Annotated in this window: 106 protein-coding genes and 4 tRNA genes (2 of these 110 cut by a window edge); 40 read left to right on the forward strand and 70 right to left on the reverse strand. The window is 68.3% G+C overall.

All coding sequences use genetic code 11. The features are described 5' to 3' along the window. The 4 genes from ruvB to IU448_RS29355 all read right to left on the reverse strand — a co-directional run. Positions 1-364, reverse strand: the start of a protein-coding gene (gene ruvB / locus IU448_RS06405) for a Holliday junction branch migration DNA helicase RuvB (RefSeq protein WP_195054502.1). It extends 728 nt beyond the left edge of the window; 364 of the gene's 1,092 nt are visible here — the first part of the coding sequence; it begins with the start codon at positions 362-364; its stop codon lies beyond the left edge, outside the window. A 164-nt stretch (positions 365-528) separates the two neighbouring features. Then, positions 529-1,128 (reverse strand): Holliday junction branch migration protein RuvA, encoded by a 600-nt coding sequence (gene ruvA / locus IU448_RS06410; RefSeq protein ID WP_195054503.1) that lies wholly within the window; start codon positions 1,126-1,128, stop codon positions 529-531. Further along, the gene (ruvC, locus tag IU448_RS06415; protein WP_195054504.1) at positions 1,125-1,694 is read right to left on the reverse strand and encodes a crossover junction endodeoxyribonuclease RuvC; all 570 of its coding nucleotides are present in this window, start codon (positions 1,692-1,694) and stop codon (positions 1,125-1,127) included. The genes ruvA and ruvC overlap by 4 nt, the downstream gene beginning before the upstream one ends. A 183-nt stretch (positions 1,695-1,877) precedes the next feature. Next, a complete protein-coding gene (locus IU448_RS29355; RefSeq protein WP_267466995.1) occupies positions 1,878-2,006 on the reverse strand; it encodes a hypothetical protein in 129 nt (42 codons plus the stop codon). Positions 2,007-2,142: 136 nt separating this feature from the next. On the opposite strand from IU448_RS29355, the gene IU448_RS06420 reads away from it, so the two are divergent. Both IU448_RS06420 and IU448_RS06425 read left to right on the forward strand, forming a co-directional pair. Beyond that, a complete protein-coding gene (locus tag IU448_RS06420) occupies positions 2,143-2,526 on the forward strand; it encodes a metalloregulator ArsR/SmtB family transcription factor (protein WP_195054505.1) in 384 nt (127 codons plus the stop codon). Beyond that, entirely contained in the window at positions 2,523-3,020 is a 498-nt protein-coding gene (locus IU448_RS06425) for an SRPBCC family protein (RefSeq protein ID WP_195054506.1), read from the forward strand. Before IU448_RS06420 ends, IU448_RS06425 begins: the two co-directional genes overlap by 4 nt. Before the next feature lie 248 nt (positions 3,021-3,268). Here the strand turns inward: IU448_RS06425 and IU448_RS06430 are convergent, their stop codons facing one another. From IU448_RS06430 to IU448_RS06440, 3 genes are all read right to left on the reverse strand, one after another. Beyond that, positions 3,269-4,018 carry a YebC/PmpR family DNA-binding transcriptional regulator gene (locus IU448_RS06430; RefSeq protein WP_195054507.1) on the reverse strand — a complete coding sequence of 250 codons (750 nt, stop codon included), beginning with the start codon at positions 4,016-4,018 and terminating at the stop codon, positions 3,269-3,271. A 103-nt stretch (positions 4,019-4,121) separates the two neighbouring features. Further along, a complete protein-coding gene (pdxT, locus tag IU448_RS06435) occupies positions 4,122-4,733 on the reverse strand; it encodes a pyridoxal 5'-phosphate synthase glutaminase subunit PdxT (RefSeq protein WP_195055073.1) in 612 nt (203 codons plus the stop codon). Positions 4,734-5,002: 269 nt separating this feature from the next. Continuing rightward, a complete protein-coding gene (locus IU448_RS06440; protein ID WP_195054508.1) occupies positions 5,003-5,821 on the reverse strand; it encodes an acyl-CoA thioesterase in 819 nt (272 codons plus the stop codon). A gap of 95 nt (positions 5,822-5,916) precedes the next feature. Here IU448_RS06440 and IU448_RS06445 point away from each other — a divergent pair, with 95 nt between their 5' ends. Beyond that, positions 5,917-6,528 (forward strand): hypothetical protein, encoded by a 612-nt coding sequence (locus IU448_RS06445; protein WP_195054509.1) that lies wholly within the window; start codon positions 5,917-5,919, stop codon positions 6,526-6,528. Between the two features lie 139 nt (positions 6,529-6,667). On the opposite strand, the gene pdxS is transcribed toward IU448_RS06445, so the two are convergent. From pdxS to IU448_RS06530, 17 genes are all read right to left on the reverse strand, one after another. Then, entirely contained in the window at positions 6,668-7,588 is a 921-nt protein-coding gene (gene pdxS / locus IU448_RS06450; protein WP_195054510.1) for a pyridoxal 5'-phosphate synthase lyase subunit PdxS, read from the reverse strand. Between the two features lie 694 nt (positions 7,589-8,282). Continuing rightward, on the reverse strand, positions 8,283-9,326 hold the full coding sequence (locus IU448_RS06455) for an NUDIX hydrolase (protein ID WP_195055074.1): 1,044 nt from the start codon (positions 9,324-9,326) through the stop codon (positions 8,283-8,285). Further along, the gene (locus IU448_RS06460) at positions 9,326-10,450 is read right to left on the reverse strand and encodes a glycosyltransferase family 4 protein (protein WP_195054511.1); all 1,125 of its coding nucleotides are present in this window, start codon (positions 10,448-10,450) and stop codon (positions 9,326-9,328) included. Before IU448_RS06460 ends, IU448_RS06455 begins: the two co-directional genes overlap by 1 nt. Then, complete coding sequence (locus tag IU448_RS06465) at positions 10,447-11,418, reverse strand: phosphatidylinositol mannoside acyltransferase (protein ID WP_195054512.1); 972 nt, start codon at positions 11,416-11,418, stop codon at positions 10,447-10,449. Before IU448_RS06465 ends, IU448_RS06460 begins: the two co-directional genes overlap by 4 nt. Continuing rightward, positions 11,415-12,083, reverse strand: a complete 669-nt coding sequence (pgsA, locus tag IU448_RS06470) for a phosphatidylinositol phosphate synthase (RefSeq protein ID WP_195054513.1) — start codon at positions 12,081-12,083, stop codon at positions 11,415-11,417. The genes IU448_RS06465 and pgsA overlap by 4 nt, the downstream gene beginning before the upstream one ends. Positions 12,084-12,259: 176 nt before the next feature. Further along, positions 12,260-12,862, reverse strand: a complete 603-nt coding sequence (locus IU448_RS06475) for an HIT family protein (protein WP_195054514.1) — start codon at positions 12,860-12,862, stop codon at positions 12,260-12,262. Between the two features lie 36 nt (positions 12,863-12,898). Next, on the reverse strand, positions 12,899-14,971 hold the full coding sequence (gene thrS, locus IU448_RS06480; protein WP_195054515.1) for a threonine--tRNA ligase: 2,073 nt from the start codon (positions 14,969-14,971) through the stop codon (positions 12,899-12,901). 499 nt (positions 14,972-15,470) lie between these two features. After that, positions 15,471-16,277, reverse strand: coding sequence for a (2Fe-2S)-binding protein (locus IU448_RS06485; protein ID WP_228812045.1), 807 nt, complete (start codon positions 16,275-16,277; stop codon positions 15,471-15,473). Further along, positions 16,244-16,753: a TIGR02611 family protein gene (locus IU448_RS06490; protein ID WP_195054516.1), complete on the reverse strand. Its 510-nt coding sequence runs from the start codon at positions 16,751-16,753 to the stop codon at positions 16,244-16,246. Before IU448_RS06490 ends, IU448_RS06485 begins: the two co-directional genes overlap by 34 nt. A gap of 257 nt (positions 16,754-17,010) precedes the next feature. Continuing rightward, positions 17,011-19,317 carry a SulP family inorganic anion transporter gene (locus IU448_RS06495; RefSeq protein WP_195054517.1) on the reverse strand — a complete coding sequence of 769 codons (2,307 nt, stop codon included), beginning with the start codon at positions 19,315-19,317 and terminating at the stop codon, positions 17,011-17,013. Positions 19,318-19,746: 429 nt separating this feature from the next. Then, on the reverse strand, positions 19,747-21,147 hold the full coding sequence (locus tag IU448_RS06500) for an AMP-binding protein (RefSeq protein ID WP_324188516.1): 1,401 nt from the start codon (positions 21,145-21,147) through the stop codon (positions 19,747-19,749). Between the two features lie 55 nt (positions 21,148-21,202). Continuing rightward, on the reverse strand, positions 21,203-21,805 hold the full coding sequence (locus IU448_RS06505; protein WP_195054519.1) for an energy-coupling factor transporter transmembrane component T family protein: 603 nt from the start codon (positions 21,803-21,805) through the stop codon (positions 21,203-21,205). Further along, positions 21,802-22,482, reverse strand: a complete 681-nt coding sequence (locus IU448_RS06510) for an energy-coupling factor ABC transporter ATP-binding protein (RefSeq protein WP_195054520.1) — start codon at positions 22,480-22,482, stop codon at positions 21,802-21,804. The genes IU448_RS06505 and IU448_RS06510 overlap by 4 nt, the downstream gene beginning before the upstream one ends. Beyond that, positions 22,475-22,702 carry a hypothetical protein gene (locus tag IU448_RS06515; protein ID WP_195054521.1) on the reverse strand — a complete coding sequence of 76 codons (228 nt, stop codon included), beginning with the start codon at positions 22,700-22,702 and terminating at the stop codon, positions 22,475-22,477. The genes IU448_RS06510 and IU448_RS06515 overlap by 8 nt, the downstream gene beginning before the upstream one ends. Before the next feature lie 143 nt (positions 22,703-22,845). Beyond that, positions 22,846-23,973 (reverse strand): thiolase family protein, encoded by a 1,128-nt coding sequence (locus tag IU448_RS06520; protein WP_195054522.1) that lies wholly within the window; start codon positions 23,971-23,973, stop codon positions 22,846-22,848. Continuing rightward, positions 23,970-25,091, reverse strand: coding sequence for a class I adenylate-forming enzyme family protein (locus IU448_RS06525; protein WP_324188517.1), 1,122 nt, complete (start codon positions 25,089-25,091; stop codon positions 23,970-23,972). Before IU448_RS06525 ends, IU448_RS06520 begins: the two co-directional genes overlap by 4 nt. Continuing rightward, positions 25,084-25,668: a biotin transporter BioY gene (locus IU448_RS06530; protein ID WP_195054523.1), complete on the reverse strand. Its 585-nt coding sequence runs from the start codon at positions 25,666-25,668 to the stop codon at positions 25,084-25,086. The genes IU448_RS06525 and IU448_RS06530 overlap by 8 nt, the downstream gene beginning before the upstream one ends. Positions 25,669-26,276: 608 nt before the next feature. Between IU448_RS06530 and IU448_RS06535 the strand changes: the two genes are divergently transcribed. Then, positions 26,277-28,613 carry a molybdopterin-dependent oxidoreductase gene (locus tag IU448_RS06535; RefSeq protein ID WP_228812047.1) on the forward strand — a complete coding sequence of 779 codons (2,337 nt, stop codon included), beginning with the start codon at positions 26,277-26,279 and terminating at the stop codon, positions 28,611-28,613. Between the two features lie 49 nt (positions 28,614-28,662). Here IU448_RS06535 and IU448_RS06540 read toward each other — a convergent pair whose 3' ends face one another. From IU448_RS06540 to IU448_RS06550, 3 genes are all read right to left on the reverse strand, one after another. Further along, a complete protein-coding gene (locus tag IU448_RS06540) occupies positions 28,663-30,027 on the reverse strand; it encodes an MFS transporter (RefSeq protein WP_195054524.1) in 1,365 nt (454 codons plus the stop codon). A gap of 89 nt (positions 30,028-30,116) precedes the next feature. Next, positions 30,117-31,031, reverse strand: a complete 915-nt coding sequence (locus tag IU448_RS06545) for an NAD-dependent epimerase/dehydratase family protein (protein WP_195054525.1) — start codon at positions 31,029-31,031, stop codon at positions 30,117-30,119. Positions 31,032-31,059: 28 nt separating this feature from the next. Then, positions 31,060-31,875, reverse strand: coding sequence for an SDR family NAD(P)-dependent oxidoreductase (locus IU448_RS06550; protein ID WP_195054526.1), 816 nt, complete (start codon positions 31,873-31,875; stop codon positions 31,060-31,062). A 157-nt stretch (positions 31,876-32,032) separates the two neighbouring features. Here IU448_RS06550 and IU448_RS06555 point away from each other — a divergent pair, with 157 nt between their 5' ends. Next, entirely contained in the window at positions 32,033-32,788 is a 756-nt protein-coding gene (locus IU448_RS06555) for an IclR family transcriptional regulator (RefSeq protein WP_195054527.1), read from the forward strand. A 98-nt stretch (positions 32,789-32,886) separates the two neighbouring features. Here the strand turns inward: IU448_RS06555 and IU448_RS06560 are convergent, their stop codons facing one another. The 7 genes from IU448_RS06560 to IU448_RS06590 form a co-directional block, all read right to left on the reverse strand. After that, positions 32,887-34,350, reverse strand: a complete 1,464-nt coding sequence (locus tag IU448_RS06560) for an NAD-dependent succinate-semialdehyde dehydrogenase (RefSeq protein ID WP_195054528.1) — start codon at positions 34,348-34,350, stop codon at positions 32,887-32,889. Between the two features lie 84 nt (positions 34,351-34,434). Further along, positions 34,435-35,238 carry an HpcH/HpaI aldolase family protein gene (locus IU448_RS06565; protein ID WP_195054529.1) on the reverse strand — a complete coding sequence of 268 codons (804 nt, stop codon included), beginning with the start codon at positions 35,236-35,238 and terminating at the stop codon, positions 34,435-34,437. Then, positions 35,223-36,011: a fumarylacetoacetate hydrolase family protein gene (locus IU448_RS06570; protein ID WP_195054530.1), complete on the reverse strand. Its 789-nt coding sequence runs from the start codon at positions 36,009-36,011 to the stop codon at positions 35,223-35,225. The genes IU448_RS06565 and IU448_RS06570 overlap by 16 nt, the downstream gene beginning before the upstream one ends. A gap of 55 nt (positions 36,012-36,066) precedes the next feature. Next, positions 36,067-37,221 (reverse strand): 3,4-dihydroxyphenylacetate 2,3-dioxygenase, encoded by a 1,155-nt coding sequence (gene hpaD / locus IU448_RS06575; RefSeq protein ID WP_195054531.1) that lies wholly within the window; start codon positions 37,219-37,221, stop codon positions 36,067-36,069. A 49-nt stretch (positions 37,222-37,270) separates the two neighbouring features. Then, a complete protein-coding gene (hpaE, locus tag IU448_RS06580; RefSeq protein ID WP_195054532.1) occupies positions 37,271-38,785 on the reverse strand; it encodes a 5-carboxymethyl-2-hydroxymuconate semialdehyde dehydrogenase in 1,515 nt (504 codons plus the stop codon). Positions 38,786-38,818: 33 nt separating this feature from the next. After that, entirely contained in the window at positions 38,819-39,523 is a 705-nt protein-coding gene (locus IU448_RS06585; protein WP_195054533.1) for a GntR family transcriptional regulator, read from the reverse strand. Next, on the reverse strand, positions 39,510-41,024 hold the full coding sequence (locus IU448_RS06590) for a fumarylacetoacetate hydrolase family protein (RefSeq protein WP_195054534.1): 1,515 nt from the start codon (positions 41,022-41,024) through the stop codon (positions 39,510-39,512). The genes IU448_RS06585 and IU448_RS06590 overlap by 14 nt, the downstream gene beginning before the upstream one ends. 437 nt (positions 41,025-41,461) lie before the next feature. Here IU448_RS06590 and IU448_RS06595 point away from each other — a divergent pair, with 437 nt between their 5' ends. Further along, on the forward strand, positions 41,462-42,160 hold the full coding sequence (locus tag IU448_RS06595; protein WP_195054535.1) for an IclR family transcriptional regulator: 699 nt from the start codon (positions 41,462-41,464) through the stop codon (positions 42,158-42,160). 12 nt (positions 42,161-42,172) lie between these two features. Here IU448_RS06595 and IU448_RS06600 read toward each other — a convergent pair whose 3' ends face one another. Continuing rightward, a complete protein-coding gene (locus IU448_RS06600; RefSeq protein ID WP_195054536.1) occupies positions 42,173-44,074 on the reverse strand; it encodes an FAD-binding monooxygenase in 1,902 nt (633 codons plus the stop codon). Between the two features lie 135 nt (positions 44,075-44,209). Next, complete coding sequence (locus IU448_RS06605) at positions 44,210-45,562, reverse strand: MFS transporter (RefSeq protein ID WP_195054537.1); 1,353 nt, start codon at positions 45,560-45,562, stop codon at positions 44,210-44,212. Positions 45,563-46,318: 756 nt separating this feature from the next. On the opposite strand from IU448_RS06605, the gene IU448_RS29690 reads away from it, so the two are divergent. Beyond that, positions 46,319-46,795 (forward strand): L-2-amino-thiazoline-4-carboxylic acid hydrolase, encoded by a 477-nt coding sequence (locus IU448_RS29690; RefSeq protein ID WP_416382971.1) that lies wholly within the window; start codon positions 46,319-46,321, stop codon positions 46,793-46,795. A 15-nt stretch (positions 46,796-46,810) separates the two neighbouring features. On the opposite strand, the gene IU448_RS06615 is transcribed toward IU448_RS29690, so the two are convergent. Then, positions 46,811-47,722, reverse strand: coding sequence for a D-alanyl-D-alanine carboxypeptidase family protein (locus IU448_RS06615; protein ID WP_195054539.1), 912 nt, complete (start codon positions 47,720-47,722; stop codon positions 46,811-46,813). Between the two features lie 106 nt (positions 47,723-47,828). After that, a complete protein-coding gene (locus IU448_RS06620; RefSeq protein WP_195054540.1) occupies positions 47,829-48,299 on the reverse strand; it encodes a MarR family winged helix-turn-helix transcriptional regulator in 471 nt (156 codons plus the stop codon). Positions 48,300-48,492: 193 nt separating this feature from the next. Between IU448_RS06620 and IU448_RS06625 the strand changes: the two genes are divergently transcribed. Then, the gene (locus tag IU448_RS06625) at positions 48,493-49,260 is read left to right on the forward strand and encodes a GTP pyrophosphokinase (protein WP_195054541.1); all 768 of its coding nucleotides are present in this window, start codon (positions 48,493-48,495) and stop codon (positions 49,258-49,260) included. A 73-nt stretch (positions 49,261-49,333) separates the two neighbouring features. Here the strand turns inward: IU448_RS06625 and IU448_RS06630 are convergent, their stop codons facing one another. Further along, positions 49,334-49,939 carry a cytochrome b gene (locus tag IU448_RS06630; RefSeq protein ID WP_195054542.1) on the reverse strand — a complete coding sequence of 202 codons (606 nt, stop codon included), beginning with the start codon at positions 49,937-49,939 and terminating at the stop codon, positions 49,334-49,336. Next, positions 49,936-50,985, reverse strand: a complete 1,050-nt coding sequence (locus IU448_RS06635) for a catalase family peroxidase (RefSeq protein ID WP_195054543.1) — start codon at positions 50,983-50,985, stop codon at positions 49,936-49,938. The genes IU448_RS06630 and IU448_RS06635 overlap by 4 nt, the downstream gene beginning before the upstream one ends. Before the next feature lie 216 nt (positions 50,986-51,201). Between IU448_RS06635 and IU448_RS06640 the strand changes: the two genes are divergently transcribed. Beyond that, on the forward strand, positions 51,202-51,903 hold the full coding sequence (locus tag IU448_RS06640; protein WP_195054544.1) for a response regulator transcription factor: 702 nt from the start codon (positions 51,202-51,204) through the stop codon (positions 51,901-51,903). Beyond that, positions 51,896-52,912 (forward strand): sensor histidine kinase, encoded by a 1,017-nt coding sequence (locus tag IU448_RS06645; RefSeq protein WP_195054545.1) that lies wholly within the window; start codon positions 51,896-51,898, stop codon positions 52,910-52,912. The genes IU448_RS06640 and IU448_RS06645 overlap by 8 nt, the downstream gene beginning before the upstream one ends. A 155-nt stretch (positions 52,913-53,067) precedes the next feature. On the opposite strand, the gene IU448_RS06650 is transcribed toward IU448_RS06645, so the two are convergent. Genes IU448_RS06650 through IU448_RS06660 form a run of 3 tightly spaced genes read right to left on the reverse strand, consistent with a single transcriptional unit; the run spans position 53,068 to position 55,828 of the window. Continuing rightward, a complete protein-coding gene (locus IU448_RS06650) occupies positions 53,068-53,670 on the reverse strand; it encodes a LutC/YkgG family protein (protein ID WP_195054546.1) in 603 nt (200 codons plus the stop codon). After that, complete coding sequence (locus IU448_RS06655; RefSeq protein WP_195054547.1) at positions 53,667-55,091, reverse strand: LutB/LldF family L-lactate oxidation iron-sulfur protein; 1,425 nt, start codon at positions 55,089-55,091, stop codon at positions 53,667-53,669. The genes IU448_RS06650 and IU448_RS06655 overlap by 4 nt, the downstream gene beginning before the upstream one ends. Next, positions 55,088-55,828: a (Fe-S)-binding protein gene (locus tag IU448_RS06660; RefSeq protein WP_324188518.1), complete on the reverse strand. Its 741-nt coding sequence runs from the start codon at positions 55,826-55,828 to the stop codon at positions 55,088-55,090. Before IU448_RS06660 ends, IU448_RS06655 begins: the two co-directional genes overlap by 4 nt. A 27-nt stretch (positions 55,829-55,855) precedes the next feature. Here IU448_RS06660 and IU448_RS06665 point away from each other — a divergent pair, with 27 nt between their 5' ends. Then, the gene (locus IU448_RS06665; RefSeq protein ID WP_195054548.1) at positions 55,856-56,071 is read left to right on the forward strand and encodes a hypothetical protein; all 216 of its coding nucleotides are present in this window, start codon (positions 55,856-55,858) and stop codon (positions 56,069-56,071) included. A 391-nt stretch (positions 56,072-56,462) separates the two neighbouring features. On the opposite strand, the gene IU448_RS06670 is transcribed toward IU448_RS06665, so the two are convergent. Then, positions 56,463-56,534 (reverse strand) — tRNA-Val (locus IU448_RS06670). 326 nt (positions 56,535-56,860) lie between these two features. Here IU448_RS06670 and IU448_RS06675 point away from each other — a divergent pair. The 3 genes from IU448_RS06675 (at position 56,861) to IU448_RS06685 (ending at position 57,124) form a co-directional block, all read left to right on the forward strand. Then, positions 56,861-56,933, forward strand: a tRNA-Gly gene (locus IU448_RS06675). 44 nt (positions 56,934-56,977) lie between these two features. After that, positions 56,978-57,048 (forward strand) — tRNA-Cys (locus IU448_RS06680). Position 57,049: 1 nt separating this feature from the next. Then, positions 57,050-57,124, forward strand: a tRNA-Val gene (locus IU448_RS06685). Between the two features lie 255 nt (positions 57,125-57,379). Here the strand turns inward: IU448_RS06685 and IU448_RS06690 are convergent. Continuing rightward, positions 57,380-58,486, reverse strand: coding sequence for a hypothetical protein (locus IU448_RS06690; RefSeq protein WP_195055079.1), 1,107 nt, complete (start codon positions 58,484-58,486; stop codon positions 57,380-57,382). Between the two features lie 309 nt (positions 58,487-58,795). On the opposite strand from IU448_RS06690, the gene IU448_RS06695 reads away from it, so the two are divergent. Further along, complete coding sequence (locus IU448_RS06695; protein WP_324188519.1) at positions 58,796-60,046, forward strand: sigma factor-like helix-turn-helix DNA-binding protein; 1,251 nt, start codon at positions 58,796-58,798, stop codon at positions 60,044-60,046. On the opposite strand, the gene IU448_RS06700 is transcribed toward IU448_RS06695, so the two are convergent. The 3 genes from IU448_RS06700 to IU448_RS28790 all read right to left on the reverse strand — a co-directional run bounded on the left by IU448_RS06700 (position 60,036) and on the right by IU448_RS28790 (position 65,283). Beyond that, complete coding sequence (locus IU448_RS06700) at positions 60,036-60,953, reverse strand: hypothetical protein (RefSeq protein WP_228812049.1); 918 nt, start codon at positions 60,951-60,953, stop codon at positions 60,036-60,038. The genes IU448_RS06695 and IU448_RS06700 overlap by 11 nt on opposite strands. Positions 60,954-61,102: 149 nt before the next feature. Then, on the reverse strand, positions 61,103-62,056 hold the full coding sequence (locus tag IU448_RS06705; protein ID WP_195054549.1) for a LysR family transcriptional regulator: 954 nt from the start codon (positions 62,054-62,056) through the stop codon (positions 61,103-61,105). Between the two features lie 8 nt (positions 62,057-62,064). Further along, positions 62,065-65,283: an FAD-dependent oxidoreductase gene (locus tag IU448_RS28790; RefSeq protein WP_228812050.1), complete on the reverse strand. Its 3,219-nt coding sequence runs from the start codon at positions 65,281-65,283 to the stop codon at positions 62,065-62,067. 175 nt (positions 65,284-65,458) lie between these two features. Between IU448_RS28790 and IU448_RS06715 the strand changes: the two genes are divergently transcribed. Continuing rightward, positions 65,459-65,992 carry a GNAT family N-acetyltransferase gene (locus tag IU448_RS06715; RefSeq protein ID WP_195054550.1) on the forward strand — a complete coding sequence of 178 codons (534 nt, stop codon included), beginning with the start codon at positions 65,459-65,461 and terminating at the stop codon, positions 65,990-65,992. Between the two features lie 11 nt (positions 65,993-66,003). On the opposite strand, the gene IU448_RS06720 is transcribed toward IU448_RS06715, so the two are convergent. Further along, positions 66,004-66,819, reverse strand: a complete 816-nt coding sequence (locus tag IU448_RS06720; protein WP_416382962.1) for a tyrosine-protein phosphatase — start codon at positions 66,817-66,819, stop codon at positions 66,004-66,006. Between the two features lie 156 nt (positions 66,820-66,975). Next, positions 66,976-67,992 (reverse strand): cell division protein ZapE, encoded by a 1,017-nt coding sequence (gene zapE / locus IU448_RS06725; protein ID WP_195054551.1) that lies wholly within the window; start codon positions 67,990-67,992, stop codon positions 66,976-66,978. 35 nt (positions 67,993-68,027) lie between these two features. Between zapE and IU448_RS06730 the strand changes: the two genes are divergently transcribed. The 4 genes from IU448_RS06730 to msrB all read left to right on the forward strand — a co-directional run bounded on the left by IU448_RS06730 (position 68,028) and on the right by msrB (position 72,876). After that, a complete protein-coding gene (locus IU448_RS06730; RefSeq protein WP_195054552.1) occupies positions 68,028-68,792 on the forward strand; it encodes a pyrimidine reductase family protein in 765 nt (254 codons plus the stop codon). A gap of 593 nt (positions 68,793-69,385) precedes the next feature. After that, the gene (locus IU448_RS06735) at positions 69,386-70,936 is read left to right on the forward strand and encodes an alpha/beta hydrolase (RefSeq protein WP_195054553.1); all 1,551 of its coding nucleotides are present in this window, start codon (positions 69,386-69,388) and stop codon (positions 70,934-70,936) included. A gap of 106 nt (positions 70,937-71,042) precedes the next feature. Continuing rightward, positions 71,043-72,380, forward strand: coding sequence for a glycosyltransferase family 87 protein (locus IU448_RS06740; RefSeq protein ID WP_280457857.1), 1,338 nt, complete (start codon positions 71,043-71,045; stop codon positions 72,378-72,380). Positions 72,381-72,423: 43 nt separating this feature from the next. Beyond that, on the forward strand, positions 72,424-72,876 hold the full coding sequence (gene msrB / locus IU448_RS06745) for a peptide-methionine (R)-S-oxide reductase MsrB (protein ID WP_195054555.1): 453 nt from the start codon (positions 72,424-72,426) through the stop codon (positions 72,874-72,876). Positions 72,877-72,973: 97 nt separating this feature from the next. Here the strand turns inward: msrB and hemQ are convergent, their stop codons facing one another. The 3 genes from hemQ to hemE all read right to left on the reverse strand — a co-directional run bounded on the left by hemQ (position 72,974) and on the right by hemE (position 76,848). After that, positions 72,974-73,669: a hydrogen peroxide-dependent heme synthase gene (hemQ, locus tag IU448_RS06750; protein ID WP_195054556.1), complete on the reverse strand. Its 696-nt coding sequence runs from the start codon at positions 73,667-73,669 to the stop codon at positions 72,974-72,976. A 383-nt stretch (positions 73,670-74,052) separates the two neighbouring features. Next, on the reverse strand, positions 74,053-75,438 hold the full coding sequence (locus IU448_RS06755; RefSeq protein WP_195054557.1) for a protoporphyrinogen oxidase: 1,386 nt from the start codon (positions 75,436-75,438) through the stop codon (positions 74,053-74,055). Between the two features lie 354 nt (positions 75,439-75,792). After that, positions 75,793-76,848: a uroporphyrinogen decarboxylase gene (gene hemE / locus IU448_RS06760; protein ID WP_195054558.1), complete on the reverse strand. Its 1,056-nt coding sequence runs from the start codon at positions 76,846-76,848 to the stop codon at positions 75,793-75,795. 292 nt (positions 76,849-77,140) lie between these two features. Here hemE and IU448_RS06765 point away from each other — a divergent pair, with 292 nt between their 5' ends. Together IU448_RS06765 and IU448_RS06770 are read left to right on the forward strand one after the other, a co-directional pair. Beyond that, positions 77,141-77,692, forward strand: coding sequence for a DUF3000 domain-containing protein (locus IU448_RS06765; RefSeq protein ID WP_228812385.1), 552 nt, complete (start codon positions 77,141-77,143; stop codon positions 77,690-77,692). A 38-nt stretch (positions 77,693-77,730) separates the two neighbouring features. Then, a complete protein-coding gene (locus IU448_RS06770) occupies positions 77,731-79,101 on the forward strand; it encodes a ribonuclease D (RefSeq protein WP_195054560.1) in 1,371 nt (456 codons plus the stop codon). Positions 79,102-79,108: 7 nt separating this feature from the next. Here the strand turns inward: IU448_RS06770 and dxs are convergent, their stop codons facing one another. After that, positions 79,109-81,007, reverse strand: coding sequence for a 1-deoxy-D-xylulose-5-phosphate synthase (gene dxs / locus IU448_RS06775; protein WP_195054561.1), 1,899 nt, complete (start codon positions 81,005-81,007; stop codon positions 79,109-79,111). Positions 81,008-81,227: 220 nt separating this feature from the next. On the opposite strand from dxs, the gene IU448_RS06780 reads away from it, so the two are divergent. Next, positions 81,228-81,902: an SIMPL domain-containing protein gene (locus IU448_RS06780; RefSeq protein WP_195054562.1), complete on the forward strand. Its 675-nt coding sequence runs from the start codon at positions 81,228-81,230 to the stop codon at positions 81,900-81,902. A gap of 426 nt (positions 81,903-82,328) precedes the next feature. Here IU448_RS06780 and IU448_RS06785 read toward each other — a convergent pair whose 3' ends face one another. Together IU448_RS06785 and IU448_RS06790 are read right to left on the reverse strand one after the other, a co-directional pair. After that, entirely contained in the window at positions 82,329-83,705 is a 1,377-nt protein-coding gene (locus IU448_RS06785) for a class I SAM-dependent RNA methyltransferase (RefSeq protein WP_195054563.1), read from the reverse strand. Between the two features lie 417 nt (positions 83,706-84,122). After that, positions 84,123-86,111: an APC family permease gene (locus tag IU448_RS06790; protein ID WP_195054564.1), complete on the reverse strand. Its 1,989-nt coding sequence runs from the start codon at positions 86,109-86,111 to the stop codon at positions 84,123-84,125. Positions 86,112-86,330: 219 nt separating this feature from the next. Between IU448_RS06790 and IU448_RS06795 the strand changes: the two genes are divergently transcribed. Both IU448_RS06795 and IU448_RS06800 read left to right on the forward strand, forming a co-directional pair. Next, complete coding sequence (locus tag IU448_RS06795; RefSeq protein ID WP_195054565.1) at positions 86,331-86,996, forward strand: potassium channel family protein; 666 nt, start codon at positions 86,331-86,333, stop codon at positions 86,994-86,996. A 2-nt stretch (positions 86,997-86,998) separates the two neighbouring features. Continuing rightward, complete coding sequence (locus IU448_RS06800) at positions 86,999-87,718, forward strand: potassium channel family protein (protein WP_195054566.1); 720 nt, start codon at positions 86,999-87,001, stop codon at positions 87,716-87,718. A gap of 113 nt (positions 87,719-87,831) precedes the next feature. Here the strand turns inward: IU448_RS06800 and shbA are convergent, their stop codons facing one another. From shbA to IU448_RS06815, 3 genes are all read right to left on the reverse strand, one after another. Further along, the gene (shbA, locus tag IU448_RS06805) at positions 87,832-88,470 is read right to left on the reverse strand and encodes an RNA polymerase sigma factor ShbA (protein WP_195054567.1); all 639 of its coding nucleotides are present in this window, start codon (positions 88,468-88,470) and stop codon (positions 87,832-87,834) included. Positions 88,471-88,594: 124 nt separating this feature from the next. Continuing rightward, complete coding sequence (locus IU448_RS06810) at positions 88,595-89,305, reverse strand: DUF3159 domain-containing protein (RefSeq protein ID WP_195054568.1); 711 nt, start codon at positions 89,303-89,305, stop codon at positions 88,595-88,597. Positions 89,306-89,308: 3 nt separating this feature from the next. Next, positions 89,309-89,713, reverse strand: a complete 405-nt coding sequence (locus tag IU448_RS06815; RefSeq protein WP_195054569.1) for an OB-fold nucleic acid binding domain-containing protein — start codon at positions 89,711-89,713, stop codon at positions 89,309-89,311. A gap of 123 nt (positions 89,714-89,836) precedes the next feature. Here IU448_RS06815 and IU448_RS06820 point away from each other — a divergent pair, with 123 nt between their 5' ends. Further along, positions 89,837-90,535: an alpha/beta hydrolase gene (locus tag IU448_RS06820; RefSeq protein ID WP_324188520.1), complete on the forward strand. Its 699-nt coding sequence runs from the start codon at positions 89,837-89,839 to the stop codon at positions 90,533-90,535. Positions 90,536-90,578: 43 nt separating this feature from the next. Here IU448_RS06820 and IU448_RS06825 read toward each other — a convergent pair whose 3' ends face one another. Both IU448_RS06825 and dut read right to left on the reverse strand, forming a co-directional pair. Further along, on the reverse strand, positions 90,579-91,523 hold the full coding sequence (locus tag IU448_RS06825; protein WP_195054571.1) for a DUF3710 domain-containing protein: 945 nt from the start codon (positions 91,521-91,523) through the stop codon (positions 90,579-90,581). A 1-nt stretch (position 91,524) separates the two neighbouring features. After that, positions 91,525-92,019 (reverse strand): dUTP diphosphatase, encoded by a 495-nt coding sequence (gene dut / locus IU448_RS06830; RefSeq protein WP_195054572.1) that lies wholly within the window; start codon positions 92,017-92,019, stop codon positions 91,525-91,527. A 52-nt stretch (positions 92,020-92,071) separates the two neighbouring features. Between dut and IU448_RS06835 the strand changes: the two genes are divergently transcribed. Next, positions 92,072-92,587: a DUF3093 domain-containing protein gene (locus IU448_RS06835; RefSeq protein WP_195054573.1), complete on the forward strand. Its 516-nt coding sequence runs from the start codon at positions 92,072-92,074 to the stop codon at positions 92,585-92,587. Positions 92,588-92,600: 13 nt separating this feature from the next. Here the strand turns inward: IU448_RS06835 and IU448_RS06840 are convergent, their stop codons facing one another. After that, entirely contained in the window at positions 92,601-92,903 is a 303-nt protein-coding gene (locus tag IU448_RS06840) for a DUF4193 domain-containing protein (RefSeq protein WP_195054574.1), read from the reverse strand. A gap of 391 nt (positions 92,904-93,294) precedes the next feature. Between IU448_RS06840 and cei the strand changes: the two genes are divergently transcribed. Beyond that, on the forward strand, positions 93,295-93,975 hold the full coding sequence (cei, locus tag IU448_RS06845; protein WP_195054575.1) for an envelope integrity protein Cei: 681 nt from the start codon (positions 93,295-93,297) through the stop codon (positions 93,973-93,975). A 6-nt stretch (positions 93,976-93,981) separates the two neighbouring features. Here cei and IU448_RS06850 read toward each other — a convergent pair whose 3' ends face one another. Continuing rightward, a complete protein-coding gene (locus tag IU448_RS06850; protein WP_195054576.1) occupies positions 93,982-94,893 on the reverse strand; it encodes an inositol monophosphatase family protein in 912 nt (303 codons plus the stop codon). A gap of 190 nt (positions 94,894-95,083) precedes the next feature. Between IU448_RS06850 and ppgK the strand changes: the two genes are divergently transcribed. Next, positions 95,084-95,842, forward strand: coding sequence for a polyphosphate--glucose phosphotransferase (ppgK, locus tag IU448_RS06855; protein WP_195054577.1), 759 nt, complete (start codon positions 95,084-95,086; stop codon positions 95,840-95,842). A 168-nt stretch (positions 95,843-96,010) separates the two neighbouring features. Beyond that, positions 96,011-97,381, forward strand: coding sequence for an RNA polymerase sigma factor (locus tag IU448_RS06860; RefSeq protein WP_195054578.1), 1,371 nt, complete (start codon positions 96,011-96,013; stop codon positions 97,379-97,381). Positions 97,382-97,477: 96 nt separating this feature from the next. On the opposite strand, the gene eutC is transcribed toward IU448_RS06860, so the two are convergent. Together eutC and IU448_RS06870 are read right to left on the reverse strand one after the other, a co-directional pair. Beyond that, a complete protein-coding gene (eutC, locus tag IU448_RS06865; RefSeq protein WP_195054579.1) occupies positions 97,478-98,287 on the reverse strand; it encodes an ethanolamine ammonia-lyase subunit EutC in 810 nt (269 codons plus the stop codon). 409 nt (positions 98,288-98,696) lie between these two features. Then, the gene (locus tag IU448_RS06870) at positions 98,697-100,109 is read right to left on the reverse strand and encodes an ethanolamine ammonia-lyase subunit EutB (RefSeq protein WP_195054580.1); all 1,413 of its coding nucleotides are present in this window, start codon (positions 100,107-100,109) and stop codon (positions 98,697-98,699) included. A gap of 469 nt (positions 100,110-100,578) precedes the next feature. On the opposite strand from IU448_RS06870, the gene IU448_RS06875 reads away from it, so the two are divergent. Then, positions 100,579-101,799, forward strand: a complete 1,221-nt coding sequence (locus tag IU448_RS06875; protein WP_195054581.1) for a sensor histidine kinase — start codon at positions 100,579-100,581, stop codon at positions 101,797-101,799. Further along, positions 101,796-102,470: a response regulator gene (locus tag IU448_RS06880; protein ID WP_195054582.1), complete on the forward strand. Its 675-nt coding sequence runs from the start codon at positions 101,796-101,798 to the stop codon at positions 102,468-102,470. The genes IU448_RS06875 and IU448_RS06880 overlap by 4 nt, the downstream gene beginning before the upstream one ends. Positions 102,471-102,537: 67 nt before the next feature. On the opposite strand, the gene IU448_RS06885 is transcribed toward IU448_RS06880, so the two are convergent. Next, positions 102,538-102,897, reverse strand: a complete 360-nt coding sequence (locus IU448_RS06885; protein ID WP_195054583.1) for a DUF952 domain-containing protein — start codon at positions 102,895-102,897, stop codon at positions 102,538-102,540. 269 nt (positions 102,898-103,166) lie between these two features. Between IU448_RS06885 and IU448_RS06890 the strand changes: the two genes are divergently transcribed. After that, entirely contained in the window at positions 103,167-103,361 is a 195-nt protein-coding gene (locus tag IU448_RS06890; protein WP_030521621.1) for a DUF7455 domain-containing protein, read from the forward strand. An 85-nt stretch (positions 103,362-103,446) separates the two neighbouring features. Here IU448_RS06890 and IU448_RS06895 read toward each other — a convergent pair whose 3' ends face one another. Next, positions 103,447-104,256, reverse strand: coding sequence for a TetR/AcrR family transcriptional regulator (locus tag IU448_RS06895; RefSeq protein WP_195054584.1), 810 nt, complete (start codon positions 104,254-104,256; stop codon positions 103,447-103,449). Positions 104,257-104,766: 510 nt separating this feature from the next. Here IU448_RS06895 and IU448_RS06900 point away from each other — a divergent pair. Together IU448_RS06900 and IU448_RS06905 are read left to right on the forward strand one after the other, a co-directional pair. Continuing rightward, the gene (locus IU448_RS06900; RefSeq protein ID WP_195055083.1) at positions 104,767-106,518 is read left to right on the forward strand and encodes a DEAD/DEAH box helicase; all 1,752 of its coding nucleotides are present in this window, start codon (positions 104,767-104,769) and stop codon (positions 106,516-106,518) included. Further along, complete coding sequence (locus IU448_RS06905) at positions 106,518-107,069, forward strand: hypothetical protein (RefSeq protein ID WP_195054585.1); 552 nt, start codon at positions 106,518-106,520, stop codon at positions 107,067-107,069. Before IU448_RS06900 ends, IU448_RS06905 begins: the two co-directional genes overlap by 1 nt. A gap of 350 nt (positions 107,070-107,419) precedes the next feature. On the opposite strand, the gene IU448_RS06910 is transcribed toward IU448_RS06905, so the two are convergent. After that, complete coding sequence (locus IU448_RS06910) at positions 107,420-108,142, reverse strand: MerR family transcriptional regulator (RefSeq protein WP_324188521.1); 723 nt, start codon at positions 108,140-108,142, stop codon at positions 107,420-107,422. 63 nt (positions 108,143-108,205) lie between these two features. Here IU448_RS06910 and IU448_RS06915 point away from each other — a divergent pair, with 63 nt between their 5' ends. Next, positions 108,206-108,667, forward strand: a complete 462-nt coding sequence (locus tag IU448_RS06915) for a DUF6194 family protein (protein WP_195054586.1) — start codon at positions 108,206-108,208, stop codon at positions 108,665-108,667. Positions 108,668-108,826: 159 nt separating this feature from the next. On the opposite strand, the gene IU448_RS06920 is transcribed toward IU448_RS06915, so the two are convergent. Then, complete coding sequence (locus IU448_RS06920; protein WP_195054587.1) at positions 108,827-110,569, reverse strand: DEAD/DEAH box helicase; 1,743 nt, start codon at positions 110,567-110,569, stop codon at positions 108,827-108,829. A 258-nt stretch (positions 110,570-110,827) separates the two neighbouring features. Between IU448_RS06920 and IU448_RS06925 the strand changes: the two genes are divergently transcribed. After that, complete coding sequence (locus IU448_RS06925; protein ID WP_416382972.1) at positions 110,828-111,835, forward strand: YihY/virulence factor BrkB family protein; 1,008 nt, start codon at positions 110,828-110,830, stop codon at positions 111,833-111,835. Positions 111,836-111,844: 9 nt separating this feature from the next. On the opposite strand, the gene IU448_RS06930 is transcribed toward IU448_RS06925, so the two are convergent. Next, a complete protein-coding gene (locus tag IU448_RS06930; protein WP_195054589.1) occupies positions 111,845-112,081 on the reverse strand; it encodes a DUF3039 domain-containing protein in 237 nt (78 codons plus the stop codon). A 90-nt stretch (positions 112,082-112,171) separates the two neighbouring features. Here IU448_RS06930 and IU448_RS06935 point away from each other — a divergent pair, with 90 nt between their 5' ends. The 3 genes from IU448_RS06935 to IU448_RS06945 all read left to right on the forward strand — a co-directional run. Continuing rightward, on the forward strand, positions 112,172-112,612 hold the full coding sequence (locus tag IU448_RS06935) for a DUF3099 domain-containing protein (RefSeq protein WP_195054590.1): 441 nt from the start codon (positions 112,172-112,174) through the stop codon (positions 112,610-112,612). A 41-nt stretch (positions 112,613-112,653) separates the two neighbouring features. Next, positions 112,654-114,171 carry a DUF7059 domain-containing protein gene (locus IU448_RS06940; RefSeq protein ID WP_195054591.1) on the forward strand — a complete coding sequence of 506 codons (1,518 nt, stop codon included), beginning with the start codon at positions 112,654-112,656 and terminating at the stop codon, positions 114,169-114,171. A 245-nt stretch (positions 114,172-114,416) separates the two neighbouring features. Then, a protein-coding gene (locus tag IU448_RS06945) for a sigma-70 family RNA polymerase sigma factor (protein WP_195054592.1) crosses the window boundary here: on the forward strand, positions 114,417-115,343 show its 5' portion. It continues 42 nt past the right edge of the window; the window shows 927 of its 969 coding nt (coding positions 1-927); its start codon is at positions 114,417-114,419; the stop codon falls past the right edge of the window.

Consider the following 115,343-nt stretch of genomic DNA (forward strand, 5'->3'; position numbering starts at 1 on the left):
GGATCTCGTCGATGAACAGCACATCCCCGGCGACCAGGTTGCTGAGCATGGCGGCCAGATCCCCGGCCCGCTCCAGCGCCGGGCCGGAGGTGATCCGCAACGCGGTGCCGAGTTCGCCGGCGATGATCATGGCCAGGCTGGTCTTTCCGAGTCCGGGTGGGCCGGACAGCAGAATATGGTCGGGTGTACCGCCCCGGGCCCGGGCACCGCGAAGTACGAGCGTCAGTTGTTCCCGGACCCGGGGCTGGCCGATGAAACCGTCGAGCGAGGTCGGGCGCAGCCCCGTCTCCAGATCGCCGTCCGCGGGCAGATAATCGGCGCTGACCGGGGAAACTTCCGCTTCCGGGGAGTCGTCGTAATCCATGACCGCCTAACGGTTGCAATCGTGTACGTCGAACATGCGCGAGGCCGCTCTGCAGTGACGCTTCGCCGCCTGTCCGGGGCTGGGCCCGCTCATGCCGCGCGGCCGAGGCGAAGGCGAGCCCCCTCCGTGGTGACGCTCGGCTGCCTGCCCCGGGCCCGGCACGCTCATGCCAGCATCCCGAGCGCCGCCCGCAGCGCGGTGGAATTATCGGCATCCGGTTGTTCGGTGAGGACCGCGTCCACCACGGGCTCGGCCTTCTTCGCCGGGAAACCGAGGCCGATCAGTGCCTCTACCACCTGGTCGCGTACCGGTGTGCGGACCGGGGCCGGCACCGTACCGGCCGGCGAATCCGCCGGGACCGCCACCAGGTTCACCTTGTCCCGCAATTCCACGACCATCCGCTCGGCGCCCCGTTTCCCGATGCCCGGCACCCGGGTGAGCGCCGCGATATCGCCGGCGGCCAGCGCCTTACGCAAGGTTTCGGGCTCGAGCACCGCCAGGACCGCCATGGCCAGCCGCGGTCCCACGCCGGATACGGTCTGCAACAGACCGAACAGATCGCGAGCCTCGGTATCGGCGAACCCGTACAGGGTCATCGAATCCTCGCGCACGATCAACGTGGTGTGCAGCCGGGCCTGTTCGCCGCGGGTCAGCCCCGCCAGGGTGGCGGGAGTGGCATTGAGCTGGTAGCCCACCCCGGCGGTTTCGAGGACCACATGGTCGAGGGCGAGTTCTGCGACCTCGCCGCGAATGGACGCGATCACCCGCGCACCGCCTTCCGCTGCTGTTCCAGTCGTTGGGTGTATTGCCGGCGGGCCCGTTCGGCCTGTGCCTCGGCCGCCGCCATCCGCTCGATCAGCGGCGCCCGCCAGCAATGGCAGATGGCGAGCGCCAGCGCGTCGGCGGCATCGGCGGGCTTCGGCGGCGCGGCTAGCCCGAGGATCCGGGTGACCATGGCGGTCACCTGCTTCTTGTCCGCCCCGCCGTGACCGGTCACGGCGGCCTTCACCTCACTGGGAGTATGGAACATCACCGGGATATCGCGGCGCGCGGCCGCCAAGGCGATCACCCCGCCCGCCTGCGCGGTACCCATGGCGGTGCGTACGTTGTGCTGGGCGAAAACCCGTTCGATGGCCACCACCTCGGGGCGGTGGGTGCCCATCCAATTCTCGGCGGCGTCCGCAATCCGCAGCAGGCGCTGGGCCAGATCCAGCTCGGCCGGGGTCCGCACCACGTCCACGGCGATCGCGCGTACGGCACGACCCGATCCCCCTTCGACCATGCTGATCCCGCACCGGGTGAGCCCGGGGTCGACGCCCATCACCCGCACCCGCACAACCTTTCCCAGAACGAACAGTTGTTCGAAGTCTAGTGCAGCGCGGGGATTCCGGATGACAGTGACACGGACGTGCAGTTCGGTCCAGCGGCCTCGTCATCGTTCTGTTCGACTTCGGCTTTCCGGGCTTATCCGGTGGCGCCGGTCTCGCCCTCGGCCCCCGCAGCACCAGGCGGGTCAGCGTGCAAGGTCGGAGGAGAAGGCGTCGTATGCGGCGGCATCGAACAGCACGAACCGCACTTCCCCGATCATGGCGGGGCTCTCATCCCGGACAGCGCCGACCGCAATGTGAGCCGCGTCGTCCATGGGCCAGTGGTAAGCCACCATGTCGCCATTGCGCCCCTACCGCCCGGGCCATGCCCACCCGGCACACTCAGGCCATTTGCCTTCGGTATCGCGGCAACTCTATACAAACGCGTAACCAAGCAGTTACGCTTTGATCGTGGACAAAGCAGTCGCGGCAATCGCCGACCCGATCCGACGCGAAATCCTGGCGATGCTTCGCGATACCCGCCTCACCGCGGGCGCTATCGCGGCGCAGTTTCCGGTCAGCCGCCCGGCGATCAGCCGCCACCTGCGCGTACTTCGCGACAGCGGACTCGTGCACGACGACCTGATGGGCCGGCAACGGTATTACTCCCTGGAACCGGCGCCGCTGCGCGAACTTCGCTCCTGGATCGACGCGCTCGACCGGCCCGCCGGCTGGGAGCATCGGCTGGACGCGCTGGCCACCGAGATCTACCGAACCCGCCGCGAACACCGCGCCGAACCGGAAACGCCCGGTCGGCACATGCAGGAACAGCAGAACAAGGAGAATTCCGCATGAACATCCGACCGAGCGGACGCCTGGTGAACACTCCGAACGGACAAGACCTGGTCCTCACCCGCACCTATCGCGCTTCTGCCGAAGATGTATGGGCCAGTATCACCGAACCCGACCGCACCGCCCGCTGGTTCGGACCGTGGAAAGGCGAAGCCGGACCGGGCCGGACGATCCAGGTCCAGCTGACTTACGAAGAAGAGCAGCCCTGGACCGATTTCATCATCGACGCCTGCATTCCGCCGCGTCATCTCTGCCTGCGTACCGTCGACGACCAGGGCTCCTGGCAGCTCGAGGCCACGCTGAGCGAACACGACGGTCAAACCGAATTGGTGTTCACCCACCACCTGACCTCGCCGGAACTCGCCGGCGAGGCCGGGCCGGGCTGGGAGTACTACCTGGATATGCTCGGTGCCGCCCGCACCGGCGCAGACCTGCCCGACTTCGCCGATTACTATCCCGCCATGCGGGACTTCTACGTGAACGCGACCCCGGACTGAGCGGGCTACACCTCCGGAAGCGACACAACCGGACGGCCGACCGGACCGCCTCCCGGGCGCACCACCGTCGTGAACCGGTGCCAGCGCGGGCAGAGCAGCCGGCCGGCCATCCGACCACCGCCTGCGCAAGCCGGGCGCTGGTCGGCTGTTTCTGTCCATGTGGTGCGGCGACACCGGAATACGCCAAACCGCCGTGATACCCAGCGCGCAGTATCGGCCGCAAAGCGTAGCCGAGCGCCCCGGAACGATCAGTCCAGTTCGGCGAGGACCTCGTCGGAGACGTCGACATTGGTGTACACGTTCTGGACGTCATCACTGTCCTCGAGCGCGTCGACCAGTTTGAACACCTTGCGCGCGCCGTCCACGTCCACTGCGACGTTCACCGACGGCTGGAAGCCGGATTCGGCGGAATCGTAGTCGATACCGGCCGCCTGCAGGGCCGAACGCACCGCGACCAGATCGCCGGGCTCGCTGATGATCTCGAATGATTCACCGAGATCGTTGACCTCCTCGGCTCCGGCATCGAGCACCGCCATCAGCACGTCGTCCTCGGAGAGACCGTTCTTCTCCAGCGTGACGACGCCCTTGCGGTGGAACAGATAGGCCACCGAGCCCGGATCGGCCATATTGCCGCCGTTGCGGGTCATCGCGACCCGGACCTCGCCCGCCGCCCGGTTACGGTTGTCGGTGAGACATTCGATCAGGACGGCGACCCCGTTGGGCCCGTAGCCCTCGTACATGATGGTCTGCCAGTCGGCGCCACCGGCTTCTTCACCGGCGCCGCGTTTACGGGCCCGTTCGATATTGTCGTTGGGAACCGAAGATTTCTTCGCCTTCTGGATGGCGTCGAACAGCGTCGGGTTACCTTCGGGATCGCCGCCACCCGTACGGGCCGCCACCTCGATGTTCTTGATCAGCTTGGCGAAAAGTTTGCCGCGCTTCGCATCGATCGCTGCCTTCTTGTGCTTGGTGGTGGCCCATTTGGAGTGGCCGCTCATTCCCCTACTTCCTTCGGGTCGATGACTGGTCTGGCGGTTCACGCTACCGGCTGGCCGGGCGGATAATTCCGTCACCCTACTCGCACAGCGGCCGGTGGGCAGTTCAGCGGCCGCGGACCAGATCGACGAACAGCCGGTGCACGCGGTGGTCGCCGGTGACCTCGGGATGGAACGAGGTGGCCAGTACCGAGCCCTGGCGTACGGCCACGATCCGGCCGGCGGCGGGTCCGCTGGGCACCCGGGCCAGCACCTCGACCCCGGCACCGGCCTCTTCCACCCACGGCGCGCGGATGAACACTGCCCGCATCGGGCCGCCGTCCACCCCGGCGAATTCGAGATCGGTTTCGAACGAATCCACCTGACGGCCGAAAGCGTTGCGGCGTACGGTCATATCGATACCGGACAGATGCCGGGCATCGGGGCGGGTGTCGAGTACCCGGTCGGCCAGCAGGATCATGCCGGCGCACGAACCGAACGCTGGCATACCGTCACGCAGCCGTTCCCGCAGTGGTTCGAGCAGTTCGAATACCTGCAGCAGTTTGCTGATCGTGGTCGATTCCCCGCCGGGCAGTACCAGTGCATCGACCGCGGCGAGCTCGGCCGGACGGCGTACCAGAACCGGATCGGCACCGCAGAGGTCCAGCACCGCGGCATGTTCGCGGACATCGCCCTGCAACGCCAGCACACCGATGGTGGGCCGGTCGGTGGGCGCCACGAGGTCGGCATCCGAACGGCTGTCCCGGGAAACCGCAGTATCGTTCACCCGTGTGAGCTTACGAGGCGGGCCGGTGTGCGCCAGGTCACGCCGCCGGGCCGGCGCGCAGCGAATCGAGACACCGACCGGCCCCGTCCGTGTGCAGCACGGCCGTATCGGGAACAACTCCCGTTTCCGCCGCTCCCGGCATCGGGCAAACGGATACGCGCCGTGGGGTAGCGCACTATGCCCACGTGCCGGTCATCGTCGGGCCGGCCCGAAATAGGCGGTCAGCTCCGCAGGGTGCGGATCAGCCCTTCCTGCACGACGGCGGCGACCAACCGGCCGCTGCGGTCGAAGATCTTCCCGCCGGTCAGCGCCCGGCCGAAACCGGCCGACGGCGAGGACTGGTCGTACAACAGCCAATCGTCGGTGCGGAACGGGCGCAGGAACCACATGGCGTGATCCAGCGAGGCGTTCTGGGTGGGTTCGTCGGGATGAGTGACCTTCGATGAACCGAGCAGCGTCATATCGCTCATATAGGCGAGCGTGCACACGTGGAACAGCGGATCGTCGGGCAGTGGATGCCGGTAACGGAACCACACCTGCTGCGGCGACACCACACCGGGACGCTGGGTCACCTGTTCCTGCGGGATGGGGCGGATATCCCAGTGCTCCCATTCCCGCATGGCCCACAGGCGCTCTGGGTCCATGGACGTCTCGGCATCCGGAAGATCCTCGGGCGGCGCCACCTCGGCCATCTCGTCCTGGTGCGAAGGGCCCTCGTCGCCGATGTGGAAGGACGCCGACATGGTGAAGATCGCGTCCCCGTCCTGCACACCGGTGACCCGGCGGGTACAGAACGACCGGCCGTCCCGGATCCGGTCCACCAGGTACACCGTCGGCGCCGCCGGGTTTCCGGGGCGCAGGAAATAGCCGTGCAGCGAATGCACCTGGAACCGCGGCTCCACCGTACGCACCGCCGAGACCAGCGCCTGGCCCGCCACCTGCCCACCGAAGGTGCGGGGCAGTTGGGTTGCGGGAAACGCGCCGCGGAAGATATCGCGTTCGAGGCGTTCGAGCTGCAATGCCTCTTCGATAGTCGCCATTCGCTGAGATTAGCCCGAAAAGCCCTGTTTCCCATGATCCACCGGCGGGTTATCCCCATCACCGCCCGCCCTGCCGTACCTGCTGTGATGAACGGGTGCCGCGATTCACCCCGATCACCCAGGACGCGCTCGCCGAAACGGTCGCCCGCAGGCTGCGTGAATCCGGTGGGCAACTGGTCGCCGTCGACGGCGCCGATGCCGCCCGTCCGCTCGACTTCGCCCGCCTGGCCGCCGGCCGTCTCCACGCCGACGGCCGGCCCGCCGAACTGGTCTCACTGCACGATTTCGTCCGCCCCGCCTCGCTGCGGATGGAATTCGGCCGCGACGAAACCGCCTACCGAACGGGCTGGTTCGACTATCCGGCGCTGCGCCGCGAGGTCCTCGACCCGCTGCGGACGGATGGACAGTGGTTACCGGCGCTATGGGAGGAAAAGACGGACCGATCCGCTCGCGCCGTCCGCCGTCGCGCGCACCCCGGCACCGTCCTGTTCGTGGCGGGCCCCATGCTGCTGGGCCGCGACCTCCCCTTCGACCTCACCGTCCAGCTCGACCTCAGCCCCGCCGCGCTCACCCGCCATACGCCGGCAGCGAGCGCCTGGACTGTCCCCGCGCTCCTGGCCCATGCCCGCGAGCACCCCGGATCGCCGGACTATTTCGTTCGCTGGGACCACCCGGACCGCCCCGCTCTGCGCACTGGCTCCGACTGACACCGTTCGGTACCGTCGCCGGATCAAGCAGTGGCCGCAGCCGGCATGCCGAGCGGTGGGTCTCGACGTCACCGCCCCGACGCACAGACCGCATCACGCCGCGTCGGCGGCGGCGCGCAGACCGGGAACAGGCGAACTGTCACCAGCCGCGTTCGGCGAGCCGGTGCGGCTGGGCGATCTCCTCGACGTTGATACCGACCATCGCCTCACCGAGGCCGCGAGAGACCTTGGCCAGCACATCGGGGTCGTCGTAGAACGTGGTGGCCTTCACGATCGCGCTCGCGCGCTGTTCGGGGTTACCGGACTTGAAGATGCCCGAACCGACGAACACGCCCTCGGCGCCGAGCTGCATCATCATCGCGGCATCGGCGGGGGTGGCGATACCGCCCGCAGTGAACAGCACAACCGGCAACTTCCCGGTTTCGGCCACCTCACGGACCAGCTCGTACGGCGCCTGCAACTCCTTGGCCGCCACGTAGAGCTCGTCGGCGGGCAGCGAGCCCAGCCGGGCGATCTCCTGGCGGATCTGGCGCATATGCGTGGTCGCATTGGAGACATCGCCGGTACCGGCCTCGCCCTTGGAGCGGATCATCGCCGCCCCTTCGGTGATCCGGCGCAGCGCCTCACCGAGATTGGTGGCACCGCAGACGAACGGCACGGTGAACTGCCATTTGTCGATATGGTTGGCGTAATCGGCGGGAGTGAGCACCTCGGATTCGTCGATGTAATCGACCCCGAGGCTCTGCAGGACCTGGGCCTCCACGAAATGCCCGATCCGGGCCTTGGCCATCACCGGGATGGATACGGCCTCGATGATTCCGTCGATCATGTCCGGATCGCTCATCCGGGAGACGCCGCCCTGGGCGCGGATATCTGCGGGCACCCGCTCGAGCGCCATCACCGCGACGGCGCCGGCATCCTCGGCGATCTTGGCCTGGTCCGGGGTGACCACATCCATGATCACCCCGCCCTTGAGCATCTCGGCCATACCGCGCTTCACACGGGCGGTACCGGCCTCGCGGGTCGCTTGGGTGGTCTGGGCGGTCTCGGGCGTGGTCACGGCAGCTCCTGTGTCCGGTGCAGGGGAAATCGTCGATGAACACCACGATTCAAATCGTCGATGAACACCACGATTCTAGGTGCGCCCCGAAACCGTCTTCATATCCAGTCCGAGCACACTGGACTGATCACGACCTGGCGTTATCCACACCACCCCGGGAACTGGACCGGATAAAACACCGCCGGACCGGTGCGACACCGGCCCGGCGGGGCATCGGGAACCGACTCAGATCGGGTTGACCACCAGCAGCTTCGCCCAGTACTCAGCGGCGCTGGGCCCGAGAATCGGCAACAGGTAATCGAACAGGATGTAGGACACTTCTTCACCTCCACACACCGAATCGACACAACCTCGGTGCGCCAAACTGCGCTGACATTATCACGCCAAGTGAAACCCATCACAGTATTCCCGGCGCGGTATTTCCGGCGCGCCGGCCGACCCATTTCAGAGCCGCGCGGATTCGGCACCGCCGCGGTGACGTCGGGTTCGTGCCGGGCCGGGACCGACCCGCGCCCGGGGACGTTGCCGAGATCTGCCCACCGCGGGTGTTCGAGCCGGCGCGCCATCACGGCTGCGATCACCATGGGACCGGCATATTCTCCGACTCGATGGTGTGCACGATCTGCTCGGCGTCGATGCTGTCCGCGGGTTTCCGTCTCGGTGTGGCGGGCAGCGGCGTGGCCGGACGTCGGAACTAACGGATCGAGCGCACTTCCGGGTCGGTGCCGGCATCGGCCGCCCGGGCGGCTTCGGGGAGCAGTTCGTCGAGGTGGTAGGGGTACACGGTTTCGCCGGCGGCGTCCAGGGCACGGATATCGTCGGGACCGCACCAGCGGCTGCCGGTGATCGAGCGCTGTTCGACGTAGGTGAGGTTGGCGGGGTCGGGCGCGTACTCGGTCACGCGCAGGGCGAAGAAGAGTTCTTCGGAGCGGATCAGGTTGCCGTTGAACGGGAAAACCGCCACCCGGCGCCACAGCGGGCCGCGGAGGGCGTCCGGATCGGCCTCGTAGCCGGTTTCCTCGTGGAGTTCCCGGACAGCCGCCGCACGCAGGCTCTCCCCCGGCTCCACACCACCGCCGACGGTGAACCAGAACGACACCTCCGGGAGCATCGGATCGTGGCCGCGCATGAGCAAGATCCGGTCCTGCTCGTCCAGGATCGCAACCCGCGCGGACACCCGGGTGGTGTCGACGTCCAGGCCGGTCGCGGCCGCAGGCGTGGCGCGTTCGGCGATCTCGAAGTAGGTGGGCATGGGCGCGGTACCGCCCAGACGCAGCCAGCGCACGGGACGGCGGGTGCGCAGGGCAAGGGTGTCGCGGACGGCGTCGTTGTGGAATCGGCGGGCGATGAGCACCCGGGCTTCGGCGTCGGCGAGTTCGGCCACCTGCTGCGGGGGCAGCCGGGCGATATCGACGGCCGACAGGGTGACGGCGAGCTGGTTCTCCACCGCTTCGCGGTCCTCGCGGCCGGTGCGTTCGGCCCGGTCGGCCAGGACGGTCAGGCGGCGGGCGAGTTCGGCGGGTTTCGGGTCGGGGGCGGGGCCGGACAGTGATACCGCGACCGCGCGCGCCACCACGGCCCTGCGGGCCAGCGCCCCGTCGAGCGCATTCCACGCGAGGTCGGTGCGTACATGGAGGCGGTCCAGGCGATTCGCGGTGGAGTACGCCCAGACGCCCAGCGCGACGACGAGCGTGGCGACCAGCGCGAGGACCAGAACGGTGGTCGCGGAGAATGTGATCATCCGGCCACCCGCACCCGCAGATCGCCGACCACCACGGTTTCGTAGACCCGCAGGATCTGCTCGGCCACCACCGGCCAGTCGTAGGATCCGACCACCTGCGTCGCGGTGCGAACCAGTTCCGCCCGGCGGGAATCGTCGGTGAGCAGGTCGTCGAGCGCGCCGGCCAGCGCGGTGGAATCACCGGTCGGGACGAGTACACCGGCCGCACCGTCGCGCAGTACCCGCCGGAACGCGTCCAGTTCGCTGGCGATCACTGCCGTCCCGGCCGCCATGGCCTCGATCAGGATGATGCCGAAACTCTCTCCGCCGAGGTTCGGCGCCACATAGACCTCCGCGCTCCGCATGGCCGCGGCCTTCTCCGTATCGGACACCTGCCCGAGGAAACGCAGATGCCGGGCCAGCGGTCCGGCTTCCCGGCGCAACCGGGCCTCGTCGCCCCGGCCCACGACCAGGATCTCGACATCGGGATGGCGGGCGGCCAGGGCCGGCAGTGCACCCAGCAGCACCTGCATCCCCTTGCGGGGTTCGTCGTAGCGGCCCAGGAACAGCACGGTTCCACCGGGGCGCGGATAGCCGGGTAGCAGTGGTGCCCGGCTGAACGCCTGCACATCGACCCCGTTCGGAATCTCCACCGCGTCCGAGCCGAGCGCCTCGACCTGCCAGCGCCGGGCCAGTTCCGATACCGCGATCCGGCCGCTGATCTTTTCGTGGTACGGGCGCAGGACCCCCTGGAAGGTGGCCAGTATCAGCGATTTCGTAGTCGAGGTGTGGAAGGTGGCCACGATCGGTCCCTCGGCGATCTTCAGCGCCAGCATGGACAGGCTCGGCGCGTTCGGTTCGTGGATATGCAGGACATCGAAATCGTTGTCCTCGATCCACTTCCGGATCCGGGTGTAGGCCGTCGGCCCGAACGACAACCGGGCCACCGACCCGTTGTACGGGATGGCGACGGCACGACCGGCCGAAACCACGAAATCGGGGAGTTCGGTGCTGTCCGATGCGGGCGCCAGCACACTCACCTTGTGCCCGCGTTCCCGGAACACCTGCGCCAGTTCCACCACATGGGCCTGCACACCACCCGGGACGTCGAACGAATACGGGCAGACCATGCCGATCTTCATCGGGCGAGGTCTTCCCCCGAGCCGACCGGCCTGCTGCCGCGCCGCGCCGCTTCGGCGGCGATCCGGTCGAGCCGGGCTTCGGACAGGTCGGTCTCCCACAGCGGCTGCAACATATGCCAGTCGGCGGGATGCTCGGCGATGCCGGCGGCGAAACAATCGGCCAACGCCTGGGTCGCGGCGGCGATACCGCCGGATACGTCGAGCGGTTCCCGAGTGCGCACCATCCAGCCTTCGCGGCCGGTGTCGTCGACGGTGAACCAGACATGCACCGGCATCAGCGCGGCTCCGGTTTCGACGGCGAGCTTCGCCGAACCCGCGGGCATCCAGGTGCGTTCGCCGAAGAAGGTCACCGGGACGCCGCGCCCGGTGAGGTCGCGCTCTCCCATCAGGCACACCACTTTGTTCGCGCGCAGCCGCTGCGCCAGCGCGGTGAAAGGTGGTTGTTCGCCACCGGTCAGCGGGAACACTTCGAAACCGAGACTTTCCCGGTAGGCGACGAATCGCTCGAACAGCGATTCCGGTTTCAGCCGTTCGGCGACGGTGGTGAAGGTCCCGTAGTTCTGCACCAGCCAGGTTCCGGCCATATCCCAGTTCCCCGAATGCGGCAGAACGAACACCACTCCCCGGCCCCGGGCCAGCGCGGCATCGAGATGCTCGCGGCCCTGGACGACGATACGGCCGGACTCCACCAGGTCCCGGTGGTCCATGGCGGGTAACCGGAACGCTTCCCGCCAGTACCGGGCGTAGGAGCGCATACTCGCCCGGACCAGTTCGCCCGGCACGGCTTCCGGCGCAGTCCCGGTCACACGGGCGAGGTTGCGCCGCAACTGGGCGGGCCCGCCTTTACGCGCCGCGAGATCGGCGCCACGGTCGAACAGCACGCGCGCCGCGGGCTCGGGCAGGGCCCGCACCAGACGCCAGCCGGCGGCATAACCGCGGTCGCTCAGATTCGCCCGCCATCCGCTCACGACGGCTGCTCCGTTCCCGAATTCGCCTTACCCAGGATTTCGCGGGCACCCGGCGAATTACGCACCGCGAGTACCCGCTGGGCCACGGTGACGACACTGAGCACGGCCAGGATCCACATGGCCACATGCACCGCCCAGGTCAGCCATTCGATGCCCCAGTAACCGCCGATACCGGTGAGCCCGGCCCCGACGAGCACGATCACCAGCCGGTCCGGCCGCTCGATGAGCCCGCCGTCGGCGGACAGCCCACTGGCCTCCGCGCGCGCCTTGGCGTAGGAGATGACCTGCGAGGTCACCAGCACTACGAGGGTCGCGACGAACAGCGGTTCGCTCTGCTCGTGATAGACCGCCCACCAGGCCAGACCGCCGAAGATCGCCCCGTCGGCCACCCGGTCGCAGGTGGCGTCGAGAACGGCGCCGTAGCGGGTACCACCGCCGCGGGCCCGGGCCATCGCACCGTCGAGCATGTCGAACATGACGAACAGCCAGATCACCATGGTCCCCCAGAACAGATGCCCGGTGGGGAACAGGGTCACGGCGGCCGCGATCGACGCAGCGGTACCGATCAGGGTGACTGCGTCCGGGGTGAGCCCGGTACGCACCAGTGCCTTACCGAGCGGCGCGGTGGCCTTGGCGAAGGCTGCCCGCCCGAAGATGCTCAGCACCTACGTCCCCAGCTCATCCGATGCCTCCTGCCGTCTCCACCGGGACATCGAAGGCCCGCTCCACCGGATAGGAAGCGTGCGGGGGAGCCCGGTCCAGCGCAGCCGTGCAGGTTTCGGCCGGTCCGAGGAGACCTGAATTCCCACCCGCCGGACGCGCGCCCGACAACACCGCCCATCTATGCCTCCTCCCAGGCCGCTGCCAATAAGGCCCGGGTTTCGCGGAGCAATTGCGGCATCACCTTCGCGCCGCCGATCACGGTGATGAAATTGGCGTCTCCACCCCAGCGGGGGACGATGTGCTGATGCAGGTGGTCGGCGAGGGAGCCGCCGGCCACCCCGCCCAGATTGAGCCCCACATTGAAACCGTGCGGTCGCGACACCTTCTTCATCGTCCGAATGGCGCGCTGGGTGAATTCCATCAGTTCCGCGGCCTCGGCGGCGGTGAGATCCTCCAGGTTCGCCACGCGGCGATACGGCACCACCATCATGTGCCCGGGGTTGTAAGGGTACAGGTTCAGCACCGCGTACACCTGCTCGCCGCGGGCCACGACCAGTCCGTCCTCGTCGGACATGGTGGGGATATCGGTGAAGGGATGACCGGTCGCGCCCTTGGGCGCCGAGGTGGCCGCTTCCGCGATATAGGACATCCGGTACGGCGTCCACAATCGCTGCAACCGATCGGGTTCGCCCGCACCGCGGTCCCGGATCTCCCCGGTCCGCTCGGCCGCATCGGTTTCGTCCGATTCGGTCAGCCCGTCCGGCACCGTGCGCTCACTCATAATCCATACCCTTTCCCCGCCCGGGCGGACCCGGTATCACTCCGGCGCACCACCCGCACCGTCCACCAGGGGACGGACCGTTTCCGCGGTGGGTGAGGTGTTGTCCCGGCGATGCACCCAGTCCACGACCACTCGTACCGCATCGGCCACCGGCACCCCGTTGACCTGGGTTCCGTCGCGGAACCGGAAGCTCACCGCGTCCGCTTCCACATCCCGCGCCCCGGCCAGCAGCATGAACGGCACCTTCTGCGCGGTGTGGTTGAAGATCTTCTTCTGCATCCGGTCGTCACCGCGGTCGACCTCGGCGCGGACACCGGCCGACCGCAGTTGCGCGACCACACCGTCGAGGTGTTCGACGAAGGTGTCGGCGACCGGGATTCCCACCACCTGCACCGGCGCCAGCCAGGCCGGGAAGGCACCCGCGTAGTGCTCGGTGAGCACGCCGAAGAAACGTTCGATCGATCCGAACAACGCCCGGTGGATCATCACCGGCTGCTTCTTGGTGCCGTCGGACGCGGTGTATTCGAGTTCGAACAGGCCGGGTTCGAAGAAGTCGAGCTGGATGGTCGACATCTGCCAGTTGCGGCCCAGCGCATCCCGGGTCTGCACCGAGATCTTCGGGCCGTAGAACGCGGCGCCGCCCGGATCCGGGACGAGTTCCAGTCCGGAGGCTTCCCCGACCTGGCGCAGGGTTTCGGTCGCTTCGTCCCACAGCTCATCGGAACCGACGTACTTCTCCGGGTCCTTGGTGGACAGTTCCAGGTAGAAATCGTCGAGGCCGTAGGCCTTCAGCAGATCGAGTACGAACCGCAGGGTGTCGGTGAGTTCCTCGACCACCTGCTCCTGGGTGCAGTAGATGTGCGCGTCGTCCTGGGTGAAGCCGCGGGCCCGGGTCAGGCCGTGGACCACACCGGACTTCTCGTACCGGTACACCGAACCGAATTCGAACAACCGCAGCGGCAGTTCCCGATACGACCGGCCGCGCGACCGGTAGATCAGGTTGTGCATCGGGCAGTTCATCGGTTTGAGGTAATAGTCCTGCCCGGGCTTGCGGACGGTGCCGTCCTCGTTGTGTTCGGCGTCCAGATGCATGGGCGGGTACATACCGTCGGCGTACCACTCGAGATGCTTGGAGGTCTCGAACAGGTGCGCCTTGGTGATATGCGGTGTGTTGACGAATTCGTAGCCCGCTTCGACATGCTGGCTGCGCGAGTAGTCCTCCATCTCCTTGCGGATGATGCCGCCCTTCGGATGGAACACCGGCAGGCCGGAACCGAGCTCGTCGGGGAAAGAGAAAAGGTCGAGTTCGGCACCGAGTTTGCGGTGATCGCGCTTCTCGGCCTCCGCCAGCATGGTCAGGTATTCGTCCTGCGCCTCGGCCGATTCCCAGGCGGTGCCGTAGATACGTTGCAGACCTTCGCGGTTCTGGTCGCCACGCCAGTAGGCGGCGGAACTGCGGGTCAGTTTGAACGCCGGAATGAACTTGGTGGTCGGGATATGCGGGCCCCGGCACAGATCGCCCCAGATCCGTTCGCCGCTGCGCGGGTCGAGGTTGTCGTAGATGGTCAGCTCGTTACCGCCGACCTCCATGATCTCCGGATCGTCGATCCCGGATTTGTCCCCGATCAGTTCGAGTTTGAACGGCTCCTTCGCCAGTTCGATCCGCGCCTGGTCCACCTCGACCACCCGCCGGGAGAACCGCTGCGCACCCTTGACGATCTTCTTCATCCGGGTCTCCAGCTTCGCCAGATCCTCGGGAGTGAAGGGGCGATCGACCCGGAAGTCGTAGTAGAAGCCGTCCTTGATCGGCGGGCCGATGCCCAGTACCGCCTCGGGGAACTCCTGCTGCACCGCCTGGGCGAGTACATGCGCGGCCGAATGCCGGATCACGCTGCGCCCGTCGTCGGTGTTCGCGGCGACCGGGATGACCTCGGTGTCGAGTTCGGGGGCCCAGGAGAGATCCTTCAGATCACCCGCGGCGTCCCGGACGACCACCACGGTCTCGGGGCCCTTGGTCGGCAAGCCCGCCTCACGAACCGCGGCGCCCGCCGTAGTCCCGGCCGGCACCCGGACGGGGGTGACTGGGCTGCGGGGGGCTGTGGTGGTCACGGTGTCGCTCTCCTCGGGTTTCCGCGGCCGGATCCGCTCCGGCTCGCTCGGCTTCGGACGGGACGGCGCCACCCCCGGCTGCTCCGGTTCTGTGACGGCTTCTCCGTCGATCGGTAACCGGGCAGTGCCCGGCCGCGACCATGCTATCGGGAGACACCCGCACACGTGTCGATGGACCGGGCGGGACGCCGTGCGGGCCTGCGCGCGGCCGTGTCATCCGCGGCCTGCCCGCGTCGTCGGCTGCCTCACCACGGTGCCGCGGAGGCACGAGAAACGAGGCGCCTGGGCAGCCGCACCCGCGCGATGGCGTCCCGCCCCGGCGAGCCCACCGGACCAGTGAATGCCGCCCCCACCCTGGTCGACGCCCTCCGGCTGCGCCCGCACCCTCCACACTCACGCCGCAACCCTCGTTGCTGGCTCGTCTCGCTATTCGAGACACCGACCCCCTGGCCCGAGGTGTGCCGCTGGATGTCTGGTGCCGGCAGCGCGCTACCTCGTGTCAGGAGCGCCGTGCGTAGTCCGCAAGCAGGGCTGCACGTTCGGCCGGTGGCCGTTTGGGACAGCTGACGCATTTCTCGCAGCCCGGGGCCTCGTAGACGAGACAACACGAGGCGCGCCGCACGAATGCCCTGCCCGCGACGTCGACGAACCGTGGTGCCGGCAGGGCGGGCCCGAGCTCGGCTGCCAGCTGCTGCCCGATCTTCGGTGCCCGTGCGTCGACCGCCCAACTGGCCACCACATCGGTGACGACGGCCCACAGCGCCGGTGCTCGCAGTCCGGAGACAACGGCGATCCGATCGATCACTGTGGACAGGGTCGCTCGCAATTCCTCCGGGACGTCACCGAAGTTCGGCGATCGCTCATCGCACCTCCCGATTCGCCCGTCCGTATCTCGCGGCCGCGCCACAAGCGCCCCGGAATCCGGGGCGTCGTCGCTACTCCGCGCCGACGTGCCCTCGGCATCGACATCGACATCGACATCGACATCGACATCGACATCGACATCGACATCGACATCGACATCGAGCATTCGTACCCGCTCGACCGTGCCGTCGGGGCGTAACGACAGCTCCAACCGGTCCAGTGTCGGGGGCGCGATCGGCGTCCGCCGGACCAGTGCCCGCACCACCGGCTCGACCAGCGCCGAGGCGGTCATACACCACCACAGGGTCGCGCTCACTCGTACCGAATCGGTACGCCAGGAAGCGCCGAGGTCCGCAATCCGGGCGGCCAGCCAGGATTCGTCCGCCAGCCGCTCCCCCGGCACCGTGTTCAGGACATCAGGGGACTGTGCAACCACTGCCATTCGACTCCGATCCAGCCGCCGACCAACCCGAACGTGCCGAGTATCCACAACGTGGCCACCACCACTGCGCAGGTCGCGAGGAATGCCAGCACCTGCATCAGCGGCCCGCGGGAGATGTACCAGGCCATCCCCCGCCGGTATTTGTCCCGTAACCAGACCAGGGCACGCCGCGCCACCGCGAATTCGGTGGCGAGAATGCCGATACCGGCGAATACCAGTGCCCATCCGGGCCCGGGGAACGGAATGGTGATCACGCCGACCACGAACACCACCGTGCCGACCACCGCCACCCCGACCCGGTAGACCAGCTCGAGCGTAGGCCGCCCGGCGATCCGCCCGCGGAAGGCGCGCCAGAAGGCCGGCCCCGACCGCTCGGGACCGCCGTCGTCTCCCGCAGGCGATTCGGTGCCCGGTGACGATGCGGTCCCAGCGCGCCCGGCGCTCCGCCCGACCGCGGTATCGGAAGAGTTCTCCACGTACCAAGCCTACGAGGCGTCCTGCCCGGATCCCCAATGTGCGGGACCGCCCCTGCGTAACCTCGAAACCACCGGTTTACGGCCACACCGAATCGGACCGCCCCTGCGACGCCGACCGGCACCGCCCGGTTCCTGCCTCTGCCGAACCGAATGCACCCGCCGATGCCCCTGCTTCGACACGGCGAGCAGTTCAGTCTTTCCGCAGGCCGGGACCCGCGCCGCTCATCGGGCGAGGTCCCGGCCGCGACGCCGAGCGCCTACTTCCCGGCCGAGGCCGGCTCGCGATGTAGCTGTTCCAGCACACCGCCGTTCTCGATCGGCGCGATCCCGTCGGCGCAGACCTGGATCAGCCGGGCGCTGGCGATATCGAAAAACAACCCGGAGACAGTGACCCCGCGCTCCTCGACAGCGCGGCGTACCGACGGATGCCGGTGCAGGTTCTCCAGCTGAACGGCGATGTTGACCATGCTCAACTGCTCCACGGGTCCGAAACCGGCGGCTTCGGCGGCCCGGCCCACTGCGTGCCCGGCGTGGTAGCGGGCCAGGCTCGCCCGTCCGTGTTCGAGCCAGTTGTCGATTCCGGGGCCGCCGGATTCGCCCGAGTGCAGGGCGCCCATCGCGCCGCAGGACGAGTGTCCGCACACCACCACCGAGCGCACGTTGAGCTTCTCGAGCGCGAAGACGAGGGCCGCTTCGACGGAGGCGTCGCCGTGCTCGGGGACCAGGTTGCCGACATTGCGCACCGTGAACAGGTCACCCGGACCGCTGTTGGTGATCACATTGGGCACGATCCGGGAGTCGGAGCAAGTGAGGAAGAACGAGTCGGGATCCTGCCCGTCACGCAGTTCGTCCAGGTGCGGCCGCATCAGATGGGCGTGGCTGCGGTGGTAGGCGGCGATACCGGTGACCAGCGGGTCGCCGGTATCGCCCGATGCTTCCGCCGACCGGTTGCGACCGGCCCGCCACGGCCCGAGAACATCGTCGAGAACCACCCGGCCGAGGCTGCGCGACGGCGGTGCCGCCTCGGCCCGCGCCATCCGCGCTTCGCCGATTTCTACGAAATCCACGGTGCCACCGTTGCTCTCGTGCTGACGGGCCCAATCGGTGATGGCATCGTAGGCGGCGTGGTCGAGGAAGTCGACGGTCATCTCCACGGTGACCGGGGCACCCTTCGGCACTGTCGCGAACGTGGTGGACAGTTTCGGCAGCGACAGGAAGGTGCAGGAGCCGTCGATCCAGATGAGCCAGCGGTCGGTACCGCCGAGCGGTTCGGCGGTGACCGCCACCCGCACGACGCGCCAGATCAGCAGCGCGAAGGCCAGCGCCAGGCCGATGAGCACGCCTTCGAGCAGGTTCAAGAACACGACCGCCAGCAGCGTGACCGCGTAGACCAGCAGATCGCCGGTGCGATGGGCGAGCCGGATATGGGCGAGTTTCACCAACTGTGTGCCGATGACGATCAGCAGACCGGCCAGTGCGGCCAGCGGGATCTGCTCCACGAGCGAGACCAGGGCCACCGAGAAGATCAGCAACCAGACGCCGTGCAGGACGGCCGAGGCGCGACTGCGCGCACCCGCGGCGACGTTGGTGGAACTGCGCACGATGACACCGGTGACAGGCAGGCCGCCGAGCAGGCCGGACAGGACGTTCGCCGATCCCTGGCCGATCATCTCGCGGTCGAAATCGGCGCGCGGACCGGTATGCATCTTGTCGATCGCGACGGCCGACAGCAGGCTCTCCACACTGGCGATGAGCGCGAAGGTCAGGACCATCACCACGACCGCGGCCCAGTCGCTGCGGGGCAGTTCGGGCAAGCCGATCGCATCGAACAGCGAACCGTCGATGGTGACCCGTTTGACGTCCATGGACAGCACCAGCGACAGCGTGGTGGCCACCACGATCGCGGCCAGCGCTCCGGGGACGACCCGGATCCGCTCGGGCAGGTATTTCCAGCCGAGCATGATGGCGATGACCACCAGGCCGAGCAGCGTCGCCGGCCCGTGCAGCGAAAGCAGTTGCGCCGGAAGGGCGGTGATGTTTTCCCAGGCAGTGCTGCCGGATTCCCCGCCCAGCAGTACGTGCAGTTGTTGCAGCGCAATGGTGATACCGATACCGGCGAGCATCGCGTGCACCACTACCGGCGCTACGGCCAGTGCCGCCCGGGCGATCCGGCTCAGCCCGAAGACGATCTGCAGGACGCCGGCCGCGACGACGATGAAACCGGTGACCTTCCAGCCGAATTGATGGATCGATTCGGCGACGATCACGGTGAGGCCCGCTGCCGGACCGCTCACCTGCAACGCAGAGCCGCCGAGCGAACCGGCGACGACGCCGCCGATAACGGCGGCGATGAGCCCGGCGGCCACGGGGGCCCCGGAGGCGATCGCGATACCCAGCGAAAGGGGTAGTGCGACAAGGAAGACCACGATCGAGGCCGGTACGTCGTGCCGCACGATCGAGGTCAGCCGGGCGGAGCCGAAGCGGGCCGTGGACCTGGTGGGCGCCAGGCCCGCCGGGTCCGAACCAGGTTGCTTCGCAGTGTGTTCCGGGATTTTGGTTGCCATCGCTCTCCTTCGCCGACTCGGCCGGGGCCGAGGTCGGTTGACGATCAATATGTCCAGTCGGGCACAGACCGCGAACCGGCATCTCGCGGTGAAGTAGGTACTCGGCACGGCTACGGGCCGAGACTTAAACCGTCGCCATAGTATGAGTAAAGACTAAGCAAAGCCTGAGAAGGACTTCCACTGCTGGTGATATCTCACCGAACCACCTCGGTCCGATCGTTGCCGATCCCGATTACTGATGAAAAAGATTGCGATGCAGGAGATTACGAGTCGGCGAGCAAGCCGGGGCAGATGACCGGAACCCGGTGGCCATCACGTGGCGAAACTGTTCGTCAACTCCTCTTATAGTAAAGAACTACCCAAGCTTGGCAATAGTTGTGGCGTGGCGAAAATGACAATCGCTGCAAAACCGCAACGTGTCGCGGCGAGTCACGGCCGGGTCGGCCCGGGCGCGGCCAGCATCGCAAACAGCGCCGGGCGGTCCACCTTGCCGCGGGGTGTACGCGGAAGCGCCTCGAGCACCTGGATCCGCACCGGCACACTCGGGCCCGGTAGCGTCGCGCGCAATCGCCGGCGAATCTCCGCGGGGTCCGGCGCCGGCCCGGCCGCGACCACCGCGGCCACCGGCACCTGCCCCCATCGCTCGTCGGCGACCCCGAGACAGGCGGCTTCGGTGATGCCGGGAATCGCGGTCAGGGCGGCCTCCACCGCCGCCGGTTCCACGTTCAGCCCGCCGCGGATGAGCATCTCGCTGTCCCGGCCGGACAACCGCAGCCGACGACCGTCCAGGGCACCGCGATCGCCCACCGATACCCATCCGTCCACCGGGCCGTCCACCACACCGGTCTCGGTGAGATACCCGCGGAAGACCATATCGCTGCGTACGAACACCCGGCCGTCGCGGATCTGCACCTCGACTCCGTCGAACAACTCCCCCGCCGAGTATTCATCGGCTCCACCGAGACCCCGGTCGAACGAGACGAAGCTGAGTTCGGAGGCTCCGTAGAAATGGGTCAGCGTCGCATTCGGCAGCACTTCCCGCAGGGCGGCCCGCCCGTTGCGGGGCCACCGCGCCGCCGAGGACAGCACTTCCCGCACCTCGGGGTACGGCCCGCCCGCCGAGCGCACGAGATCCCAGGCGAGGGTCGGCACCGAATACAGGTGGGTCGCGCCGGCGGTGAGCGCGTCCCCGGCAGGTCGCAGATCGACCGTCGCGCCGCGGGTCAGGGCGTGCAGGGCGCCGTAGAGGAAATGGGTGTGGTCCAAGACGCCGGGTACCGCGACCGTATCGCCCGGACCGATATCGAAGGCCCGATCGGACCGGTCCAGGGTGGCCGCCCAGGACGCCTGGTCCCGGACGAAGAGTTTCGGTTCACCGGTGGTTCCGGAGGTGATACCCACCAGCAGTTCGGAGTCGGGCCCGGCACCGCCGCACGGCCCGTCGCGCTCCAGTCCGGCCGCGGTCTGCGGTACGCCGCCGAAGCCCATCCGCCGCAACCGCCGATGCTGTGCTGCCGCGGCCACCACCGCGGCGGGCTGGGTCACGGCCAGCACCCGCCGCAACTGGTCCGGCGTCAGATGCCGGTGCAACAGCACCACGCAAACCCCTGCCCGCATCGCCGCGACCACCGTGACCAGCGAATCGATATCCGAGGTCGGCAACACCGCGACCCGCCGCATACCGGCCAGACCCGCGGCGACCCGGGAAACCCGCATCCAGAACTCGGCATAATCGACGGCCCCGTCGGCGGTACGCACGGCGGCCCGGGACCGCAGCTGCCGCGCGATCCGCTCGGCGAGCAGTTCGGTGACGCCATCCCGGCCGAACACGACCGGGATACCTGCCGCATCAGTGTTCGGTGTCTCGGTAGGCCGGATCCGATCCTCAGTCATCGTCGACCCCCCGAGCCGCGAGGGCATCGCCCATTGCGTCAGCGGTCCGCAACGAGCGGACGAGCACGGGAGTGACCAGCGCGGTCATCGACCATTGCAGGCCCCGCGCCCGGCGCGCCTCGGCGACTTCCCGCACTATCGTCGCCAGCAGCGGTACGCAGCGGATCGCCAGCGCCAGCAGCAACCCGATCCGGTCCGGGTCCACACCGAACCGCCGCAACGGGCCCAGCACCCGAGTCACCGCGTCCAGCATGTCGGTGACCCGGGCGGTCAGCGTGACCAGCGCCGCCAGCGCCACCGACAGCAGAAGCAATCCGCACACCACCAGCGCCCGCGCCGGGGATGTGGTCAGCACTTGGAAAACCGCGATGATCGCGAGCATCCACACCATCGGCCGCAACTGTTCCAGCACCACTCGCCACGGGATCCGGGCCAGCGCGAACAGTCCCGCCGCGGCCAGGGCGGCGGCACCCAGCTGCACCGGGGTGCGCACGAACACCGCCGCCGCCGTGATGAACACCAGCAGGAGTAGCAGTTTCATCCCCGCCGGGGTGCGGTGCACCGGCGAATTCCCCGGCCGGTACAGCCCGATCACTCGACCAGCTCGCGGTAGGCCGGGAGCGCGGCGGCCGGATCACCGTCGAAGGCCACCGCACCGTCGTCGATGACGATCACCCGGTCGAATCCGGCAAGCAGCGACAGCTGATGGGTCACCACGATCACCTGCTGGTCCACGGCATCCAGCGCCTCGGCGATGATCCGGGCATTGCGCAGGTCCAGCAGGGTGGTGGGTTCGTCGGCGACGATCACCTCCGGCCGGCGGATCAGCACCGCACCGAGGGCGAGCAGCTGTTTCTGCCCGCCGGAGAGCAGATGCGACGGATGTTCCGAATGCCCCGCGAGCCCGAACCGGTCCAGGATCTCGGCCACCCGCGCGGCAACCTCCGCCTTGTCCAGACCGCTGCGCCGCAGCGAAAACGCCAGATCCTCGGCCACCGTGGGCATGACGATCTGAGTATCGGGATCGGTGAACACGAACCCGACCTTGCGCCGCACCCGCGCCCCCTTACGGGCGGTGTCGATACCGTCCACCGTCACGGTGCCGGAGGTAGGGGTGAGCAAACCGTTGATCATGCGAGCCAGGGTCGATTTTCCCGATCCGTTCGCGCCGACGATCCCGACACGGCGTTCCTCGATCCGCAGATCGACCCCCCGCAGCACCCGGCGCTCACCGAAGGAATGATTCACGGCCTCGAAAACGATCTCACTCACGCCGCACCTCCGGGTCTCGGTGCGGGCCCTCGGTGGTCACGCCCGCCGCCGACGGCCCGCCGGACTCGCGCAGATCCTGCCCATCGGGCACGACCGCGGGCCCGCCACGGTCACGCTTCGCCGGCGACTGCGCACCGGACACGCGCAGATCCAGCCCAACAGGCACGACCACGAGCCCCCGGTCACGCCCTGCCGGCCACTCCACGTCGGACTTCCGCATGCTCCACTCCTCGGGCACAACCGCGTGCCGCCCATGGCCACGCCCCACCGGCCGCTCCGCACCGGACACGCTCAGAGCCACAACAGACACGACCGCGGGCACTTCGTAGTTACGCTCCGCTACCGCCACCGGGGCCGACGCACTCATGCCATCCGCTCCACCAGCATCGCGACTCCCTGCCCGCCGCCGATAGCGCACGCGGCAAGCCCGAGTTCGGGTCCGTCCGGGCGCAACATTCGGCTCGCCAATCGCACCAGCAGGACCGCGCCGGAAGCACCCCAGGGATGGCCCATGGCGATAGCGCCGCCGTCCGGGCAGATCAGTGTTTCGTCGAGACCCAGTTCGTCCGACACCGCCAGCACCACCGAGGCGAACGCCTCGGTGATCTCGACGACCCCCACATCGGAGACCGTGCGGCCGGCCCGGTGCAGGACCGCGCGAATCGCCGGTACCGGGCCCAGGCCGGGCAGCGCCGGATCACCGGCGGCGACAGCGGTGGCCAGGATCCGCAGCGCCGGGAGCCCGGCCGCGTGTTGTGCGGTCGTCACCGCGACGACGGCCGCGCCGTCGGAGATACCGCAGGAGTTTCCGGCTGTCGCGGTCCCGTCGGGGCCGAAACCGGGCCGGAGCCGGGCCAGGCGCGCGGTCGTCATCCCGGTGCGGATCCGCTCGTCGCGGTTCACCCCGGCCACCGGCACGATCTCCGGGGTGAAATCCGCGGCGGCGGCCAGGGTGTGCGACCGGGCCGCGTACTCGTCCTGACGTTCCCGCGAGATCCCCCGGAGCCGGGCGAGATCATCGGCGGCGACGCCCATATCAGGGTCCGGGAAACCGGCGGGGGCGAACGGCGCCCGGGTGTAGCGCACCGGGTCGGCGCCGGCCGCCGGCGGCCAGAACCGCCACGGCGCCGTACTGGCCGATTCCGCGCCACCGGCCAGGATCAGCCGGTCGGCCCCGCTGCGGACCCGGAGCGCCGCCTGGATCACCGCGTCCAACCCGGACCCGCACTGCCGGTCGACGGTCACTCCGGGCACCTGCGGGCCGAGGCCCGCCTGGAGCGCCGCGACGCGTGCCGGGTCCCCGCCGGGGCCCAGGCAGTTACCGAGGACGACATCGTCGATCGGGACGTCGACGCCCGCGTCCCGCAGGGCGCCGGCCGCGGAGGCGAGTACCGGCGCCGCCAGATCGGTGACGGTGCGATCGGCGAACCCGTGACCGGCCGTGCCGATGGGGGTGCGCCGGGCGGCGACGAAAACGGGATCGAGGTTCATATCAGCAAGTCTTTCAACCGGCCGCGGGCGATCTTCCCGGCGGCCGTGGTGGGCATTTCCCCGACCGGCACCCAGCGCCGCGGCATGGCTTCCTTGGTGAGCAGTCCGCGTGCCTGCCGCCGAACCTCATCCAGTCCGGTGCCGTCCAACTGCACTGCCGCGGTTACGGTCTCACCGAACACCGCATGCGGACTGCCGATCACGGCCGCCACCGCGACGCCCTCGATACCGCCGAGCACCCGTTCCACATCCTCGGCGACGACTGTGGTGCCACCGACATTGATCACCGCTTCGCCACGGCCGTGCACCCGTAATTCCCCCGCGTCGCCGAGTTCGGCGATATCGCCGACGCAGAACCACTCGGGTGCGCCGAGCACGGTGTACGGGGACCGCACATGCAGCAACCCGTCACGAATCCGCGCCGCGACCGCGGGCAGCACACACAGCGGTGCGGGGACCTCGCGGGCCGCGACGAGCGACACTTCCGAGGAGCCGTAGTACTCGACGACACGCAGATGGCGGGCCGTCGCCAGGGCCCCCGGATCGGCCGCGATACCGGCCACGATCGCGGTCTGCAACCGGGGCGCCCGCGGTATCAGCTCCCGCAGGATCGACGGCACCGCATGCGCAACGGTCGCCCGGTCCGGATCGTCGGTGACGCAGGCACCGCACCACAGGGCGTGCAGGGCACCGAACAGATGCATGGTCGCGTGCAGTGGGCCGGTGAGCAGCACCCGGTCCTGCGGGGTCACCCCGGTGATCTCGGTGAAGACCGGGAAGCTGTCGTACCAGGAGGCGGCGGTCCGGGCCAGGGGCCGCGGCCGGCCGGTGGAGCCGGAGGTGGCGACCAGCAGGAACGCCGCCGCCGGCCACGCGGTCCGGTGCGGACGGGCCGCCGGGTCCTCGACGGCGACGGGCACTGCGAGTCGCGCGGCTGCGCAGATACAGACGAGGGCGTCGGCCACCGGCAGCGTGGAGGCGTCGTAGCCGCGTGGGCCCGGAGGATAGCGGTCGATCCAGTGATCGACGGCCCGGTCGAGTTCGGCATAGGTGAGCGCGCGGCCGCCCAGGTCCAGCGCGGGCGCCGTACCGGTGCCGCCGAGCACACGGCTATCCACGGATCAAGCCCGGGTAGGCACGGTGCACACCTTTGGCCACGATCGTGGCGACGACCACTTTCAGGAGGTCGCCCGGCAGGAAAACTCCGTTGGCCTGGATCGCGGCGAGCACTCCGAGGTCGGTGCGCAGCAGCAGACCGAGCGTGCCGAAGAGATAGATGATCGCGATTGCGCCGAGCGCATTGATCGGCAGCGCGAATGCCAGCGGGTATCTGGGAACGATCCGCGCCGTGAGCAGCCCGATGACCAATGCGGCCGGTATCCAGCCGATCAGATAGCCGGCACTCGGGCCGGCCAGCGCTGTCAGGCCCGTGCGCCCGCCGGACAGGAGCGGCAGCCCGATGATCGTCAGCGCGATGAACACCGCGACCGCAGCGGTGCCCTTACGCGCCCCCAGCACCGCGGGCGCCAGGATCACGCCGAGGGTCTGCACGGTGATCGGCACCCCGCTGAAACCGACGGTGATCGCCCCCGGCAGCCCCAGTGCCGCGATGAGCGCGGCGAATACCGCGATCTGCGCCATATCCCGCGCCGTGGTGCGAGTCTTCGGCGCCCGCGAGTCCTCGACACCGTTCATCACGCCATCCTTTGTAACACCCGAGCTTGAACGTCGTTCAAGATAGCAACGCAGCTGCCCACCGCGGACACGACCCCGCCTCGTCCTCCGCTCCGTCGATCGAAACCGCCGCCGATCGGCACGCCCTGTCCGGAGTCGGCATCGTGCGCCTGGACGGGGTCCGCCGGCCGGTACTCAGCGCGACCGGCCGCGTGCGCAGGCTGCTCGGGTCGAGCGTGCGTACCGGATGTCGCCGCACCCCATTCGCGGAACCGGGCCCGCCGACAGAACGGTTTCAGCGTGCCGACAGCCGGCGAGCCCCGGCACCCCGCAAGCCTGCGCCCGGCCGTGAGCCGAACTACCTCTCCTCGCGGGCCGGGAACGGCGAGGGGGCGCGGGACCCGGTCGGCGAGCGGCGCGGTGTCGGCAGCGGACCGCGGCTGCACCGGCCGTACCACCCCGCAATCCCTACGCTTGCGAACGCGTATACGTGGTATCCGGGCCTCGCGTGCACACTGGACAACCGAGACACGCCGGACTCCGAGGCGTTCGCGCGTGACAGACGGTGGCCGCGGGCCGGAATCCGCCCCGCCGACGGGGTGACCGGCCGGTCGGCGCCGGAAAGGACGATGATGACGCGGGCCCGACCCACCGCTACGCACTGGGGGAACTACCTCGTCGGCACCGCCGCCGACGGAGCGCTCTCGGTGACACCGCACGGCGCCGACCCGCACCCCTCCCCCATCGGGCGCTCGCTGACCGCCCTGCACGATCCGGCCCACCGCATAGCCCGACCGGCGATACGCCTCGGCTATTACCGCGACCGGACGGCCGCCGATCCCGGGCTACGCGGACAACAGCCGTTCGTGGAAGTCGACTGGGACGAGGCCCTCGATATCGCCGCCGACGCACTGTGCACAACCCGCGCGACCGCTGGTAACCGTGCCATCTACGGCGGCTCCTACGGGTGGGCCGGCGCCGGCCGATTCCACCACGCACAGGGGCAGATCCACCGCTTCCTGCAACTGTTCGGGGGTTACACCGCCTCGGTGGACACCTACTCCTTCGCCGCGGCCGAGGTGCTCATACCGCATGTACTCGGGATGAACGCCTACGTCGCCGCCCGGCAGGCGCCCAGCACCGGAGAAATCGTCCGCAGCTGCGCCCGTATCGTGTTCTTCGGCGGCGCCCCGCAACGTAACACCCAGGTCAATCCCGGCGGTGTCGGGGCTCATCCGGGTCCGGGCAGACTCACCGTGCTGCGCGAGGCCGGTATCGATATCGTCCATATCGGGCCCGTTCGCGACGATTGCGATCCGGCGCTCGGCGCGCGCTGGATACCGTGCCGCCCGCACGGCGATACCGCGGTCATGCTCGCCCTGCTGCACACCCTCGTCACCGAGGGACTGCACGATCGCGCATTCCTCGACCGCTACTGCACCGGTTTCGACCGGCTCGCCGAGTACATCACCGGCCGCAGCGACGGTGTGCCCAAATCACCGGAATGGGCCGCAGAGCTCGCCGAGATCCCGGCCGGCGAGATCCGCGATCTGGCCCGGCTGATGGCACGCGAACGCTGCCTGATCGGACTGCCGTACGCGTTGCAGCGCGCCGAACACGGTGAGCAGACCTACTGGGCCGCTTGGGCGCTCGCGGCCGCCCTGGGCCATATCGGACTGCCCGGTGGCGGCGTGCTCATGGGCACGGGGGTGGGCATGACCAACAATATGCAGCGCCGGTGTCTGCCTTTCGAGCTCGGTGTGCTGCCGCAACCGGGGAATCCGGTGACCGATATCGTTCCGGTGGCCCGGCTCACCGAGATGCTGGAACGTCCCGGCGCAACGGTCGACTACAACGGCCGAGTCCTCACCTATCCGCCGATCGACCTGATCTATTGGGCCGGCGGTAATCCGTTCCACCACCATCAGGACCTCAACCGGCTGCGGCGGGCGTGGTCGCGGCCGCGCACCGTGATCGTCAACGAGATCAGCTGGACGGCGACCGCCCGGCTGGCCGATATCGTATTGCCCACCACCGCATCCGCGGAGCGAGAGGATTTCACCGGGGGCAGCAGCGATCACTGGCTGACGCCCATGCACCGGGCCCTCGAACCGTTCGGGCAGGCGCGCGACGACTACGCGATCTTCTCCGGTCTCGCCGAACGGCTCGGTTTCGCCGAGCGTTTCACCGAGGGCCGTACCGCGCACCAGTGGGTGCAGCACCTGTGGCAGACCACCGTCGGCAATGCCGCGGCCGCCGGTATCCGGTTACCCGATTACGCGGAGTTCCGCGCCGGCGGGCCCATCGATCTGCGACCGCAGCTACCGGAGGCCCACCACGCGCTCGAACAGTTCCGCGCCGACCCGCAACGGCACCCACTGCGCACTCCGTCCGGCCGGATCGAACTCTTCTCCGCAACCATCGCCGGATTCGGTTATCCGGACTGCCTCGGCCACCCCGCCTGGTTCCCGCCCCGGGAATGGCTCGGCAGCCCCGCGGCGAAACGTTTTCCGCTGCATCTGCTGTCCCACCAGCCCGCGGCCCGTTTGCACAGCCAGCTCGATCACGGTGTGACCAGCCGGGAAACCAAGATCCGCGGTCGCGAGCCGGTGCGGATGAATCCCACCGACGCCGCCGCGCGCGGACTGCGCGACGGCGATATCGTCCGGATCCACAACGATCGCGGCGCCCTGCTCGCCGGCGTCCGGATCAGCGCTGCGATACGGCCCGGCGTCGTGCAACTGGCGACCGGCGCCTGGTACGACCCACTGGACCCGGCCGATCCGGAATCGCTGGACGTGCACGGTAATCCGAATACGGTCACCAACGATATCGGCACCAGTTCGCTCACCCAGGGCCCCTCCTCGAACAGCTGTCTGGTGGAGGCCGAACGCTATGATGGCGAACTCCCACCGTTGTCGGTCGACACACCGCCACCGCTGGTGGACGCCGGCTCGATCCCATGAACGGCGGCCGGCATCACCTGCCGGCGCTCCACGCTGCCGGCGCGGCCGACTACCCGCGAACGAACTCCGCAGTCAGATCGCGCCCGCGGGTTTCGGCCATACGCCAGATCGCCGTGGCTGTGACGAGCGCGGTGACACCGATGATCGCACTGAGCGGCAGACTGGAGCCGCCCGTCGACGCGACGAAACTGCTCGCGATCAGCGGACCGAACCCGGCCCCGATCAGACTGGCCGTCTGATAGCCCAGCGATACACCGGTGTACCGCATCTCGGTACCGAACATCTCCGCCAGCAGTGGCGCCAGCGGGGCGTACATGAGGTTTTGCACCACCTGCGCGATCAGCAGTCCGACGGTCAGCCAGAGGACCGATCCGGTGTTCACCAGGGCATACAGCGGGAGTGCGAAAACCACAGCGCCCAGGGCACCGGCCAGGGTGACGGTCCGGCGGCCCAGCCGATCCGACAACGCCGAGAACAGCGGAATGCAGACCAGCGATACCACCGACATCGCGACCAGTGTGCGCATCACCTCGGATTCGTCGTATCCGGTATCGGTGGCGTAGGCGATGATGTGCGAGGTGGTGAGCGCGGTCAGCGCAAACGGCCCGATTCCGGCGGCGCACGCCAGGATGAGCGGCCGCGGATTGCGCAGCAGCTGGATCAGCGGTGTTGCGGCTTTCGGTTCGGACTCGGATTCGGCCTGTTCCAGGGCCTCCCGGAAGACCGGGCTCTCCACCACACCCAGGCGCACATACAGGCCGACGGCCACCAGCACACCGCTGAGCAGGAACGGCAGGCGCCAGCCCCAGGAGTACAGGCTCTCGTCCGGGAGCATGGTCACCACCATGACCACCACGGTCGAGAGCAGGAAGCCGATCGGAGAGCCGAGTTGCATGATCCCCGCCCATTTACCGCGGCGATTCTTATCGGCGTGCTCGATCACCATGAGTGCCGCCCCGCCCCATTCGCCGCCGATCGCGATGCCCTGGACCAGGCGTAGTGCGACCAGCAGAATCGGAGCCAGCACACCGATCGTTGCGTAGCCGGGGAGCAGGCCGATGATGAAGCTGGCACCGCCCATCATCACCATGGTCACGATCAGCATCGATTTCCGCCCGAGTCGATCGCCGAAATGACCGAACAGGACGCCGCCGATGGGCCGCGCCGCGTAACCGGCGGCGAGCGTGCCGAAGGCAGCGATGGTGGATGCGGCGGAGTTCGACGACGGGAAGAACAGCTTGCCGAAAACCAGGGCGGCCATGGTGCTGTAGAGGAGGAAGTCGTAGTACTCCAGGACGGTGCCGAGCAGGCTCGACAGCGCGACTTTACGCAACTGCGTGTTGTCGCTCGCCGCGCCCGGCGTTGCGGTGTCCGACAGTAATTCGGCTCTCGGCGGTTGTTTCTCTGTGTACATGGCGACTCCAGCGTCGGTGATCAAGCCTCGGCGCGGACCGGGCTCCGGCCGACATCTCGCCGTAGCCCGCCGCGCGAAAATCGGACGGTTCAGTGTGTGGCCGTGCGGACCACATCGATGAGCGCTTCGACGGCGCGGGCGCAGTCGTCGCGGGCATAACCCAGCCGGCGCACCACACCGGCCTCCGGCTCGTAGGCCAGTGTGTTTCCACGACCTTGGATGATGGCGGCGTCGGGCAGCAGCGGATGTTGTTCATCGCGTTCGGTGATCACCTGCGCGCCACCGGCGGCATCGACCATCATCTGGAAGAACTGCCGGTACGACAGGTTCTGGTCGCCGACGAGATAGGCCGCGCCGGATTCACCGTCGAGCAGGGCACCGCGGATCGCCTGGGCGAGCGAGGCGGCGGACATGTAGTTGGTGCCGCCGACCGGCGCGAAATCGGGGATATCGGATTCGTTTCCGGCCGCCCACGAGACCATCCGGCGGTAACGCCGGGCCGACGCACCGGGTACGGCGCCGATGATCGAAGGCGGATTGAGTGTGCAGACGGTGAACGATGCGTCGGCGAGCGCGCGGGCGCCCTCGTCGGCTGCCTTTCGGGCGGCGATATACGGGTTGTTGTCCGCGAGATCCGGCCGCAGCTGGTGGTAATAGCTGCCGACCTGCACGAACCGGCCCACACCGGCTTGTTTGGCGAGCGCGGCGAACCGCGGTACGCCCACGATCTGGGTGTCCGCCCAGAACTGCTCGGGGTCGTCGTCGGCCTTTTTGTGCCGCACATCCTGACCGGCGGAGAAGACGATGCCGTCGAATCGTGACAGCTGTTCCCGGGTGAACGTGGGAACGGTGTAATCGCCTGTCAGCAGCGGGAAACCGGCGACCGGCGAGTCGCCGGGGATCTCCCCGCGGGCCGCGACGGTGACGTCGTCGCCGTGTTCGCGCAGGTGCAGCGCGGCGTGCGCGCCGATCATGCCGGTGCCGCCGATGATCAGTATTTTCATATTCCGGGATGACTTTCGGTCCGTTGGGTCAGGGGTTGCGGGGCCGGTTGGTCCAGCCGCCGGAGTGACGCGGCACCCAGCCACCGGCGGCGTGAGTTCCGCCGTCGACGTGGACGGTGCCGCCGGTGACGAAGCGGGACAGGTCGGAGGCGAGGAACAGCGCCACCCCGGCCACATCGTCGGGCCGGCCGGGACCGCCGAGCGGTGACCAGGTCGGCCACAGGTGCCGGTCCTCATCGGGGACGAGCGTGGCGTAGGGCACCTGAACCGATTCGATGAGGTCCGGGGCAATGGCGTTGACGCGGATACCGGCGGGGCCGACCTCGGCAGCCAGCGATCGGGTGAATCCGGTCAGTGCGGCCTTGTATCCCGAGTACACGGCGTGCCCGGGGATCGCGCGGTGGGCTTCGACAGTGGTGAGATTGATGATCGAACCGGCGCCCCGTTCGGTCATTCCCGGCAGCAGTGCGTGGGTCAGGCGCAGGACGTGCCCGAAATTGATGTCGTGCAGTTCGTCCCACAGCGGCGGCGCATCGGTGGCGAAGGTACGCGGCGGCCGGAGGTAGTGGCCGACATTGTTGACCAGTACCTGAGGCCGGTGTGCGATGAGTTCGGGCGGGCACGGCACAACCCGCACATCCCATTCCACCTGCGCTATCGAGCCGCCCGCGGCGGGATCGAATTCGACCGAACCGATCGGCTCGGTATCGGCCACCAGGACATCGGCGCCGTGCGCCGCGAACGCCCGCGCGACCGCTGCGCCGATACCGGCGGCGCCACCGGTGACCACGGCTCGCCGGCCGGCGAGCAGCGCGCCGGGAGTGAATGAGCTGATATCGGTCATCCACGGATTACAACCCGCGGGCACCACCGCCGACAGCGGAGTTTCCGGACAGTGGAAGAACTCGTGCCCACCGCACCCGGCGCAAATTACTGTGCTAGGCGTCGCGAAACGCCTGCTGAGGTGCCCGTCGCGTCGCCCAGGTGAGGAAGGAGACCGGATGCGGTCGCAGAGTGCCGGCGAGACCCCGACCGGAGTCATGCAGCGCGCGGCCTCGATCCTCGATGTACTCGACGGGGCCGAACCGATGAACCTGTCGCAGATCGTCGCGGCCACCGGGTTACCGCTGTCGTCGGCGCATCGCGCGCTGGAACAGCTGGTCGCGTTGCGCTGGGTGCACCGGCACGGCAAGCGGTACCAGCTGGGGATGCGCATCATCGAGCTCGGCTCGGCCGCGTCCCAGCAGAATGCGCTGCGCCGGGCGGCGCTCCCGAGCCTGCACTGGTTGCACCGGGTGACCGGCTGCATCGTCCACCTGGGCGTGCTCGACGGCGACGAGGTCGTTTATCTGGAGAAGGTCGGCGGGGAACTCGTCACCGATATCCGGTCCCGGGTCGGCAGCCGGCTACGAGCGGAGACCTCGGCGATCGGCAAGGCACTGCTCGCCCTCGACCGGCCCGCCCACTCCGGCTCACCCGATATCGATCGGGCCCGGGAACTGCGCATGGTCTACGAGCACGAGCGGTGCATGAAAGGTTTCAGCTGTGTGGCGGCGCCGATCGGGACGATGGGTCACGGGGAGCCGGCCGCCGTCTCGGTTTTCGGTTCGGTGACCAAGATCCGCGCGGACCAGCGGATACACCTGTCGGTGCAGACCGCAGCCGCGGAAATCGGGCGGCGGCTGGACCTGCCCCGCTCCGGTACGGCCCCGCGGCGTCCTGTCCGATACCGGCAGAGCCGACTGGGTGCCCGGTAGGTGGTCCCGCACCGCTCGCCCCGGGCGGGCCCGACGCGCCGCGACGGTCCCGGCCCGCCCGGGTGGGCAAGAACGGGATCGCCCGCCCCGGGGCCGAATCAGTCGTTCGGAATGAGGGTGTACTTGGTGAAGAGGAATTCGTGGATACCCTCGAAACCGCCTTCACGCCCGATTCCCGACTGTTTGATCCCGCCGAACGGCGCGGCGGCATTCGAAACGACCCCGGCGTTCAGGCCCATCATGCCGGTTTCCAGCCGGTCGATCATGCGGTGGCCGCGCGCGAGATCGCGCGTGTACACATAGGACACGAGGCCGTACTCGGTGTTGTTGGCCAGCCGCACGGCCTCGTCCTCGGTGCTGAATGTGGTGATGGCCAGAACGGGTCCGAAGATCTCCTCGCGCAGGATCTCGCTGCCCTCGGCAACTCCGGTGAGCACCGTGGGCTGGTAGAAACTACCCGGCCGCTCGGCCCGGGCCCCGCCGGTACGCACCACCGCGCCGCGCGCCGTCGCGTCGGCGACCAGGCCGGCGGCCTTGCGGACCGCCTCGTCGTCGATGAGCGGTCCGATGGTCACGCCGTCCTCGGTGCCGCGGCCGATCTTCATCGCCGCGACGCGGGCGGTGATGCGGTCGGCGAATTCCTCGGCCACCGCCTCGTGCACGATGAACCGGTTCGCGGCCGTGCACGCCTGCCCGATATTGCGGAACTTCGCCGCCAACGCTCCGTCGACCGCTTTGTCGAGGTCGGCGTCGTCGAAAATCACGAACGGGGCATTGCCGCCGAGTTCCATCGAGACACGCAACACCGTATCGGCGGCCTGCGCGATGAGCTTGCGTCCCACCCCGGTCGACCCGGTGAACGACAGTTTCCGTAGCCGGGGGTCGGCGATGAGCGGCGCCGAGACACTGCTCGCGGAGGAGGTGGTCACCACGTTCACCACACCGGCGGGCAGCCCGGCGTCGGCCAGCACCTGCGCGAAGAACAAGGTGGTCAGCGGGGTGGCCTCCGGTGGTTTGAGCACCGTGGTGCAGCCCGCGGCCAGCGCCGGCGCGATTTTTCGGGTGGCCATGGCGAACGGGAAGTTCCAGGGGGTGATGAAGAACGAGGGCCCGACCGGATGCTGCGAGACGATCATCTGCCCGGTGCCTTCGGGATTGCTGCCGTACCGGCCGTGGACCCGCACGGCTTCCTCGCTGAACCAGCGCAGGAATTCACCACCGTAGGCCACCTCGCCGCGGGCCTCGGCCAGCGGCTTACCCATTTCCACCGTCATCAGCAGGGCGAGATCGTCGGCACGTTCCTGCACGAGCTCCCAGGCGCGGCGCAGGATTTCGCTGCGTGCCCGCGGCGCGGTGGCCGCCCACGATTCCTGTGCGGCCACCGCTGCGTCCAGGGCTCGGACGGCGTCGCCGGGAGTGGCGTCGGCTACGGCCCGAACCACCTGTCCGGTCGCGGGATCGCGCACCTCGAAGGAGGCGCCGCCGCAGGCATCGATCCATTCGCCGCCGATGAAAAGCTGGTTCGGGGTTCCGGAGAGCAGCACGTTCTCGCGGTCGGTCACTTCGTCACTCCTGGGTATGAGAACAGTCGGGCGCGGCGGACACGGTTTCGCCCGCGGCCGTGGGGTGCGGTCCGCACAGTCCGTTCAGTACGAGGCCCGCGGTGGATCATCGCTACCGCCGACAAAGGTCTGCGCCAGCTGCTCGGAACCGCGCGCCAGCATCGCCACATCGGCGCCGACGAGCATGAACCGGGCGCCCGCCGCGGCGTAATCGCGCGCGGCGGCGGGATCGAAGGCGTTGACCCCGATGGGTTTACCGGCCGCCGCGATTCCCGCGAACGCGCGTTTCACGGCGGCGACCACCTCCGGATGGGTCTGCTGCCCGAGTAATCCCATCGAGGCGGCGAGATCGCTCGGGCCCACGAATACGCCGTCCACACCCGGTGTCTCGGCGATCTCGCGGGCGTTGCCGACCCCCTCGGCCGATTCGATCTGCACGAATACCGAAATATGATCGGCGTCATTGTTCAGATAACCCTCGACCCGGTTCCAGCGCGCGGAGCGGGCCAGGGCACTGCCCACGCCGCGCCGGCCGGCCGGTGGGTACCGGGTCATCGCCGCCACGTCGGCGGCTTCCTCGGGGGTCGAGACCATCGGTACCAGTAGGTTTTGCGCGCCCAGGTCGAGAACCTGTTTGACGATCACCGTTTCACCCACGGGTACGCGGACCAGCGGGGTGACGGGATAGCCGGATACGGCGTACAGCTGGGCGAGGGTGGATTCCAGGCCGTTGGGGGCGTGCTCCATATCAATGAGCAGCCAATCCAGGCCGGCCCCGGCCATGATCTCGGCGACCACGGGCGAGCCCGAGCAGACCCATCCGCCGTAGAGGGTGCGGTCGGTGGCGGCCAGCCGGTCGCGAAAGGTGGGGGTCAGACGAAGCGGCACGATATCGTTCCCATCGGTCCGTAGTCGGCGAGTACGGTATCGCCCGGCTCCACCCACATCGGGCGGGTGAAGGAGCCGGCCAGAACGATCTCGCCGGCCGCGAGATGGTCGCCGTGCTGGGCCAGTTTGTTCGCAAGCCAGGCGACGCCGGTGGCGGGGTGGTTGAGCACTGCCGCGGCGACCCCCGATTCCTCGATGGTCTCGTTGCGGTAGAGCAGGGCCGCGACCCAGCGCAGATCGATATCCCCGGGTTTCACCGGATTGCCGCCGTACACCAGCCCGCCGAACGCCGCATTGTCGCTGATGGTGTCGACGATCGTACGGCCCGGCAGTTCGACCCGCGAGGACAGCACCTCCAGCGCCGGAACGACATACTCGGTCGCGCGCAGCACATCGAAAACCGTCGTATCGGGACCGTGCAGCGGTTCGGCGAGGACGAAGGCGAGTTCGACCTCGATCCGGACATTGGAGAACAGCGCGTGTTCGATGATCGCACCGTTGTCGAATACCGCGTCGGCGAAGATCGCACCGTAATCGGGTTCGGTGATACCAGTGGCCGCCTGCATGACCTTGCTGGTGAGCCCGATCTTGCGGCCCACCGGCCGGCGCCCCGCGGCAATACCGCGGCGGCGCCATTCGTTCTGCACGGCGTAGGAATCCTCGACGGTCATCGTCGGATAACGCCCGGTCAGCAGCGGCACGGTCGCGCGGTCGCGTTCCGCGGCGGCCAGTTCGTCGGCGATCGCGGTGATGGTTGCGGCGTCCAACGCCATCGGAAGTCCTTCCTGCCGGCCGTCCCGGGCGGTGGGCCCGGGACGGCCGCGGTCGTCAGAGCTGGTGACCCAGCTTGTATTCGCCCTTTTTCCAGTCCGGCAGATCCTCGTCACCCGGGTCGCGGGTGTAGGAGAATCCGTCGGCGCCGATGGTGACCTCCAGCTCGCTGGAATCGGTGCGCGACACGACCGGTTGCGGGTTGCCGTCCAGGTCGAGCACGAGCGAGGCATCGGTGTACCAGGACGGCACGACAGGGGTGCCCCACCAGTCACGGCGCTGGTTGTCGTGCACATCCCAGGTGACGACCGGATTGTCCGGGTCACCGGTGTAGTAGTCCTGGGTGTAGATCTCGATGCGGTGACCGTCGGGGTCGCGCAGGTAGAGGTAGAAGGCGTTGGACACACCGTGGCGGCCGGGGCCGCGTTCGATGTGGTCGGACAGCCGCAGGGCGCCGAGTTTGTCGCAGATCGCCAGGATGTTGTGCTTCTCGTGGGTGGCGAAGGCGACGTGGTGCAGGCGCGGGCCGTCACCGCCGGTGGTGGCGGTGTCGTGGACGGTCGGCTTGCGCCGCATCCAGGCGGCGTAGGTGGTGCCTGCCTCGTCCTGGATATCCTCGGTCACCCGGAAGCCGAGATCCTGGTAGTGCTTCACCGCGCGCGGGACATCGGGGGTGACCTGGTTGAAGTGGTCGAGACGGACCAGCGCGCCGGGGCTGTAGAGGTCGTAACGCCAGGCCAGCCGCTCCACATGCTCGGTGTCGTAGAAGAATTCATACGGGAAGCCGAGCGGATCGACCACGCGCACCGAATCGCCGATCCCCTTGGTGAAGCCCTCGGCCCGGCGTTCCACACGGCAGCCGAGTTCGGTGTAGAACTCGACCGCCCGATCCAGATCTCCGGGCGTGCGAACCCGGTAGGACAGCGCGGCGAGCGCGGCGACCGGCCCCTTGCGGATCACCAGGTTGTGGTGGATGAACTCCTCGAGGGTGCGCAGGTAGACCGCGTTCTCGTCCTCCTCGGTGACGGTCATCCCGAGCACATCCACGTAGAACTCGCGCGAGCGTGCCAGATCCGTGACGACGAGTTCGGCGTAGGCGGCGCGCACGATATCCGGCGGCGCTGCGGTGGGGGTGGCCACCGGGTCGTCGGCGTGGATGGGGGCTTCCTGCGTGACGAAGAAGCCCGAGGAGGTGCGAGTACGTTCGGTCATTGCTGCTGCCTTGGGGTGAGAGAAGATCGGGCCGGGTCCGGGTGGGGTGTTACGCGGACTTGCCGAAGGTGGGGTTGTGGACCTTGCCGAGGGTGATGTGCACGGCCTGCTGGTCGGTGTAGAAGTCGATGGAGCGGTAGCCGCCCTCGTGGCCGAGACCCGAAGCCTTGACCCCGCCGAAGGGCGTACGCAGATCGCGCACATTGTTCGAGTTCAACCACACCATGCCGGCCTCGACGGCCTGCGAGAAGTTGTGTGCGCGCTTGAGGTCGTTGGTCCAGATATAGGCCGCCAGGCCGTATTTCACGCCATTGGCGAGTTCGAGCGCTTCTTCCTCGGTATCGAAGGGCGTGATCGCCACGACCGGGCCGAAAATCTCTTCCTGGAAGATCCGCGCATCCGGTTTCACATCCGCGAAAACGGTGGGCCGCACGAAGTTACCGGCCGGAAAATCGGCCGGGCGGTCGCCACCGGCCACCAGGCGTGCCTCGCTCTTGCCGAGCTCGATATAGCTGACGACCTTGTCGTAGTGCTCGGGGTGCACCAGCGCGCCGACCTCGGTGGCCGGGTCGTGCGGGTAGCCGACCTTCACCCGTTCGGCTTGCGCGGCATAGCGTTCGACGAATTCGTCGTACACCTCGCGCTGCACCAGGATCCGGCTGCCCGCGGTGCAGCGTTCGCCGTTGAGGGAGAAGACACCGAAAACGGTGGCGTCGACAGCGGCGTCCAGGTCGGCGTCGGCGAAGACCACGGCCGGGGATTTCCCGCCGAGTTCCATCGACAGTCCCTTGAGGTAGGGCGCGGCGTTGCCGAAGATGATCTGCCCGGTGCGGCTTTCGCCGGTGAACGAGATCAGCGGTACGTCCGGGTGTTTCACGAGCGCGTCACCGGCGTCCTCCCCGAGGCCGTTGACCAGGTTGAACACACCCTGCGGCAGTCCGGCTTCCTCGAAGATGCCCGCCCACAGCGACGCCGACAGCGGCGTGAACTCGGCGGGTTTGAGCACCACGGTGTTTCCGGTGGCCAGCGCCGGCGCCAGTTTCCAGCTCTCCAGCATGAATGGCGTATTCCACGGCGTGATCAAGCCCGCGACACCGATGGGTTTGCGGTTGACGTAGTTGATCTGGCGGCCCGGCACCTTGTAGGTGTCGTCGGCCTGGGCGACGATCAGGTCGGCGAAGAAGCGGAAGTTCTCCGCGGCCCGGCGCGCCTGACCCAGCGCCTGGGTGATGGGCAGACCGGAATCGAAACTCTCCAGTTCGGCCAGGCGGGCGTCGCGGGATTCGACCAGGTCGGCGATGCGGTGCAGGACCCGGGAACGCTCCCGGGGCAGCAGCTTCGGCCACGGCCCCTCGGTGAACGCCTTACGGGCCGCGGCGACGGCGCGGTCGATATCGGCCTTCTTGCCCGCGGCGGCCTGCACATAGGTGTCGTTCGTGACCGGATCGAGCACATCGAAGGTCGCGCCGTCCACAGAATCGACGAACGCTCCGTCGATGTAATGGCGGATGCGGTCGGGTAGGTCAGCCGGTACGTGGTGCTGCGGCGACACAGTGTCGGCCATGGGAATCCTCCTGAACGAGGTCTGGGAAAGTGGTCAGTCGGTGGGTTCGGCCGCGTCGAACCGGTGCGCGCCGGGTTCGTACTGGCCGAGATAGGCGTTCATGGTTCGCCAGCGGTGCTGCCGCGCGGCCATTTCGATTTCGAGGGGATCGGCCCGCCGGCGGATGAGATCGACGATCCGATCGTGTTCTTCCACCGATTCGCGGGCCCGCTCGGGCACGAAAGCAAAGGTCGAGGACCGCAATCCGGACATCCGGGTCCAGCCGCGATGCACCAGGTCGAGAATGTGCGGGTTGGGGCAGGGTTCGAACAGCACGCTGTGGAACTGCTCGTTGATATGGGTGAACAGGTTCGGATCGAAATCGTCGAGCAGGGCCCGCAGCCGGGCGTTGACGGCGGCGGCCCGATCGAGGTCGGCGTCGGTGAGGTGCGGGACCGCCAGCGCGGTCGCGACCCCCTCCACGACGCCGAGAGTCTCCATGGTGTGCAGGTATTCGCTCTGATCGATCTGCGCGACCCGGGCACCGACATTGCGCTCGAATTCGACGAGCCCTTCGGCTTCCAGGCGCCGGATCGCTTCCCGCACCGGCACCACGCTCATCCCCAGGGATTCGGCGATCGATCCCAGGACCAGCCGATACCCGGGGACGAACCGGCGGTCGGCGATACGGGTATGGATCCATTCGTAGGCGCGCTGCGATTTACTTCCAGCGGCGATCACCGGATCACTCGTCGACATATCCGCGTGCCTCCTCGTAGCGGGCCCGCCATTCGGCGTTCATGGGGAACAGGCCGTCGACCGGATGTCCGCCCGCCACCTGCTCGGCGATCCAGGCGTCTTCGGCTTCCTGCGCCAAGGCCGCGTCGACGACTTCCTCGGCCATGGCAGCGGGGATGACGATGACACCGTCGTCGTCTCCGACGATGATGTCGCCGGGCAGGACGGTCGCCCCACCGCAGGCCACCGCGATATCGCTTTCCCACGGCACATGTTTGCGGCCGAGAACGGCGGGATGGGCGCCCTGCGCGAACACCGGTATACCGATCTCGTCGACCGCCGCGGAGTCCCGGACACCACCGTCGGTGACGATACCGGCCGCTTCGCGGGCCTTGGCGCGCAGCGCGAGAACGTCACCCAGCGTGCCCGAACCGGGCTCCCCGCGCGCCTCGATGACAATGACCTCGCCGGGTGCGACCGTATCGAAGGCACGTTTCTGGGCGTTGTAGCCGCCGCCGTGGCTGCGGAAAAGGTCTTCCCGGTTCGGGACGAAACGCAGGGTTTTCGCCGTACCGACCATCTTGGTTCCTGGTCGCAGTGCACGCACACCGTCGATGCACACATTGTTCAGGCCGCGTTTGCGCAGAATTCCGGTCAACCCGGCGACCGGCGCCTCCTGGAGCTTGGCCAGCAATTCCGGCGACAGCTCGGCACCACCGTCTTCGTCCGGGGCAAGCCCCGCGGCCTCCCGCGATCCCCATGCCTCCTCGCGCTGCCGGTCGTCTACCGAGGGCAGGGAACCGAGCTGCGGGTCGAACGTATCCGGCCCGTCGGCGACTCGCGTTTCGAGCCGGCCACTGGACAAGCCGGCCGCGGGCGCATCGACTTCCACCTCGACGATATCGCCCGGCACCGCCACCGACGCCCCCGCCGGAGTCCCGGTCAGGATGACGTCCCCGGTTTCCAGCGTGAAGTGCTGGGACAGATCGGCCACGAGCTGCGCGAGCGGGAAGATCATCCCCGCGGTCGCATCGTCCTGCACGGGGTTGCCGTTGTGCCAGGTACGCAGCCGCAGCGCCGCGGGATCGACCTGCCGGGCGTCGATGAGCCCGGGGCCGAGCGGTGTGTAACCGTCGCGCCCCTTGTTGCGGACATTCGAGCCTTTATCGTTGCCACGCAGATCGTACAGCCCCCAGTCGTTCGCGGCGGTAACCCAGGCGACGTGCGACCAGGCTTCCTCACGCGACACCCGGCGGGCGGGTGCACCGATGACGAGCGCGATCTCACCCTCATAGGCGAGCAGTTCGGTTCCTTGCGGCCGTTCGACCACCGACCCGGTCGGCGCGACCGAACTCGCGGGTTTGAAGAAGTACGACGGCGCGACCGGCCGACGCCCGCGCTGAGCGGCGCGTGACTCATAACTCAGATGCACCGCGATAATCTTCCCTGGCACGGAGGGCAGGCCAGCGCACCGGTTTTCCGCAGGTAGCGCAGGAGAAGAAACACTGTCGCTCGAGGTCATATCTGAAATCGTATATGATCTGTGACGTCCAGGCAACGCCCGCGCCGGAGCATGTCCGCTGTCTCCGCCGGTTTCGACGCGCAGCGCGGTATCTCGGTTCGTAGGCGACGATATGTGCCATATGCCTGATTCCTTGTTGCCTCGGGAGGCAATCGATACTTGCCGGCGACGCACCCGGCACGCTGTTGTCGGCAGCCGAGTAGAACGACCGGAACGTCGGCACATTTGCGCGCCGCCCGGCCGCGAAGAGCGCCGCCGCTAGACGACGTTCTTGGGTTTGTTGTGCTCGTAGCCGATGGTCATGGACCGAATGCAGCACCGCTGCGAGGAGGAAGAGTCCGGTACGTTACCTGCTCGAATACCGAATTCCCTGTTCTAATATCGAGTGACACGGCGCGGTCAGGTACGCGCGGAACATAGCGGAAGAGGCAACTCACGTGCCCGACAAACCAGGACAGACCGCCGGATCGCAGACCCTGCGGCGAGGTATCCGGCTACTCGAAATCCTCGCGGCTGCGGCGCGGAGCCTGAGTATCGACGAACTCGCCGAAACACTGGGTGTGCATCGCTCGGTGGCCTACCGGCTGCTGCGCACGCTGGAGGACCACGGTCTCGTCGCCCGCGAACCGTCGGGACGGATCGTGCTCGGCGCGGGCCTGGCCGCGCTGGCTTCGGGGGTTTCCCTGGACCTCCAGCAGGCAGCGCAGCCCGAATTACGCACGGCCGCCAATGAACTCGGAATGACGTGCCTGCTGGCCGTGCGGCTCGACGACGATGAAGCCGTCACCCTCACCAGCGCGGCCCCCGAGCAGACCGTCGCGGTGACCTACCGCCCCGGCCACCGGCATCCTCTCACCCGAGGTGGCCCGGGTAAGGCGATTCTGATGGAACTGCCCGAGCACACCTGGCCCGCGGAGTTACGCGACGAACTGGCGAGCAGCCGCGCACGCGGTTTCGCCATCAGCAGTGACGAGGTGGTGCCATCGCTGCGGTCCGTGGCGGTTCCGCTCGCGGTTCCCGGCCAGCCCCGGGCCGCCATTGCCGCCATCCATGTGTCGTTGCCGCTGCCGGAGGCCGAGGTCGCCGAGCGGCTGCGGTCCGCGGCCGGACGGGTCACGCGGGCGCTCGGCGGGTAGCAGGGTACCGAATCAGGCCGTCCCGACGCGGGATACGAATATCCCGGCGAAGAAGTCGGCGAGATCGGCGGTGGCGTCCAGCGGCAGGATATGCGCGACGTACTGGTCGGGACGGACGACCACCACCGCACCGTCGCGGGAGATGCCGCGGGCGGTGAAGATATCGTCGGCCGGTTCGGTGGCGTACACCTTCTCGTAGTCGGTGAGCTGGAACGGCCCCACCTTCGGCAGGAACACCGTGGGCACCTTGCTCAGATCCACCTCGGCGTGGGGCTGCTGGTAGATCACCTTCACGTCGAACCACGCGTCGAGGTCGGCGCCCTCGGGAGTGTGGGCGAGCAGCGGTGAAGACGGTGCGGTGACCAGCCATTCGGCCAGCTCGGTCGTCCGGGAGGGTGCGCCCGCGGCCGGTGCATCGGCGAAAACATAGATGCGCCAGCGGCCGTCGGCCGTTGCGTGATGGCCGAGTTGCTTCGGGTTCGCGTCACATACTCGCGTGACCATGTTCGACTTGAACCTTTTCCCCACCGGGAATCCCGTCGCGAGTTCCTGCCGGCTGTTCGCGGCGACCAGCATCGACGGCGTGTACTCGGTCATGAAACCGGCCGGGAATTCCGCGGTTTTGACATAGAACTCCTCGAGCTGGGCCGGATCGTCCATTTCTTCGGGACGGGTGGCCATCAGCGTCGACCATTCCCGATCGAAATCGATGAGGTTCTGCGCGATCACCTGACGTTCGGCGGAGTAGGTGTCCAGAATCCGTTCCGGGGCCCGGCCGTCGAGCACATGCCCCAATTTCCAGGCGATATTCCAGCCGTCCTGCATCGAGACATTCATCCCCTGGCCGGCTTTCGCCGAATGGGTATGGCAGGCATCGCCGGTGATGAACACCCGCGGGGTCCGGGAGCCGCTCTGGTCGGGGTGCACATCGTCGAACTTGTCGGTCACCCGGTGACCGACCTCGTACACGCTGCGCCAGGCCACATGTTTCACCGTCACCGTGTACGGGTGCAGGATCTTGTTCGCCCGCGCCTCCACCTCTTCCTGCGAGGTCAGCCGGACCTTTCCGCCGTCGTCCTCGGCTACCTCGCCGAGGTCGACATACATCCGGAACAGGTGGTTACCCTCACGCGGGATGTGCAGGATGCTGCCGCCGTCGTGCGATTGGATGGCGCATTTCAGGCGGATATCGGGAAAGTCGGTCTCTGCGAGGACGTCCATGACGCCCCAGGCGTGGTTGGCCTTCTCACCCAGGAACCGGCGGCCGATGGCTTCGCGGACCCGGCTGTGCGCGCCGTCGCAGCCGATCACGTACTTGGCCTTGATATTCCGCGTCTCCCCCAGCCGCTCTCCCGCCGTACGCCGCAGCGTCACAGTGACGGGATGGTCACCATCCTCGGCCACCTCGAGCCCCACGAACTCGTACCCGTAGTCCGGCTCCAGCCGCGTCGGTGAATTCCTGGCCACCTCGGCGAAGTAGTCGAGCACCCGGGCCTGGTTGACGATCAGATGCGGGAATTCGCTGATACCGGCTTCATCATCGCGGGTCCGGGCGGTGCGGACGATATTCGCCGGGTTCTGCGGGTCCGGCTTCCAGAACGCCATCTCGGTGATGCGGTAGGCCTCGGCGATGATGCGCTCGGCGAAACCGAACGCTTGGAAGGTCTCCACACTGCGCGCCTGAATCCCGTCCGCCTGGCCGACCTCGAGGCGGCCGGGCCGGCGCTCCACGACACGGGTGTTGATATCGGGGAACTGGGCGAGCTGCGCGGCGGCGATCATGCCCGCGGGCCCGGAGCCGACGATGAGCACATCGACCTCGTCGGGAAGTTCGGCGGGACGATCGATGCCGAAACCGGCGGGCGCCTGAATGCGCGGGTCACCGGATACGTAGCCGTGGTGATGGAACTGCACGGGCTGGGCTCTCCTCACTCCGTTGCGGGCGAGTCGCATTTGTTCGATAATAGAACAGCGAATTCTAATATTGATTGTTGCGGTTGATGGTATGCGGTGACCCGGCTCTCACACAAGTCGCCCCCGAGCCCGGGGTCACTTCTCCCACGCGTAGATGCCCACCCGCTGCCCCGCCTCGTTGGCGGGACTCAGATCGATCCCCTTGCGGTCCCGCAGCAGCACGGTGCCCACCAGCCCCAGGGCGGTCATTCCGAGCAGGTAGTAGGCGACATTCGTCGACGAGCCGGTGCTCTGCTGGATCCACTGCGCGATCGTCGGGGCGAAGGCGCCGCCGAGGATCGAGCCGAGCGCATACGAGATCGACACCCCGGAGAACCGCACCGACGCCGGGAACAGTTCGGCGTACCAGACCGCCTGGGCGCCATAGGTGAAACCGAGCCCCAGGGTGAGCAATACGAGACCGGTACCGAGCAGCACGACATTGCCGGTGTTCACCAACGGGAACAGGGTGAGCACGAAAAGCCCCTGCAGACACCAGCCGACGATGTAGGTGATGCGGCGGCCGATGACATCGCAGACCCAGCCGGCCGCGAGAGTGGCGAGCAACCAGCTGATCGACGATACGGTGACGGCCCACAGGACATCCCCGCGGTCGAGACCGAGAGCCCCGTCCGGATCGGTGGCATAGCCCTGGATGTAGCCGCCCGTGGTCATATACCCGACCGCACTGTTACCGACGAAGACCAGCGCCGACAACAGCACCAGCGGAGTGAAACGCGAGAACAGTTCGACGATGGGCGCCTTGGTCTGCTCCTTGCGTTCGGCGATCTCGGCGAAGACGGGGCTCTCCTCGACGCGGCGGCGCAGCCAGGAACCGACGAGAATGAGCACCACCGAGAACAGGAACGGGATACGCCAGCCCCACTCCAGGAACGCGTCACCGGGGAACAGTGCGTCCATACTCGCCATCATGGCGCTGGCCAGCAACAGGCCGATCGGCACTCCGATCTGCGGCATGGCACCGAACAGCCCGCGGCGATTACGCGGCGCATGTTCCACGGCCATCAGCACCGCCCCACCCCATTCGCCACCGGCCGAGACCCCCTGCAGGATCCGCAGCAACACCAGCAGCAGGGGTGCGCCGATACCGATCGCTTCGTAAGTCGGCAGCAGGCCGATGAGCGCGGTCGAAGTTCCCATCAGGATGAGAGTGGCCACCAGCACCGGGCGCCGGCCGACCTTGTCGCCGAAATGCCCGGCGAGGAACGCCCCGAGCGGCCGGAACAGGAAGCTCACACCGACAGTGAGGAACGACAGGATCGTGCCGAACCCGGGACCGGCCGGTTCGAAGAACAGCGCCCCGAACACGAGACCGGCGGCCGAGGCGTAGATGAAGTAGTCGTACCACTCCACTGCCGTGCCGACGACGGTGGCGAAAGCGACGCGTCTGCGGTCGACGGCGGAGACGGTCGAAAGATCCGTGGACATCTGCACTCCTTTGTGATGTCGCTGTGAGGTGGGTCTCGCCCAGCAATGCGAGAATGATCGTATATGATTTGAGATATGACAATAGGCGCGGTGTCCCGGTCGCCGAAAGGATTGCGAACTCCCTGGTCACAGACCTGAAAAGAATGGCCGTCCGCGCTGTGATCCGCCGATCACGCCACACATCACCCCGGCACCGACGCCGGCATATGTCCCGAAGCGATCGCCGGTGAGCCCTGGTCGCGCCGACCGCGACTGCCGCTACCGGCGCGCTGCCTTCCTCTCGCGCCGTGGAATTCGGGTCCGACCGGCCTACCGGGTCTCGATCTCCCGTCGCCGCGTCGTATGCGATCGGGCCGGCCTTTCCGGCTCCGGAAATCTCCCGGCCCCGCGAAACCCTCGCCCGTGATGCCACCGCCGGCTATGTGCTATTGGCGGCAGAAGGTCGCGCAGCCGAATGGTAGTCTTCGAGCGCAATTATTCAGCGCCGCAGGTGGTGGAGGAGGCGTCGACCAGACAGCATATGCGCTGTTGGGTCGACGTAGCGCCCAACACCTGGAGAACGCTATGAACTCCCATCGCGACGTCCGACTCGACTCCGAGAACGATATCGTGGTCGCCCCCTTCTTCGACGCGGTCAGCACCGAGGCCGGAGATCCGCAACTGAACGAGTTGTTGCGCCGACGACACCTCGAACTCCGGCACGCACATCGCCACCAGAACGACGGCGGACCGACCGGAACCAATATCGATGTCGCCATGGCTCTGCTCGCTGCGGACCAGATCCTCCGTGATCGATTTCCCGACCGCGAGCAACGCCACCACCTGCTCGAGCACGCGCTCGTAGAACCGCTCGCCGATATCACCCGTCAGGCAACCGAGTCGGCTCTGGACACCGCCGAGGATCCGTTCACCGCGATGGTCGCCACGGCACGGCAACGCGAGACCTATTCCTTCGGACCACGTTTCGTGTTCACGCACCCGATCGACAGCGACTCGGAGTTTGTCTCGAACGTTCAGCACTGTTTCTTCCACGAGTTGCTGGCCGGCCACGGAGCCGGTCATCTCACCTCGATATTGTGCGCGTTCGACGCCAACTGGATGGATGCAGTAATCCCGGAACGCCATGGGTTCACGGTCGACCGCGCGAGCACGATCGCTACTGGCGGGAGAAGTTGCCCTTTCCGCTTCCACCGCACCGGTCGTGAGCCGATCCCGGCGCCGCCGGCCCCGTAGCAGCCGCTGCGCAGATCAGCCGATCGGCAGCTCGCTGAGGATCGGGACGAAACCCCAGTCCATGATGCGCTGGGCATCGGCCACCGCGGCGTCCAGATCGTCGGGTGAACTGTTCAGGACCACCCCGATCAACCGTTGCCCGCCCCGGGTCGCCTCGAACAGTAGGCAGGTTCCGGCGGCGTTCGTGGATCCGGTCTTGATACCCGTGGTGCCCGGATACTCCTGCAACAGTCCGTTGGTGTTCTCCCAGGCGTGATACCGGGTCGCGGGCCCGGCCGGCTGGTGGTGGACCGGTGTTCCGACGATTTCCCGGAACACCGGGTCCGCCATCGCGTGCCGGCCCAGCCGCACCAACTCCGCCGGTGTGGAATACGTGGCGAAATCGTCGGGCACGGGGAGACCGCTGGGGTCGCTGAAATGCGTATTGCGCATACCCAGGCGGTGCGCGGTGGCGTTCATCTTCGCGATGAACGCTTCGCGGCCGGGCCCGAACGATTCGGCGAGAGCGTAGGAAGCATCGCAACCCGAGGGCAGCATCATCGCGTAGAGAAGTTGCCGCGCGGTGAGCACTTCGCCCGGAACCAGCCCGGCGGTACTGCCCCCGTGGGCAGCGGCGGAGTCGACGGCCGCCTGCGATACCGTGATCGGCCGCTCCAGATCGCCCGACTCGAGAACGACCACCGCCGTCATCACCTTGGTGAGGCTCGCGATGGGCAGGCGGGTATCGGGCTGCCGCGACCATACGAGCACACCGGTATTGGCCTCCGCCAACGCCGCCGCGGGCGCCTGTACGCCTTCCGGCTGAAGGGTCAGCGGAAACGGAAGTTGGGCCGAGCCGCCCGGAGCCGGGGCGGCCGCGACGGTAGGCGCGAAGACGACGAGCACTCCGGCAAGGAGTGCCGGCAGCACACGGGTATAGGTCCGCATCGCCATATTCTGTCGTTCGGCCTGGTCGAACAGTGGGATATCCGGTCCGAGCGTTTTCCTCAGCGCGCGGCGCCGGATGGACCGAGGCAGCCGAACGCACTGCCCGTTATCGGCGCGCGCCGGATGGGTCGGGCATCCCGAGTGCCCGGGCCAGGATTTCGAGTCCGCGGCTGACCGTCGCACGATCGTCCGGGTCGATATCCTCGATGGCCGCTGCCAGCCATTTCGCTCGTTCGGTCCGGGCGTCGGCGATCACATCGATCCCGCCCGGTGTCGGGCTCAGCAGGCGGGCACGCCCGTCGTCGGGATCAGGGGTGCGTTCGATATACCCCTTGTCTTCCAGGGCGGCCACGATACGCGACATCGTCGGCGCGGATACCGATTCCCGTTCGGCAAGGTCGGACAGCCGGATCGGGGCATGGTTGATGATCGTCCACAGCGCGGACGCGACACCCGCGCTGAGGTTCCGGGTGGGACCACGGTGGCGCAGGGTGCGGGTGATCCAGGTCAGCAAGTGGTAAAGGGTCGCGACTTCGGCGGGGGTACCGAGCTCGCCGGCCGTGGAGGTGCTCTGCATCGCGGCCCTCTCGTCGGTTCGGTCACAAATGAACAATTACCTCCACCATATTAGTTGTTTCCGTTAAGTAAGTGCATACGTGTATCGGTCGTCCGGCCACCCCGAACAGGCTGTGGTCCCCGCCGAACCGGGAACCATGGTGGATATCACTCGATGTGGCGGTAAAAACACCGGTGAAGGCACAATGGGCGCAATGAGGCCCTGGCATCCGGACACTACAGCCGACGATGGATCCTCCGGGGAGCCGGGGCGAATCGACGTCGAGCATGTCCACGCGCTGCGCGAACAGTTCGTCGACTTCATGCTCGGCTACAAGTTCGCGATCGACGAGATCACCACCAAGATCAATATCCTGCGTGAGGACTTCAACAGCACCCACGAGTACAACCCCATCGAACACGTGGGTTCGCGGCTGAAATCGCCCGAAAGCGTGCTGGAGAAGGTTCGGCGCAAGAACTACCCGATGAATCTGGCCGCCATCCGGGAGAACGTGCTCGATATCGCCGGGGTTCGGGTGGTGTGCAGCTTCATCTCCGATATCGCCCAGATCCGGGACATGCTGGCCGGCCAGGCCGACATCACGGTCCTGGAAGAGCGCGACTACATCACCCACCGCAAACCGAACGGGTACCAGAGCCTGCACCTGATCGTATCGATCCCGGTGTTCCGCTCCGCACGCACCGAACGGATACCGGTGGAGATCCAGATCCGCACCATTGCCATGGATTTCTGGGCCAGCCTGGAGCACAAGATCTACTACAAGTACCGGGGCGAAGTACCACCGAACCTCCGTAGCGATCTCGCCCAGGCCGCCGAAGTTGCCACCCAGCTCGACGAGAAGATGGAAGCACTGCACCGCCAGGTGGACCGTACCGTACAGGTCCGCACCGGCCCGGCCGATTCCCTGGACCTCAGTGGTCTTTACCGGAGTCTCGCGGCAGACCGCTCGGGCCACCGTTGATCCACCGGCTCCCGTATCGAGCAGTCCGGGACCGGGTCGGCCGAGGCCGGGCTACCCGAGTAGCGGGGTTCGATCAAGAGTGCTCGGTGACGCCTGCGGTCCCGCTACGACGAAACGCGAATGTCATCCGGCCGAGCAACCCGTCGCGCAGTAGCAAAGTATGAGCCAATACTGCGCACATATGCGCGGTGAACACCATCAGCAGCCCGAACGCGAGAACTGAGTGCACATCTCTCAGGATGTGATAAAGATGGGCGTTCTGCGGGGTGACAGCGGGAAGATACACCCCACCGAATAACCGAATCGGCACCCCCGAAGCGGACGCCAGAGCCCATCCGACAATGGGTTGCGCGACGAAAAGCACGTACATCAGCACCTCGGAAATGGCAGCAACGGCCCGTTCCGGGCGACTCATCGAGGAAATCATCGGTGGCGGCTTCCGGCGCATCCGGTTGCCGATTCTCACAACAGCCAGAATCAGGACTGCCATACCGGCCGTCTCGTGCAGAACGAGCATTCGATGGTAATTGCCGAGCGAGCCCACCAGCATTGCTCCCAGAAACAACATCGCAACGATCAGGAACGCCATTGTCCAGTGCAGGATTCGACTGAGGGCGTCGAACCGCAGAGGGCCATTCGACGCCACCGGGTCCGGCGAATATTTCTCGGACGAGTTCATGCCCGGCCCCCTGCTTCCACCGAACCCCGGCCACCGGATTCCCCGGCCCGGCGGCGAAACGATTCTGCATAAGCCGCGGAACGCGCAGACAGCAGCGGGTCGTCCGACGGCGCGATTCCATTGGGTAGAACCAGTGGGTCGAAGTTGACATTTCCGACATTGTCCGCGGTCTCGCGGGAGATTCCGGTGAGCACCACCGTGCCCACCGTCACCGTCTCTCGATCGGCCGGCCAGGCAACGGAGGCATCGTCGGTGCGGTCCTGCCCCGGGATTCCCACGACGATCACCATCGCCCACCGCCGCGCCTGCTGCTCGATATCGGCGGCCAGCCGGTCGAAAAGATAGTCGGAGCCGTGGTTGCCGACCGGGACCGCGGTCCGCGTTTCGGGAACGAGTTTCCATCTGACCGGGACCTTCACCCCGTGCGCATTGGTCATCTCGAAGGCATTGAGCCCGTTGAAGGTCGTAGTCGTGAGCGTCGGAGCAGCCGGCGTGGCCTCCGCTGTTGCCATGGCCGCCACAGTTCTCGGGTGTGCGGCGAGGTACTCCGACATCATCCGGGGATCAGGCTTTCCGGTCGCGGGATCGGGCGCGAAAGCCAGCATTCTGTCGTAGAAATCCTGTGGTGTCGGATCGAGAAAAACGGGCAGGTCGATCATCGCCGTCCGCCATTGTTCGCCTTCGGGAAGATCGATACGCAGGCCGAGCCCGCGGACGGCCCCCGGGGTATCGGTGACATACGGTTTCCCGCCGGACAACGAAAATCTTCCGCATAGCGGGTAATTGCCGGCCCGGAATACCGATGCCGTACTCAACTCGATCCCCTGACCGTTGCTCTCGAAATACCCGTGGACCGCGACCCCTTTTGCATGATTTCGCCGGAACCCCCGGGATATACCGTTGATCTCCTCGAACCGGTCGATTATCGCGCGGGCGGTCGGCCGGCGCGGCCCGATGATGTTCTCCGTGAAGAGAAATCCGCCGACACTCAGCGCCCCGGCACCACCGACCACCAACGCACCGAGCAATGTACGCCTATCCATCATCACCTTTCCGAAGCATCACCGGGTTCGCGGCGAAACGACGCTCGACCGCCACGGCTTTCGATTTACAACGCTATGCATCGGTCGGTGGATATGCCCGCCGGAAACAGTGACGAAAGTATGACGTCCGACGGGACGCTCCCGGTATCCGCGACGGCTCCCATCGCGCCGCCGTACCATCGAGATCATGCATCCGATGAGGCGAACCGACGGCAACCGATGGCCGTTTTGATCGCCGATGACGACCCCGTGGTCCGCGAAGTGGTGCGCCGTTATCTCGAACGGGATGGACTGACAGTTGTCGAGGCCGCCGACGGCGCGCAGGCGTCGGCCGCGCTCGCCGATTCCGGCACAGTAGTCGACCTGGCCGTCCTGGATATCATGATGCCCCCGCCCGACGGCCTCGAACTCTGCCGTGCCGTTCGCCGTGGTCTTCACCCGGATAAGCCGATCATTCTGCTCACCGCGCTCGGCGACGAAGAGGACCGGATCGTCGGCCTGGAATCGGGTGCCGACGACTACGTCGTCAAACCCTTCAGCCCCCGGGAACTCGCGCTGCGAGTTGCTTCGGTCCTGCGTCGCACACACCCCGACCCGGCGGCCACCGCCACCGTGTTACGCGACCACCTGCTCGAAGTGCGTGCGCAATCGCGGTCGGTGTCCACCGGCGGCGTCCCTGTCGACCTCACGGCCCGAGAGCACGACCTGCTCGTATTCCTAATGCGACATCGCCACCGGATATTCAGCCGAGAAGAGTTGCTCGCACAGGTGTGGGGATGGGATTTCGGCGATTTGTCGACCGTCACCGTCCATATCAAACGGCTGCGCGCGAAACTCGGTGAACACCACCGAATCGAAACCGTCTGGGGCCAGGGCTACGTCTGGGACCGCAACCCACGGCCGGACCACCGCGGTGCCTGACGACACACTCCAGCTGGTGGCCTACGCGGTGGCCGGCTCGCTGCCGGTGGTCCTACTGGGGATTTTGATCCTGCGCGCCGTGAGCGAGCGCTCTCTCACGGCGAGTATGGCCGTACTCGTGCTCATCCCGACACTGTCCACCCTCGCCGGTATCGTCGCGGTGAGCGGGCTGATGTTCAGCCGCCAATTCGCGCGCACTGCCGTCGTTCTCGCGGTAGTTGCCGCGGTGACGCTACCGGCCGCATTGCTGCTCGGCCACCGGCAGGCGCGGAAAACAGTCTGGGAGAAGCAGATACGTGAGCAGGAACGAGTAGCCGAACGCTCGCGGCGGGAACTGGTGGCCTGGGTGAGCCACGACCTGCGGACACCGCTCGCCGGTATCCGCGCGATGGCCGAAGCGCTGGCCGACCGTGTCGTCGGAGGGGCCGATATCACCCGGTACTCCGAACAGATCGTTCGCGAAACCGACCGGGTCTCCACCATGGTCGACGACCTCTTCGAGATGTCGAAGATCAACGCCGGGGCACTGCACCTGGATATGGAATCGCTGGACCTGCGGGAACTGGTCGACGAGGTGTATGCAGCGCACCGAGCCGGCGCCGCGCGATCGGAGATCGAACTGGCCGTCACCCAGCCCGGCAACCCGGTGATCGCCGTCGTGAACAACCGAGCGCTGGGACGTGCCCTCACCAACCTGGTGATCAATGCCATCGCATACACCCCGCCCGGCGAACGCATCGATATCACCGTCGGCCGTGGTGAAAACGATATCTGGATCAGGGTCGACGATGCCGGCCCCGGAATCGCGGCCGCGGATATGCCGCGCATCTTCGAAATCGCCTACCGCGGGAGCACTACGCGCAGCCCGGTCGCTTCGGCAGGGATCCCCACCGGCAGCGGTATGGGGCTCGCCATCGCGGCCGGGCTGGTGGCGGCCCACGACGGCGAAATCACCGCAGCGAACAGGGACCGTGGCTGCCGCTTCGAAATACGACTCCCGTTGCCTTGATACCGGGCCGACCGCGGCATGCCCCACCGATCCGCTTCGCGGGCGTTACGACCGACCATGACCAGGCCGACGCCACCGGCGACGATATCGCCCGATCACCGTCCGGCCGTGCAATGCCGAGCCCACCGGCTTGCCGTTCCCCTGGATTCAGTGATTCACTGCTGCGGCCGATCGACAACGATCACGGTCAAAGTGCGGGGTCCGTGGACACCTTCTACGCGGTCGAGTTCGATATCGCTGGTCGCCGAGGGCCCGCTGATCCAGGTCTGGGGACGCTCGGGGTTCAGCAGCGCGACCGCTTCGGGCACACCGGCGACGATCTGCTCCGGGTAAAGCACGCAGATATGGAGGTCCGGCACGAGGCTGAGCGCGCGCCGGCCTTGTCCGCGACCGTGGTCGAGGACAATTGTTCCCGTGCCGGCGATGCCGAGCACCGCTGCGGTGACCACGCCGTCGACGTGGTCGAGTTCGGCCGGGGTCTGTCCCTCGTCCACAACAGAGCCCGGAACTCGCCAAGGGAGATCGGCAGGAACCACGACCCGGCGCGCACCCACCTCGGTCGCGATCGCCTGCTCGACTTCGCCGGGTCTGCACCGCACCACCGAAGCGCGGTAATCCGCCACGCGTTCGACGAAAAGCGCCACCGTATCTCCGGCAGCGGCCTGCCGGCGGTATTCGCGCGATATCGCCGGCCTCCTCCGGTCTGCGGTCGCGAGTGCTCCGCGTACTCGGCGCAGTATTTCCTCGCGTGCACTCATCCGGCGCCCCCGTGCCGCCGCCACCATGATCTGAAGGGCGCTTCCGGAGCCGGTGGCAGGTCGCGGGTTTCGGTCCACTGCCGAGCGCCGACCCGGCGCCCGACCCACACACCGGGTCGGGTGAATCGTTGTGCCGCGCGCATCAGCCGGTGCGAGCCGAAGACAGTGGCCGCCGCTTTCATAGCCGTCGCCTCGAGTTTCGGCATGCCACCGCGGTGCGCATCGACGACCTTCGCGCGAAGATCGACCAGCACGGAGGGGATATCGATTTTGACCGGACAGACTTCATAGCAGGCCCCGCACAGCGATGAGGCGTAGGGCAACGAGTCGGTCTGTTCATCGCGCCCCACACCGCGCATCAGCGGGTTGAGGATCGCCCCGATCGGGCCGGGATAGACCGAACCGTAGGCATGTCCGCCCGTGCGCTCGTAGACGGGACAGACATTGAGGCATGCGGAACAGCGGATACACCGCAACGCCTGCCGACCCACCTCGTCGGACAACGCCTCGGTACGGCCGTTGTCCAGCAGCACGACGTGCACCTCCCGAGGTCCGTCGCCCGGCGTCACGCCGGTCCAGGTGGAGGTGTAGGGGTTCATCCGCTCCCCGGTGGACGAGCGCGGCAGCAGTTGCAGGTAGACATCGAGATCGGCCCAAGTCGGGACCACCTTTTCGATGCCGACCACGGAAATCGCCACCTCGGGCAAGGTCAGGCACATCCGCCCGTTGCCCTCCGATTCGACCACCACCAAAGTTCCGGTCTCCGCCACCGCGAAGTTCGCGCCCGATACCGCCACCTTCGCACGCAGGAACTTCTCCCGCAGGTGCAACCGCGCGGCCTCCGCCAGCCGGGCGGGCTCCGCGGTCAGGTCCGGCGGCGCGGGCCGGCCTGCCGCGCCCATCGCGGTGGCGAAGATCTCGCGGACCTCATGGCGATTGCGGTGGATCGCCGGCACCAGGATGTGGGAGGGCAGATCGTCACCGAGCTGAACGATGAGTTCGGCCAGATCGGTCTCCCAGGCGGCGATGCCGTGTTCGGCGAGAGCCTCGTTCAGGCCGATCTCCTGGGTGGCCATCGATTTGACCTTGACCACCTCATCGGCCTCGTGCGTCGTGCAGATCTTCGCCACGATCGCACACGCCTCGGCAGCGTCTGTGGCCCAGTGCACCACCGCACCGGCCTCGGTGAGCGACTTCTCCAACTGGAGCAGATACTCGTCCAGATGCAGCAGGACGTCGTCTTTGATCGCCGCGCCCGCATCCCGCAGCTTCTCCCACTCCGCGACCTCGTCCACCACAGCTGCCCGCTTCGCGCGAATCGTCGACGTGGCGTGCGCAAGGTTACTGCGCAACTGTGTATTCGCCAGCGCTGTGCGCGCGGCCTCGGGGAAAGGCGGCGTCCCGAGAAAAGTTCCGCTCATGGCCGTCCTCCCTCGGTCGCCGCCAGTACTTCCGCGAGATGCAGGACCCGCACACCGGCACGCTCCCGCGACAGCAACCCTCCGATATGCAGTAGACAGGAATTGTCACCCGCGACCAGCACCTCCGCGCCGGTATCGCACACATGCCGGGCCTTGTCCGCCCCCATGGCGACCGAGGTGTCACTGTTCTTCACCGCGAAAGTACCGCCGAATCCGCAGCATTCGTCGGCCGCCGGTAGTTCGACCAGGTCGATACCCCGCACGGCGCGCAACAGGCGCAGCGGCCGCTCCCCCACTCCGAGCATGCGCAGGGAGTGGCAGGTCGGGTGATAGGTGACCCGGTGCGGAAAACACGCACCCACATCGTCGACGCCGAGAACGTCGACGAGGAATTCGGAGAGTTCATAAACCCTGGGGGAAATCCGCTCGACCGCTGCCGCGAGTTCCGCGTCCCCCGCCCGCCGGGCCACGATGCCGTGCTGGTGCCGGGCGCACCCCGCGCACGACCCGGACGGCGTCACCACTGCGTCGTAACCGTCGAACGCCGCCGCGAACGACCGCACAGCGGGCACGGCCTCGTCGAGGTAGCCGGTATTGACCATCGGCTGCCCGCAACAGGTCTGCTGCCCGGGAAACTCCACATCGACACCGAGCCGCCGTAGCAGGGCCACCACGGCTTCCCCTGTTCGCGGGAAGAGCGCATCGTTGATGCAGGTGATCATGAGCGCGACCTTCACGACTGCATCCTCCTCGAACTCTCGGGAGTGAAACGGCAGACCTCCGCGATCCCGGCCGCGATCCGGCACAGATCCTCGAGCGAAACCGACAGCGTGGCCCTGCACGAGCAGGTTACCGAACGCGGTGGCTTCCATCAGGCCGGCGAGAACCTCGCGTCCGGACCGGCTCGCGGACCGGCAACGGTCTGCGATGATCTCGGCATGATCGACCAGCCCGAACGCAGCTCTTTCCCGACGGCCTGAAACGCAACGGTGTCTCGGTGTGGCCCGAGGTCGACGAGTAGCGACCTACCGGTCGCCGGTCCTGCGGACTGCCTGCATTTGTGTTCCCGCGCCCCTCCACCGTCATGGGCGTCTACAGCTTCAGCTTCGCTGATGGCTTACCGTCATCCTTTACCGCGGAGCCTCCGTGCGAGAAGGGCAGGCCCTATCGAGGCAGGCAGGTGGCCGGCCTCCACCTATGCGCAGACCGCCCGCCACCCAGCAGGGCTGGACCGTGGCCGACCCCGTGCGATCTACGTGCGTTGAAGGCCGGAATACAGCGGTGCGAAGCAGTAGACCACGGCCTCACCTTCCAGCTGGTCCGACGACATAGAAATACACCCCGACCTGCAAAGATCAGGGTGCATTTGAGTGGTCCCAGCTGGGATCGAACCAGCGACCTTCCGCGTGTGAGGCGGACGCTCTCCCGCTGAGCTATGAGACCGGGAGGATTCGCTCGGCGGCTTCTTTCGATGCCCTCCGAACGAGATGGAACCTTAACACGCACCACCCACCCGCTACCAAATCACCCCCATGTCATTCATTTCGGCGGCAGTCGGCAGAGCCTTTCGGGGCCCGTACGACGCAGAGCCGACCATCGAAGCGGCCCGCCCGCCCGCAGCCCAGGGCGCACTCACCGCCGCTCCCCGGCGGGCGAATGACAAGGTTGTTATTCATGCCCATCTACCAGGCGATTTGTAGGTTTCGGCGTACGTCGGCTAATGTTCTGTCTCGCACCACGGAGGACAGCGAGCCACCGAGGATGCGAATGCGGATGTAGCGCAGCTGGTAGCGCATCACCTTGCCAAGGTGAGGGTCGCGGGTTCGAATCCCGTCATCCGCTCGAGAGGTAGGGCCAGGCGCATTGAATGCCTTTCCCCCTTGCGCGGTGGAGTGGCCGAGTGGTGAGGCAACGGCCTGCAAAGCCGTGCACACGGGTTCGATTCCCGTCTCCACCTCGCGCGATTAGCTCAGCGGGAGAGCGCTTCCCTGACACGGAAGAGGTCACTGGTTCAATCCCAGTATCGCGCACCATCGTATTACCAAGACAAAGGCACTTTCCCGGAAACAGGGCAGGTGCCTTTTCTGGTATCCGGGCGATCGGACCCGGATGGACCGCCTCCCCATGGATCTACTGTCTCACCCGGATCGAGCCATCGGATACCACCTGGTGTGGCTTTCGGAGGTATTGCGGGCAATTGGCCACAAGGTCCACTCACCCGCCGCGCCACGCGCCATCACGCTGCCACCGACACCGGATATCGGGGACGGTGGTGACCGGGGGCAGGACTAGGGCGCGTAGCGGAGGAGGCCGGCGAGTTGTGCGCCGTCGGGGAGGTCCGCCGCGCGGACGGCGAGGACTTCGCCGCCGGTCAGCAGGACGCGGCGGCTGATTTCGTCCAGGATGCCCGGGGAGTCGCCGGCTGCGGAATCGGCGAAAGTGACCGCGCCGTCGGGGGTTACGGTTCCGGGGAACGAAGCGTCGATATCCACCAGCAGAGTCTCGACGGATCCGGCGGACGCCGCCCGCGCCAGATCGGACACATCGGTGGCGGCGCGGCCCTCGCCGCGGCGGAGGCCGACCAGCTCGACGAGATCGGCCAGCTGGGCGGCGTAGTGCCGATCCAGGACTTCGCGGGAGCGGTCGGCCAGCTCGTGGTCGGAGGTGTGTTCCGGGTTGCCGGGGATGCTCTCGTCGAGCAGATTGTCGTAGCTGTTCACCGACCGGAACAGGGCATTGATGGGTTCGGCGGCGGCCAGGATCAGCGGGGTGTCGCGACCGGCGAGCAGGTCGCGCAGTTCGGTGTCGACGGCGCGGGCGAACTGCCGCGCCCGCATTTTGCGGCCCTCGTCTCCTTGGACGCGGCGCTTCGGGGCGCGATCGCCGAGGCTCGCCTTGCCGGCATGGTCGGCGGCGCTGGTGGGCAGGCCGGGAACCGGGACCGTTCGGGCGGGGCGGTCGGCGCTGACCTCGACCAGCCGGACACCGCCCTCGGCCAAGGCGAGGACGAAGGCGGTCTGCGGGAAGGTCACCGCACGCAGCAGCCGCTTCAGATAGAAGCGGTTACCGACCGTCTCCGAAGCACTCAACTGGTTCGGGACCCGGAAGGTGCGGATACGGGTCGGAGTCGCGAGAACCACCAGGGTGCGCGACTGGAAACGCCAGAACGCGGCGTCGTCGATATAGACGTCGAATTCTTCTTCCAGCGCGGTACGCGCCTCGGTATCGGTGACCAGATCGAGCGCTCGGCGCGCCTGGTTCGAGAAGGCGATCCGGTTGCGGTCCGGGTCGGCGGTATCGGATTCGGTGGGCGTGTAGATGGATACGCACCAGGTGTCGGTGACACCGGCAAGGGCCTTGATCTCACTGCGGGTCGGGATATCGGTATGCAGCACGAGCGCCTCCACATCGGACGGTCGGAACGGCACGCCGGCGCCCGCAGCTGGAACCTGGAATTGCGGTGGCGGTCGGCGTCCGGTGCGGACGGCCGCTACGGGAGCGCCGCCCGGATCGGTCCTCTATCAGCATCTTCCCGGCAAACCCATTAGATCACACGGCAACGGCAGCCACCGGATCTGCGGCGGCGGGCCGATATCTGCGCTCCCGGCATTCCGCGGCTGTACCGGGTGCTGTCGGTCCCCGCCGTTAAGCTGGCCCACACGAACTCGAGCCGGCCGGTGAACCGGAGTCCCGAAGGGGGTGTTGTGCAGGCGGAGCCGATACGTGCCGATGCATCCGAACGTGCGGACAACGATACGGCGGATTTCCCCGACGATCTGCGCGATCATCTCTCCTTCGATCTGGAAGAGTGCGCACACACTCTCGGCGAGCTGGTCGACGACTACGGGGCCGACCGGGAACGCGCCGCGACCATCCTGCGATTGCGGCTGGGTATCGCCGGGGAACGGCCCGAAACTCTGACCAGGATCGGGGCCCGGTTCGATTTCTCCCGGGATCGGGCCCGCCAGCTGCACACCAAGGCGGTCGGCGAACTGCTGCGGCACACGGTGCGTTCCGGACGGCTACCGGTTCCGGAGTACGCCCGGCGCTACCCCGTAGGGACCCGGGATTCGGTGCTCACGCGCGCGCTGCTGGCCGAAACCTATGCCACCGATGGTGATATCGCCGTGAACGATCTCGCGTACCTCAAATTGCGGCTGGCGGGGCACGACTCGACGGATGCGAAACGGGTCGCGGGGTATGTCACCCAGCGCATCGTCGGCTGGCGTAAGAAAACCAACCATCTGCTGTCGCGTCTGCGGGAGAACGGTCCACCGGCCGGGCCACCCGCGCCGTGGCCACACCGGATCGACTGGCCCGCCGGGGCCGGTTCACCGGCAGCGCTGCCGACCACCGCGGCGCGCGCGTTCGATCTCGACGACGACGGACGCGGCCGGTTCTATCTGCATAAACCGGGTCGCGATATCGGTTTCGACTCCGGGCTCGAGGCGCGGCTGATGCGGCTGCTCGATACCGACGACCGGATCCGCACCTTCCAGGAATATCCCGAAGCCATCGGGTACCGGGTCGACGGCGAAGAACATCTGCACTTCCCGACCCTGGTGGCCGAACTCGCCGACAGCCGCCGGGTGCTGATCGATGTGCAGCCCCTGGGGCATATCGGCTTCCACGTGAACCGGACGAAAGCGCGCGCTGCCCGGGAGTGGGCGCACGAGAACGGCTGGGGTTGGCTGCTGTGGACCGGAAGCGCGGTGGGCGAACCGGAACTCGCCGGCCATTCGGTACCCGTGGCGGTCCACGATCGGCTCACCGAACTGCTCGCCGACGGTCCGGTACGCCGGGACGCGCTGCAGCGGCTGCGAGCCGACGGGCTCGAACCGCTCGATCTGCTGGCGCTCACTGTCCGTCACGAATGGCGTTGGGAGCGGGCACCGTTCCGGCTGTCGGCCCTCGAACAGCCGCAACGGGACGTTCCCGCGCCGGTCAAGGTTTGATGAGCATGGTCGCCGCGATGAAGGTGGCCAGCAGCAGCATCACGAAAACCGTCACCACCTGCCAGTTGTCGATGGTTTTGTGCAGCCGGCGGATAGTGTCCTCCAACGCGCGGTGCACCCGTTCCTGATCGGCTATCCGCCGCCCCACCGCCGCCACCGCCTCGGCCTGCTCGCGGGCCTTCGCCGCGGTGCGTTCCATCCGGGCGTGCGCGCGGTCGAGCTGCTGCTTCTTGTCCCGCACCGCCCGGCGGGCGACCGCCAGCGCGGTGCGCTGCTGGATCAGCTCCTGCCGCTGCTGTTCGAGCAGCAGCGCCTGTGTCCGCGTGTGCTTCTCCCAGTCGGTCACTGCCGCCCATCCCTTCCTCAAATGATCGCGGTAACCCCACGCGACCTCGCCCGCCACCCATTCCCGCAGGAACTCTCGCAGTTCGTACGGACGCTCCCCCGGCACCACCAATCCCTCGGATCCCAGCTCGAACATGCCGCTCTCCGCGCGGTACTCACACGACTCCGGCGCGAGATCGGCGATACCGAGCGCGGGCAGCTGCGCCACCCAGAAACCCGGTGCGCACAACCACAGCACCCCGGCGTAGCCCAGGGCCTTCAACTGCTCCGTGTGCTGCTGGGCGAGTTCCTGAGTCAGTGGCCCGGACCGTACCTCGATCGCGAACTGCTCTGTCCCGCGCCGCCACCACACATCGACGGTCAACGGGCCGCACCGCCGGTCGACCACCGCCTCGTCGGCCCCGAAGGCGAGCAGCCGGGCGGCCAGCCAGTACTTCAGGCGCTGGGTATTCCACTGGGCTTCCACGCAACGACCGCAACGACAACCGTAACCGGGTGCGGTGTTGTCCTCGGCCGGTTCCGCCCGCCCCGGACCATCCGAAATACCCAGGTCGGACAGCATTGTCCGGCGCCCACACCGTATATCCGTTCGCCGCTTCGTCTGCATGCGCCACCCATCTAACCCGTCCCACCGCACCGGCCCGACCACCACACCGGCACTTCCCAGAGTGCGCCACAACTGCCGGTCAGCGCCAGGATTCTGCCCAGCAGTTACCCAAGTGGGACCCGCCGAACCTTGTCCGCACGCGCTGTCCCGGTCACCGGATCACCGGACCCCAGAACGGCGCGGATCAACGTGCGCAGCCAGGCATGCGCCGGGTCGGGTGTATTGCGCGGATGCCAGCCCAGCGAAATCGTCACTTCCGGCAGCGGCAGCGGTATCTCGAAAGCACACAGCCCCAGCGCGGGCAGTGTCGTGTTCGCGACAACGGCCGGTGCCGGGCACACCACCGCCCCGGACCGTACGGCCAGCAGTGCGGTGGTGAGATCCGGCACGGTCGCCACGACCCGGCGCGTGCGGCCGTGCAGGGCGAGGCGGTCGTCGATGACGCCGCGGGCGATACCGCGCGGGGAAATGCTGATATGGGCAGCCCCGGCGTAGGCCGCGACGGTGACCCGCTCCCCGATCAGCGGATGATCGGGGGCGGCGACACCGATGAGCCGGTCGCCACGGACTCGTTCCACCCGGGTCTGCGGATCGGCCCGGTCGATCACCCCGACCTCGACATCGATACGGCCGTCCCGCAGCGCGCTCGCGGATCCGGCCGCATCGGCCGGAACGAAACGGAGCGTAACGCCCGGAGCCTGCGCACGGACCTCGGTCAGCAGGCGCCCGGTGAGTTCGGGCAGCACCGTATCGTCCACGTGGAGCGCGAAGCCGCGCACCAGGGCCGTGGGGTCGACGGTATCCGGTTTCGCGAGCAGCGCCCGGCCCTGCTCGACCAGCGCGCTCACCTCGAATCGCAGCTCGAGGGCGCGCGGGGTCGGCACGAGTTCGCGCCCGGCGCGCACCAGCAACGGGTCGCCGTACACCCGGCGCAACCGGGCCAGCGTGCGACTCATGGCGGGCGGTGAGGTGTTGAGCCGTTCGGCGGCGCGCGTCACGCTGTTCGTTTCGAGCAGTGCGTGCAATGCCACCAGCAGGTTCAGGTCGAGATCGGCCACGCCGCAGGTCAGGTACGCGGGCCCGGGCGACCCGGAGACTGCGCGGCCGTATCCGCCGCGTCCCGGGGTTCCGGTTCTGCGGATTTCCCATCGGCGGTAACTGATTCGGCCGCCGCGGCCGGTCCGGCAGGCACAATCGACTCGGCTGCCGCAGCCGGCCCGGCGGAGACGAACTCGGCGGCCTCCTCCGGATGAGCGGCCGCGGCCGCCCCGTACCCGCGGTTGCCGGTATTCGACGTCGGCGCCGACCGGACCGAAGCCGGTTCGTTCTGGTTTGAAGCGGCAGTCCCCTGGACCGGTGAATCCGGCTGTACCTGCCCGCCGCCACTCGGCGCTGCCGTTCCGGCAGCCGGCTCCGACGAGCCGGTGCCACCGGTCTCGGACGTGATGTTCGCCTCGCCGCCCACAGCCGAATCGGTCGGTTGTTCCGGCGGTCCGCCCTCGACAAGGGCCGGGCCCGCATCCGCTGGGGCGTCCTCGGCGGAGCGATCGGCGGCGCCGGATTCATCGCCGGGCGGTACCGTAACGCCGGAAGAGCCGGCGGACGCCTGCCCGGCCGATCCGGCACCGACCTCGACCGGAGGTACCGCGCCCCTCTCCGCTTCGGCGGTCTGCTCGGTCGCCTGTGTGGCGGCCGTGGTCGTCGTTCGGTCGGCAGAGCCGGCGGCGGCACCGGTCCCGACCGGCGGTACGGCAGACATCTCCGCCGCGGTGGACACTCCACCATCGACCTCGTCGGTGGTTGCCGTCATCGCCGGTCCAGTGGTGTTCTCCGCCACAGTCTGCGCCGCGGACCGGGTGGTTACTCGATCCGCCGGGCCGGGGTGATCGGCAGTTCCCGGAGCGTCAGCGGCCGGGCCGGCGGCGTGGTTTTGCGAATCTGCGGCCTGGGAACCGGTGTCCTGTTCCGCCACGGACTGTTCGTCGCCGGATGCGGTCTCCGGTTGCCCGGAACCTGCGCGCCGCGTCGAATCGTCGGCGGTCTCCGTGGACTGTGCCGGTGAAGGCGCTGCGCCGGGCACATTTCCGCCGGCACCGGGAGCCGTCGCCGAGCCGGGCTGCGCCGCGTCGGGGCCCTCGACGAGAGACTGAGCGGTGCGCATGTCGATGCGCACTGTCGGGCTGTTGGAGCGGGCGGCGATTCCGGCGGCACGCTGTTCGGCTGCGGCCCGGCGCTCGGCTTCCGCTGCGGCCTGCCGAGCGGCCGCGGACGGTGCCGCGGGTTCGGAACGACGCACTCTAGCCGAAGACTGGTGTCCCACGGCCGGAGGCTGCGATGCCACGGCCGGAGGCTGCGATGCCACGGCCGGAGGCTGCGGAACTTGGGCCGGAGGCCGAGACCCTACCGCTGCGGACCGGGACGTGACTTCGGGCGCAGGAGCCGCCGGGACGAACTGGGAGGGAGCAGGTAGCGGCCGGGCTGCCCCGGGCGCGGTGGTGGGCCGGACTTCGGGGACCGGCCGGGTGCTGGCGGCGGGGTCCACAGCAGGCAGGGTGGTCGTCCGGACCGCGCTCGCGGCGACTGCTTCCGGGATCCGGACGGTCGGCGATTCGGTGGCGGCCGCAGGAGCTTGCGGGGGCGGAAGTTGCGCCCCGGCCGACGGTGGATCGGCAGCGTCGGGCCGGAGAGCCTCGGCCGGGCCGCCGGGAGTTCCGGCCGGGCCGTGCGGAACGGCCTGCGCGGCTGTCGCGAGCGGGGCGGTGGACGGGTGCGCCGCGGCCGGTTCCGCGGCGGCAGGCGCGCTCGCGTGGGTACCGGGCCCGCGTTTGCGGCGCGACACCACCCGGTAGTCACCGGGTCGCACCGGCCGCAGCCACTGCGCGGTGCGGGCGGCGAACGGTAGCCGGACCCCGATATCGGCCAGTAGTTCGTCGATATCACGGATCGCATCCGGCGTGACCGTGCCGTGCGCGTGCCGGCCGCCGGTGTGCTGGTCCAGCCAGCGCAGCCGGGTATCGATACGTTCGTTCATGGTCTCGGCCGCCGGCAGCGCCAGATTCCCGGTGAGCAGGGCCGCTGTCCAATGCGCGCTGATCTCCGCATTCACCGCGGTGAGCAGTGAGGTGTTGTAACCGGCAAAGGTCAGATGCGGTACATCCATGGGCAGAATCTGCCGGTACAACCGGAAATTGCCGTCGTCGTCGGTGAGCTGCCGTTGGACGTACGGGGTCAGGAACGGCACCCGCTGCTGGAATCCGGTGGCGCAGACGACGATATCGGCCCGGACCCGCTGTCCGTCCGACAGTTCGGCGAACGGCCCGGCCGGTCCCCCGCCGAGTGCGATCACCGTGGTCTGCCCGCGTACGGTGAGACGACCCTGGGTCACCTGTTCGGCGAAGCCCTCCGTGGCGAGGCCGAACGCGGCATCGTGGGCCTGTTCGAACCGCCGGTCCGGGACGAGCCCGAGTTCGGCGGCGCCGGAGCGCTGCGCCACGAGCGCTTCGATCAGGTCGAGGTTGCTCTCCCGGAAGGAGCGTGCGGGCCCGTGCAGCAGGCGCTCGAACCGGCCGGGTTCGGGGTGACCGAAATGCGCGGCCCCGGTGCGGGTGAGCAAGATCCGTTCGGCGTCCATACCGGTGGCGACCTTGCGCGGCATCTTCCACAGCAGCCGCCGCGCCACCAATGTCGTATCGGCGGCTACCTTGCTGATCTCGGTCGCGATATCCGCGGCGGCGGCGCCGTACCCGACCACGACCACCGCTCGTTCACGGACCGCCTCGACATCGAGGAACTGGGTGGAATGGCCGAGCTGACCACCGGCACGGGCGTACGCGGTCGCGCCCGCGAAATCCGGGATCTCGGGTTCGCTGAACACACCGTTGGCGATGATCAGGTGGTCGCAGGAGGTGCGGTGCACCCCGTCGGCGTCCCGTATCTCGAGCAGCCAGCCGCCCTCGACCGGATCTGCGGCCACGACCTCGGTGCGCAAGCGCAACCGATCGGTCAGGCCGAAGGCACGCACGTAGCTCGACAGGTACTCCTGCATCCGTGCACCGTCGAGCACCCGTGGGTAGTCGGCGGGCATCGGATGGTCGGAGAAGTGGTAGGTGTACTTGGTGCTCTGCGCCCGTAAGCCCGGGTAACGGCGGGTCTCGCTCCACACGCCGCCGATATCGGGGGCACGATCGAACACCTCGACCGCAAACCCATCCTCAGCCAGGACCTTCGCGCAGACCAGACCCGCGATACCCGCACCGACGATTGCGATGCGGCTCCCGCTCCTCATGGGCGAGAGATTACGTCGGATGTGTCCGGCAGCAAAGCCGGAGATCGCATTTCGGCCATCGTCGCAGGTCGCGAGGAGGCGATGCGATCAGCCCAGGAGGTCGTCGGCGGTACCGGCCACCGCCGGGAGACCTGCGCACATACCGTTCGCGGGGTCGCTGTGGTCTCATTGAGCTATGACCACTGTCACGGTGGACCGGGCTGGACTGTGGGACGCCGAAGCACTCAGCGATGTCGCCGCTGCGACCTTCCCCCTCGCCTGCCCACCGGGCACCGACCCGGACGATATCGGCGTATTCGTCGCCGACGTGCTGTCCGGGGAACGATTCGGCGAATACCTGTCCGATCCGGCCCGCACCGTGCTCAAAGCGGTCGCCGACGAGGAGATCGTGGGGTACGCCATCCTCAACGGAGGCGCTCCGGACGATCCGGCGGTAGCGGCGGCGGTAGCGCTCGAGCCGGTGCTGGAGATCAGCAAGATGTATGTCCTGCCAGGCCACCACGGGGCCGGGGTGTCGGCCGCGCTCATGCGGGCGGCGCTGGAACGTGCCCGCGGCGCGGGCTACGCGGGAGTGTGGCTCGGTGTGAACCAGCAGAACCTGCGCGCCCAGCGTTTCTACGCCAAGTACGGTTTCGAGCAGGCGGGCACCCGAACGTTCACCGTGGGCCGGCAGGTGTACCACGATTATGTGCTGCGCCTGGTGTTCTGACCGCGGCGCTCTCAGGCGAGCATGCGGGCTTTCAACGCGTCGATCTCGGCGGCGCTCAGTCCGAGTCCCTCGCTGACGTAGCGGTCGAAACCGCCGTAACTGCGCTGGACTTGGTCGAAGGCCGAATCGAGCCATTCCTGCTCGACCCCGGCCAGTCCGTCGCCGGGGGCGGCGCGGCGATAGTGATTGGACAGCAGGAAATCCGCGGTGACGGTATCGCGGTCCACGCCGAGCACGGTGAGCAGCACCGCCGCCACCCAGCCGGTGCGGTCCTTACCCGCGGTGCAGTGGAACAGCACGGCCCCACCCTCGGGATCGCGGCCGGTCTCGACGATATCCCGCAGGACCGCTGCCACCGCCTGGTTCGCACCGGGCGCGGTGATGAAGGCCCGGTACAGATCGCTTCCGCCGGCCAGCGTCGACATGAGCTCCGGCAGTGGGGCGGCGCCGATTACGTCGTACCAGTTGGCCTCGGCGCCCGCCGGGATCCGGTCGGGGGCGAGCGCACGTTCGTACACGGTGCGCAGATCGTCGACCTCCCGGACACCCAGCCGGGTGAGTTCGGCCAGGTCCGCGGGGGTGAGGTTGGTGAGTTGATCGGTGCGGAAGGCGATTCCGGTGCGGACGGTCCGCCCGTCGGCGGTGCGGTAGCCGCCCACGTCGCGGGCGTTCGGGGCACCGGTCAGATGCAGCGACCGGTCCACCTCGAGCGATTCGGCGGCGGCCGGCGGATCGGCGAGGACCACCGCCGTCGCGGGGCCGAAGGCGACGAGCAGGCCCGCCAGTACCGCGGCCGGTACGCGCGCCGGACGATGAACCATGGCCATGGCCGAACTCCCCTCGGTATTCGACGGCACCCACCAGTGGCACCCGGTTCAGCAAACCAACCGTGGGGCACGCGGTCAACTCCGAAACGGCGTGGCGTAGCGCGCGCGTCCCGGGATTACCGGCCGGGCCGGTGTCCGGCCGCGATCAGGCGAAGTTCAGGCCGCGACCTCGAACCGGGACAGCGCCAGCAGCCGGGAGATCGCACGCAGGTACTTCTTGCGGTACCCGCCGTCCAGCATCTCCTGGGAGAAGATCTGATCGAGTCTCGCCCCGGATACGGTGACGGGAGTTCCGGCGTCGTAGAGCCGGTCGGCCAGCACCACCAGGCGCAACGCAACCGCCTGATCGGTCACCGGATGGACGCCGGAGATCAGCACCGCGGGCACCCCGTCGACGAGCGCGCCGTACTTGGACGGGTGCAGAGTGCTGAGATGCTGCAGCAGGGCGTCGAAATCGTCTAGTGTCGCGCCGGGTGTCGCCGCCACGCGGTCCGCCAGTTGTTCCGGGCTGCTCGGCTCGGGCGCGGGCGGTAGATCGCGGTGCCGATAATCCGGGCCGTCCACCCGAACCGTATCGAAGATGGAGCCCAGCTTCTTGATCTCGCGCAGGAAATCCTGGGCGGCGAAACGGCCTTCACCGAGCTGCCCGGGCAGAGTATTGGAGGTGGCCGCGATGGAGACGCCGGCCGCCGAGAGTTCGGTGAGCAGCCGGGAGACCAGCATGGTGTCGCCCGGATCGTCCAGTTCGAACTCGTCGATGCACAGCACGCTGTTGGCCGACAGCCGCTCCACCGCGTTGGTGAACCCCAGCGCGCCCACGAGGTTGGTGACCTCGCCGAAGGTGCCGAACGATTTCGGCGCCGGCGCGCTGTGGAAGATCGAGGCGAGCAGGTGGGTCTTACCGACACCGAATCCGCCGTCCAGGTACAGACCCGCACCTTGGGTCGGCTTCTTCTTGCCGAACAGCGATTTCTTGTGCGTGGCCTTGTGGATCGCGGCGACCTTACCGGCGAACGCGCGCCCGGCGGCCACCGCCGCGGCCTGGCTCGGCTCGCCGGGGTCGGGAATGTAGGTATCGAAACCCACCTCGTCGAACATGGGCGGGGGCACCATCTGGGCGACCAACTGGTCGGCGGGGACCTCCGGGCGGCGGTCGACGAGGCGTTCCTGCATGAATGCAGCCTAATGACGTGGTATGAGCTGTTGTTATGCAGCGTAGCCCCGATGCGATCCAGCTCACAGGTCTCGACAACGAGGCCCTGACCGATCTGTACGCCTATCCGGCCGAACCGGAGCGGAGTTGGCTACGCGTCAATTTCGTCTCGAGTATCGACGGGGCGGTGACGGGCACGGGCGGGGTCTCGGAATTTCTCGGTACACCGGCCGATAAGCGGGTGTTCCATCTGCTGCGCGAACTCGCCGAGGTCGTACTCGTCGGTGCGGGGACCGTTCGCGCCGAGAACTACGGCGGCGCGCAGACCGACCCGCATTTCCGCCGCGACCTGTACCGCCGGGGCGTGGGCGGCCATCCGGACGGCACCCCGCCGCCGATCGCGATCGTCACCGCCTCCGCGGCGGTGGACCCGGCGCATCGGGTGATCACCACGGCCCGCACCCCGACGCTCATCCTGACCACTGCCGCGGCCCCGGCCGCCCGCAAACGCGCGCTCGCGGACGCGGGCGCGGAGGTTGTCGAGGTCGGAGATCATCTCATCGAGCCATATGCCCTGCCGGCTGCGCTCACGGCCCGCGGGCTACGGCGCGTCCTGTGCGAGGGCGGGCCGCAGTTGTTCGGCGCGCTGGCCGGCGCAGGCACCGTCGACGAACTCTGCCTGACCACGGCGCCGCTGCTCATCGGCGGCGGATCGCGGCGGATAGCGGTTTCGCACGAGGAATTCGCTCGCCGGATGACGCCGGCGCATGTGCTGTTCGATACCGACGGAACGGTCCTCACCCGCTGGGTCCGGGCGTGATCCCGGAATCGCCTCCGGTCCACGCCCGCTCCGACGGTCGCCGACCGCGCCGCGCGACAGGGTCGCCGGAGAGCGCGGCCGAGCCGTGTCCGCAGATTGCCTCCTACCGACTGCAGGACAGCCGTGGTGGAGCACGGCGGCCGCGGCACTCGACGGTGTCGTCGAAGGTTCCCCCGTGTGTCCGGCCGGTGCAGCGGCCGGGCGACGACGGAGCCGAACGCATCGAGAACCGGCACGCCGACAAGTGATGTCCACCGACGGCTGCGGAGACAAGGCCGCCCGCAACCATCGGTGTAGTACACGTACTCCCGGGCGGGCGAACCAGGCCGATCGGACGCACAGGCGTCGCGGCCGGGACGGGGTGGTTGCTCCCGGTCGACCGTGAGGCCGGCTCCACCCGGCGTCTCCACTCGAATCCGCCCGGACGCGACCACCGGCGCCGCATACGCAGGTCGGTGTGCGCCCCGCGGGCGTGCCGGCCGGCGCCGCGCGGATCCGGGAGCGGTGAGGCGCAAGCGCTGCCGGACGTGGCGACGGATGCCGCTGGTGTCCCGCGCAGGCGAACCGGGAGCGGACCTGGCAGGGTGTAACGCATGCGCTGGACTCGGGCAGTGGTGCCGGCCTCGGCACTTTTGATCATGATCGCCGGATGCGGCGCCGGACCTTCGGACCGTCCGCATGTCGCCGTCGAACATCCGCCGGTACCAGGTGATTCCGCCACCTCGGCCGAAGTTCCGCCGCCGCCCGCGGCAGAGGTTCCGAAGAACGAACTGGCCTGGCGTGACTGCACCCGGGAGACCTTCGACGAGCTCGGCCTCGGTCCGGGCCCCGCCGGCCTGGTGCTGGAATGCGCGGATTTCTCCACGCCGATCGATACGGCGGGCACCGTCCGCGGCAATTTCCGCGCCGGCGCGCTGCGGGCCCGGCTCCCCCAGACTCCTGTCGATGTGCCCCCGCTGGTCCTGACCTCCGGTGTGGACCGCTCGTCCACCGCCACCCTCGCGGGTATGGTCACCGGACCTGCCGGCGCGCTGCTGGCCGCGCACCCCGTTGTCGCGGTGGACCGCCGCGGTATAGGCAGCTCCCAGGCGATCGACTGCCTGCCCGCCGAGATCCGCTCCGGCCTGCACGACAACGCGCAATTCGCGCCGGGCGGCGACCCGGTGGCCGCCATGATCGATCTGTCCCGGAACGGAACCATCGCCTGCCGGGACTTCCTGCAGCCCTACGACGGCACCTTCGACGCCGCGCATGCCGCCGACGATATCGAGCAGCTGCGCCGGGAATGGGATGTCGAGCGCATCGCCCTGCTGGGCACCGGCAGCGGCGCTCAGGTCGGCCTGGAGTACGCGCGCAAATACGGTGACCGGCTCGCCCGGCTGGTCCTCGACTCCCCCACTCCTGTCGGTGTGGACGCCGTCACCCGTACCGAAACCGCAGTGCAGGGCGCCGAGGCGGCGTTGAGCGCGTTCGCGCAACAGTGCGCCGGTATCGCCTGTTCGCTCGGCCCCGATCCGCGGGCGAAAGTGACCGAACTGGTCGGCAAGGCCGCTGCCGGGCAGCTCGGCGACATTTCGGCAAACGCGGTCCGGACCGCGGTGACCGGCTTCCTCGGTAGCCCGCGTGCCGATCAGTCCAGCCGGGTCGCCGAACTGGCCGATGCGCTGTCCGCGGCGGACCGGGGCGACCGCGCTCCGCTGGAGGCGATCATCGACCGCCAGGAGAATGCCACTGCCGGCGACGGTCAGTTCGTGAACAGCTGCACCGATATCCCGCAGCCGCCGCCCGCACCCCAGGTCACCGACCTGTCCGCGATCTGGGCCGAGAAATATCCCGCGTTCGGCCGCTCGGCCGCACTGTCGATGCTGGTCTGCTCGGCCTGGCCGGTCACCGAGGCACCGCCCGCGCTGGCGAAACTGGACCTGCCGGTGCTGGTTCTGTCCGGTGCCGGTGACCCGGTGACCGGGGCCGCCCAGGCGTCGGTCACCGGCGCGCTCGGCGCCGCGGGCGCCCGGCACGCGACCATGCTCTGGCAGGGCTGGGGGCATCCGGTCAGCGCCCATTCCGGTTGCGCGCAGACCGCCGTCGTCGAGTACCTGAAGGACGGCAAGCTCCCGGGCGACGGCACCGCCTGCCCGGCCTGACACCGGTCGCGCCGCGGGTCCGGGCCGGGGCCCGATGTGCGTCTGACCGGCGCGTCGAGGGTGGGTCCCGGCAACACCACGGCACCGCCCGGTGTACCGTGCCGTGGTGTTCCTTCGACAGCTCGAGCCCCGCACCGCTCGAACCACCGCCGACGTGATCCGGTTCGCGCTCTGGCCGCTGGCGGTCATGACCGTGCTGAACCGGGTGTTCATCAAGGCTGTCAACGGTTTCGTCACCGACGACTACAAGCCCGTCTACCAGGCCTCCCTGGATTTCCTGAACGGGCGTGCGGTCTACACCGCGAATTTCGATTCGGTCGATCCGCACTATCTGTATCCGCCCAGCGGCACTCTGCTGATCGCGCCGATCGCGGCGATCGACTACGAGAAGTCGCGCTGGTTGTTCATCCTGCTCAACGCGGTCGCGATCCTCATCGCCTGGTATCTGCTGCTCAAACTGTTCAACTACACCCTGCGCTCGATCGCCGCACCGGCGCTGCTGCTGGCAATGTTCATGTCCGAGACGGTGATCAACACTCTGGTGTTCACCAATGTGAACGGCTGCCTGCTCCTGGCAGAGATGCTGTTCCTGATCCTGATGCTGCGCAGACGCGATATCTGGGCGGGCGTGATACTCGGCTTGAGTATGGCGGTCAAACCGACCCTGGCGCCGTTGCTGTTGATAGCCCTGGTGCGTAAACAGTGGACGCTGGTCGTCACGGCGGTGGCCGTGCCGATCGTGCTCACCGGCGTGGCTTGGCCGCTGTCGAAGGATCCGGAAGCGTTCTTCACCCGTACGGGTCCGTATCTGTTCGAGACCCGCGATTACTTCAACAGCGCCATCCCGGGCAACGCCGAGTACTACGGCCTGCCGCCGTGGCTCACCTGGGGTATCCGGCTGTCCATGGCGGTGCTGGTGCTGATCTCGCTGTGGATTCTGTACCGGTACTACCGCGACGACGAACTGTTCTTCGTCACCACCGCCGCCGGTGTCCTGCTCACCGCCTCGTGGCTGCTGTCCTCGCTGGGGCAGATGTACTACTCGATGATGCTGTTCCCGTTCCTCATGTCGGTGGTGCTGCGCAATTCGGTGTTGCGCAACTGGCCGGCGTGGCTGGCGGTGTTCGGTTTCATGTCCTACGACAAGTGGCTGTCGGACCGCTGGCCCGATATCGGCCGCAACCTCGAGTATCTGCGAATCACCTTCGGCTGGGGGCTGCTGCTGATCGTGGTGTTCTGCGTGCTCGGCGACCGGTATCTCGCCGCCCGCCGGGCGGGCCGGCTACCGCAGCTGGACCCGGACTGGATGGCCACCGCGCCCGATTCCCGGGAGACCACCGATGCTCCCGCGGCCCCGGGCGAGCCGTCCCACGCCGGCAGCCGGCCCGCCGATACCGCGCCGGCGACCACCAGGTTCGCCGAACCTCAGAGTGTGCGCGGCTGAAACTGTACGAGACGTGGCGCCGGGAGCGTATTAGCGTGGAGGCATGAGTTCCGACGCGGACGCCACCGATACCTCCCTGCCCGCCCCCAGAATCCAGCTGACCCCACAGCAGTGGCGGGCCAAACTGGATCCGATGGAGTACGCCGTACTCCGGGAAGCCGGCACCGAGCGGCCGTTCACCGGTGAGTACACCGACACCACCACCGCGGGGGTGTACAGCTGCCGGGCCTGCGGTGCCGAACTCTTCCGCAGTTCCGAGAAGTTCGAATCGCACTGCGGCTGGCCGTCGTTCTTCGATCCGGCGGATTCGGATGCGGTGCTGTTACGCGCGGACGATTCGCTCGGGATGCGCCGTGTCGAAGTGCTGTGCGCCAATTGCCACAGCCACCTCGGACACGTCTTCGAAGGCGAGGGGTATCCGACGCCCACCGACAAGCGGTATTGCATCAACTCGATCTCGCTGCGCCTGCACCCCTCGACCAGCTCAGCGGAGTGAACTCTCCGTTTGCCGAGCGGTACGTTACGTAACGACCGCCCGGTTCACATGCCCCTATTTCCGGGGGCATAGGAACCGGGCGGCCGGTATCAGCCGGTCAGGGCAGTGCGGTGACGAGCTGCTCGATCTCGACCCGCGGGCCGGTGAAGAACGGGGTTTCCTCCCGGACGTGCATACGCGCCTCGGTCGCCCGCAGGTCGCGCATCAGATCGACGATCCGGTGCAGCTCCGGTGCCTCGAACGCGAGAATCCACTCGTAGTCGCCGAGCGCGAACGCGGGGACGGTATTGGCCCGCACATCCGCATATCCACGGGCTTCCTTCCCGTGATCGGCCAGCATCTTGCGGCGTTCGTCATCGGGCAGCAGGTACCACTCGTACGACCGGACGAACGGATACACGCAGATGTAGTTCCCGGGCTCCTCTCCGGCCAGGAACGCCGGGATATGGCTCTTGTTGAACTCCGCCGGCCGGTGCACCGCCACATTGCTCCACACCGGGGTGCAGGCCCGGCCGAGTTCGGTGGTACGCCGGAAATCCGCGTAGGCCGCCTGAAGATCCTCGATCCGCTCCGTATGGGTCCACACCATGAAATCGGCGTCCGCACGCATACCGGCCACATCGTAAATGCCGCGGACCATCACGTCCCGATCCGCGAGCCCGTCGAAGAACGCACGGGCCTCTTTGATCGCCGCCGCCCGGTCCTCACCCAGCGCACCGGGTCGCACCTGGTACACGGAGAACATGAGATAGCGGATGGTGGAGTTGAGAGCCTGGTAATCGAGTCGCGCCATAGTCTCCATCGTGCCACCTGCACCGAACCGCGCCGCCGCCGAGTGCGTAAATCGACACGGTCAAGTCGTGCAGCACCGGATGGCTTCGCACAACCCTCATCCGGGCCGTTCGCGATACCGCACATCTGCCTCACATCGGCTCCCTCGCCCGGGGCGAGGTGAACGCCCGAACGTTCGGACCAGTCACCCCGGACTCCGTTCTGCCTGATCAACGCACGGGCGACGGCGGTACCCCACTCTGGTCACAGCCTCAGCCGGCCCCGGCGGCCCGACGCGCGCCGACGACGGATCCCGCGCCGACAACCGAGACCCGTTGTCGACGACGCGACCCTGCCGCCGGCGAATCCGGTCCACCGGCAGCCGTATCGACCGGCCGGACAGTGTCAGTGGTTCGGTCCGGGGGCACCGGCGGACGGGCGGGCCTCGGCGCACGCGGCGGCGATCCGGTGGGCGGCGGCAGTCGCCGACGCGACACAGGCCGGCACCCCCACGCCGTTGAGGTATGCACCGGTCACGGCCAGATCGTCGAATCCGGCCAGCCCGGCCTCGATGTCGGCGACCCGCTCGGTATGGCCCGGGGCGTACTGAGCGAGGCCACCGGGCCAGCGTTGCACCATCGCCGAAAGCGGTGTGATCGTGGCACCGGTCACGGTGGCGAGATCGGCCGTCGCGGCGGCGAGGAGATCAGTGTCGGACAGCGCGGTTGTGGTGTTGTCGCCGAAACGCCCGAACGATACCCGGACCACCGCGGTATCACGTGCTGCCAGATGGGGCCATTTCCGGCTCGACAGCGTGAACGCCTTGGCCCGCAGCGGTTCGCCGGTCGCCACGAGCACACCGGAGTTCTGCGGTAATGCGGTGTCCTTCGGCAACTCAAGTACGACGAGCGCCGACGACGACAGTTCGATCCCGGCCGCCGCCCGCGCGGCCGCCGGCGCCACTTCCGCCAGTAAACGAGCCGTCACGGGTGCCGGGGTCGCGAGTACCACGGCGTCGAATTCGCCGACCGGGTCCACCCGCCAGCCGCCCGGCACCCGCCGCAGGGCATCGACTCCGGTATCGCGGACTGTAACCGCCGCGGCCTGTTCGGCCAGGGCACGGATCAGCGCCTCGTAACCGTCGCGGAGTGCACCGAATACCGGGGCATCCGACGGCGGCGGCAAAATGGCCGAGACCGCGGCGGTGAGACTGGTCGCGCCCCGGTCGAGGGCGGCGGCCAGTGCGGGCAGGGCGGCGCGGATACCGATCGAACGGGCGGTGCCGGCGTAGACGCCGCCGAGCAAGGGATCGACGCTGCGGGCTACGGTCTGAGCCCCGAACCGGTCTGCCACCAGGGAGTACACATCGGTATCACCACCCGGACGCCAAGTGAGGGGCCGGGTCGGCTCGCCGGCGATCCGCGCCACCGTCTCCGGGTCGAGCAGTTCGGCAACCGTCTCCGGGCCCGACGGGATACCCATCAGCGTCCGTTGGGGCAGCGGATGCGGCCGCCCGCCGGCCCACACCAGTGGACGCAGACCGACCGGATGCACGAGCTGGTCGGCGAGTCCGAGTTCCCGTAGCAGTGCCGGAACCTCCGGGCGCCGCCCCACGAACGCTTCCGCGCCCAGATCGACCGGTTCACCGCCGACCGACCCCGTCCGCAGCACGCCGCCCAGGCGAGCGCGACCTTCGATCAGGGTGAGGTCCGCCGAGGCGCCCAGCGCCTGCCGTAGCCGGTACACCGTGACCAGCCCACTGATACCCCCACCGACCACCGCGATTCTCATACTCCGACCGTAGCCGTTGCCGAACGGTGGGCCTGCGCACCCCGAGGTACGGAAGGGTGAGCTGCGGCATGCCGCTGTCACCCGAGCGAGCCGCCGAAGCCACGTCAGTGATCCCCATTGCGAACAGCCCCGCCACCGGCAGCGCCGGTGATCGCGGGTTCTCCGTCCCGACCGCGGAGCGCAGCGCGACCGAACCCAGCCCGTGGTACTCGAACAAGGTTCATTCCGGAATGTGGCCGTAGCGCACTGCTCGGTTGCTCTCCAGGACGGACCGCACTGGTAATGGTCAGCCGCAGCACGGTGCCCACGAGCACCGGCGCGACGGCGGTAGCGGTCGCGTGATCCGACCCGGCGCTACAGTTCGTGCACCAGTTCCACCAGCGCCGTCAGGACACCGGGATCGGTGTCCGGGAGCACGCCGTGGCCGAGGTTGAAGATATGTCCCGTGGCGCCCATCGCGATCGCGGAATCCGCTTCGCCGGCGATCCGCCGCGCCTCGGCCTCCACCACCGGCCGGCCGGCGAACAGCACGGCCGGGTCGAGGTTGCCCTGCAGGGCTTTTCCGGGGCCGACACGGCGGACCGCATCGGTCAGCGGTATCCGCCAGTCGACACCGACCACGTCGGCGCCGGCCTCCCCCATCGCGCCCAGGAGTTCCCCTGTGCCGACACCGAAGTGGATCCGGGGTACCCCGGCATCGGCGACCTCGGCGAAAACCCGTTCCGAATGCGGCATGACGTAGCGGCGGTAGTCGGCAAGAGACAGCGCGCCGGCCCAGGAGTCGAACAGCTGTACCGCGTCCACCCCGGCATCGAGCTGGGCCCGCAGGAACACGATGGTGATATCGGTGAGCGCACCGAGCAGCGCATGCCAGGAAGCCGGGTCACCGTGCATCATCGCCTTGGTGCGCTCGTGATTCTTACTCGGTCCGCCCTCGACCAGGTAGGACGCGAGAGTGAAGGGCGCGCCGGCAAATCCGATCAGCGGGGTCTGCCCGAGTTCGCCGACCAGCAGCCGGACCCCGTCGGTGACCGCGCCGACTTCCTCCGGCCGCAGTCGGGGCAGCGCTTGGACATCGGCCGCCGTCCGCACCGGGGACGCGACGACCGGGCCGACGCCGGGGACGATATCGAGATCGACACCGGCCGCTTTCAGCGGGACGACGATATCGGAGAACAGGATCGCCGCATCCACACCGTGGCGGCGGACCGGCTGCAACGTGATCTCGCAGACCAGTTCCGGGTCGAAGCAGGACTGCAGCATTCCGATACCCGCCCGCAGTTCCCGGTATTCGGGCAGCGACCGCCCGGCCTGCCGCATGAACCATACCGGCCGCCGGGCCGGTGCCGCCCCGGATGCGGCGGCCAGGAACGGGGCATCGGACAACTGGCGGCGCGTGTAAGTGCTCATCACCGGCCATCGTATGCGGCCCCGCCCGCCGCGGCGCGCAAGGCCGGGCCACCGCATGCGTGCCCCTTCGCGGGGAACTCAGCCGCAACCGCGCGACCGAGCGGAAAGTTGCGCGGTATTTACCACGAAGGGGCCCGAACACCCAGCAACAACGGTCGCCCGGCGCGCCTCCGCACGCCGCGGCTACTACAGGTCTACGGTCACTCCCGTGACACCGCTCGATATCCGCGACGGCGCACCGAACGATGGGCCCGGCGAAGAACCCGCATCGTTTCGCGCTGCCGTTTCGGCGATGGGCGCCGCGTCCGTACATCCGCGGATCGAACTGTCTGCGATCCGGCCGCCGCAGCGTCTCGCCCCGTACTCCTACGCACTCGGCGCCGAGGTGATCCACGAGGACTCGCCGGTGGTGCCCATCGATTCGGAAGGTGATGCGTTCGGCCGGCTCATTCTGCTACACGACCCGAACGGCGACGAGGCCTGGCACGGGGTTTTCCGGCTGGTCGCCTATATCCAGGCCGATATCGACGGTGCCCTCGCGGCCGATCCACTGCTGCCGGAGGTCGCCTGGAGTTGGCTGGTGGACGCACTGGAGTCGCGTGACGAACCGTTCACCGCGCTCGGCGGAACGGTGACTTCGACCAGTTCGGTGCGCTACGGCGATATCGCCGGGCCGCCCCGGGCACATCAGCTGGAACTGCGGGCCTCCTGGACGGCGCGGACCACCGAGATGGCCGCGCACGTCGAAGCTTTCGGGGAAGTACTCGCCTATGCGGCAGGTCTGCCACCTGCGGGTATCACCGATCTACGGCCGTCGGAGTCGACCCGTGTCGACCGTGGTTGAATATCGGCCGTAGCCTCGGCCACGTAGAGTGGCCCTTTATGCCGGTAGTAGAGGAGCCCGAACACCTGTCCGGTGGCCACCTGAGCGGTGGCGCCGCGCGTTCATCGGTGTCCGGGCCGGGGGTGGACAGCACACAGGCGGGATCGATACCGGAGAGCGGGCTGCCCGAACCACCCGCCGCGGTCCCACTGCTGGCGCCGGCCGACGGTATACCCCCGGTGTGCGCGACCCCCGCCGAGGTCGCCGCGGCGGCGGAACGCCTGATCGCCGGAACCGGTCCGCTTGCCGTGGACGCCGAACGCGCCTCGGGTTTCCGCTACTCGTCCCGCGCCTACCTGATCCAGTTGCGCCGCGCTGGGGCCGGCACCGTCCTCATCGATCCCATTCCGGTCGCCGAGGCACTGGGCCCGCTGGCGGCGGTGATCAACGACCTGGAGTGGATTCTGCACTCCGCCGATCAAGACCTGCCCGGCCTGGCCGAACTCGGACTGCGACCGGCGAAACTGTTCGATACCGAACTGGGCGGACGGCTGGCGGGTTTTCCGCGTGTCGGCCTGGCCGCCATGGTGGAACAGCTGCTGGGCCGGGCGCTGCGCAAGGGGCACGGTGCCGCGGACTGGTCGACCCGGCCGCTACCCGAGGCCTGGCTGAACTACGCCGCCCTGGACGTCGAACTCTTGCCCGAACTACGTGAAGCGGTCGCCGCGACCCTCGCCGAACAGGGAAAAACCGACTGGGCGGCGCAGGAATTCGAGCATATCCGGCTGGCCGAACCGGCAACGCCCAAACCGGACCGGTGGCGGCGCACCTCCGGGATCCACACCCTGCGCCGCGCCCGTCAGCTGGCCATCGTGCGGGAACTCTGGACAACCCGGGACACCCTGGCCCGCGGCCGCGATATCGCGCCGTCGCGGATTCTGCCGGATTCGGCCATCATCGCCGCGGCGAACGCCGATCCCAAGAGCATCGGGCAACTGCGTGAGCTCCCGGTTTTCGGCGGGCCGCGCCAGCGCCGCTACTCCCGGGAATGGCTGGGCGCGGTGGAACGGGCCCGTGCCTTGTCCGACGAGGAGTTGCCGCGGATGAGCCAGCCCTACGACGGTCCGCCGCCGGTCAACCGCTGGGAGCGCCGCGATCCCGCCGCGGCCGCGCGGCTCACCCGGGCCCGGGCCGCGATAACGCGGATCTCGGAACGGCTCACGGTACCGGTCGAGAATCTGCTCGCCCCCGACCTGGTGCGCCGGCTGTGCTGGGACGGGCTACCCGATTACCGGCTCGGACCGGAGTCGGCGCGCGAGGTCGCGACGTCGATCGACGGTTTCCTGAAATCGCACGGCGCCCGGCCGTGGCAGCGCGAACTCACGGTGGACGCGCTCGCCGGGGCACTCACGGAGGCCCCGGCGCAGTGAGCCGGTATCAGCCGGCATCCAGCCAGCCGGCGATTCGGCGCGCGATATCGGGCGCCGTCAGGCCCAGGTCCTGACGTACCTGGGCGATACTGCCGTGGTCCAGGAATTCCTGGGGAATACCGATATCCCGGGCCGGAACATCGAGTCCGGCCGCGCGCAGGCGAGCCGATACGGTCGAACCGATCCCACCGTGCAGACCGCTGTCCTCCAGGGTCACCACCAGGCGATAGTTCTCGGCGAGTTTGACGATGGTGTCCGATACCGGCAGCACCCAGCGTGGGTCGATCACCGTCGCGCTGATCTGCTCGGCCTCCAGCAGTTCCGCGGCCTGTAGCGCGGCGGGCACGAGCGAGCCGACCGCGATGACGAGCACATCACCGCGCTGGGCCCGCGCCGAAGGTCCCTCGCGGTCCGGCAGCCACAGCACATCCACCCCGTCGAGCCGTTCCACCGCCCGGATATCGGCGCCGACACTGTCCTTGGGGAACCGCAGAGCGGTGGGGCCGTCGTCGACTGCCAGGGCCTCGGACAGTTCCTCGGCCAGGGTGGCCGCGTCCCGGGGCGCGGCCACCCGCATTCCCGGCACGATCCCCAGCAGGGACAGATCCCACATGCCGTTGTGGCTGGCGCCGTCCGCGCCGGTGATCCCGGCCCGGTCCAGGACCAGGGTGACCGGTTGTTTCAACAGCGCCACATCCATCAGCAATTGGTCGAAAGCGCGGTTGAGGAAGGTCGAGTAGAGGGCCACCACCGGATGCAGACCACCCAGCGCGAGCCCCGACGCCGAGGCCAACGCGTGCTGTTCGGCGATCCCCACATCGAAGAGTCGATCCGGGAAACGCTCTCCGAACGCAGACAGTCCGGTGGGACCGGGCATGGCCGCGGTGATCGCGACGATATCCTCGCGCTGTTCGGCGTGGGCGATGAGTTCCGCGGAGAACACCGAAGTCCAGCTGGCCGCGCCGCCTTTGCTCACGGCTTCGCCGGTACGCGGATCGATCGGCCCGCAGGCATGCATCTGATCGGCCACATGGTTCTCGGCCGGTTCGTACCCGTGCCCCTTCTGGGTGACAGCGTGCACCACCACCGGACCGCCGAACTCTTTGGCATGGCGCAGCGCCGATTCCAGTGCGGCGATATCGTGGCCGTCCACCGGTCCCACATATTTGATCCCGAGATCGCCGAACAGCTCCTGCGGGCTCACCGCGTCCTTGATCCCCGCTTTGACCGCGTGCACCATGGAATACGCGGAATCACCCACGCCCGGAATACTTTTCAGGAAGCGGCGGCCCGTGTCGAGCATATGCTCGTACACCGGCTGGGTGCGCAGCGCGGTCAGTCGCTCGGCCAGGCCGCCGATGGTCGGCGCATAGGAGCGGCCGTTGTCGTTGACCACGATCACCACCGGCCGGTCCGGCGCCCCGGCGATATTGTTCAGCGCTTCCCAGCACATACCACCGGTGAGGGCCCCGTCGCCGACCACCGCGACGACATGGCGGTCCTGCCCGGTGAGCGCAAAAGCCTTGGCCAGCCCGTCGGCATAGGACAACGAGGCCGAGGCATGCGAGGACTCGACCCAGTCGTGTTCGCTCTCCGCGCGGCTCGGATAGCCCGATAATCCGTCCTTGCGGCGCAGGGTGTCGAAGCCGTCCTTGCGCCCGGTCACGATCTTGTGCACATAGGCCTGATGGCCGGTGTCGAAGATCAACGGGTCGGCGGGCGAATCGAAGACCCGGTGCAGTGCGAGCGTGAGTTCCACCACCCCGAGGTTCGGGCCCAGATGTCCGCCGGTGACGGCGACCTTGTGCACCAGGAACTCACGGATCTCCGCCGCCAGTTCCCGCAGTTGCGGTACCGACAGCCGACGCACGTCTTCGGGCGTATCGACCCGGGAAAGCACTCCCACCTGATTCGCTCCCTCCGGATAGCGCAGTTGATCCGACCAGTCTAGGAGCCGCGGCCGAGTGCTCACCCGACGACGAGGGCTGCGCACCGCCGCACCGGGCCGGATCCGCGGTCCGGCGTATCCATCCAGCCTAAGGTGAACGAGGTATGCCGCGCGAACCGCATGCACTTGCGGCCGCAGCGCGCCACACGACCGCCCCGACCGGATACGAGGAGGCCGGATGAACCATCCGCAGACCGGGACCGTCACGGTGTTCGGGCAGGGCACAGTGCATGCGGTGCCGGATCTGATCGTCGTCGGCATCGGAGTGGAATGCCGGGCCAGTACCGTGGGCCTCGCCTACGAACAGGCAGGCTGGCGACTGACCGCGATCACCACCGCACTACGCGACGACACGGTTCCGGACACCGATATCGCCACCGGAATGCTGTCGGTGCGTTCGGATACGGCATGGCAGGACGGTGTATCCAGGATCACGGGATATATCGCCACCAGCGGTCTGCGCATCACCCTGCCCCAGCCCGGATCCGGTGCGGCCGGCACCGCTGCCGCCCCCGCGAACGTTATCGCGCACGCTGTGGCCGCCGGCGGCGACGACGCCCGGCTCGGCGGCCTGCAGCACACCTTCGCCGACCCCACCCGGCTCCTGACACGTGCCCGGGATGCGGCCTGGGAGGACGCACTGGAACGGGCCCGCCAATATGCGCGGCGAGCTGCACGCGACCTCGGTCCGGTGCTCGAAATCACCGAGGACACGGCCGCCCCGGCACCCCGCGCGGCGCCGGAGTCCGGTGCTGTGCGCATGGTAGCGGCGACGAGCCAGTCCACGGTCCCGGTCGAATCCGGCGAACAGGAGCTCTCCGCGGTACTACGGGTTACCTGGCAGCTGGCCTGACACGGGTTTATCTCTCGGCCGACGCGGGACCGCCGTCCGGATACCAGAACGAAAACTCCCGGTACGCCGCCGCGGTCACGTTCCCGAGGCTGTCGGTGCGCGGCATATTCCGGTGGTCTGCGATGGCCGCCGGAAGATCTGCGGCACCGGCCGATCCCTTCGGCCACACACCGATGGTCGGCAGCGCCGTCTCGACGCCACCGGCGATCAGGTCACCGCCCGCAGACCGGTGACTCGATCGCGAGCGTTCCACAGTCCAGTGTGAGCAGGCGATACTTCGGGGTGATGCCACGGACAACCGCGCCGGTAGCCGACTGATGGGTATTCGCTCAGCGTTGGCGAAGTGTGCGGCTTGCTTCATCGGTCGTCATTCCCCGCCCGCGCGGCGAAGCAGCCGGTGCGCCGCCGACTCGTCGCCGCGAGCCTTCAGCGTTCCAGGAGCGCGAGGCATTCCACGTGGTGGGTCCCGGGGAAAGCATCGAAGGCGCGCAGCGCACCGAGGCGGTAGCCGGCGTCCAGGTACAGCCGGAGATCGCGCGCGAACGACGCGGGGTCGCAACCGATGTGCACGATGCGGGCCGGTGCGGCCGCCGCCACCGCGGAGATTACCGGTTTACCGGCCCCGGTCCGCGGCGGGTCGAGCACCACCACCTGCGGTCGCGGTCCGGAGTGGCTCGCGACCCACCGCTCGACGCGGCCGGCCTGCAGAGTCAGCCACGGCAGGTCGCCGAGCGCGGCTCGGCCGTCGGCGACCGCACCCGGTGCGGATTCGAGCGCATGCACCGACCCCGCGGACCCGGTCTGTGCCGCCAGCCGAGCCGCGAAAACCCCCACGCCGCTGTACAGATCCCAGGCGCTCTCCCCGGCCTCCGTATTCGCCCATTCGGCGACGAGATCCGAATAGCATTCGGCGGCGCCCCGATGGGCCTGCCAGAAACCGGCTGCCGAAACTTCCCAGCGGCGTCCCGCCACATACTGGACCGCTCGCCCGGTCCCCTCGACGACCCATTCGTCGCGCGCGGTATGCGCGGCGGCGCGGCGGGCCACGGCACGACGCCGCTGCCCGTTCTGCGCATCGAGCGGGTCGGCCACGCCGGATGCGCCCCGTTCAGGTTCCGGACGTGCGCCGCGCGGCCGGGCACCACGGCCACGCCGCCCGCCCCCCGGACCGGCACCGCGGTGCTGCCCCGGCTCCGGTGCCGGGGCGAGCTCGACGATATGCCGGTGCCCTTCGTCGTCGACCGCGATCACCAGGTCCGCGCCCGGCGTCCAGCGTCGCTCGGCGATCCCGTCGAGCGTGCCGGGCACCGGCTGCGGGCACCGCAGGTCCGGCATCACTTCGGTACTGCGATACCGGTGCACTCCAGCCCGTCCGGCGGCATCCACGACGAGCCGGACCCGAGTGCGCCAGCCGCCGGCCGAATCGGGCGGGCCCGGGATCGGTTCGACCTCCGGTTCCCGCTCGATACCGGTGATCCGGCGCAACTGTTCGGCGACGACGGCGGATTTCAACGCACGCTGAGCCGACGGGGCAGCATGAGCGAAATCACAGCAACCCGCACCGCCCGGACCCGATACCGGGCAGGTACGCGGCACGCGATCCGGTGCGGGCTCCAGGATCTGCACGGCATCGGCCCGGCAGAACGATCCGCCCCGGTCCTCGGTGACCCGCGCGGAAACCAGTTCGCCCGGCAGCCCGTGCCGGACGAAGACCACCCGGCCTTCGTGCCGGGCCACACAGAATCCGCCGTGTCCGGGTGGGCCGAGCCGTACCTCGAGGACGCGCTCTCGCCAGGAAGTCATCGATCGTTTTCTCCCGGTCCGCCGTTGTTGTCCATCCGGGCGCCGACACAGCAGCCCGAGCATCCTTCCCCCACAGGGATCGGTGCGGTCCCGGCGCCGGCCACACCCGGGGCGGCACGCCGTGGGTGCCGATGCGTCACAGTGTGAGCCCCCAGAGCGTGCACGACCGAACCCTGCCGATCGCGCCGGTCGGACTCCCCGTCACGGCGATTCACCCGATCCGGACCGCACGCGGCGCGATCACCCGCGAAACAACGGGACGCGGCTTCGGCCGCACCCGGGCGAGCGCCGCCGGAACTCTTCCACTGCGCCCGGCCCCGGCCGCGGAGCGCCCGATCGGCATGCATTTCCGGCCGGCGGCCGTATCGGCACCCGCGAACGCCCCCCGGCCGACACTGCGCGTACAGGGCCGCGGACTCAGCCATTGTCGCCGTACCCGCGTCTTACCGAGCCCGGTGCCGCATGCTCGCCCGCGGTACGTGCCCGGGCCGAGGAGCTGAGCTGCCACGGCACGCTGGTCACCATAACTCCGGGCTCGAACAGCAGGCGGCCCTTCAGGCGCAGCGCGCTCTGGTTGTGCAGCACCTGTTCCCACCAGTGCCCCACAACATATTCGGGGATGAACACCGTCACCACATCGCGGGGGGCGTCCTTGCGTACCCGTTTCACGTAGTCCAGGACGGGTTTGGTGATCTCGCGGTAGGGCGATTCCACGACCTTCAACGGTACCGAGATATCGCTGTTCTCCCAGTCCCGGACGAGCGCGCGGGTGTCTTCCTCGTCGACGTTCACCGTGATCGCCTCGAGGGTGTCCGGGCGGCCGGCGCGCGCGTAGGCCAGGGCGCGCCGGGTCGGCAGATGCAGCCGGGACACCAGCACGATGGAATGAGTGCGGCTGGGCAGGACCCCGTCCCATTCGTGTTCCTCGAGTTCGCGGGCCACCGAATCGTAGTGGTGGTGGATCATCTTCATCACCACGAAGATCACCGCCATCGTCACGATCGCAATCCAGGCCCCGGCGAAGAACTTCGTGACCAACACCACCACCAGTACCGCACCGGTGGCCACCAGTCCGAGCGCGTTGATCGCGCGCGACCGCAGCATCCGCGACCGTTCGGCCGGATCGGTTTCCCGGCGCAGCAGCCTGGTCCAATGGCGCAGCATGCCCGTCTGGCTGAGGGTGAAGGAAACGAAAACGCCGATGATGTAGAGCTGGATGAGTTTGGTGACTTCCGCGTCGAACGCCACCACGAACCCGATCGCCCCCACGGCCAGGAACAGGATGCCGTTGCTGAATGCCAGGCGGTCGCCGCGGGTGTGCAGCTGCCGGGGCAGGAAGCGGGCCTGGGCCAGCACCGAGCCGAGCACCGGGAATCCGTTGTAGGCGGTGTTGGCGGCCAGCACCAGGATCACCGCCGTCACCACCGCCACGAAGTAGAAGCCGGGCGGGAACGTGTCGAATACCGCGTGCGCGATCTGGGTGACCAGCGTCTTCTGCTGATAGTCCGCGGGGGCGCCGACCAGGTTCGCCGGATCTTCGGCGAAGACCACATGTGCCTGCCGCGCGAGCACGATGATGCCCAGCAGCAGGACGATGGAGATACCGCCGAGCATCAGCAGGGTGGTCGCGGCATTGCGCGATTTCGGTTTGCGAAACGCCGGGACTCCGTTGCTGATCGCCTCGACACCGGTCAGTGCCGCGCACCCGGACGAGAAGGCGCGGGCGAGCAGGAACACCAGCGCCACCCCGGCCAGATGTTCTTCCTCGGCCCGCAGTTCGAACGAGGCCGATTCGGCACGCACATCCTCGCCGAGGACGAAGATGCGGACCAGGCCCCAGCCGAGCATCGCGAACATTCCGATCAGGAACGCGTAGGACAGCAGTGCGAACGTCCGCCCGGATTCGCGCACGCCGCGCAGGTTCATCGCAGTGAGCAGGGCGATGGCGGCGACCGCGAACAGCACCTTGTGTGTCGCGACGAACGGTATGGCCGACCCGATGGTGGAAGCCGCCGACGATATCGAGACCGCCACCGTCAGCACATAGTCCACCAGCAGCGCACTGCCCACCGTCAACCCGGCGGTGGGACCGAGGTTGGTGGTGACCACCTCGAAATCACCGCCACCGGACGGGTAGGCGTGCACGTTCTGGCGGTAGCTGGTGACCACGATGATCATCACGATCGCGACGGCGAGCCCGAGCCACGGGGCGTAGGTGTAACCGGCGAGCCCGGATACCGACAGGACGAGGAAGATCTCCTCGGGCGCATACGCGACCGAGGACATGGCATCCGAGGCGAACACCGGCAGCGCGATACGTTTCGGCAGCAGCGTGTGGCCCAGGGCGTCACTACGGAAAGGCCGCCCCAGCACCAGGCGTTTGGTGGCGGTCGTCAACTTCGACACTGGACGCAGCATAAGCCCCCGCGCAGCACGACGCTGCCAGGCATTACCGGATTACCGGTTTGCCCGGGTTCGCCAGGGGGAATCTGGCAGAGGGCGCGAACCGGCGGGTACGGTTCGTGGCGCGGCAACCGCGTGGTTACGCGGGGACACTCGCCGCGCGGCCGTGTCGCACTATCGAGCACGGTTGTCGGCAGTACGGAGTCAGGAGCGGGATTCACGGTGTACGTGGTGATCATGGGATGCGGCCGGGTGGGGGCGTCACTGGCCCGCGCTCTGGTCCGGATAGGGCATGAGGTCGCCGTGATCGACCGCAACCCGGATGCCTTCCGGCGGCTGGGCAATGATTTCCCGGGTGAACGCGTCACCGGCATCGGCTTCGACCGCGATGTGCTGCGCCGGGCGGGTATCGAACGGGCCGGCGCGTTCGCGGCGGTTTCCTCCGGCGACAACTCCAACATCATCTCCGCCCGGGTGGCGCGCGAGATGTTCGGTATCGAACGGGTGGTGGCGCGTATCTACGACGCCAAACGGGCCGCCGTCTACGAGCGGCTCGGTATCCCGACCATCGCGACCGTGCCCTGGACCACCGATCGGTTCCTGCACAACCTGCTGGGCGATGCGGGCACCACCACCTGGCGCGACCCCACCGGCACCGTCGCCGTCGCCCAGCTGATCCTGCACGAGGACTGGTACGGGCGCACTGTGCGCGATCTGGAGAGCGCCACCGGCGCCCGGGTCGCGTTCATCATCCGTTTCGGGCAGGGCATCCTGCCCGACAGCAAAACCGTCGTCCAGGCCGACGACACCGTGTACGTGGCCGCGACCTCCGGTTCTGCCGGTGAGGCAGTCGCGCTGGCCGCGAAACCCCCTGCGAACAAGGACTGATCATGAAGGTGGCGATTGCCGGAGCCGGGGCCGTCGGCCGCTCCATCGCGCGCGAACTGCTGCGATCGGGGCACTCTGTCATGCTGCTCGAGCGCCAGCTCGACCATATCGACCGTGATTCGGTCCCGGAGGCCGTCTGGGTGCATGCCGACGCATGCGAACTTCAACTGCTCGAGGATGCGGGCCTGCAGGACTACGAGGTCGTCATCGCCGCCACCGGCGACGACAAGGCAAATCTGGTCCACAGCCTGCTGGCCAAAACCGAGTTCGGGGTACGCCGGGTGGTGGCTCGGGTCAACGATCCGCGCAACGAATGGCTCTTCGACGATGCGTGGGGAGTCGATGTCGCCGTATCGACCCCGCGGTTGCTGGCCTCGCTGGTCGAGGAGGCGGTCACGGTGGGTGATCTGGTCCGGTTGATGACTCTGCGGCAGGGGCAGGCAAACCTCGTCGAACTCACGCTGCCGCCCGATACGACCTTGGCCGGCAAGCCGGTCGGCAGCTTACGCCTTCCGCGCGATTCCGCCCTGGTCACCATTTTGCGGGGCGGGCGGGTGATCGTGCCGCAGCCCGACGATCCCTTCGAAGGCGACGACGAACTGCTGTTCGTGGCCTCCGCCGAGGCGGAGGAGGAACTGCGCTCGGTACTGGCACCGATCGGCACCGCCGAATCCACGGCCACCGCAGCGGGCCTCACCCCCTCGCAGGACGCCGAATACTGACCATCCGCCGGTATGGGCGAGCGCGGTCGGAGCCGGTAGCGCAGCGTCACTCCGCGCAGCCCTCGCTCGTTCCCCGATACACACAGCACTCGGCCGGGCCGCTCCGGCGGGCGTCAAGCGGCAACGGGCCACTCGGCCCGGGCCCGCAGTTTGTTCAGGGCCCGATACTGCATGACCCGGACGACCCCGGCGCTGGTGCCCAGTTCTGCCGCGGTTTCGGCCGCGCTCAAGCCGAGTACGATCCGCATCACCAGCACTTTCCGGTGCACCGGATTCAGCTGCTGGATGAGCTCGCGGGCCACCGCGCCCCGTTCGGCCGCCAGCGCCCGCTCCTCCGGACCCGCCGCCGGCGAAGCGAGTTCGGGAATATCCGCCACAGGGTAGGCCGGGTGGGCCTGTGCCCCGCGAAAGGCATCCGACACCTTGTTCGCCGCGATTCCGTAGACGAAGGCAAGGAACGATTTTCCCTGATCGCGGTAACGGGGGATCGCGGCCACGACGGCCATGAGGACTTCCTGGGTCACATCGTCGGCGGTCACATGCAGATGGGCCGGGTTTCCCAGCCGGGTTCGGCAGTAGCGCTGTATCAGCGGCTGCACAAGCCGCAGGATTTCGGCTACCGCACGGCGGTCACCGCCGGCCGCGGGTTCGACCAGGAGCTCGAGTTCGGCGGAAACCAGCCGGCTCTGGGCCCGCACCGGATGCTCACGCCCCCGCTCCGGACGTGTGATCGTGTGCTGCTCGGTAAGCATTCGCCAGTCCTCTCGGCAGATCGTGTTCTGTAACGATCGTCCGATGAACGGCGCTGTCGGGATAGACACCAAAGGGTGGGTCATCCGCCACCCTGGCGGCCCGGCGCGTGCCGCGGAGTTCGGTTCAGGCGGCGTGTCGCGCCGAGGAGACCGGCAGATGGCCGGCCCGGCGAACCGCCCAGACGGTCACCACGAGGGCGAGCGCGGTGAGCGGCCAGCCCATCGCGATCCGGGCGGCGGCGAGCCAGCCCGTGCTGTCGGCCGCGTACAGATGGTGCTGCACCAGGTAGCGAGCACCGAAAACGAGCACCCAGGCGGCGGTCGCCAGATCGTAGAGCCGGACCACGCGGGGATCGGTGCGCCAGTCCCCGCCGTGGCCGTTGAGTACGCCCCACACCACGCCGACGAGTGGCCTGCGGACCAGTATCGAGAGCAGGAAGGCGGCGCCGTAGACGAGGCTGGTGTAGATGCCGAACAGGAAGAAGCCCTTGGCCTCCCCCACGCGCCAGGCGATCAATGCGCAGATTCCGACACCCAGGAATCCGGAGACGGCCGGTTGGATCGGTTCACGGCGCACCAGCCGCCAGACCAGTACGGCGCCGGCCACTCCCAGCGCGGCCCAGATCGCCACGGTGAGCCCGAGCAACGCGTTCACCGGAACGAAGACCAGCACCGGCAGGGTGGAGTAGATCAGGCCCGCGAAACCGCCCAGCTGTTCCAGCAACGTCTGCTGCGCGGGCTCGGCGCGTTCCTCATCCGGTAGGTCCGCGGACGCTTCCGGCGCGGGGACGGTCCGCGGTAGCGGCGTGGTGGCGTACTCGTCGCTCGATGCCATGCGTCAGCTGTTTCCGCGCAATTCGTAGTAGGGGTTGTAGATCACCTTGCGGCCCTCGCGTTCACCGATACGGCCGCGCACCATGATGCGCCGGCCCGATTCGATACCGGGAATCCGGCGTCGCCCGATCCACACCAGTGTGATGGCATCGGTACCGTCGAAGAATTCCGCCTGCATATTCGCCCCCGCGGCCTGCGGACACGAATCGACACTGCGCAACCTGCCCAGCATCGTCGCCTCCTCACCGCGCCGGCACTCCGAGACTCGGCAGGCGCCCGAAGCGTCCGCCGACTCCGCCAGCTCCTCGGCGTCGAGCTGATCGAGATCCTCGGTCAACCTGCGGCCGAGCCTGCGAAAATATCCGGTTGCGGACCTGGCGCCCGCTTTTCTTCCTGCCGAGGAAGACATCGCTTGCTCTCCTGTGCGCGGACGGCGTGGGTCGCACGTCATCCGAGATTCTCTGCTACGGCCCGGCTGTGGCCGTACCCGCCACTGTAGATGGGTACCGGCGGCACCGCTACGCTCGGTCCGGTGTTCGATTCCCCACGTCCGGCAGTCGTGGTCGCGCTACCCGGCACCGGCTCCGACGCGCATTTCGCCCGCCGCGCCTTCGAACCCGCCTGTACCGCACGCGGGCTCGAGCTGATATCGGTCGACCCGGAACCGGGCGCGGTGATCGCCGGCTATCTCGCCGCCCTCGATGATGCCGCCGCCCGTGGTCCGGTGCTGGCCGCGGGTATCTCTCTCGGGGCCGCGGTAGCTGTCGAATGGGCCGCCCGGCGCGCGGCCGGCGATGTGGCGGGTGTCATCGCCGCGCTGCCGGCCTGGACCGGACCGGATACCGCGCACTGCCCGGCCACCCTCAGTGCGTCGGTGACCGCCGCGCAACTGCGCGCGGAAGGACTGGAACCGGTCGTCACCCGGATGCGGGCGAGCAGCCCGCGCTGGCTGGCCGACGCACTCACCCGCTCCTGGCGCTCGCAGTGGCCCGGGCTGCCGGACGCACTGGAGGAAGCCGCACAGTACAAATGGCCGGAGGCGAGCCTGCTCGACACGTTGGCTGTCCCGCTGGCGGTGATCGCCGCCGCGGACGATCCGGTGCATCCAGTGGCTGTCGGCCGGGAGTGGGCGCGCCGCGCGCCGCGCTCGGTGATTACCGAGATCACCCTCGACGAGCTCGGTGCCGATCCCGCGGTAGTGGGCCGTCTCGGCCTGCGGTACGCCCGCTGACCCTTCGCGGTCGGGTGTCCCGCGGCCGCGAAGGGAAAAGGCGTCAGCCCCGGCCGAGCTGCTGCATCGCCGATCCTTCGGCTCCGCGCCGTGGCTGCTGCGGCTGCTGCGGGGGCAGCACCGACCCGGTCTGCGCCGGTCGCGGGGTGTTCTGCTGCGCGGCAGCCGCTTGCTGCGCCTGCTGCTGTAGTTGCTGCTGCTGATGCGCCGCGGTGAGCTGCTCGGCGAGCTGTTGCGGGAGAACCACCGGCAGCGGTTCCCGCACCGGGAGCGCGTCGGTGCCGCGGCGGATGATCGTTTCGCTGAGCACCGCCCGGGCCGCCGCCACCAGCGGGCTGCCTACCGCGGTGGATCCCGACGGACCCGCCGCCACCAGACGGATCATCCATCGATAACCGTCCACACCGATGAACCGGAGATCGGCGCCCTCGGTGACGGCGACCAGTTCGCGGCCCCACGGGCCTTTCTCCACCGAGACCCGGGCGCCGTCCTTGCGTAGTGATTCCGCGAGGTCGGCCGCTACCGTGCGCCACTGCCCCTTGGATTTCGGTGCGGCGTAGGCCGCGACCGTGATCCGCCCGTGTTCCGTGGCCAGATGCACCGCCTGCGGGGTGCCCTGCGGGGTCATCTCGACTTGTAGCTGCCCACCCGGCGGTACCGGCAGGATCACCGATCCGAGATCGAGCCGGGTATCGGTGAATTCCGCCAGCACCTCGGCGACATCGTCGTAGTCGTAGGGACCCCGCCGTTGCGGTTCGGTGTCCGGATCGTCGATCGCCGCGTCGTAGGCGTCGCTGTAGGCGGCCCCGCCGTACCCGTCGTCGTAGCTGTCGTCGGAGTCGCCGGGATACTGCTCGTCGTCGGCTCGGTGATAACCACCGGTGTCGTACTCGTCGTAGTCGTCCTGGTACTCACCGGTGCGGTATTCGCCGGTGTCGTAGCGTTCGTCCTCGGATCTGCGTCCGCCCGATTTCCGTCGTCCGAACATGTCAGACCTCCTCGCCGTGGGCGCCGTCCGCACCGCTCGGCATCAAACTCGCGTGTCCCCCGCTGGACCCGTACCCGCCCGCGCCGCGCGCGGAATCGTCGAGCCGGTCCACGGCCACGAAATCGACCAGTTCCACGCGCTGCACCAGCAACTGCGCGATCCGGTCGCCGCGGCGCAATTCGATCGGCGTCCGGGGATCGTGGTTGATCAGGCACACCTTGATCTCACCCCGGTACCCGGCGTCGATGGTTCCGGGCGTGTTCACCACGGACAGCCCCGCCTTGGCGGCCAGACCCGACCGGGGATGGATGAGGCCGACCGTACCCACCGGCAGCGCGATCGCGATACCGGTACCGACCAGCACCCGCTCTCCCGGCTCCAGGACGACATCCTCGGCGGTGCACAGGTCCACGCCCGCATCGCCGTCGTGGGCGCGACTGGGCATGGGGATCCCCGGATCCAGCCGGAGCAGTGGTATCGGTGAGAGTGCGTTCACGTCCGACCAGCCTACGCGCAGACCCGGCGGGCATGTCGCTTAGTGTTGAGTCGTGTCCGACCAGCCTCGACTCACCGAATCCGCGCGCCCGGCACGGCCGGCGCCGCCCGTCCACCGCGAGCGCCTCTGGGTGCCGCTGTGGTGGTGGCCGGTAGGTTTCGCACTCGCCGCCCTGCTCGCCGCGGAGATCCATATGGGAGCGCCCGGTCTGCGGGCCTGGCTGCCGTATGTACTGCTGTTCCCGATCCCGGTCTGGGTCCTGCTCTGGTTCAGCCGGCATCGGGTCGAGGTCACTGCCGACAGCAGCGGAACGCCGGAACTGCGAGTCGACCGAGCCCATCTACCGGTCTCCTTCGTATCCCGCGCGACCGTGGTGCCCCGCAGCGCCAAAACCGCGGCCCTGGGCCGTCAGCTCGACCCGGCCGCCTACGTCCAGCATCGCCCGTGGATCGGCACCATGGTGCTGCTGGTGCTCGACGATCCGGATGACCCGACGCCGTACTGGCTGGTCAGTACGCGCCGGCCCGAAGAGGTGCTGGCCGCGCTCGGGATCCCGAGCGCGGAATGACCTCGCGCCGCCGTCAGGCCGCGCAATCCATGCAGATCATCTGACCGCCCGCCTCACTGGCCAGGCGGCTGCGGTGATGGACCAGGAAACAGCTCGAACAGGTGAACTCGTCGGCCTGTTTCGGGACCACCCGGACCGTCAGCACTTCCTCGGACAGGTCCGCGCCGGGGAGCTCGAACGACTCCGCGGTATCGGATTCGTCGACATCCACGACGGCGGACTGGGCTTCGTTGCGACGCGCCTTCAGCTCCTCGAGCGAATCCTCCGAAACATCGTCGGTTTCGGTGCGCCTCGGTGCGTCATAGTCGGTTGCCATGTCGTCTTCCCCTCGTCCTTACTCCGTATATCCGGATCGGCGCACGCCGTCGGTTTCGACCGCGGCAGCCGCCCGCCGGTGGTGCACTTCACATGCGTACCGGTCTCCTATCAGGGTGAATCTGTGGACACACCGCTGATAGCGTCCGGACAACGCGTGAGTTGCCCTGCTTGTTCCCGCGACCGAACGCCGATTTACTCACCGATGTTTCGGTCTGGGCGGGCAGACAATAGCGGACCGTGCGGAATTTGTCGCAATCGAAACTCACTCGTGTCGGAACCGCCGGGCAATCGATACGCCGGTCACGGCGCGGTAAGGACCGCCGGCCCGGCGCGCCCGCCGGCGACCGGGTAATGCACGGGCCCCGGATTCGGGTACGTACAGTATCGACGTGGTTTCACTGATCACCGAAGGCAGTTCGACGGATGCCAAAGGCCGTCCCTACCCGCGCCGGAGGATGCGCCCCTGGCTCATTCTGGTCGTTGTGCTCACGCTGAGCTGCGCAGCCCTGTGGACCAGTGCGCTGACCACCAAGGACGACGACTACACGCCGATGGCCTGTAATGCCCCCAGCCCGGCAACCGACCCCAAGGCCGCGCCGCAGCCGCTGCCCGGGCAGCGGCTGAGCGCCGATTCGCTCGCGGATGTGGACCCCGCGCCCATGGCGGAGACGAGGGTGCGCGTCCTCAATGCGAACGGCCAGCGCGGGCAGGCCGCGCATGTAGCCGCGCAACTCGGCGACCTGGGGTTCGGCAGTGTGCCCGGCGACCCTTATGGTAACGATCCGATATATGCCAACGGCGATCTCGAATGCACCGGGCAGATCCGGTTCGGTGAGAGCGGGCGCTCGGTCGCGGCCGCCGTCCAGCTCGCCGTGCCGTGCGCTGAACTCATCGCGGACAAGCGCACCGACAACAGCGTCGATCTCGTCCTGGGTTCGGTGTTCGGCGGCGATCTGCAGCCCAACAACGACGCCGAAGAGGTGCTGCGGTCACTGAAGAATCCGGTGAGCGGCGAAAGCCCGGAAATCGACCCGGATATGCTCGAGGCGGCCCGGACCGCGCGCTGCTGAGCGCGCTCAGGTTTCCGGAATCGGCGCCGACACCTGCAGCCGGTCCAGCAAGGCGAACAGTTCCTCGCTGATACCGGGCGCCGCGGCCACCACCAGTGCACCCGCGGAACCTCCGGTCGCCAGCGGAGGCAGGCGCAGCACCGCTCCGGCCTCCGCCGCGATCAGCCCGCCGGCCGCCCAATCCCACGGGTTCAGCCCGTGCTCGTAGTGGGCATCGACCCGGCCTTCGGCCACCATGCACAGATCCAGCGCGGCCGCGCCGATCCGGCGGATATCGCGGACATGGGGTAGCAGTTCGGCGACACAGGCGGCCTGCCGGGTCCGCCGCGCGACGCCGTAGCCGAAGCCGGTGGCGACCAACGCCAACTGGGCCGAGCGCACCGGATTACAGCGCAACGCGGTCGCGTTCCCGTCCGGGCCGATCCGGTCGGCGCCGAGGCCCGATGCGGCGGCGTACACCGTCGCGGCGGCGATATCGGCGACCGCCCCGGCCACCGGACGGCCACCGCGTACGGCGGCCACCGAGACCGCGTAGGCGGGTATGCCGTAAAGGAAGTTGACCGTGCCGTCGATCGGATCGACCACCCAGACCACCTCGTCGTCGCCCGCCGCGGACAGATCGCCGCCGCCTTCCTCACCGAGTATGTGGTCGCCGGGGCGCAACCGGGCCAGTTCGTCGCGGATCAGCTGTTCGGTTTCGGTATCGACGACGGTCACCGGGTCGGTCGGGGTGCTCTTGGTGCGGACCGCAGAATCCGGCATACCGGCCGGCCCGAAGACCTCGGGCCGGCGAGCCCGGACATGGGCGGCGGCGATACCGGCGAGATGGGTCGCGATCCGGCGCAGCAGCGCGGCGTCGGCAGGAGCGGGTTCGGTGGCAGCGGTCAGAGACCAAATCGATTCCGGCACGCCTACCATCGCAGCACAGATCCTGCGGTCCGGGCATCCGGGCGCGCACATTACTCTTGTCGTGCACACCACACCGGCCCGAGTCGGCCCGGGGGCAAGCGAGCACGGGACCGAGTGGCGGACCAGCGCCGTTCGAGCTCTCGCGCGGTCCCCCGGCGCCGGACGACAGCAGCCAGCACAGGGAACGAGGGAAACCCGCATGTCCGCTCGACGGCACGCGTTCGGGATCGATATCGGCGGCAGCGGCGTCAAGGGCGCCGCGGTCGACCTCGAAACCGGGGAACTCCGGCACGAACGCATCAAGATCGCCACCCCGCAACCGTCCACCCCGGACGCGGTCGCCACCGCCGTCGCGCAGTTGGTCGCGCAGGCGGATTGGGACGGTCCGGTCGGGCTCACGCTGCCGTGCGTCGTTCTCGGCGGCATCGCCCACACCGCCGCCAATGTCGACAAATCCTGGATCGGTACCGATGCCCGCACGCTGTTCTCCGACGCCCTCGGCGGCCGCGAGGTGACGGTCCTCAACGATGCCGATGCGGCGGGACTGGCGGAGGACCGTTTCGGTGCCGCCCGCGATATCGACGGCCTCGTGATGCTGCTGACCTTCGGCACCGGAATCGGGTCGGCGTTGCTCAACAACGGCGCGTTGGTCCCGAACACCGAACTCGGCCACCTCGAGATCGGCGGTATGGAAACCGAGCACCGCGCCGCGGCTTCGGTGAAGGAGCGAGAAGACCTGAGCTACCCCGAATGGGCGACCCGGGTCAGCACCGTGCTGCGCGGGCTGGAAGATCTGTTCTGGCCGACGGTTTTCGTCGCCGGCGGCGGGATCAGCCGCGATGCCGACCAGTGGATCCCGCTGCTCACCAACCGCACCCGGGTGGTCCCCGCCGATCTGCGCAATACAGCGGGTATCGTAGGCGCGGCCATGGCTGTCGAGGCCGGAATCACCCCCTGAAGATGTCCGCCGCCCAGGCAGGGGCACACTGGTCGATCGTTACAATGGAAGGACCCCGGCGGTGAGCCGGACACCCGACCGGCGTTTTAGCCGGTAAACCCGACAGACCGCTCCGCCGGAATACTACTCTGGCGTGACGCCGCACGAGACCGTCACGAAAGGGCGTACGTGGTAGCCACGAATACCCGTCAGACAGCCGAATCGGCCGACGCCGAGGCCACGGAAGTTCCCGCGGCACGCCCGGCGCGCAAGGCCGTGGCCAAGAAGGCTCCGGCCAAGAAGGCCGCCGCCAAGAAGGCCCCCGCGAAGAAGACCGCTGCAAAGAAAGGCGCGGCAAAGAAAGCCCCTGCGAAGAAGGCCGGTAGCGCGGGCGCTCCGGGCCCGGGCGGGGAACAGCCGGACGACGATTCGCTGGATGTGGCCGACCTGGGAGACCTCGAGGTCTCCGAGGACGATCTCACCGACGAGGGCGACGATCTGGTGGCCGAGGTCGCCGAGGAGGAACCCGAGGCCGAGACCGCCGAGCCCACCGCGGCCGATAAGGCCTCCGGTGATTTCGTCTGGGACGAGGAAGAATCCGAGGCGCTGCGCCAGGCCCGCAAGGATGCCGAACTCACCGCATCCGCGGATTCGGTCCGCGCCTATCTCAAGCAGATCGGTAAGGTCGCGCTGCTCAATGCCGAGGAGGAGGTCGAACTCGCCAAGCGGATCGAGGCCGGTCTCTACGCGGCCGAGAAGATGCGTGAGTTCACCGAGGCCGGGGAGAAGCCGCCGGTCGCGATCCGCCGCGATTACAACTGGATCATCCGCGACGGCAACCGCGCCAAGAATCACCTGCTCGAGGCGAACCTCCGCCTGGTGGTATCGCTGGCCAAGCGCTACACCGGCCGCGGAATGGCGTTCCTGGACCTGATCCAGGAGGGCAACCTGGGCCTGATCCGCGCGGTGGAGAAGTTCGACTACACCAAGGGCTACAAGTTCTCCACGTATGCCACCTGGTGGATCCGGCAGGCCATCACCCGCGCCATGGCCGATCAGGCCCGCACCATCCGTATCCCGGTGCATATGGTCGAGGTCATCAACAAGCTGGGCCGTATTCAGCGCGAGCTGCTCCAGGACCTGGGTCGCGAACCCACCCCGGAGGAACTGGCCAAGGAAATGGATATCACCCCGGAGAAGGTGCTGGAGATCCAGCAGTACGCCCGGGAACCCATCTCGCTGGATCAGACCATCGGCGACGAAGGCGACAGCCAGCTCGGTGATTTCATCGAAGACTCCGAGGCCGTGGTCGCGGTGGACGCGGTGAGCTTCACTCTGCTGCAGGATCAGCTGCAGTCGGTGCTGGAAACCCTGTCCGAACGTGAGGCGGGTGTGGTGCGGCTGCGCTTCGGCCTCACCGACGGCCAGCCGCGGACGCTCGACGAGATCGGCCAGGTTTACGGGGTCACCCGGGAACGTATCCGGCAGATCGAATCCAAGACCATGAGCAAGTTGCGGCATCCCAGCCGTTCGCAGGTCCTGCGCGATTACCTCGACTGAGATACACCGGGCAGCTGCTCCCCGCCACGGCCCCTGAACACGTCGGAACCGCCGGTTCCCGCGATGCTCAGGGGCCGTGGCGTATCGGTGCCCGGATCATCCGCCGTCTTCGACGGCCGTCGCGGGCCCCGGGAGTGCCGGTTCCCGGGACATATCCTTCAGCTCGACACCCGAGCGACCGAGCCGGTGCGCGCCCGCGACCAGGCCCGCCGTCACCTGAGCGGCTCGCCGGTAATCCAGTCCTGCCGGCGGATGGATATTGGATACGCAGTTACGGTCGGCGTCGGTGACGCCCGGACGTGGCCGGTGGGTGAGATAGATACCGAGACTGTCCGCGGCCGATAGGCCGGGACGCTCCCCGATCAGGACCAGCACGGTCGATACCCCCAGTGCGGCACCGATATGGTCGCCGAGCGCGACCCGGGCCTGGGTGGCGACCACGGGCGCGGCGATCGTACAGCGCGGCCGCAGCAGGGCCACGAGTTCCCCGAGCAGCGGCGGGCCGTGTTCGGTGAGCGCTCGCGCGGAAAGACCATCGGCGAGCACCACGCCGACGGACGGTCCGGCCCCGGACGGGACCGGATCGAGCGGGATCGGTCCCGTGGCCGGTAGCCGGCCGAGATCGGGACGGCGCAGGTATTCGGCCCGGTCCCGCGCCCGGCTCCGGATATGGACCGGTTCGCCGAGTCCGAGGGCCGCGACCCGCACCGAGAAGGCGGCCACATCCAGCGCGGTATGGACCGCGTCCCGGGCGTGGGCATGCGCCGCGGCGAATTCGAGCACCCGCCGGGTCGGCAATGCGTCACCGGCCCGGCCCAGTCCGATCCGCGCCTGGGTCAGCGCACGTAATCCGGTCCAGAACGTTCGGCCGGAATCGTCAGCCAGATCCCCGCTACCGATCCCCATGATCACCACACCCTTTGTCCGCCGGAATCCATCATCCCTCCGAACCGTCTTCCCACGCTGTGTTGTACAGATACCGACAGCGTCATCCCGGCACCAGCAGCCCTGCCCCGGCACCAGCAGCGTCATCCCGACATCAGCAGCGTCATCCCGACATCAGCAGCGCTGTCCCGACACCAGCAGCCTCGTCCCGACACCAGCAGCCTCGTCCCGACACCAGCCGCCTCGTCCCGACACCAGCCGCCTCGTCCCGGCACCAGCAGCGCTGTCCCGGCACCAGCAGCCTCGTCACAGCATCAGTTGTGTCGTACCCGCCCCGGCGGGGAACATGGCGCACGGGCGGGCATACCGGTACCGCTGCGGGAACCGGCCGGCACCGTAGCGGTACCGTGTTCAGTTCCGGCTGCAGCGCCTACAACAGGGCTCGCAACGGCGAGGCGGACGGCGGTATCGCCCGCACCCGGCCGGTATCGTCCAGCATCCCCAGCCGGTCCAGCCAGGCCGCGAATTCGGGGGCGGGCCGCAGACCGAGCAGCCGGCGAGCGTAGAGCGCATCGTGGAAACTCAGGCTCTGATAGCCGAGCATCACATCGTCGGCACCGGGCACCGCGATGACGAAGGCACACCCCGCGGCCCCCAGCAACGTGAGCAGGGTGTCCATATCGTCCTGGTCGGCTTCGGCGTGGTTGGTGTAGCAGACGTCCACCCCCATCGGCAGGCCCAGCAGTTTGCCGCAGAAATGATCCTCGAGTCCTGCACGGATGATCTGTTTGCCGTCGTAGAGGTACTCCGGCCCGATGAACCCGACCACGGTGTTCACCAGTAGCGGCCGCAGCTCCCGCGCCACCGCGTAGGCCCGCGCTTCCAGCGTCTGCTGGTCCACCGGTTTCCCGCCCGTACCCAGATGCGCGCCCGCCGACAACGCCGAGCCCTGACCGGTTTCGAAATACATCACATTGTCGCCGACGGTACCGCGGCGCAGGGACCGCCCGGCGTCCTCGGCCTCCCGTAGCAGCGCCAGATCCACTCCGAACGCCGCGTTCGCGGCCTGCGTCCCGGCCACCGACTGGAACACCAGGTCCACCGGCGCACCCGCGGCGATCAGATCGATGGTGGTGGTGACATGGGCCAGAACGCAGGATTGAGCCGGGATATCGAACCGGGTGCGGATATCGTCGAGCAGGGCCAGCAGATCGGCCGCGGCCCGCGGGGAATCGGTGGCGGGATTGATCCCGATCACGGCGTCGCCGCAGCCCAGCAGCAGCCCATCCAGCACGGCCGCCGCGATACCGCGCGGATCGTCGGTCGGATGATTCGGCTGCAAACGAGTAGCGAGCGTAGCGGGTAGCCCGATGGTGGTCCGGAATCCCGACTGCACCCGGGCCGCCCGCGCCACCGCGATGAGGTCCTGATTCCGCATGATCTTGGCGACCGCCGCGACCATCTCCGGCGTGAGACCGGGCGCCAGATCGCGCAGCGTCCCGGCCGGGTCCGGGAAACCTTCGCCGGCCGCGACACTCAGCAGGCGATCGCGCAGCTCCCCCACGGTGCAGGAGGCGATGGGCGCGAACGCGAACCGGTCGTGGGTATCCACGATCAGCCTGGTCACCTCATCGGCCTCGTAGGGCACCACGGGCTGTTCCAGGAAATCGGTCAACGGTAGATCGGCCAGCACCCACTGTGCCGCGGCCCGCTCGGCATCCGTGGCCGCGGCACATCCGGCCAGCTCGTCACCGCTGCGACGCGCAGTGGCCTTGGCCAGTACCTCCACCAAACCGTCGAATCGATAACCCGTACCGCCCAACTGCTGGTTGTAGACAGTCATCCGCGGTCCCGTCCGTCCGGGCCGATGCGATCGGCCCGGTACGGCCGCGAACGCATACGGCCGAAGTACGCCGTGACCGTGAACGATACCGGCAGTTCCGGCAGCGCACCGGCTGTGCGGGTTCGGCGCCGGACCGCGGCCGACGGACTCGGTAGCCGGTGTGCGACCCCCGGCATGGCCGGTTGAAGTCGACCACCCGGCCCGGACATCGCGACCGACTGCCGAACGCGCGGTTCGGATGGCCTCCTCCGGCGCGCAAGGAGTCGCCGGAGGAGGCCATCCGGCACGCACGAGTGGCCGGCCTCGAGGGATGGCTCGGCCGCGCGCGCAGATCGGTCGGGACAGGCGAGTTTCCTCGACCGCCGCGGCGGTCGGCCACGTGCCGCGCGATGCGGGGGCGTGTTCGGTACGACGGCGGATCGTTATTTCGATGGACTCCCCGCGGGCAGCCGTGTGCTGAGATTGAGGGATGCAACGGTGGTCGGCGTTATCGGCGACAGGCAAGGACGTCGTCATCGCGGTCGTATGGTTCGCGGTCGGTTCCCTGCTGTATCTGGCCGGCTTCCACATGTTGTTCATCTCGTCCGACGGCCCGTCCACACCGCTGGCGCCGCGCTTCGCGCTCCTGGCGATGGTGTGCGCCGTGCTGCTGGTGCGGCGGCGGGCGCCGATCACCGCCATGGTGGTGGGTCTGGTGCCGCTGGCCTTCGATCTGATGCTCGGGCCGACGCTGCCGGTGTGGCTGGTCTACTCCGATCTGATCTATGCGGCGGTTGTCTACGGCACCCGTCGCCAGATGCAGGGGGCGGTGGTGGCGTGGCTGACGCTGTCGGCGACCGCCGCGGGCGTGGTACTGGCAATGACCGAGAACTGGCGCTTGATGGTGCTGGCGCTGATCATCGCGGCGGCTTTCGTCGGCACCTCGCTGTGGTGGGGTCTGACGGTCCGCGCGCATATGGAGACCGCAGCGGCCGAACGAGCCCGGCGGCGGGCATTGACCCAGGTGGCGGAACTGGACCGCCGGGCGGCGGTGGCCGACGAACGCAAAGCCATGGCCCGCGATTTACACGATGTGATCGCCGGCCATCTGTCGGCGATCGCCCTGCAATCCGAAGCGGCGTTGGCGGGATTGAACGGGAACAGCACGGACTCGCGGCTGACCGGCATTCTGACTGCCATCCGTTCCAACAGCGTCGAGGGCCTACAGGAGATGCGGACCATGATCGGCCTGCTGCGCCGTGACGACGATGCGGCCGAAACCACCGCGCCGGGCCGGCTGGCCCAATTGACCGGCCTGGTCGCGGTGGCCCGGCAGGCAGGCATGCGAGTGCGGGTGCGCCAGGACACCGACGGGTATCCGGTGGCAGGCGCAGTCGATCAGGCGGCGTACCGGATCATCCAGGAGGCTGTCACCAACGCGATGAAACACGCACCCGGGCAGGAGGTCGATATCGAAGTGCACGCCGAGACCGAGACACTCGTTCTGACTGTGCGTAATCCCCTCCCCGCCCGAGACGCGGCGCCGCACGTTCCCGCTGATACCGCAGAGCCGCGCGGCCTGACGAATATGCGCGAACGGACCGCGGCGCTGGGCGGCACCTTCCGGTCCGGCCCGGAATCCGGGTACTGGCGGGTGCAGGCACGACTGCCGCTCGCCGCGGCCCCGCAGCCTGTGGGGGAACCGCTGTGACGATCCGGGTGCTCATCGCCGACGATCACGCCGCGATCCGGGCCGGACTACGCATGATCCTGGACACGGCCGGCGATATCGAAGTAGTGGGCGAGGCGGCCGACGGTGCGGTGGCCCTCACTCAGGCCCGCGCACTGCGGCCCGATGTGGTGCTGATGGATGTACGGATGCCCGGTGTGGACGGGATCACCGCGACCGCCCGGATCACCGGCGACGACCTGGCTCGGGTCCTGGTGCTGACCACCTTCGATCTCGACGAATACGTGTTCCGCAGCCTCCGTGCGGGGGCGGGCGGTTTCGTCCTGAAATCCGCGTCGGGGCCGGCATTGATCGATGCGGTCCGGGCCGTCGCCGCCGGGGACGGTGTGCTCGCCCCGGAGGTGACCCGCACGGTGATCCGGGCCTTCGCGAACGGGAGTTCCGCCTCGCGGCCGCAACCTCCGGCCGGTCTGGCCGAGCTGACCGGCCGGGAACGCGAGGTCCTGGACTGCCTGGGCGCGGGGCTGTCCAACGCACAGATCGCCGCCCGGCTGTTCATCGGCGAGACAACGGTGAAAACCCATGTGTCCCGCGTGCTGACCAAGCTGGGCTTCCGGTCCCGGGTGCAGGCCGCGATACTGGCCCGGGAACTGGCTTCGGAGCCGGAGAACGATTCGCAAGCCTGGCTGTGACACGGTGCGGCCGAGGGTGTCGGATCCGTTCCCGCCGTGTCCGGACCAGCCGCGTATCGGGAGCCGGTCAGCCGGTCAGGGGCGGATAGCTCCCGTCCGGGCCGGGCCGATAAGGTTCCACGCCGATCACGGCCGAAACCGGAAGCGGGCCGTACAGGTGCGGGAAGCGCAGCGCGGGATCGTCGCCGGGAACGCCCGGCTCCCAGCGCACCGGGGCGTCCAGCCGCGTGGGGTCGAGCCGGAGCAGCACCATATCGGATCGGCCCGCGAAAAGCCGGTTCGCCGGCAGGTGCACCTGGTGCGGGGCGGACAGGTGCACGAAGCCCTCGGTGACCAGTGAGGGCGGCCGATGAGCGCCGATTTGCCGCGCGGTGGCCCACTCACCGGGAGAACAGAGGTGAACAAGGGTGTGAGTGTCACAGGGCACGGGTAACCTCCGATACACAACTCGACAGTCGTACGGGACAGCGGGACACCGGTATTCCACGCCCGGCCGCGGTGTTCGCCACAGGCGGAAACCGCTGGTCGTGTTAGGGAAAACACAGTGGTTCCCATGGGGGAACAAACCCGAAGTCCCGAACGTCTGACAGAGTAGTCATACCACTGCTGGGAAGTAGCGGAAGCGAGCCCGCGGAGTGACCACGGGCCTCACACCAGGTGAACGGTCTTTGTGCCGGAAGCCAGGACGGAGGAGTCATGCCAGGAACCCTGACTAGCACCCCACTGACCGCGGTCGATCGCTGCGATCGCTGCGGGGCGGCGGCCCGTGTGCGTGCCGTTCTGCCCGCAGGTGGCGAGTTGCTCTTCTGCCAGCATCACGCGAACGAACATATGGAACGACTGCGTGAGCTGGACGCCGTGATCGACACGGAGTCCGCTCCCGCCCTCTGACCCGTCTGCGCGTCCGACACAACAGCATCGAACAACAGAACACCGCTCAGATGTGGCGGGCGACCGGTCGGTCGCCCGCCACATCTCATCCGGGCAGGATCGCGTCGATCAACCGCGCGAGCCCGTATTCGAAATCGCCGGCCGGATCGCCCGGCGCCTGATACAGCTCGCCGACCGCGGCGCCCACCCGCGTGGACAGCGGGTATTCGGCAGCGGACATGACCTCGGTCAGCAGGGGCCCGTAGGTCTCCCACCAGTCGGCGTCGGATTGTTCGCGGACACTGCGAGCCGCGGCGAGTGCGGTGCGCGCGTTACCGGTCGCGAACTGGGTGAGAACCGAAATCACCCGATCCATCTCGGGATCGCCGAGACCGATACCGTCGACGGCCGCGAGCTGTTGCTCATAGCGGCGCACCCGGCCCGGCCCGAGCACCATCCGCCACGACGGCACCTCGAACAGCCACGGATGCGCCAGGAACTCGTCGCGGATCTGCCGGGCGACGGCGGCCAGCCGGTCCCGGACCGGTATATCGGTGGGCAGCGGCGCCTCGGCAGCGGCCACCGCGTCGACCATCAGTACCGTGAGCGCATCCTTGCTGGGCACATAGGTGTACAGGCTCATCGGCCGCAACCCCAGTTCCGCGGCGACGGCGCGGATGGAGACCTTGCCGTAGCCCTCCCGGTCGGCCAGCCCGATCGCGGCGGTGACGACATCATCGACGCTCACGGTCTGCCGCGGTCCGCGCCCGCCCGTCCGCGGCGGCAGGCTGTGCCGCCACAACAGTTCCAGCAGTGCCCGCGCCGGGTCGCCGGATCGGCTCGCGCTGCCTTCCGGACGCTCGGCCGGGGCTGCTCGGCGGTCGTGGTTCGCTGCGTCCCTCGCCGGTTCGCTCATGCTGCGTCCATGAGATTCGAGCAAAACTCCGCGTGATCCCGCTCCGCTACCGTATCCGTACCCAGCTCGCTTACGCCGTGCCCGCGGCGCATGAGTGAGGGTCCCGCGTGGTGACACTCCGCCACCGCCCCCGAGCCCAGCCGGCTCACGCCGCGCTCAACGGGCATGAGCGAGGGCATCCCGTCACGCGCGGCGACCGGCCCCGGGCCCGACTCGCTCAGGTCGGGCCCCGATGCTGCGGTGGTTTCCGGAACTCGCCGCCGGTTGCGGGGGCCGCAGACCTGCCGGTACGCCGGCGCCGAGCGGGTACTCCGGACCGCACCTCCGGCGGCCGGCCGATGACAGTGGCCGTCCATCGATCTCCCTTCTCGGATCGGGCGCCGGCGCCCGGGAGCCACCCCGGAACAAAACCGGAACCGTGCGCGTTCGAGATATTACTCCGTACGCAATACGATGATATTGGGGGTCACCCTGCCGACCATCGAAACCACCTACCTGCCCGATCGGCACATGTTCGCACTGTGGACGTGGACGGGTCGCGATACCGGCCCGCCGCCACCGGGGGTCGGCGAGGCCGCGACCCTGCCGCTGGTCGTTCCCGGCGGAACCACCGCGCAACTCCGCGCGGGCAGCGTCCACCTCCAGGTGACGCCGGTCCAGTGCGCGCTGGTGGAGCCCGAACGATTTGCGACGCTCGCGGTCGACCGGCCCGGAAACTCCACCCGCGCCTGGCAGTCCCACCTCGCCGGCACCACCGCGCCCCTCCCGGTGGCCGCACATGCGGTACCGAATGCGCAGGGCACCGCGATCGTGGACGCCGAACACGCCCTTTCGGTTCTGCGCGATACCGCCGAGACCGCTGCCCGGATGCGATCCGGCCTACAGGCCGACCTGCGCCCTTACCAGGTGCGCGGGATCGCCTGGCTGCGGGAAACCGTCGCCCGCCACGGCGGCGCCGTCCTGGCCGACGAGATGGGTCTCGGCAAAACAGTGCAGACCATCGGTTTGCTGGCCGACCGCGCCGGGCAAGGGCCGCAACTGGTGGTGTGCCCGACCTCCCTCGTCGGCAACTGGGTGCACGAGATCAACCGGTTCGCACCGGAGCTGCGGCCCACGCCTTGGCGCGGCGGACCGGTGGATCTTTCCTCCGCAACCGTCGTCGTCACCGGCTATCCTGTGCTGCGCGGGCACGGGAGCGGGCTCACCGGCATCGAATGGGCGACGATCGCCTACGACGAAGCCCAGGCACTGAAGAATCCCCGCACCCAGGTGGCGAAGGCGGCGCGGGCGTTGTCCGCCGGCGCAGTCGTCGCCCTCACCGGAACACCCGTCGAGAATCACCTCGACGAACTGTGGGCATTGCTACATCTCGTCGCACCGGCGATCTTCGGGCACCGCGCCCAATTCCGCCGGCGTTTCGTGAAACCCATCGAGCAGGGTTCGGCCGACGCCGCCGCGCGCCTGCGGGACGCGGTCGAACCCGTGCTGCTGACGCGGCGCAAGGATCAGGTTGCCGCGTCACTACCCGCCAAGATCCACTCGGACCTGCTGTGCGATCTGACTGCGGAGCAGGAACGGCTGTACGACAGCCTGCTCGACCGCGCCGTGGACGAAGGTTTCGGCACGGGCGCCGGGCGGCAGACGCGGATCCTGGCGGCACTCACCTCGTTGAAGCAGGTGTGCAACCACCCGGGGCTGGTCAGCGGCGAGATGACCGAGCTCGCCGGGCGATCCGGCAAGCTCGACCTCTGTACCGATATCGTCGCGAACAATCTCGACAATGCCGCCCCGACACTGATCTTCACCCAGTACCGCGGCACCGGTGAGTTGCTGGTCCGCCATCTACACGAGCAATTCGCGATCACCGCCCCGTTCTTCCACGGCGGGCTCGCGCAGGGCGAACGCGCCGCCATCGTCGACGAATTCCAGTCGCCGGACGGCCCACCGGTACTGGTACTGAGTCTGCGGGCCGCCGGAACCGGGCTCACCCTCACCCGAGCTGCCGATGTCATCCATTTCGACCGCTGGTGGAATCCCGCGGTCGAATCCCAGGCCTCCGACCGGGTGCACCGCATCGGCCAGACTCGCACCGTCACCGTCACGACCCTCACCTCGGCGACCAGCGTGGAGGAACATATCGCCGATATGCAGCGGCGGAAATCCGCGCTGACCGATTTCGGCGCGGGGACCGGTATCGCCGAACTGGCCCAGCTGGACGACGACCGACTGGTGGAAATTCTGCGCCGAAAGCGAGGAAACTGATGGCCGACAACGAATTCGGTTACACCCGCTGGGGAATGGACTGGGTACGCCTGGCCGAACCACTGCGTCAGACCCGCCCCGACCCGCTGCTGCCCCGGGCCCGCAGTATCGCACGCAACAACGGTGTCCGCACCGAAGCGGAAGGCCGGATCGTCCGGGCGCATATCCACCGCGGCGGTCAGGCATCGGTCACCCATATCGAACTCACGCCGCTGCCCCGGCCCGTCCTGACCGGGCTGGGCGCGATCGTGGGCACGGCACCGACGGTGCCGACCGACGAGATGTACGCCGCCGCCACAGATGCGGGCCTGCCGCTAGCTCCCGTTCCCGCGGCGATCGACTGCTCCTGTACCGCCCGCACCGACCGGTGCGTACACGTACTGGCCACGTTCTACGAGCTGGCACGCCAGGTGGACGAGAACCCCCGGTTCGGGCTGGACCTGCAAGGCTACGGCCACGATCCGGGACCCGACGATTCCGCGGCGCCCACCGAGGGGCCACGCTGGATCCCGCTCAACACCGTGGACCCTGCGCTGTATTTCGAAGTCTGAGAACATGTTCGACAGCGTGGGAAGACCCGGTTCCCACTGTTCCCGGGCCGTCGCCGGTAACCGCCCGGGCGGGAATGCGCTCCCGTCGCCCGGGCGGTTGCCTGGCTCCTCGTACTTGTGCCGGTCGGATCCCAACCGGTGGGTCGGGACAGGTCTCGCCCTGCCGAGCGGGTTACCGCCCGGCAGGTTGGCAGACGTGAGTCACCCGGGTGTGCTCAGGACGCGAGCATGCGGCAACACCGAGTACGGGCGGTCGCGCACCGCGACTTACTCGGTGGTCGAGCACCCGGACAGGAGCTGGAAACGCTGCCGCATCGCGGTGGAGAAAGCACGAGAAGTGTTTGCAGTACTCAACTGGTCTTCGACAACCCGAGCAGGAGGCTCAGTGCGGCGGCGGCCTCCAACAGGGCAGCTGAGCGCGAGTCGATCCGGGTATCGCGCGCCGTGAGCGCCGCCGCCAGGTCATCCCAGCGGCGCCGGCCACGGAGCTCGGGAATCAGCTCGCGCAGGGCCTCGATCCCGTAGCCGGCCAGGCGGAGCTGATGCACGAGCCGCGCGGCTCGTACGTCGTCGGGGGTGTACACGCGGGTTTCCCGGATGTCCGAGCGGCGCGGTACCACCACACCGGCGGCGTCCCAGTGCCGCAGTGTAGAGGTGCGTACCCCCAGCGCCCGCGCGAGTTCGGAAATGCTCATGGAGTCGGTGGGCTGGATATCGGCGAGAGGTTCGTCCGCGATGCTCCGGGCCGCCGTCCGCGCCGCGTCGAGGTCGCGGCGTTCGCGATCGAGCCGGGCGTGCGCGGTATCGAGCAACGCGAACACCTGCCGCAGGTCTCGCTTGTGCAGGGCGCGCAGGATCGTTTTCGCCGCGGCCGGATCGATTGCGGCGGCCAGCGCGCGGTACGCGCGCGCCGACCAGATGTGGGCTTCTCCGTATATCCGGTAACCGGCCGCGGTCCGGGTCGCCGCCGGCAGCGCACCGTCGCGCTCCAGATTGCGCACCTGCTGAACGGAGTACCCGGTGCGATAGGCGACCTCCGCGGTGCGCAGAGCAGTCGAATTGCGGCTTTCCACGTCTCCACCTGTCGATATATGGCTGGAAGTCTCCACAAGCACTTCAATGTAACGCTTGAATACATGACCATCGACGAGATCATCGGATACCTCGGCACCCTCGACGGCGTGCTCACACTGCGGCCGGGCCCCGGCGACGGGTCGCCCGAGCTCGCCTGGGGCGACGCGTTCTTCTACTACGCCCCGGACGGTGAGATCCCATCCCGGACCCAACCGTTCGCCACCATCGTGACCAAGAACTATCCGGGCGACGACCGGTCACAGCTCGACCGCCCGGGAAGTTTCCGCCTGAATATCAGCGCCGGCCCGGAGGCGTTCCGTACATGGACCGGCCACTCACCGCGTGACGCGAATTCTGTTGAGGACGACCCGAGCGCTCGTGACACCGTGATCGTCCATCCCGTGTACGGAACCGCGGGCTGGCTGGCGATCGTAGACCCGGGTTCGCGCACCGCCGAGACGCTTCGGGAGCTGCTCGAGATCGCGCACGCCCGCGCCCGTTCGCGCACGGAAAGGACACGGTAGCGCACCACATCCCGGGCAGGAAGGCCACCGCGGCGGCGATATCGTCGGCAGCACCGTAACGTCCGAGCGCGGCGCGGCCGGCCTGATCCGCTGCCCGGGCGCCATGGCGATCTCACCCGCGTCGTAGACCACGCCATGACCGCCCGGCCGCCCGGCGGCTCACATCCGGCGTAACGCGGAGATACGTTCGGTCAGTTGGTCTGCCGTGGCGAGCGCCGTGGGCGGTCCTCCGCACTGGCGGCGCAGTTCGCCGTGGATGACCCCGTGCGGCTTACCTGTGCGGTGGTGGTGCATGGCGACCAGGCTGTTCAGTTCCCGGCGCAGCTCACCCAATTTGTCGGCGGTCGCCACCCGCTCGGCGGCATTACCGGCGGGAACGGGAGCCGGTGCAGTGGGCGCCGGTTCGGATCTGGACCGCTCGGCGACCTGGCGTGCCTGCCGTTCCCGCAGGAGTGCACGCATCTGCTCGGCATCGAGCAGGCCCGGAATACCCAGGTAATCCGCTTCTTCCGCGCTACCGGAGAAAGTCGCCGTGCCGAACGAGGACCCGTCGTAGATCACCTGGTCGAGTTCGGCGTCGGCGGCCAGCGGGACGAACCGTTTCTCTTCCTCACCCGGTTCGTCGCGCTGCTTGTTCGCCTCGGTCAGCAACTCGTCGTCGAGACCGTCCTTCTCCCGGTGCGGTTTACCGATCACATGGTCGCGCTGGACCTCGAGCTGCGCAGCCAGGTCCAGTAGCACCGGAACCGAAGGCAGGAACACACTGGCCGTCTCACCGCGCCGCCGGGCGCGCACGAAACGGCCGATGGCCTGCGCGAAGTACAGCGGCGTGGAGGCGCTGGTGGCGTACACCCCGACCGCCAGCCGCGGTACGTCCACACCTTCCGACACCATCCGCACCGCGACCATCCACGGCTGGTTACCGGCCGCGAACTCACCGATGCGGGCCGAAGATGTCGGATCGTCGGACAGCACCAGCACGGGCTTGTTGCCCGTGAGATGCTCCAGCAGTTCGGCATACAACCGGGCACGTTCCTGATCCGAGGCGATCACCAGGCCACCGGCATCGGACATACCGCCTTCACGCAGTTGCGCCAGCCGCATATCCGCGGCGCGCAGCACGGCATAGATCCAGTCGCCGGCGGGATCGAGTGCGGTACGCCAGGCCCGGGCGGTCTGCTCGGCGTTCAGCGGTTCACCCAGCCGGGCCGTGTACTCCTCGCCCGCGCTGTCGCGCCAATGCGCCTCACCCGAATACGCGAGGAACACCACCGGGCGCACGACACCGTCGGCCAGCGCCTCCGAATAGCCGTAGGAATGATCCGCCCGCGACCGCGGCAGTCCGGCTTCGTCGGGTTCATAGGTGACGAACGGGATCTGGCTGTCGTCGCTACGGAACGGGGTACCGGTGAGCGCCAGCCGCCGGGTCGCGTCGCCGAACGCCTCCGCTACCGCATCACCCCAGCTCTTGGCGTCACCGGCGTGATGGATCTCGTCCAGGATCACCAGCGTGCGGCGGTTCTCGGTACGCACCCGGTGCTTGAACGGATGCGCCGCCACCTGGGCATAGGTGACGACCACGCCGTGATAGTCCCCCGAGGTGCCACCGGTCGTATTCGAGAAGTTGGAATCCAGCGCGATCCCCGACCGCGCCGCCGAGGCGGCCCACTGGTGTTTGAGGTGCTCGGTGGGTGCAACCACGGTGACCTGGTCCACGGTTCGGTCGGCCAGCAGTTCGGCGGCCACCCGCAGCGCGAACGTGGTCTTACCGGCGCCCGGGGTGGCGACGGCAAGGAAATCACGGGGTTTGGTGGCCAGATAACGGGTCAGGGCGCGCCGCTGCCAGGCACGCAGGTTCGCGCCCGGAACTGCCGTCGCCGTGGCGCCGCTCGTATCGGTCACGGAGACAAACACTAGCGGCCGTCGCCGCGATGGCGCCAAACCGGCGCGGCCGCCGCGACGGGTGTCACACGCCGCGGGCGCGCCGCGCCGGGTAACCGGTGATTCACCTGCCGACCGCCGACACGTCCGCCCTGCGCCACACCACGGGGTACGCGGGTGAGAGATGCTGGACCGATCATGCACAGCTACGGAAACGAACACGGGACCCCACGCCGGGATACCTCGTGGCTGCGGCATGCCCTGGCCCAGACCCGGCGGCTGGTCGTCCGTGTGTCCGTGAAGTCCTGGAACGATTCGATCTTTGCCAAATCCGCCGCCGCGGCCTTCTGGCAGACATTGTCGCTGGTCCCGCTGTTGTTCGGACTGCTGGGCGGCCTGGGGTACGTCAGCGGGCTGTTCGGACCCGACACCGTCGAGATCGTCGAATCGAAGATCTTGACCTTCAGCCGTGATCTCTTCAACCCCAGCGTTGTCACCGATCTCATCGAGCCGACCGTCCGCGATGTTCTCGGCCAGGGCCGCGCGGCCTTCGTCTCGGTCGGTTTCGTGCTCTCGCTCTGGGCCGGCTCATCGGCCATGGCGACCTTCGTCGACGCGATAGTCGAAGCGCACGGCCAGCAGGACGCGCGGCACCCCGTCTGGCAGCGCATCTTCGCCCTGCTGCTGTACGTGCAATTCCTGATCGCGGCGGTGTTCATCCTGCCGCTCATCGCGCTGGGACCGGTGTTGATCGGCCGGATCCTGCCGGACACCTGGCGTGAACCCGGGCTGCGGCTGATCGATTCCTTCTACTACCCCGCGGTGGGACTATTACTCATCGTCGGCCTGGCCACGCTCTACAAATTCGCGCTGCACAGTTCGCTGCCGTACCACCGGCTGTTCTGGGGGGCGCTGCTCGCCGGGGTGTTCTTCATGGCGGCCAGCGAGGTGCTGCGCCGATACCTGACGCTGGTCACCCGCACTGGGGTCACCTACGGCGCGCTGGCCACCCCGATCGCCTTCCTGCTGTTCACGTTCTTCCTCGGTTTCGCGGTGATCCTCGGCGCCGAGTTCAACGCGGCCGTACAGGAGTTCTGGCCGGCGCGGGCGACCCGGATCGAGCAGTTCAAGGCATGGCTGGCCAAACGGCGGGATACACCGCCGGACGAGGACCGGGAACCGCCGGAGCCGGGTGCCCACCGGATCCCGCCACAACGCCGCGGACCGGGCGGCCGGGCACGCGACAACGGCACCGGTGGTAAACCGGCGCCGTCGACCCTGCGCTGATACGGGCGCTCAGTCGCCCTTGCGCAACTGCTCGTAGACCTTCTTGCATTCGGGGCAGACCGGCGAACCAGGCTTCGGCGAGCGCGTCACCGGGAATACCTCCCCGCACAGCGCGACCACCATCGTGCCCATGACGGCACTCTCGGCGATCCGGTCCTTCTTCACATAGTGGAAGAACTTCGGGGTGTCGTCACCGGTGGTCTCGTCGGTGGTCGTATCGGGGCGAACCAGAGTATCGGTACTCACGCAATCCATGATGCCGTACCGCGCGGCCGTCCTCACACCACGTACCCACCGGGGTTACGCGCGCGCCGCGGTAGTGCAAGACTCGAAGGTATGCAGCAGCACGGCGAAGACTCCGGGCGCGGCCCGGAGCACATCGACGCCGGTGCGAGCGGTCTCGGTGAAGACATCGGCGCACCGCGGCCGGCCCGTCCCACCCGTTCGTCCGGATACTTTCCCGGTGACGACGCGAAACACGCGGCCTTGATCACCGCGGCGGCGCCCTCGTTCCAGGACCAGCATCGGGCGCGGGTACGCCGCTACACGATCATCATGGCGTTCCGGATCCCGGCCCTGATCTTGGCCGGTATCTCCTACTCGGTTTTCGGGAACGCCCTGATCGCCATCCTCATCATGGCGGCGTCGGTACCCCTGCCGTGGGTCGCGGTGCTCATCGCCAACGATCGCCCGCCCCGGGACAAGAACGAACCCAGCCGCTGGGACCGCCCGCGTACCGCGCTCGAGGAACGCCGCCGCGACGCGATCGACGGATAGCGCGAAACGGCCTCCGGCGCCGCGAGTGGCAGAGTACTGCTGTGCCCATACACGGATCGACCACCGCATCTGCCCTGACGGCCCTGTGCCCGGACCTGCGCGCGGCCCTGACCCGCGTGGGCTACAACGCCGACACTCTGCTGGAAGTCCTGGGTCCCGAGGCGCACAGCGCGCTGGGGCGCGGGGAGCCGGTACCCGTGCGGCGCGTTGCCCGGGGTGCGGGCCAACTGGGCACGCTGGTGCGGCTGCTGCTCCTCGGCGATGCGGTCCCGGAAGCGGAGGTCGCCGCGGCGCTGGCACCGGTCGCGGTGGCCGATGCCATCGCGGCCGGGCTCCTGTCCGCCGAGGGCGGCCTGGTACGCGCGGCTCTCGATCTGCGCCCGCTCGATACCGGCGCGGGTAATCGCTGGATCCTGTCCGATCTCGACGATTCGATGCACCGCCGGGAGCTGACCGAGGATCACGTGCTCGGCGTCGGTCACGCGTCGCTGTCGCTGCTGCGGGCGACCCCGACCCTCCCGGTCGGCTCGGTACTGGATCTCGGCACCGGCTGCGGGGTCCAAGCGGTACACGCCGCCGGCTACGCCCGGTCGGTGACCGCCACCGATATCAACCCGCGCGCCCTGTGGCTGGCCGAGGCCACCGCCGCACTCAACGAACTCGACCTCGAACTGCTCACCGGATCGTGGTTCGAGCCGGTGGCCGGACGCCGGTTCGACCAGGTGGTCGCCAATCCGCCGTTCGTCGTCGGTCCGGCCCGGATCGAGCACACCTACCGCGATTCAGGACTCGACCTGGACGGCGCGAGCGAACTGGTGCTCTCCCGCGTACCGGACCTGCTCGCCCCCGGCGGAACGGCGGCCGTTCTCGCTGCCTGGATACACACCGAGGATGCGGACTGGCGGCAGCGTGTTTCCGGGTGGCTGCCCGCATACGGTGTCGATGCCTGGGTCGTCCAGCGCGATATCGCCGACCCCGCACTCTACGTCGGCACCTGGCTGCGCGACGCCGGCCTGGATCCGCGCAGCCCGGCGGCCCAGGAGCGGGTCGAGGATTGGCTCACCGCCCTCGACGAGGCCGGCGTCACCGGGATCGGCTTCGGATTCGTCTACCTGCGCGCGTTCGACGGGCCGACCGAGGTCCTGGCCGAGGATCTGACCCACGGATTCGAGGACCCGCTCGGCGCGGAGGCTCTCGCCCACTTCGAACGGTCGGCCTGGTTGCGTGCGGTGGCCGCCGATCCGGCTCTCGCCTGGCGTTCCCGCTACCGGGTCGACCCGGCGACCGCACTGGAACGGGTCTACCTGCCCGGCGAGGAAGGCTGGGACCAGCAGGTGGCCCGCCTGCACCGCGGTAACGGGCCACGCTGGCAGCACGAGGTGGACGAGAGCACCATCTCCTTGCTGGCGGGAATGCGATCCGACGGCCTGCCGTTGTACGAACTGATCGAACTGCTGGCACTGTCCCAGGGATCCGACGAGGTGGACCCGGAGTTCGCTACGGCGGCGCTCGCGGTGGTCACCGGCTTGGTGCGGCACGGACTGGTACATCCGGTCTAGGAGTTTCACCTCCGGCGGTGGGCACCGGTCGCCTGCGCGGGGGCTGCCCTCGGGCGCCGCTTCACCTCGGTCTCCGGTCCGACGGGCCCGTGCCCCGGATTCCCGGCCCGTTCCGTTCTCAGGAACTTCTCAGAACGTGACGCTGAAAACCGCAGTTCAGAGCGGTTTATCCGCGCCCGGCGAGGGAACTTTCCCTATGTCGGGTCCGTTGTTCGGAGTGAGACACCACCGACAGGAGGCAAGTCATGACAAGCCCCGCCACCACTCGTGTGCGCCCCAGTGATACGGACCTCGACGCTCAGAGCCCCGCCGCCGACCTGGTACGCGTGTACCTGAACGGGATCGGACGGACGGCACTGCTCACCGCCGCCGACGAAGTGGAACTGGCCAAGCGCATCGAGGCGGGTCTCTATGCCCAGCACCTGCTGGAGACCGGCAAACGTCTGTCGGCGACCCGCAAGCGTGATCTGGCGATCGTGGTCCGGGAAGGCCAAGCGGCGCGATCGCATCTGCTGGAAGCCAACCTGAGGCTGGTCGTCTCGCTCGCAAAGCGGTACACGGGCCGCGGGATGCCCCTACTGGACCTGATCCAGGAGGGCAATCTCGGCCTGATCCGCGCGATGGAGAAGTTCGACTACGCCAAGGGCTTCAAGTTCTCCACCTACGCCACCTGGTGGATCCGCCAGGCCATCACCCGCGGTATGGCCGATCAGAGCCGTACCATCCGGCTCCCGGTCCATCTCGTGGAGCAGGTCAACAAGCTCGCCCGGATCAAGCGTGAACTGCATCAGCAGCTCGGCCGGGAGGCCACCGACGCGGAACTCGCCGCCGAATCGGGTATCGCGGTGGAGAAGATCGCCGATCTACTCGACCACAGTCGCGATCCGGTGAGCCTGGATATGCCCGTCGGCAACGACGAGGAGGCCCCGCTGGGCGATTTCATCGAGGATTCCGAGGCGACATCTGCCGAAAGCGCCGTGATCGCCGGCCTGCTGCACCGCGATGTCCGCAGCGTGCTGAACACCCTCGACGAACGCGAACAGCAGGTCATCCGGTTGCGCTTCGGTTTGGACGACGGGCAGCCCCGCACGCTCGATCAGATCGGCAAACTCTTCGGTCTGTCGCGTGAGCGGGTCCGCCAGATAGAGCGCGAGGTCATGTCGAAGCTCCGC

The organism is Nocardia flavorosea (assembly GCF_015477805.1).
Taxonomy (GTDB): Bacteria; Actinomycetota; Actinomycetes; order Mycobacteriales; family Mycobacteriaceae; genus Nocardia; species Nocardia flavorosea_A.

What these genes read in the sequence shown, in the direction of transcription:
- IU448_RS29355 (WP_267466995.1), bottom strand. Translation starts at nt 2,006, where the DNA reads ATGGACGACGCGGCTCACATTGCGGTCGGCGCTGTCCGGGATGAGAGC.
- IU448_RS06425 (WP_195054506.1), top strand. Translation starts at nt 2,523, where the DNA reads ATGAACATCCGACCGAGCGGACGCCTGGTGAACACTCCGAACGGACAA.
- IU448_RS06430 (WP_195054507.1), bottom strand. Translation starts at nt 4,018, where the DNA reads ATGAGCGGCCACTCCAAATGGGCCACCACCAAGCACAAGAAGGCAGCG.
- IU448_RS06440 (WP_195054508.1), bottom strand. Translation starts at nt 5,821, where the DNA reads ATGGCGACTATCGAAGAGGCATTGCAGCTCGAACGCCTCGAACGCGAT.
- IU448_RS06460 (WP_195054511.1), bottom strand. Translation starts at nt 10,450, where the DNA reads ATGAAGATCGGCATGGTCTGCCCGTATTCGTTCGACGTCCCGGGTGGT.
- IU448_RS06475 (WP_195054514.1), bottom strand. Translation starts at nt 12,862, where the DNA reads ATGAGTGAGCGCACGGTGCCGGACGGGCTGACCGAATCGGACGAAACC.
- IU448_RS06485 (WP_228812045.1), bottom strand. Translation starts at nt 16,277, where the DNA reads ATGGCAGTGGTTGCACAGTCCCCTGATGTCCTGAACACGGTGCCGGGG.
- IU448_RS06495 (WP_195054517.1), bottom strand. Translation starts at nt 19,317, where the DNA reads ATGGCAACCAAAATCCCGGAACACACTGCGAAGCAACCTGGTTCGGAC.
- IU448_RS06515 (WP_195054521.1), bottom strand. Translation starts at nt 22,702, where the DNA reads ATGCGGAAGTCCGACGTGGAGTGGCCGGCAGGGCGTGACCGGGGGCTC.
- IU448_RS06520 (WP_195054522.1), bottom strand. Translation starts at nt 23,973, where the DNA reads ATGAACCTCGATCCCGTTTTCGTCGCCGCCCGGCGCACCCCCATCGGC.
- IU448_RS06530 (WP_195054523.1), bottom strand. Translation starts at nt 25,668, where the DNA reads ATGAACGGTGTCGAGGACTCGCGGGCGCCGAAGACTCGCACCACGGCG.
- IU448_RS06535 (WP_228812047.1), top strand. Translation starts at nt 26,277, where the DNA reads ATGATGACGCGGGCCCGACCCACCGCTACGCACTGGGGGAACTACCTC.
- IU448_RS06540 (WP_195054524.1), bottom strand. Translation starts at nt 30,027, where the DNA reads ATGTACACAGAGAAACAACCGCCGAGAGCCGAATTACTGTCGGACACC.
- IU448_RS06545 (WP_195054525.1), bottom strand. Translation starts at nt 31,031, where the DNA reads ATGAAAATACTGATCATCGGCGGCACCGGCATGATCGGCGCGCACGCC.
- IU448_RS06550 (WP_195054526.1), bottom strand. Translation starts at nt 31,875, where the DNA reads ATGACCGATATCAGCTCATTCACTCCCGGCGCGCTGCTCGCCGGCCGG.
- IU448_RS06555 (WP_195054527.1), top strand. Translation starts at nt 32,033, where the DNA reads ATGCGGTCGCAGAGTGCCGGCGAGACCCCGACCGGAGTCATGCAGCGC.
- IU448_RS06570 (WP_195054530.1), bottom strand. Translation starts at nt 36,011, where the DNA reads ATGGCGTTGGACGCCGCAACCATCACCGCGATCGCCGACGAACTGGCC.
- hpaD (WP_195054531.1), bottom strand. Translation starts at nt 37,221, where the DNA reads ATGACCGAACGTACTCGCACCTCCTCGGGCTTCTTCGTCACGCAGGAA.
- hpaE (WP_195054532.1), bottom strand. Translation starts at nt 38,785, where the DNA reads ATGGCCGACACTGTGTCGCCGCAGCACCACGTACCGGCTGACCTACCC.
- IU448_RS06585 (WP_195054533.1), bottom strand. Translation starts at nt 39,523, where the DNA reads ATGTCGACGAGTGATCCGGTGATCGCCGCTGGAAGTAAATCGCAGCGC.
- IU448_RS06590 (WP_195054534.1), bottom strand. Translation starts at nt 41,024, where the DNA reads ATGACCTCGAGCGACAGTGTTTCTTCTCCTGCGCTACCTGCGGAAAAC.
- IU448_RS06605 (WP_195054537.1), bottom strand. Translation starts at nt 45,562, where the DNA reads ATGTCCACGGATCTTTCGACCGTCTCCGCCGTCGACCGCAGACGCGTC.
- IU448_RS29690 (WP_416382971.1), top strand. Translation starts at nt 46,319, where the DNA reads ATGGCTCTGCTCGCTGCGGACCAGATCCTCCGTGATCGATTTCCCGAC.
- IU448_RS06615 (WP_195054539.1), bottom strand. Translation starts at nt 47,722, where the DNA reads ATGCGGACCTATACCCGTGTGCTGCCGGCACTCCTTGCCGGAGTGCTC.
- IU448_RS06620 (WP_195054540.1), bottom strand. Translation starts at nt 48,299, where the DNA reads ATGCAGAGCACCTCCACGGCCGGCGAGCTCGGTACCCCCGCCGAAGTC.
- IU448_RS06625 (WP_195054541.1), top strand. Translation starts at nt 48,493, where the DNA reads ATGAGGCCCTGGCATCCGGACACTACAGCCGACGATGGATCCTCCGGG.
- IU448_RS06630 (WP_195054542.1), bottom strand. Translation starts at nt 49,939, where the DNA reads ATGAACTCGTCCGAGAAATATTCGCCGGACCCGGTGGCGTCGAATGGC.
- IU448_RS06635 (WP_195054543.1), bottom strand. Translation starts at nt 50,985, where the DNA reads ATGATGGATAGGCGTACATTGCTCGGTGCGTTGGTGGTCGGTGGTGCC.
- IU448_RS06640 (WP_195054544.1), top strand. Translation starts at nt 51,202, where the DNA reads ATGGCCGTTTTGATCGCCGATGACGACCCCGTGGTCCGCGAAGTGGTG.
- IU448_RS06650 (WP_195054546.1), bottom strand. Translation starts at nt 53,670, where the DNA reads ATGAGTGCACGCGAGGAAATACTGCGCCGAGTACGCGGAGCACTCGCG.
- IU448_RS06655 (WP_195054547.1), bottom strand. Translation starts at nt 55,091, where the DNA reads ATGAGCGGAACTTTTCTCGGGACGCCGCCTTTCCCCGAGGCCGCGCGC.
- IU448_RS06700 (WP_228812049.1), bottom strand. Translation starts at nt 60,953, where the DNA reads ATGCTGTCCGACCTGGGTATTTCGGATGGTCCGGGGCGGGCGGAACCG.
- IU448_RS28790 (WP_228812050.1), bottom strand. Translation starts at nt 65,283, where the DNA reads ATGAGGAGCGGGAGCCGCATCGCAATCGTCGGTGCGGGTATCGCGGGT.
- IU448_RS06715 (WP_195054550.1), top strand. Translation starts at nt 65,459, where the DNA reads ATGACCACTGTCACGGTGGACCGGGCTGGACTGTGGGACGCCGAAGCA.
- IU448_RS06720 (WP_416382962.1), bottom strand. Translation starts at nt 66,819, where the DNA reads ATGGCCATGGTTCATCGTCCGGCGCGCGTACCGGCCGCGGTACTGGCG.
- zapE (WP_195054551.1), bottom strand. Translation starts at nt 67,992, where the DNA reads ATGCAGGAACGCCTCGTCGACCGCCGCCCGGAGGTCCCCGCCGACCAG.
- IU448_RS06730 (WP_195054552.1), top strand. Translation starts at nt 68,028, where the DNA reads ATGCAGCGTAGCCCCGATGCGATCCAGCTCACAGGTCTCGACAACGAG.
- IU448_RS06735 (WP_195054553.1), top strand. Translation starts at nt 69,386, where the DNA reads ATGCGCTGGACTCGGGCAGTGGTGCCGGCCTCGGCACTTTTGATCATG.
- msrB (WP_195054555.1), top strand. Translation starts at nt 72,424, where the DNA reads ATGAGTTCCGACGCGGACGCCACCGATACCTCCCTGCCCGCCCCCAGA.
- hemQ (WP_195054556.1), bottom strand. Translation starts at nt 73,669, where the DNA reads ATGGCGCGACTCGATTACCAGGCTCTCAACTCCACCATCCGCTATCTC.
- IU448_RS06755 (WP_195054557.1), bottom strand. Translation starts at nt 75,438, where the DNA reads ATGAGAATCGCGGTGGTCGGTGGGGGTATCAGTGGGCTGGTCACGGTG.
- hemE (WP_195054558.1), bottom strand. Translation starts at nt 76,848, where the DNA reads ATGAGCACTTACACGCGCCGCCAGTTGTCCGATGCCCCGTTCCTGGCC.
- IU448_RS06765 (WP_228812385.1), top strand. Translation starts at nt 77,141, where the DNA reads ATGGGCGCCGCGTCCGTACATCCGCGGATCGAACTGTCTGCGATCCGG.
- IU448_RS06770 (WP_195054560.1), top strand. Translation starts at nt 77,731, where the DNA reads ATGCCGGTAGTAGAGGAGCCCGAACACCTGTCCGGTGGCCACCTGAGC.
- IU448_RS06780 (WP_195054562.1), top strand. Translation starts at nt 81,228, where the DNA reads ATGAACCATCCGCAGACCGGGACCGTCACGGTGTTCGGGCAGGGCACA.
- IU448_RS06785 (WP_195054563.1), bottom strand. Translation starts at nt 83,705, where the DNA reads ATGACTTCCTGGCGAGAGCGCGTCCTCGAGGTACGGCTCGGCCCACCC.
- IU448_RS06800 (WP_195054566.1), top strand. Translation starts at nt 86,999, where the DNA reads ATGAAGGTGGCGATTGCCGGAGCCGGGGCCGTCGGCCGCTCCATCGCG.
- shbA (WP_195054567.1), bottom strand. Translation starts at nt 88,470, where the DNA reads ATGCTTACCGAGCAGCACACGATCACACGTCCGGAGCGGGGGCGTGAG.
- IU448_RS06810 (WP_195054568.1), bottom strand. Translation starts at nt 89,305, where the DNA reads ATGGCATCGAGCGACGAGTACGCCACCACGCCGCTACCGCGGACCGTC.
- IU448_RS06815 (WP_195054569.1), bottom strand. Translation starts at nt 89,713, where the DNA reads ATGTCTTCCTCGGCAGGAAGAAAAGCGGGCGCCAGGTCCGCAACCGGA.
- IU448_RS06825 (WP_195054571.1), bottom strand. Translation starts at nt 91,523, where the DNA reads ATGTTCGGACGACGGAAATCGGGCGGACGCAGATCCGAGGACGAACGC.
- IU448_RS06840 (WP_195054574.1), bottom strand. Translation starts at nt 92,903, where the DNA reads ATGGCAACCGACTATGACGCACCGAGGCGCACCGAAACCGACGATGTT.
- IU448_RS06850 (WP_195054576.1), bottom strand. Translation starts at nt 94,893, where the DNA reads ATGGTAGGCGTGCCGGAATCGATTTGGTCTCTGACCGCTGCCACCGAA.
- ppgK (WP_195054577.1), top strand. Translation starts at nt 95,084, where the DNA reads ATGTCCGCTCGACGGCACGCGTTCGGGATCGATATCGGCGGCAGCGGC.
- eutC (WP_195054579.1), bottom strand. Translation starts at nt 98,287, where the DNA reads ATGGGGATCGGTAGCGGGGATCTGGCTGACGATTCCGGCCGAACGTTC.
- IU448_RS06870 (WP_195054580.1), bottom strand. Translation starts at nt 100,109, where the DNA reads ATGACTGTCTACAACCAGCAGTTGGGCGGTACGGGTTATCGATTCGAC.
- IU448_RS06875 (WP_195054581.1), top strand. Translation starts at nt 100,579, where the DNA reads ATGCAACGGTGGTCGGCGTTATCGGCGACAGGCAAGGACGTCGTCATC.
- IU448_RS06890 (WP_030521621.1), top strand. Translation starts at nt 103,167, where the DNA reads ATGCCAGGAACCCTGACTAGCACCCCACTGACCGCGGTCGATCGCTGC.
- IU448_RS06895 (WP_195054584.1), bottom strand. Translation starts at nt 104,256, where the DNA reads ATGAGCGAACCGGCGAGGGACGCAGCGAACCACGACCGCCGAGCAGCC.
- IU448_RS06900 (WP_195055083.1), top strand. Translation starts at nt 104,767, where the DNA reads ATGTTCGCACTGTGGACGTGGACGGGTCGCGATACCGGCCCGCCGCCA.
- IU448_RS06905 (WP_195054585.1), top strand. Translation starts at nt 106,518, where the DNA reads ATGGCCGACAACGAATTCGGTTACACCCGCTGGGGAATGGACTGGGTA.
- IU448_RS06915 (WP_195054586.1), top strand. Translation starts at nt 108,206, where the DNA reads ATGACCATCGACGAGATCATCGGATACCTCGGCACCCTCGACGGCGTG.
- IU448_RS06935 (WP_195054590.1), top strand. Translation starts at nt 112,172, where the DNA reads ATGCAGCAGCACGGCGAAGACTCCGGGCGCGGCCCGGAGCACATCGAC.